The sequence below is a fragment of the Chryseobacterium sp. ERMR1:04 genome, from assembly GCF_001297705.1.
Classification (GTDB): Bacteria; Bacteroidota; Bacteroidia; order Flavobacteriales; family Weeksellaceae; genus Chryseobacterium.
This window is the reverse complement of the sequence record NZ_LIRF01000006.1, coordinates 120343-235685: the sequence shown is the minus strand read 5'-3', so window position 1 is coordinate 235685 and position 115343 is coordinate 120343. Positions and strand designations below refer to the sequence as shown.

Sequence of the window (115343 nt, the reverse complement as noted above, 5' to 3'; positions counted from 1 at the left end):
TCCAAATAATCTCGCCCGATTTCTCCTATGACAGTGTTAAATCCATTTTCCCAATGAATTTTGTTTAATTGACATTTTTTAATAACCAATCCATCTGGATAATCTGAAAATCCAGGGAAAGTTAAAGTATTTTCTTTTGCTTGTTCCAACTTCTCCAAATCGTCAAAGTATCCTAAAAACTTACAATCTGTATGAGTCTCATCCATATAGATATGCTCAAGTCCGTATACAAAATAATCCATAATATTAGTGTTATCTAAAACAAAAACCACCGTAAATACACAGTGGTTTTCAAATTTAGCATTTAAATATTTTACTTCAACTTATAAGAACTTCCGTCCCAGAGATACGTTTTAGAAGATCGTTTTTTCTTTTCTCTGTCTTTATCATCTCTTTCCATTTCTTCCGTTTTAAGAATGAAAGCATTGGGAATTCCGCCTTTATCATTTGGAAAAATAAATACTTCGGTATGATAATAAATATCTGCATCACCAACATTCATTAATTGTGGAAGGGCTATCAATTTTTTATCTTTAAAAAGAATATATTGGTCATAAGAAGCAATCCCGCATGCTTCGCCGGAAACCATTGCTTTTAATGTTAATTCAACATTCTCCAGCTTATGATTGCTTTCTATGGTGAATGTTCCATAGCTTAAGCTTTCACCCGATCCGGTATCAAAGGAAACCTCATCAATTAAGGCATTTCCTTCCAAGACTTTTACGGCAGCGATATTTTGGTTATTGATGATATTCGGATACTGTTTATCTTTTTTATTAACTGTTTTCGTTAAGCCAAAAAGAAAATCGTAGCCATTTTTATTTCTATAGCCTACACAAAGATTTCCTCCCCAAATATAACCTTCTGAGGTTTTATCATCTTTTTGATAAGACACTTTATACCAATTTGATCTTCGTTCTCCAAGTTTTAAAATGTTCTCATCCTGTTTAATGATCAAAACCTGTTGATTGGTGGGCAAAGAATCCAAAATTTGAGCATCGACTTTTGGTGACTGCCTTACTCTTGTCCAATCTGTGAAAATTTTCTGGGGTTTATTTTCTTCAAAATGAAAAATCCCGTTGGCATAAGTCATTTCCTCTTCTTGCGCAGAAAAAATCTGAATGATTAATAAAAATAAAACGGATAATAAAGATTTCATATTACTATTTTGGAACATTTTATTTCTCAAGTAATAAACTTACCCACTCTTCTCTTTGAAGTTTCTTTTTCAATTCAAGTCCGTTTTCTTTACAAACTTCTAAAATATCATCTACATCAAAGAAACACAATCCTGAAAGCAATAGTTTTCCGCCTTCATTCAGTACAGAAACATAGGTTGGAATGTCAGAAATTAGAATATTACGGTTGATATTCGCTAAAATAATATCGTAGTTTTCTTTTCCTAAATTATCTGCAGTCCCTTGTTCGATATCTAATTCAACGCCGTTTCTTACTGAGTTTTCTTTTGAATTTTCTACTGACCATTCATCAATATCAATTGCTTTTGTATCCCCTGCACCTTGTTGCTTTGCATAAATAGCCAACACCGAAGTTCCACAACCCATATCCAGCACTTTTTTACCATTAAAATCAATATCCATCATCTGTTGGATCATCAAATGCGTTGTTGGATGATGGCCTGTTCCAAATGACATTTTAGGCTGAATGATAATTTCATGCATTCCCGGAACAGATTCGTGGAATTCTGCTCTGATTAATACTTTATCATCAATATTTATTGGAGAGAAATTCTTTTCCCATTCTTCGTTCCAGTTGATATTTGGCATTTCCTTGAAAGAGTATTCAATTTTCACGTCTTCGTTTTGGAAAAGCGGTAATGCTGTAAGCTCTTCTTCCTTAAATAAATCTTTCTGAATATATCCTAAAATACCTTCCAACTCTTCTGTGAAACTGTCAAAACCTATTTCAATAAGTTCTGCCATTAATATATCACTCCAAGGCTGAAGCGGAGAAATCTTGAAATCGAATTCTAAATAATTTTGCATGTGAATAATTTGTTGCAAAAATAAAGAATTAACATCACAATTTTATGAGTTAGTAGTAGAGATATCACATTGAGCGAAGTCGAAATATTTTTTTTATACAAAGAGCGCAAGTTTTTTTGAATTGCTTTATGTTTTTAAGTTTGCAAAGGTATTTCACTTGGTAAAGAATACCAATCTTTTAACAGCCTTTTGTCATTCTGACGAAGGAAGAATCTATCTTAATAAGCTTCTCACTCTCAATTTTTTCAGTTCAGAATAACAAACTTTGCATTCAATTTTGTTTAATCTTTGAGATTGCTTCGTCGCTTCGCTCCTCGCAATGACCATAAAAAAAAGTGGACTAAAGCCCACTCCTATTGATGTTTTAAAATTTTAAATCTATTACGGATTTGTAGAGAAAATAGAACCGTTAGCAATTAATGCTCTTCTGTTCATTTTCAAAATATCTCTTACCCATTCTGCGAAATCTTCCGGTTGAAGAACAGTATCCGGGTTTCCGTCTGTTAATCCACCTTGGATAGACATATCGGATGCAATTGTACTTGGCGTTAATGTAATCACACGAATGTTTTGTTTTCTCCATTCCGCCATCATAGACTGAGATAAAGAAACCACCGCTGCTTTAGAAGCTGCATACGCAGACATGTTCGGTCCGCCTTTTAATCCTGCTGTTGATGCTACATTCACGATATCTCCCTCTCCTTTTGCTTTCATGAAAGGATGAACTGCTTTCGCTGCATAATACACTCCGAAAAGATTGGTTTTAATTACCTGCTCCCAAGTTTCAGAAGGCATTTCTTCTATAGAACCGAAGTCTCCGATTCCTGCATTATTAATTAAAATATCTACTCCGCCCAATTGTTCTGCTAAAGATTCAATTCCTGCTTTTACATGAATTTCGTTATCAACAGAGAAAACTGCATATCCTGCGTTGACCCCAAGATTCTTGATCTCTTCCCCAGTCATTTTAAGATTTTCCTCATTTCTTCCTGTAATACCAATATTCACCCCTTCATTTGCTAATGCTAAAGCAACTGCTTTACCAAGACCTCTTCCTCCACCTGTCACGATGGCATTTTTTCCTTTTATATTCATAATTCGTCGTATTTTTTTCGTCCTGCAAATTTACAAAACCATATTCTTACAACTCTCATTGAAGGTAGATTTAATTAAAATATATCATTTGTAATATCTATAAGAATGTAAGTTTGTTTAAACCAATTTTAAATTTAACCGCAAAAGAAACAAAAGATTAACACTTTAGTATTTTTAGTTAATTATTAAACCGCTAATAAGGGCACATAAGTTTTAAAAATCTTTGATTTTTATTCTTTTGAGTCGCTTTTGCTTTCTAACAATTAAACAATGTTTAAGAATCTGCGAATAGCTTTTGTACCTTTTGTGGTTAAATAAATGAGCCCCAGGGTATTCAATGTAAGAGATTCTATTTTTAGTTTTATGAAAAACCATCCGTTTTTCATACTTTTCCTCTTTTGACCCCGAGGCAAGCCTCAAGGTATTTCTCTTCGAATAAAAACTTTAAACAAGTTTGATATAATAAATAAACAAAAAAAACCTGCCTCATAAAAAGAGACAGGCTGAATGCAAGATAAGTTATACTGTTTTGATAATTTTTTATTTCTTTTTTAATTGATCAGGAATATTTGTGGTGATAAAACCAATTCCCTGAGCTTTTAATTTATCATATACTGCAACATCATTTACCGTCCAAGCATTTGTGATTAAGCCTAATGCTTTTGCTTCCGAGATCCACGTTGGGTTTTTATCGAAAATACTGTAATGATAATCAAGACCGTCCAAACCTTCTTTTTTGATTTGTTCAGGGGATAATTCTCCATTCAGATATTGAACGATGAATTTAGGCTCTGCTTTTTTAATCTCTTTGCAGATATTTAAACTGAAAGAAATAAATTCACTTTGAGACTCCAACTTCATATCTTTAATCATCTTGATTGTTTTTGCCGTCAATTCATCTTCTTTTTCCTTTGTCTTATCAGGCTTGATCTCAACAATTAATTTTAATGATTTATCTTTCTTTCCCTGTTTTAAATAATCTTTCAACGTGGGAAAGTTTTCACCGTTTGATAATTTAAATTTTTCTAAATCTTTGAAGTTTGTTTCAGAGATTTCCAATTTATTATGGTGCTCGTCATGGTTAACAACCAAAACACCATCTTTCGTCATTCTCACATCAAACTCAGATCCATAAATTTTTAGATTCTGAGCATTTTCTAATGATTTAATTGAATTTTCCGTTGTCGGAGGTTGCGTCTGCCAATAACCTCTGTGCGCGATAATCTGGGTTTGTGCCTTCATTACTAATGTGCTTAAAACTGCTAACCCTAAGATAAAATTTTTCATAATATAATTAGATAATTAATATATAAGTTGTGAAACTCTCTGATAAAGGTAATATTAAATTTAAAAATGAATGGCCAATAGTAAATGAACTTGTTATTAATTTTTAAAGTAACCGTTTTTTATAATTGACTATGAACTCACTAAGTAAAATTGACCATTCATGGTTTATATTCTGTTTAGAAACTATATTTCGCTCCGATTTGAATTTGATACGGATTCCCGGATAACGGGGCTAAACCACTGGTATTTTTAGCATACACAAATTGTTTTGTAATCGGGTCAAACTTGTCAATTCTGTACAATGCGGTGTTTCCATATGATTTGTTTACCCCCCACTCTTTGTTAAGCAAATTGGCCACGTTAAAAATATCAACCGAAAGTTCAAATGCACCGATTTTATCAAACTTGATTTTCTTTGCTACACGAACATCCCAAACTCCGTAGAATCCGTTTTTACCGCCATTTCTTTCTGCAATTTTATTATTATAGTCTGTAATATAATTTTTTAATGCTTTACCGACTTCTGGATCATCAAGCAAAGGTTGGGTAAGATTTGGGAAAATATATGCTAAATCATTGGTATCAACAAAATCTCCATTAATGTTACCTCCTGAAGTTAGAGAGAAACGTGTCCCTCCAATTCCTGAATATCTTAAACCAATGGTAAATCCTGCGATTGTTGGTGAGTTACCATACAACACGACTTTATTACGGAACTGATTATCAGAATACGTCATTCTTAAATCTCTCGGATCACTCTGAACAAGCGTAGACAATGTCGCTGAATTCGCTACGTTTCCGTTGTAAGAAGTATTGTCCTTAATATCAGACCATGTGTAACTTGCGGTAATTTCTCCGTCTCTCCAATAACGGTAACTTGTATCAACCACAAATGAAAATTGGTTTACTTTACCGTCACTCACAAGTTCCAATACTCTTCCGAAGTTTTTGTTGATTGTTCCCTCTTTCCAGTCAATTTTTCCATTTGTAGGATTTATTGTGTTCACAGGGACAAATACTCCTCTTCCCCCTTCATTATCAAGCGTGAAAAAAGGATTTGCCCTCATGTTTCTGTCATAATAGAAATAATTGTTTCTTCCCAAAGCCATATATCCTGCAAGTCCTGCTCTGAATCTTTCATTAAAGAAATGAGTATATGAAATATTTGCTTTATAAACAATCGGGATTTTCGCATCCTTTCCTGTATAATTAATCGTTGGAAGCTGATATTGAGTAAGCTTAGGAACTGTTCCGTAATCATTTCTATAGCTTACAAAATCAGGAGTCAAGCCAATTTTTGAAGGATTCTCATCTACTGTTGCAAAATGCTTCCCATCAAAAACCAAGTTATTAATGACCATATAATTATTAATATCAGAAGAGAAAATTCCGGCACCAAATTTTAAGAAATCTTTATTTCCTTCATTGATATTCCACTCAAACTGAAATCTTGGCTGAATCACAAATGATTTAATCTGATTATCCGTTCTGATTCCCATTTCATCAAGCAGCTTTTGGTTCAGTTCAGCTTTTGGATAACCTCCGTAATCTAGTCTTAAACCAGCCATTAAATCCAGACCTTTTGCAATTTTAGTCTGAATTTGTCCATAAACACCAATATTCCAAATATTAGATCTTACAGAAGTATCATCCACCAAAGGAACTTCTCTGTAAAATCTGTTTGAAACAAGGTTATTAAAATTGGTTAATCCATCAAAATGAAATCTTCCGTTAACCTCACTTCCGTATATTGATTTTGAGCCTGTGTACATCAAATCTGCACCGAAAGTATATTTAATTTTATCTGTGTTATAATATAAATTATCAACAATCTGGAAAACATTATTCCTAAAACCCTCCTGCGCAAAACGATGTCCTCCGAACTGAATACTTGTTGTTGGCTTATTCTTATCATCAATAACCGATTGCACACGCTCTACAATTGCTCTTGGAACCGGATGCCCCAACTCATCATTCTGATAACTGTCTTGGAAAGTATATAAATATTGTACTTTTAATTCGTTGGTTACATTTGGTTTTAAGTTGGATCTTAATGTCAATAACAAACTGTTGTCTAAGTTTTTATCATTCGCATAAGATTCAAAGAAATTAATCGCCGTGTTATCAGTCAATCCGTTTTTATTTAAATCATACGTAAAGTTATTTCTTAAGGTTAATAAGTTTTTATCGTTAATCTGCCAGTCTAAACGTAAAAATCCTGCATCAGAATTTCTTACTTTATCAAAAGTTCCGAATTGCGGTGAGTTTCCAATACCATATTTTGCTCTTCCGATGTCTAAAACTTGGTTAAGCGTTTCATTCGTAACCCCAAATCTCAACGCATCTTCTTTAGACTGAACATCCGCAATCACTAACGGTCTTGAATCCAACTGGTGATCCCAAGCTGCGAAAAAGTGTAATTTATTTTTAATAATTGGTCCGCCCAATGAAAATCCGAACTGAGAAGTTGAGAAATCATTCGTTCTTTTATTCCCTCTGATATCATACGGACTCGAAAGCCAATTTGTTCTCAGATATTCCCAAGCACTTCCTGAAAATTTATTCGTTCCGGATTTTGTAACAGCACTTACCGTTCCTCCACCACTTCTTCCCAACGTTACATCATATTGGTTGGTTGTAATTTTAAATTCACGAACTGCTTCAATTGAAATAGAGAAAGGTGCACCGCTTCGGCTTGTTGTAGCTCCCGCAGATGTAGGATTTTTCGCGGTCATTCCGTCAATCGTAAAATTGGTAGAAGAACCTAACTGTCCGGAAAGGTTTCCTCCTTTTCCACTGAGTGGAGAAAGTTCTGTAAGATTGGCGAAATTTCGTCCGTTCACCGGTAAAATCCCGATATTCTTAGCTGAGATTGCTGTTGCAGCTCCTAAGTTTCCGATTTTATTTTTCAAGTTACCTGTGATTACAACCTCCTGAATGCTTTTCTCTTTGTTGGCCAAGTCTACGTTTACCGTTACCTGATCACCAAAATTCACCGTGTAGCCTTCTTTTTTCTCATCATTTACGATAACTGTGTAAGGTCCACCAAGAGGAATTTCTTTAAAGATGTACTCTCCTTTTGAGTTGGTTTCGGTTTCAGTTTTGAAACCCGTAGACTCATTGATAATGGTCACTTTTACTTTCTCCTGAGCATTGTTTCCGCTCTTCACAACCTTTCCAACAATGGAAGCCTGTGTGGTCTGTGCGTATGCAACAGTTCCCAAACTCATAAACAATAACCCTAATACAATCTTTACTTTTTTCATATCTTCAAATTAGCTGTGCAAAGCTACCTTGACTTTAGGGGCTTAGTGTTTAACAGAATTTTAACATTTTTGTAATTAAATTAGAACATTATGTTAACTAAGTTTAAACATGTATTTTATCCTATACCTAATCAATCCGTTGGAATATGTTACGCGATATTAACTTTCTCACCATATTTAATTGTCTTATTTTTTTAAATGCAATTAGTTTAGTTATTTTTGCTTAAAAGATAGAATAGCAATGCCTGAAAACATTCAACAAAAGATAGAAAAGCTTCGCGAAGAGCTTCATCAGCATAATTACAATTACTACCAGCTTGACGCTGCTACCATTACAGATTTTGAATTCGATATATTATTAAAAGAACTTCAGGATCTTGAAGCGCAGTATCCGGAATTTAATGATGTAAACTCTCCTTCCATGCGTGTTGGTGGAGGTATTACTAAGAATTTCCCAACGATTCAGCATCAATTCAGAATGTATTCTTTAGACAATTCTTATGATTTTGATGATCTTGAAGATTGGGAAAAAAGAATCATTAAAACCATTGATGAGCCTGTAGAATTTGTAGCTGAATTAAAATATGACGGTGCTTCTATTTCCATTCTTTACGAAAACGGAAAACTCATTCAGGCGGTAACCCGTGGAGATGGTTTCCAGGGAGATGAGATCACGGCAAATGTTAGAACTATTTCGGATATTCCCTTAACATTAAAAGGAGATTTCCCGAATCAGTTTTTCATGCGTGGGGAAATTTATTTAACAAGAAAAAATTTCGATAAGCTTAACAAACTGCGTGAAGAAGAAGGGCTAGATCCTTTTATGAATCCGCGAAATACAGCAAGTGGAAGTTTAAAAATGCAAGACAGCGCAGAAGTAAGAAAACGTACTCTTTCTTCTGTTTTATATCAATATATTTCGGAAGACGTTCCCGCAGAAACGCATTGGGAACTTCTTCAAAAAGCTCAGGGATGGGGTTTCAAAACTTCACAACAGGCAAAACTTTGCGCTACCTTGGATGAAGTAAAAGAATTTATTAGTTTCTGGGATACCGAACGTCATAATCTTCCTTTTGAAATTGATGGAATTGTTTTAAAAGTCAACTCATTACACCAACAAAGACAGCTTGGCTATACGGCAAAATCTCCACGTTGGGCGATGGCTTATAAATTTAAAGCGGAGAAAGTAGAAACCGAATTAAAAAGTGTTGCTTACCAAGTCGGAAGAACCGGAGCCATTACACCTGTTGCTAATTTAAAGCCTGTTTTATTGGCAGGAACAATCGTAAAAAGAGCTTCGTTACATAATGAAGATATTATCAAAAAACTAGATCTTCATGAAAACGATTTCGTGTATGTAGAAAAAGGAGGTGAAATTATTCCTAAAATTGTAGGTGTAAACACTGAAAAACGAACTTCCGAAAGCAAAGAGATCGAATACATTAAAAACTGTCCGGAATGTGGAACTGAGTTGGTTAAAATTGTAGATCAGGCCATTCATTTTTGTCCGAATGAACTTCATTGTCCACCGCAAGTTGTCGGAAGAATGATTCATTATGTGTCTAGAAAAGCTTTAAACATCGATAATCTGGGAAGTGAAACGATAGAACAATTATACAGAGAAAAGTTAGTCGAAAATCCTGCTGATTTTTATGTTTTAACGAAAGAACAACTTCTTCCATTAGAAAGAATGGCAGAAAAATCTGCTCAAAATATTATCACAGGAATCGAAAATTCTAAACAAATTCCTTTTGAAAAAGTGTTGTATGGAATTGGTATCAAGCATGTCGGAGAAACTGTTGCCAAAAAATTGGTTAAAAACTTCGCTACGATTGATGACTTAAAAGCAGCAACCGTAGAAGAGCTTTGTCAGGTTGAAGATATCGGAACTAAAATCGCTGTAAGCATTGTCGACTTTTTCAAAAATTCCGAAAATATTTTGATGCTTGAACGTCTGAAATCTTACGGTGTTCAACTTGAAAAAGGAGAAAATACGAATGAAGTTCTATCGAATGTGTTGGATGGAAAAACTTTCCTTTTCACCGGAAAATTATCTTTATTCACAAGAGAATCCGCAGAAGATATGGTAGAAAAACACGGCGGAAAAAATATTTCTGCAGTTTCTAAAAACCTTAACTTCCTTGTGGTAGGTGAAAAAGCAGGAAGTAAATTAAAGAAAGCTCAAGACATCGGAACCATTGAAATTCTGGATGAACAGCAGTTTTTGGATTTGATTGAGAAGCAATAATAGATTTAACATAAAACTTTACATAAGCCATTGAGATTGATTCTGAATGGCTTATTTTTGCCCTTGATTAAAGAAATAACAAACTAATAACAACCCATGAAGAAAATCTACTTAATCATATTTATGATTTTGTTTTCTGTGTTTAAGGCGCAGATTGTGAATATTCCGGATGCTAATTTGAAAACGAAGTTATTGGCTTACGGAACAGCTTATAACTCTTTAGGTAATCCTGTTAATATTGATTCCAATAATGATGGAGAAATTCAAATTTCTGAAACTCAATCTGTTTTTCGAATTACCCTAAATATGCCTAATAGTGGAATTAATAATTTTACAGGATTAGAAGCATTTTTGGCACTGCAAGAATTACAACTATTTAATCCTAATTCTACAAATCTAAATTTAACTTTTACTAATTACCCAAGTTTAAAAATTATTAAAATTTCGGGAGGAAACATTGGTAATGGTAATCTTACTATTGAAAATATGAATTCCTTAGAACTGATTGACTCTTCTATGGGAGCAAATTCAGTCAATATTATCAACACTTCAGTTAATGAAATGAGGTTTAATAATAATCCAATACATCATTTAAACTTAGCAAATATCTCAAATCTTAAAAAAATTGGTATAAGTAACTCTAACATCCAAAACTTAGATCTGAGTAATCAAAATTTATTAGAAGATGTTTCAATAGGAGGTAATTCAGTACTTACGGCTGTCAATTTCACTAATGATATTTCTATTAAAAAATTAAATTTAAACAATAATAAATTAAGTAATTTATCATTAACTAATCCTTCTTTAGTAGAAAATATTAATATTGGTAGTAACCTGTTCCAAAATTTTAATCTTAGTTCATATACAGGGTTGAAAATATTTGAGGCATCATATAATCAGCTTACCAATTTGGATTTCAGCGCATGTAGTGTAATTAATTCAATATACTTGGAGAATAACCTCTTAAACAGTTTAACATTTAATAACAATACCTATTTGACAAGATTGTTTTTGAAAAATAATCAATTACAAAGCCTAGCATTAGATCAAATAAAATATGTTTATCAACTAGATTGCAGCAATAATCATCTTACTACTGTAGATTTAAGTCAAAACTCTTTCCTTGGCTTAGGTGATTGTTCCAATAACCCTTACCTTAAAGTTTTAATTACAAAAAACGGGAGAAATAATTACGCAACAGGAGCTAATCTTTTCACTTTTTATAACGTTCCACAGCTTCAGTACATTTGTTGTGATCCTGAAGAATTATTTTATCTAAGTTCGGCAGTTTCATCAATGAATCTAACAAATACTGTAGTTAATACGTACTGTTCTTTTACCCCTGGAGGAACTTTTTATACAATTCAGGGAAATATAAAATATGACAGTAACAACAATGGCTGTGATAATAATGATGTTAACAAAGCTTTCCAGAAGTTCAATATTACAGATGGATTCATTACAGGGACTTTTGTTGCGGGAAATTCCGGGAATTATTCAACTCCTGTACAGCCAGGTGCACATACAATAACTCCAATTATTGAAAATCCTACCTATTTCAATGTTTCACCAACAAGTGTAACCGCTAATTTCCCTACACAAACAAGTCCATTAACACAAAATTTCTGCCTTACAGCCAACGGAACGCATAATGATTTGGAAATAGTGATTATTCCTCTTACCGCTGCAACTCCTAGCTTTGATGCAAAATATAAAATTATTTATAAAAATAAAGGAACAATAACGCAATCAGGAACAATTTCATTTAATTATAATGATAATTTAATGGATTATTTGAACACCACGATTGTTCCAAACTCTCAATCAACAGGAGTTGTAAACTGGAATTTCGCCAATCTTTTACCCTTTGAAACAAAAGAAATTACGGTAACTTTTAAATTAAATACTCCAACGCAAACTCCTGCTTTGAACGGTGGAGACATTCTACATTTTACAACTCAAATTAATGCAGGAACAGACGAAACACCTTTAGATAATATATTTACTCTGCATCAAACGGTTGTCAATTCTTTTGACCCAAATGATAAAACATGCTTGGAAGGAACTTCAATTTCTCAGGCTAAAGTTGGAGATTATGTTCATTATCTAATCAGATTTGAAAATACAGGAACAGCAAATGCACAAAACATTGTTGTAAAAGATGTTATTGATACTTCTAAATTCGATTTATCAAGTTTAATTGCATTGAACGGAAGTCATAGTTTTGTAACAAGAATTACCAATCCAAATACGGTTGAATTTATTTTTGAAAATATTCAACTTCCTTTTGATGATGCGAATAATGACGGATATATTTCATTTAAAATCAAGACAAAATCTACATTAAATTTGGGTGATAGCTTTAGTAATACGGCTAATATTTATTTTGATTATAACCATCCAATCATTACAAATACATATACAACATCGGTTCAGAATGTATTAGCAACATCAGAAATCAATAATTACAAAAGCATTTTCACTATTTATCCGAATCCTGTAAAAGACGTTTTATCTATTCAATCAAAAGATAAAATTGTAAAAGCTGAGATTTATGATGCAGCTGGAAGAGTTTTAAAGACTATAAGTGTTACAGACAACTCAATGAATGTTTCTGAACTTGCAAAAGGAAACTATATCATCAAATTATCTACAAAAGATAAAATGATGACTCAGAAGTTTATTAAAAATTAATGTAAACACAATATCAAAACTAAAGACTGTCTTTGTAGGCAGTCTTTTTTGCATTATGAATACAAATTTTATCGTAATTTTATTTTTAAGAAGTTAAAATTGTAAATATGGATTTTTTAAAGGACCATTCTATTCAAAATGAACTGTTGCTGATATTTATTTCAGTGATTCTTGGGCTTTTCATAGGTGCAGAACGGGAATATCAAAACAAGTCGGCTGGCCTGCGTACTTTTATATTGGTTTGCTTTGGATCTTGTTTATTCACTGTCCTTTCCATTAAAATTGGTATCGGAAATCCGGATCGTTTAGCGGCCAATATCATTACAGGAATTGGTTTCCTCGGTGCCGGCGTTATTTTTAAAGGTGACAATAAAATTGAAGGAATTACCACCGCAACAACCATTTGGGCAACTGCTTCTATCGGGATGGCGGTAGGATCAGGATATGTTTACCTGTCATTGTTGGGAACAGCATTGATATTATTTATTTTACATTCACTGACATATTTACAGGGTTTTATAGACAATAATCATAAAATAAGAGAATATAAAATCGCTGTTACAAGCTCAGAACAGATAAGACACTGTGAAGAGTTATTCAGAAATAATAACTTGAAACACCTGATGATAGGACAGCAATATACGTTGGGAAACCTTTCAACAACCTGGCGACTCACCGGCAAAAATAAACGTCATGAAACTTTAATTAAGCAACTGATGAATGATCCAAAAATAATTGCTTATCAGTTTTAAAAAGACAAAAAAATAAAGGCCAATTGCCTTTATTTTTTATGGAAAACATAGAGATCTTTATTGGGTCCATCGATTTCTTTACCATCCATATCCAATTGAGAAAGTTTATTTTCACCCACTTTATATTTATACTTTGCACTTTTTCCATTAAGGGTAATCACACTTCCTGTAGCATCCCAATCAAAAGTACCTTTATCATTATTTTTTGAATTTCTTTCAATATATTCTTCCGTAATCGTAAAGGTTTTATCCTTATTCAATGTAAGAGAAGTTTTGATTCCTGGGCAGTCTGCGCAAGGAACTACGGCTTCGTAGGTTCCGTTCCAGTCAAGCGAGTTTTGTGAATTGTGAGCAGCCTCCGCAGGCTCTATAGATTTCTGAACGGTGATAGAATCGGTTGAGAGATTGGTAGATGCTTCATTGGTCTTTTCTTTTGGAGAGCAAGAAGCCAAAAATGCCAATGCTATAATCCCTGAAATTTGTAATTTGGTCATGATGAATAATTTAAATATATTAATAATAAGATAGAATTCAACGAACAAAAATTAAGCCGACCCGATTTTTTAGTTTATTTCCTACAAATATCATCTCTCATTTGGTAATAAAAAATTATCAATACCATGATGAAATTTAAAATTAACAGTTAACGACCATAATTCATTCTTTTCATAAGCACTAATTTTATTTTTCTTTGTAAATTAGGGCAAAATTTTGATTATGACAAAAAAGATACTTTTATCTGTATTTCTTTTGCCGGCTGCCATGGCTTTTGCACAGCAATACGGAGGAATGTGGATACCGACAGAGCTTAATGAAAAGGAAATGAAAGATTTGGGAATGAAAATCTCTGCCAAAGACATCTTCAACACTCAAAAAGCAAGCATAAAAGATGCTGTAGTACAGTTCAACGGAGGTTGTACTGCCGAGATCATTTCTCCAAAAGGATTATTATTGACGAACCACCACTGTGGATATGGTCAGATCCAAGCTCATTCTACTGTACAAAATGACCTTCTATCGAACGGTTTTTGGGCACAAAATATGAGTACAGAACTTCCAAATCCGGGAGTAACTGTAGACTTTATTGTAGACATCAAAGATGTTTCTAATCAAATTTTAGAAGGTACAGACAACCTTACAGAGCCTGATTTAGCGAAAAAAATCAGTACCAATATTGAGGTTTACAAAAACTCTCAAAAAACAGAATCTTTTCAATCTATTTCTGTGAAACCAATGTATTATGGAAATAAATACTACGCTTACACGATCGAAACGTATAAAGACATTCGTTTGGTAGGCGCACCACCACAAAGTATCGGAAAATTCGGTTCTGATACCGATAACTGGGTTTGGCCAAGACACACAGGTGATTTCTCTATGTTCAGAATTTATGCTGACAAAAACAATAAGCCTGCAGAATATTCAAAAGACAACGTTCCTTATACTCCAAAACATTATCTTCCGGTTTCCATCAAGGATAAAAACGAAAATGATTTCACTTTCGTATTCGGATTCCCTGGAAAAACAACGGAATATCTTCCTGCGATTGCTGTAGAAAAGATCATGAAAGAGATCGATCCTGCAAGAATTGCGGTACGTGATGTTGCATTGAAAACATTGGACGAAAAAATGCGTGCTGACGATGCTACCCGTATTAAATATGCTTCAAAATTTGCTTCTGTTGCCAATTATTGGAAAAAATGGATCGGTGAAGTTGAAGGATTAAAAAAATCCAACGCTGTTGAGAAAAAAGTAATGTATGAAGGTTCTTTGGTTGCTAAAAATTCCCAAGTTAAGGCAACGTTAGACCAATTGAATAAATTATACAACGACCAATCTCCTTTTGCTTTAAATAATGCTTACTACACAGAAGTCATTAAAAATGCAGAAACATTGAAACTTGCGAGTGATTATTACACTTACATTTCTTCTGTAGAATCCGGCAGAATGGATGAAAAAGAACTCACTAAGCTTAAAACAAAATTAACTTCATTCTATAAAGATTACAGCCCAGAATTGGATGCGAAAGTAACAGCAAAACTGTTGGCTTTATATGCTAATAAAACAGCGCCGCAATTCTTACCTGCAGGTTTTGACAAGTATAAAAATGAAGCTCAGAATATCCCTGCTATAGAAGAAATTTCAAAAAATTCTATTATTACAGGAAGAACTGCTGTGAACGGAGCCAATCTTAGCACAGACATTGAGAAAGCTTTCTCTAATCAGGATAAGTTGATCAAAAATCTAAAAAAAGATCCTGTTTACCAGTTGTATGTATCTATAAGAGATACGTATATGAAAACAGCTGATCCTCAATTTACATCTCTTCAGACAAAAATTGATGCGTTACAAAAAACGTATATGGCACAGCAAATTGATACGGATAAAGACAGAAAATTCTTCCCGGATGCTAATTCTACGCTTCGTGTAACATACGGAAAAGTGAAAGGTTCTACACCAAGAGATGCCGTTTCTTATAGTTTCCAAACGCATTTGGCGGGAGTTATTGAAAAATATGTTCCCGGAGATTATGAGTTTGATGTTCCAAAAAAACTAATCGATCTTTACAATAAAAAAGACTTCGGAAACTATAAAGATAAAACAGGCGATGTTCCTGTAGGATTCACGGCAACAAACCATACAACAGGAGGAAACTCAGGAAGTCCGGTTTTGGATGCTAATGGAAACCTTGTAGGTCTGAATTTCGACAGACAGTGGGAAGGAACGATGAGTGACATCAATTATGATCCACGTTTCAGCCGAAATATCATGGTTGATACCAAATATATTCTTTTCATTATTGATAAATATGCCGACTCTAAATGGCTGATCGATGAAATGAAAGTGATAAAGTAATTTTTTTAATGATAACTTTAAGAATCTATTTAAATTTTCAATACTAATTTAAATAGATTCTTTTTTATTGTATGAAAGAGCAAATCATAAATTTATTAGCCCATTTTGCAGGAAATGATATCGAGAAATCATTTCCACTCCCCTATTGTATTCCCGTTTATCATTGTGTTTCGGATGAAAACCTACCTCATCTCAATCAAATCATCAACTACAAAAACACAACACAGTTTGAGCAAGATCTGGACTACTTATCAAAGTATTTTCAGTTTGTGAATTGGGGAGAATTTAAAGATTTTATCAACGGAAATTTCAACCCTAAAAAGAAAATAGCCCTTCTTACTTTTGATGATGGCTTCAGAGAATTTTATGATGTAATTCTCCCTATTTTAGAGAGAAAAGGAATTTATGCTGTTAATTTTATCAATCCTGCTTTCATTGATAACAAAGACTTAATGTTTCGTTGCAAAGCAAGTTTGATTATCAATGAAATTGAAAAAAACAAAGAGATAAACCCAGAAATTGATCATATTTTTAAGTCTAAAAATGATTCTAATTTAGCAATTAAACAGAAAGTATTACAGCTAAATTATCATCAGACAGAAATTCTGGACAGGCTTACAGAAGCACTTGGAATTAATATCAATTCATTCTTAAAAGAACAACAACCTTATTTAACTTTCGATCAATTACAATCATTAACGCAGAAAGGATTTGGAATTTCATCTCACAGTTGGGATCATCCTTTGTATAATGAATTATCATTAAGTGATAAACTAAAAACGACCAACAAAACGTTTGATTACTTAAAGAACAATGATTTTCTCTACGAAAGTTTTGCTTTTCCTTTTACAGATTTCGGTGTTGAAAAAGCTTTTTTTGATGAATTATTTAAAAATAAAGACCTATTCTGTACCTTTGGAAGTGCAGGAATAAAACTCGACAGCATTTCAAAAAATATCCAACGAATCCCGATGGAAACAGGAGAAGATGCAGCATTAATCTTAAAAAAAGAAATTGCCTACTATCAATTAAAAGGTATTTTAAATAAAAATAAAATTCTAAGGAAATGATACATTTAAAGACATTTAATAAAAAACAATTGGAAGAATTTGTATCATCCGGAGATTTCAAGAAATACGATTTCCTTCCTATTACAGCGCATAGAGCATATTCTCACATCAATAATCCAAAGGCAAATGATGATCAAACGTTACTTATTTTAGCATTTGACGATGACAATTTAGCTGGTTATATTGGTTGCTTCCCTGATCATTTTATTATTGATGGAAAAGTATTCAATTATGCATGGTTGAGTACCTTGTATGTAAGCTGTAATTTCCGAGGAAAAAGAATTGCTCAATCCCTTTTGCAAAAAGCGTTTGAAGAATATCATGAAAATCTGGCGCTCACCGAATTTACGAAGGAAGCAGAAGGACTCTATAACAAAATGGGTACTTTTGAATATATCCAGCCTAAAGTGGGTAAGAGATATTATTTCCGTACAGATCTGGCTACGATAATTCCTTCCAAAAAGCCTAAAACAAAAGGTTTACAGCCTATTTTTAGATGGGGAGATTTCATATTAAATTCATGTATTTCAGTAAGAAATGCTTTTATTCGAAAGCCTGGTTTCAAATTTGAAATTCTTGACAGCATAGATCATGAAAGTGCTGATTTTGTCTCAGCCTTTCACAGCAATAGAAATGCTGAAGAACTCAATTGGGCGATAGAAAATCCGTGGGTATTGGAAAGTAAAAGTAAAGAAGAGAAGTACTTATTTTCCAGCTTTGCTGAAAGCTTCAACTATTACTGGATAAAAATTTATGACCATAAAAATACTCTGGAAACCTGTGCTCTTTTATTTGTAAGAGATGGCCACTTAAAAATTTCTTATTTGTTTTCAACCTCTGATTCAGAGCAATTCATAACCTTTTTAAGCTATTTTATTGTCAAGAATAAATTGAATGATTTAACGAGCTATCAAACAGAATTCAATAAAAAAGCAGAATCCATGAATATATTTCCAAGCATCCACCAGCGAAATATGGAAAGACGGTATATGCTCCACAAACAGTTTATTAAAAACCTTCCCCAAGACTTTGATCCTCATTTCCAGGATGGCGATGGTGACTGTGTTATGACATAAAAAAAGAGGCTCTTGTAAGCCTCTTTTTTATTTTACTATTACTTTGGAATTCTATTGTATTTTTGACAGGACTTCATCCTATCCTTTGTTAAATCGCCACTTTGTGGCTCCCCATTTTAGTTTCCAAAAACATCTTCTAAACTGAGTTCTGTAAATGTTCCCATTTCATTCACGGCGTCCATATTAAGGTTTTCTTTCTTCCCAATAATGGCGGTATTGAAATATACGGGTTTTATTTCGGTCTGATAAAACTGCTTCACATCTTCAAATTTCAATCCTTCAATTTGTTGATAAATATCTTTTCTAAAATCATGCGAAATCCCTATTTTTTTTAACCTCAACGTATTGAAGAAAATAGTCGTTCGTTTAATTCTTGTGGATGCTATTTGTTTTAACGCTGCACTTTTAGCATTTTCAAACTGAGTCGGTACCTCAGGAAGCTCGTTGATCAACTCACTCATCGTATCAACTGCAATCTGCAATTTATCGGGTTGTGTTCCAATATACGTCGTAATATAATCCGGATGTCCCGATTTTGAATTGGCTGAATACGAAACATACGCAGAATACGCCAAACTCTTGCTTTCACGGATTTCCTGAAAAACAATAGACGACAATCCTCTTCCGAAATATTCATTGAAAACATTGATCTTTCCGAAATTCGCTGTGTTCACATCATTTCCTCTTCCGATTTTGCTCATCTCCATTTGTACCATATCATAATTCATGAAATAGACATTTCCTTTGGTTTCCGGTTCAGGGTATTTTTTTGGTTCAGGAATTTGAAGACTTGCCGTTTCTATATATTTTTCAATATACTGACTAAAATTTTCAAAGTTTTTCCCGTAGAAAAATATTTGGTAAGGATAATCAAACAGTTTTTTCATTCGGTCTGTAAATACCTCAACATTGGAAGTTTCCAACTCTTCTTTTGAAATAATATCTGTAAAACGAGAGAATCCACCCAACTTTGTATAATTCGTCAAAGCGGTCATAATGCGGTTTTTATCTTTCTTTACCGCTTCACGATTTTCAAGAATCGTATCTACAAACTGATTGTAAATCTCCTGATCAGGTTCTACATCATTCATCCAGTCTTTCAGCAATTCAATTCCTTTTTCAAGGTTTTCTTCTAATCCGCTCAATGAGATCGAAAGTTGATCGGCATTGGTTTTAAAGTCATTGCTCACCCCAATTTTAAAGAACTCTTTTTTAAGATCTTCAGGGGATAATTTTTTGGTTCCAAGATATTGAATAACTTGGGTAGAAATTCCCAAATCTCTGTCGTGATCACTCCCAAAAGGGAAAATAAAATGAACCTGAGCGATATCGTTATAATTATTTTTAACGAAACTCAGTTTTTTATCTTTAACAGTATCCGTTCTTATTTCTTTTTGATAATCAATAAATTCAGGTTGAATATCTTCTGTTTTTTCTGATACAATCTCTTGTAAAAATTCAGATTGAGCTTCACGGTTGATTTTTATCGGTGTAATTCCAGGGTTATCAACTCTTAATAATTTATCGTTAACGCCTTTTTCTTTGTTGATGATAACGTAATTATCTTTAAAGAATTCATTGGCAAAATCTACAACTTCCTCTTTAGTAACAGTAGCATATTCATCCATCTCACTCAGTTCCTCTTCCCAAGATCTGCCTTTAATATAAGTATCATAAAGATTTGTTGCAAGGCCTTCCGCTGTTTCCAGCGCTTTCATTCTTTGAAGTTTAAAATCATTGATGATGGCAGGAAGCATCCAATCCGGAAAATCTCCTTTTTTCAATAATTCGATCTGCTCCAGAACCATTTCTTTCGCTTCATTCAATGTCTGCATTTCTTTTGGAACGGCAACAATTGAAAAATATCCGTATTCTTTCAATCCAACCGAAAAAGCCTGTGCCCAAAGCATTCTTTGCGTCTGGTTGATATTTAAATCTAGTAATCCCGCTTCTCCTCTATTGCTTAGAATATTCGCTACAATATCAGCTAATATTGCCTCTCTGCTTCCGTAGCTATCGGTTCTCCAAGCCAATTGAGTTCTTGGGGTTGTCGGGCTTTTTACGGTTCTTTCTACAATCTCCGTCAGTGGTTTTTCAATGATTGGCGTTTTCTTTGGTAATTCTTTGTAAGGAATAGCTCCAAAATACTGATCTACAAGCTGAACAGTTTCTTCAAAATCCAGATCACCCACCAACACCATGGCATAATTATTAGGAACATAATATTCATCAAAATATTTATGAATAGCCTTCATAGAAGGATTTTTCAAATGCTCCGGTTTTCCTAAAGTCGTTTGCTGACCATTAGGATGCGTTGGAAAAAGCGCATCCATCAGTTCATAATTCACCAATCTGGAATCATTATCTTGCGCTCTGTTGAACTCTTCATACACCGATTCCAACTCTGTGTGGAAAAGACGTAACACCATTTCCGAAAATCTTTCTTTTTCGACTTTCAGCCATTTTTCAAGTTCGTTATTCGGAATATTATTTTTGTAAACCGTTTCGTCAAACCAAGTGTGAGCATTCGTTCCGCTCGCTCCTAATGAAGAAATTACTTTATCATATTCATTCGCGATCGCATACTGACTCGCCTCCTGAGAAACTTCATCTATTTTTGTGTAGAGGTCTTTCTTTTTTTCAGGATCCTGTTCTGCTTTATGTTGTTCGTATAAGTCAGAAATTTGGTCCAGCAATACTTTTTCCTTTTCCCAATTTTGAGTTCCTAATCTTGACGTTCCTTTAAACATCATATGTTCAAGATAATGCGCCAATCCTGTATTGTCAGCCGGATCATTATTACTTCCCGTTCTCACAGGAATAAAGGTCTGAATCCTCGGGGCATCAAAATTTTGAGCAAGAAAAACCTGCAACCCATTTTTTAGGGTATATATTCTTACTTTATTTTCGTCCTGAGTTATGGTAGTGTATGAGTAGTTGCTTTTATCGGTATGAATCGTCTCCTTATATCTATTGTCGGTCATATATAAATTCATTTTCATTCTTTTAAGATTAGAATGTATACAAATGTAAGCAATCAAAAAAGAACACTTTCTACTTTTCCTATTATTACATCTATGGTGACGATAATTAATTACTTATTACCAATTACGCATTATTTATTTTTCAGGAGCTATTTCGCGCTATCCACTCATACTCCTCACGCCAATGCATCCGACACCAAACCCTTTGCCCTTCATTTCTTGTTGCGGGGTAACCGTTACTATCACGGCTAGGTATTTGTCAAGAGCCTTGTCAAGGTTTTAAAACCTTGACAAGGCTTCCAGCAACAAAATCCATCTCAGTCTTCTTAGTCTTTTTACAAAATAATTATCTAAGTTTGCAATAAGTTTTCCCAAAATTACAACCATGTCCGGAAACATTCTGATCATCGATGATGAGATCAAGCTCCTGAAATTATTAGGAATGATCCTTTCCCAAGAAAATTTTAACGTAAAAGAAGCTTCTACAGCACGCTCTGCAATGACCATGCTTGAGCAGTATGACTTTGATGTTGTCCTAAGTGATGTCCGGCTTCCTGATGCTTTCGGGGTTGATCTTGTGAAATCTATCCAATCAAAATATCCTCATTTAGAAATCATTTTAATGACGGCCTTTGGAAATATCACAGATGCGGTGCAGGCCATGAAAAACGGAGCTTACGATTATTTAGTGAAAGGCGATGATAATGACAAAATTATTCCGCTCGTCTATAAAGCATTAGAAAAAGGAAAATACAATCGCTCTAAAACCGTTCAAAAATGTGCCACTCTGCAAGGTTTCAATCAAATTATTGGAATTTCTCCTTTAATTATTCAGTCTAAAAAATTAGCTGAAAGAGTTGCCTTAACCGATGCAACCGTTCTTTTAACAGGAGAAACAGGAACCGGAAAAGAGGTTTTTGCCAATGCCATTCATGAGGGAAGCGACAGAAAGAAAAATAATTTTGTAGCGATTAATTGTTCGGCATTCAGTAAAGAAATTTTAGAAAGCGAACTTTTCGGACACAAGCAGGGCTCTTTTACCGGAGCTATAAAAGACAAAAAAGGGCTTGTAGAAGAGGCTAACGGCGGAACTTTATTCCTTGATGAAATTGGTGAAATGCCAATCGAGCTTCAAGCAAAATTACTTCGTGTCTTGGAAACCAAAGAATTCATGAAAATGGGTGAAACGAAGGTCTCCAAATCAGATTTCAGATTAATTGCTGCGACCAACAGAAATTTAGAAGACGAAATAAAACAAGGTCATTTCAGAGAAGATCTGTATTTCAGATTGAATGTTTTCGAAATCAATCTTCCTCCTCTACGTGAAAGAAAAGAAGATTTAAAAGTGTTAGCTAAAAACTTTATTGATATTTTTTCGAATAAACTGCATTTGTCATCCGTTCAGGTTTCCCCTGAATACTATAAAGAATTAGAAAAAAACGACTGGAAAGGAAACATCCGCGAATTAAGAAATACCATCGAAAGAAGTTTAATCTTAATGAACGACAATATTTTAGATACAGAAAGTCTGCCTCATTATTCTGAAAAAGTGAGTTCTACAGAAAATGATTCGTTGAGCATGCGATCTTTAGAAAAAGAGCACATCCAAAAAGTAATTCAATACACCAAAGGAAATAAAGCAGAAGCCGCAAGATTGCTGGAAATTGGTATTGCCACTTTATATCGCAAATTGGAAGAGTACGAACTGCGATGAGTTTGAGGGTTTGAGAATTTTAGTGTTAAAGAGTTTTAAATTATTACGCTAAAGTCTGCCAAAGCATCCTATCATTATAATAATGAGCCTATCAAAATGATAGGCTTTTCTGTTTTATGGCATCATCTATAAATCCCGCAACACACTATCATAAAATAACTTACCTCGTTTTTAATAAAACGGTTCTTCTTTTGGCATATAGAGTTTAAATAAAATATTCTAAAAATGACAACTTCAAGAAAAACGTTCAAAAAACGGGAGCATTCAAAATTCAGCCTTTTGATTGTATCGTATGTACTTTTTACTTTATTAACCTTAATTGTAACATCATGATGCTCATTAGTTTAATACTGCTTTTCGCAGTTCTGTTTTGGCTTTTATACAAATCTATTGAATTTTTCGACAAAATATAAAAATTATGTGGAGTTTATTTATCCTTTCAATACTAGCCTTTGGGTACATCTGTTATGTTTTAACGAAACCTGAAAAATTTTAACCAAAATCATGAATACAGAAATTTTAGGCATCATAGCGATGTTCGCAATCACATTAGGTATTGGGATTTTCTTAGGGAAATACATTGCCGATGTTTACGGTTATAAAAAAACTTTTTTAGATAGAATTTTCCAACCGATTGAAAATGGTATTTATAAAGTTTCAGGGATCAACCCTAACCGTCAGATGACTTGGAAACAGAATATGTTTGCCATGCTGGCCATTAATTTAGTTTGGTTCATCATCGGATTTTTCATCTTATTAAATCAGTCATTTCTTCCGTTAAACCCAGACGGAAACCCGGATATGTCGCCCGATCTGGCTTTTAATACCGCAATTTCTTTCTTGGTTAACTGTAATCTACAGCATTATTCAGGAGAAACGGGAGTCAGTTATTTAAGTCAGTTATACTTAATGTTTTTACAGTTTGTAACAGCTGCAACCGGAATGGCGGCAATGGCGGTACTTTTCAAAGCATTTAAAGAAAAAACAACCACAGAATTAGGTAATTTCTTCGATTTTTTCACCAAGTCAATGATCAGAATATTAATCCCGATCAGTATTGTGGTGGCTTTTATTCTTTCTGCCAACGGAACGCCGATGACTTTCGAAGGGAAAGATCATATCACCAATCTTGAAGGTCATAAAGTTGATGTTTCCAGAGGTCCGGTTGCTGCTTTTGTGGCGATCAAACACTTAGGTACCAACGGAGGAGGTTTCTTTGGAGCCAACTCTGCGCATCCGCTTGAAAACACCAATTACATGACCAATATGACGGAAATGGTTACGCAGATGATCATTCCTTTTGCATTGGTTTTTGCCTTAGGATTCTATTTAAAGAAAAGAAAACTTTCATGGACTATTTTCACCGTAATGACCATTGGTTTTCTGGCACTTGCCGTACCAAATGTTGTAAATGAAACTCGTGGAAATCCATTAATTACAGAAATGGGAACCGATAATCATTTGGGAGCAATGGAAGGGAAAGAAATCCGTTTCGGAAGTGCAGCTTCAGGATATTGGAGTATTGCAACCACCGTAATTTCTACAGGTTCTGTGAACTCGATGCACGACAGCACCATGCCACTTTCAGGAATGAATGAGCTTTTAGCCATGATGATCAACTGTTTCTACGGTGGTTGTGGCGTTGGAATTCTAAATTACTTCATATTCATCATTCTTGCCGTATTTATGAGCGGTCTGATGGTCGGACGAACCCCCGAATTTATGGGTAAAAAAATAGAAGCTAAAGAAATGAAAATCGCGATGATCGTTGCTTTATTTCACCCTTTTTTAATTCTTGTAGGAACAGCTTTAACGGCTTACTTCCCTGAATTCGGAGCGAAGACATTAAATAATCCGGGCTTCCATGGTTTTAGTGAAATGCTATATGAATTCACTTCATCATCCGCCAATAACGGATCCGGATTTGAAGGATTGGGAGACAACACCCCTTGGTGGAATATCTCAACAGGAGTTGTGCTGCTGTTATCAAGATTTATCCCGATCATCGGCCCGATTGCGATTGCAGGATGTTTAGCTCAGAAAAAATACATCCCGGAAAGTGCAGGAACTTTGAAAACAGATACCGCAACTTTTGGATTTATGACTTTAGCGGTCATTCTTTTAATCGCCGCCCTGTCTTTCTTCCCTGCTCTTACGCTAGGCCCTATTGCAGAACAACTTCAATATTTTTCTAAATAAAAATTAAAATCAATGGTAATCCATTAAGGAATTGAAGACAGTAAGAAAACTAGTCTACCTCTCATAGAATCATTCACTTGAATAATAGTATCCATTTCATTACTTACTTCTTTATTCACCTTAATGGTTACCGCTGGTTTACAATTATATAACTATTTCAAAAAAATGAAAAATCAATCACAAACATTGTTTCAAAAAGATTTAGTCAACGAAGCGATCAGACAGTCTTTCGTTAAGCTGAATCCGAAAATCATGTTTAAAAACCCTGTCATGTTTCTGGTAGAAATCGGAACAATCGTTATGTTCATCGTGAGCTTATTTAGCTTATCGGGTGACAAAACACAGGGCAGTTTTACTTATAATTTCTTAGTATTCATTATCTTATTTTTCACTGTTTTATTTGCCAATTTCGCCGAAGCCATTGCCGAGGCAAGAGGAAAAGCACAGGCAGATACCTTGAGAAAAACCAGAGAAGAAACTCCTGCTAAATTAATCGTAGACAACAAACCTGGATTCCAAGTAGAAACCGCTTTAAAAATGTCTGCGGAAATGAAACTTGGAGATATCTTTCTTTGTGAAACAGGCGATCAGATCCCGATGGATGGTGAAATTATCGAAGGTTTAGCAACAATCGATGAATCTGCCATTACCGGAGAAAGTGCCCCCGTGATCAGAGAATCAGGTGGAGATAAAAGCTCCGTAACAGGCGGTACAAAAGTACTTTCCGACAGAATAAAAGTAAAAGTCACCACAAAACCAGGTGAATCTTTTCTAGATAAAATGATTGCCCTTGTAGAAGGCGCATCAAGACAAAAAACACCTAACGAGATCGCTTTAACCATATTGCTGGCTGGGTTTACCCTTACTTTCATTATCGTTACAGTTACTTTAAAACCTTTTGCAGATTATTCGCAGACGCCAATCACCATTGCGGCATTTATATCACTTTTCGTTTGTTTGATACCCACAACGATTGGAGGTCTGCTTTCTGCGATTGGAATTGCGGGGATGGACAGAGCCTTAAGAGCCAACGTCATCACAAAAAGTGGTAAAGCGGTTGAAACTGCCGGAGATATTGATGTCTTATTACTGGATAAAACAGGAACAATCACCATTGGAAACCGTAAAGCAACCCAATTTCACCCATCCAATACTATTGATAGTAATGAATTTATAAAAGCTTCGGCATTAAGTTCTGTTGCCGATGAAACTCCGGAAGGAAAATCTATTATTGAATTAAGCCAATTACAATCTGAAGACTTGCTTGTTCCCAATCCTGTCTACATTGATTTTACGGCTGAAACCAGAACTTCAGGTATTGATTTTGAAAACACAAGAATTAGAAAAGGAGCTTACGACACAATTAAAAAACTGACTGAAAAAGCCGGAAATATTTTCCCTCCAGAAACTCAGGAAGCAACCACTAAAATTTCTGAAAACGGAGGGACTCCTTTAGTCGTTTCTGTGAATGAACAAGTTTGGGGCGTTATTGAACTTCAGGATATTATCAAAACAGGAATTCAGGAGCGTTTTCAACGATTAAGAAAAATGGGTGTGAAAACGGTGATGGTAACAGGAGATAATCCTTTAACCGCCAAATTTATCGCTGAGAAAGCCGGTGTAGATGATTTTATCGCAGAAGCCAAACCTGAAGATAAAATGAATTACATCAAAAAAGAACAGCAGGAAGGAAAACTGGTTGCGATGATGGGGGATGGAACAAACGACGCTCCCGCTCTAGCCCAAGCTGATGTTGGCGTTGCGATGAACAGTGGAACCCAAGCAGCCAAAGAAGCCGGAAACATGGTGGATCTGGATAATGATCCCACAAAATTGATTGAGATTGTAGAAATTGGAAAACAGTTGTTAATGACCCGTGGAACGTTGACTACCTTCAGTATTGCAAATGATGTTGCTAAATATTTTGCCATTATTCCGGCATTGTTTATCACGTTTATTCCGGCGCTTCAGAAATTGAATATCATGAATCTTCACAGTCCGGAATCAGCGATTTTATCAGCCATTATTTTCAATGCGGTCATCATTCCGATCCTAATTCCATTGGCTTTAAAAGGTGTTGCTTATAAGCCGATTGGGGCAAGTGCATTATTAAGAAGAAATCTTTTGATCTATGGTTTGGGAGGAATTATCGCGCCATTCATTGGAATAAAGATTATCGATTTATTTGTCAGTTTGTTCTTTTAAAAATTTAATAAAAATGAAAAATTATATTGTATCAGCTTTCAGACTCACTATCGTCATGCTGGTTATTGTGGGCATCTATTTGATTATTGTATATGCAGGTTCAAAAGTATTGCCTACTCAGGGAAATGCAGAGATCATCAACCATAACGGACAAAAATTTTATGCCAATATTGGTCAGGATTTCAAGTCTGTAAAATATTTTCACGGTCGCCCATCTGCTGTAGATTACAATGCGGCAGGAAGTGCAGGAAGCAACAAAGGACCAAGCAATAAAGAATATCTTGAAACTGTACAGAAAAGAATTGATACGCTGAAAATGCAAAATCCGGAAATGAATACGGCGAAAGTTCCTGTAGAATTGGTAACCGCAAGCGGAAGCGGATTAGATCCTGATATTTCTGAAGAAGGTGCTTTATACCAAGCCAAAAGAATTGCTAAAGAAAGAAATCTTTCCCTTGAAAAAATTGAAAATCTAATTAATCATCAAACAGAAAAACCTTTGTTGGGGCTTTTCGGACCATCAAAGATTAATGTTTTAAAGCTAAATATCGCTTTGGATCAAACTAAATAATTTCTTTTGTCTTAAAACAAAATAAACAAAAATTCAAGACTGGATTTGTCGGCTAAAAATTATTTCTGCTCTCTAAAAATTCTAAAACTCGCACGAATTTACTATTTGTTCTTCGGTTCTAAATTGGTCTCGTGCTCAAACATTAGAATTTTCTTAACGTTCTCAGCACTCATTTTCTTAACGCCTCCAACTCCTAAGTCGTTTATATCATCCTTTTAATTTAAATAACAACGTCATTATCAATATTTATATAATGAAATCAAAAACTATTCAGGCTGCATTTTTTTTAGCATTGGCTGCTGTAAGTCAAATTAATGCTCAGGAAATTCAAAAAGACTCCATTACCATGAAGCCTAAAGATTCCTTATTAAACAAAACTGATTCTAAAATCCCTTTTGACGGCTATGATCTAAGTTGGATCAACGGACAAAACCGTCAGACAGATTTCCCTTTAACCTTAAAAGATAAAGATGGAGAAACAATTTTAACGGGTGTAACGTATGTAGATGCCTATTACAATTATGATTTTCGCCATCCGCAAGATAATACCCATACCATTTCATCAGCAATTGGTCGTTCAAATGAAGTAACGATTAATATGGCAAGCATTGGGTTGGAAACCAATTATAAAAATATGATCGGCCGTTTGTGGCTACAATTTGGACAAATGGGTTCTATTGTTCAGGATTTGGACGGAACCCTAAATCACGGTAAAAATACTAGCGGAAGCAATTTAAAATATATTCGTGAAGCGGCTGCAGGATATCATTTCAACGTCATGCATGGATTGAATGTAGAAGCCGGAATTTTCATGAGTTATATTGGATTGGAAAGTTACGTGTTAGGTGAAAACTGGAATTACCAAAGAAGTTTAGTATGTGATTTTACGCCTTTCTATTTTCAGGGAGCCAGAATTCAAGCCTATCCTTCAAAAAAATACAAAGTTGAACTTTGGGTTCTCAACGGTTGGCAGACCTATAATTCATGGAATACCGGTCTTGGATTAGGCGTTTCAAACTACTACCGCCCGAATGAAAACATTCAGCTCGTTGCCAATTTTTATTTAAACGGAAAAGATACCCGTAACAATCCTGATGTTAAACGTTTTCACCATGATCACAGCATTGTAGCGAGATATTATAACAACAAAGAAAGCAATGGATTATCTCAGGCTGCCTTCAGTATCAATAACCATTATGGGTTTCAGACCGGAGGTGGTGTAAAAGCCAAAGACAATTATATGATTGGGACTTCTATCGCCAATAGGCTTTGGTTTCATCACAATAAGGTGGCTTTATCGCTGAGAGCAGATGCCGTTTCAAATCCGGGGGCTTACTTAGCCTTCTCCCCTTCTCCGGTTCCTAACAATGATTTTAATGACGCCATCGCAAAAGGAGAAAAACTAAAAATGTTTCAGGGAACAGCAACCGTTGATCTAATGCCTAACCAATTCATAACATTCAGGTTAGAATACGGATTCAGAAAAAGCAATATTCCTTATTTCGCAGGTTCTGGCGGAACAACCAGCCCGGATGGATGGATCGACACTCCGATAGACTCATGGAGACCCGATTTAAGAAAGTCTGACAGCAGATTTACCTTAGCGGTAATGTTCAGACTGTAATTTTAATTTGATTAAATAATTTGTAAAACTACCATGAAAAAATATATTGCCATTGGTGCACTATTGGGAATTTTCGACGCAAAAGCGCAATCTTCAGATTCAATAAAAACAGACCAGCATAAAGTAACTTTTTCAGCCTATGCTGAACTATTTTACACCTATGATTTTAATGAACCTGCCAATCATCTTCGTCAGAATTTTTTATACTCCTATAATCGTCATAATGAATTGAACCTTAATTTAGGACTTGTAAAAGCAGCGTATCAAAGTGAAAATCTCCGTGCTAATTTTGCTTTAATGGCAGGAACGTATGCCCAAGATAATATGGCCGCAGAGCAAGATGCTTTACGCTATGTAAATGAAGCTAATATTGGAATTAAAATATCGAAAAACAAGAACTTATGGGTTGATGCCGGAATTATGCCTTCCCACATTGGTTGGGAAAGTGCTATTGGAAAAGATAATATGAATCTTACAAGAAGTTTGGCGGCAGAAAATTCGCCTTACTTTGAAACGGGAGCCAAAATTTCCTACACTTCAGACAGCGGAAAATGGTTCCTAAGCGGATTGGTTCTGAACGGATGGCAACGTATTGCAAAAGTTGAAGGCAATCAAACGCTTTCTTTCGGACATCAGGTAACGTATAAACCGAATGATAAAATCACGTTGAACAGCAGCTCATTTATCGGAAATGACAAATCAAGAGAAGAGAAAAAAATGCGTTATTTTCATGATTTACATGGCATCTTTCAAGTAACGAAACAGTTTTCTACCATTCTTGGATTCGATATTGGAGCAGAGCAAAAATCAAAAGGAAGCGAGCAATATAATCTTTGGTACAGTCCCAATATTTTAATGAAATATCAATTGGATAATCAATGGGCACTGTCCGGAAGACTGGAATATTACAATGATAAAAACGGCGTAATCATCAACACGAAAACGCCCAACGGCTTTCAGACTTTAGGATATTCGTTGAACGTAGATTATGCGATTTTAAAGAATGTGGTATTCCGTACAGAAGCAAGAGGTTTTACGTCAAAAGATGCGATCTTTGTAAAGAACGATGAACTTAAACAAGGAAACTTTTTTATTACAACGAGTTTAGCAGCTTGGTTTTAAGAAGTTAACAATCGCAAATTTTAACCACAAAAGAGTCAAAAGCTTTTTGGATAAACTAAAGTGTTTAAAACTTTTGTTCCTTTTGTGGTTTTTAAATTGAATATTTTGTGTTTGAAAAAATAAAACTAAAAAGAATAAAATCAATGTCATCATCAGCAAAGCAATTTTTAGAGCTCATTCAAAAATCCAAAAAAGGAAAATTTAAGATCTATATTGGGATGAGTGCAGGCGTCGGAAAAACATTCCGAATGCTTCAGGAAGCACATGCTTTGTTGCGAAATGGTATTGATGTAAAGATTGGCTACATCGAAACTCATGGAAGAGAAGAAACGGTAGCTTTAGTAGACGGAATTCCTGAAATACCTCGAAGATCTGCATTTTATAAAGGCAAAAATCTTGAGGAAATGGATCTTCAGACCATTCTTAATGAACATCCGGAAGTTGTTTTGGTGGATGAATTGGCACATACGAATGTGGAAGGTTCAAAAAACAAAAAAAGATGGCAGGATGTGTTGGAAATCCTCGACAATGGGATTAATGTCATCAGTGCGATGAATATTCAGCATATTGAAAGTTTGAATGAAGAGGTAAAAAAAATCACAGGAATTGAAGTTTCAGAGCGCGTTCCCGATAAAATTTTGGCGTTGGCAGATGAGGTGGTGAATATCGATTTAACCGCAGATGAACTTTTAACAAGACTGAAAGAAGGTAAGATTTATAAAAAGGAAAAAATTCAGACAGCACTTAGTAATTTCTTTCAAAGCGGACATATTTTACAGCTTCGCGAATTGGCCTTAAAAGAAGTTGCCACGCACGTTGAAAAAAAGGTAGAAACAGAAGTTAAAACAGAAAACTTTAAACCCATAAAATTCCTTGCCTGCATCAGCAGTAACGAAAAAATCGCCAAAAATATTATTCGGAAAACCTCAAGATTAGCGAGTTATTATAATAGTCCATGGACGGTTTTATATGTGCAGAAACCCTCTGAAAATCCTGAAAAAATTGCCCTTGCTAAACAAAGATATTTGATTAATAATTTTAATTTAGCACAAGAATTGGGCGCAAAAGTAATCCGAATAAAAGAGAACAGCGTGCATAAAGGAATTTTAGATTATGTGATTGAGCATAATATCACCACGGTATGCATCGGAAAACCTCACGCCAGGCTTTGGCAAAGGCTTTCAGGCTACAGCTGGATCTACACCCTGATGAACCGATTGAATGAGCGACAGATCGATATTATTATTTTATCTTAAACACAATGAAAATTAAAACCAAACTGACCCTCGGCGTAGGTCTTTTATTCTTACTGATCGTTTTACTTTCGGTGATCGGCTCTGTGTATATCAATAAATTAAAATCGGATACCGAAAAAATTCTTACCGCCAATTACAACAGTTTAGAATTCTCCAAAAACATGCTGTTGGCATTGGATAAAATAAGTACAGACAGTGCCATTGCCATCAAAGATTTTCAAAAAAACAATGCTTTACAGGAGAAAAATCTCACTGAATTTGGAGAAAGAGAAGCCACTCAAAATCTTAATCTGCATTTCGACAGCTATTTACAGCAGCCTACCAACGAAAAAGAAAAACTTATTCGTGAAGATTTGGCTAAAATTATGTCGCTGAATATGAAAGGCATCGAACGTAAAAGCGATATCGCCATTATTACCGCTGAAAATGCCACTTTCTGGATTGTAAGTATTGGAACCGTCTGTTTTCTGATTGCCTTTATCCTGTTGTTCAATTTACCTCAGACCATTGCAGAACCTATCAATCAACTGACTTTTAGTATCAAGCAAATTGCCAATAAAAATTATAACGAAAGAGTTCATTTTAAAGGAAGTGAAGAATTTAATGACCTTGCCAATTCTTTCAACATCATGGCCGAAAAACTTCAGGAATATGAAAGCAGTACCCTTTCTACGCAACTGATGGATAAAAAAAGAATTGAAACACTGGTTAATAATATGCACGATGCTGTCATCGGTTTGGATGAAAATCATTTTATCTACATGATCAATGATGAAGCTTTAAAAATTACCAATCTTAGAAAAGAAGAGATCATCGGAAAAACAGCTCATGAAGTAGCAATTAACAATGATTTGGTAAGAGAACTTTTAAAAAACATTGATCATCCCGTAAAAGAACCGATAAAAATTGTCACCGATAATAAAGAGAATTATTTTGAACAGGAAATTGTTCCCATCAACATTGTAAAAACCGGAGAAAAAGAGAAAAAATACATCGGAAAAGTAATTTTACTCCGAAATATTACGCCTTTTAAAGAATTAGATTTTGCTAAAACTAATTTTATAGCCACCATTTCTCACGAACTGAAAACTCCAATTTCAGCCATAAAAATGGGCGTTCAATTGTTAGGAAATCAAAAATTCGGTGACCTAAATGAGCAGCAAAAAGAATTATTGAAAAGCATTAACGAAGACGGACAACGTTTATTGGATATTACCAGTGAACTCCTCAATTTATCACAAGTGGAAACAGGAAATATCAGGTTACATATAGAAAATTGTTCGCCCAAAAACATTGTTCAGACCGCCATTAAAAATGTTGAAAAACTGGCTGAACAGAAAAATATATCCATTAATTTTCAATGCTCGTTAGAGGAAAACAATTTTGTTTCTGCCGATTTTGATAAAACAGTTTGGGTCATGAATAATTTCCTGAGCAATGCCATCAAACATTCTTTTCAGGATGAAAATATTCGGATCGTCGTAGAAAAATCAGATGCCTTCGTGACCTTCAGTATCACCGATACAGGAAGCGGAATTGATGAAAAATACCATCGTCAGATCTTCGACCGTTATTTTCAGGTTCCCGGAGAACATCAAAACGGAACAGGTTTAGGCCTAGCGATTTCCAAAAATTTCATTGAAAAACAAAATGGCGAAATTGGTGTGAATAGCTCGCTGAATCAGGGAAGTACTTTTTATTTTAAGTTGCCTTTGGTTTAATTTTTTTTTCATTTAAATCAAAATATTAATGAAAATTATTCCTGAAAATTTTATCGAATTTCTCTATTGGATAAAAAATGAAACAGAATCTCTGTGGGGACAAGATCCCGAAGCTTTCCATTTTGAAAAATGGCTTCATGGTGTTAAATGGATAGGAATGACAAATAATCAAATAGACGAAGTTGAAGAAAAATATATTATAAAATTTACTCCTGAACATAGAGAATTTTTGAAGATATTACATACTCTTGATAGGAAAGAAAAATATGAATATTTGGATGATGAAGAACTTATCATTGAAGAAAATTCTTTTTTTTATAATTGGCTTGAAGATGATGAAGAAATTAAAAGGAAGTTAACCTGGCCATTTGAAGAAGTTTCACGTGATATACTTAGAGAAACGAATCATCCTTTTTGGTTAGATTCATGGGGGAAAAGGCCCGAATCTAAAGAAGAAAAAAGAAAATTATTCACTGATGTTTTTCAAAAATCCCCACAACTTATTCCAATAAAATCACATAGATTTGTCGTTAGTGACATTACATTGAAGCACAGACCAATTTTATCAATCTGGGGAACTGACACTATTGTTTACGGATGGACATTAAGAACTTATTTAATAAACGAATTAAAATACTATTTGGATATTTGGAAAGATGTTTATGATGAGGAAGATCAGCAGTATTATTCAGATCTTAACGATGAAGCTCAAAAAATTCATGATGATGATTATAAATATCATCCATCTAAGATAATTCCTTTTTGGCAGGAAATCATTTTGGATTATAATAAATCTTGGTCAAGTTTTGGATTACAAAACCCACCAAATCAATATCTAGAATCTCTTAAAAGTAGTAAAGAAAATAGAATTTAAATATGTCTGATAATATATTTTCCCTATTTCATTATTATAGCTTTCTTTTGTTTTGAAATCAAAATATCTTATTGTGTATTAAAATATAATCTTTTTGAATATAGATCTTCAGAAATTAACTTGATATTATTTTTAATTAATCCTTTATTTTCATTATTTAAATACCACATTGTTTTATTTGCATCAGTATGAATTTTAATTATAAAATCGTATTGATTATCTTTTTGTATAGGAAAGCCTATGCCATTAAAACTCCCTTCATTTTTATATATTTTAGGATCAAATAGGATGATAATTTTTTTCTTCTCGTTAGGCTTTAAAATCATGAAATTTTCATTTATATATTTCGCTTTTTCCACAAACTGTAAAGACTTATTTCGAAAATAGTTATACTGATATTTTTTTAAATTTAAAATTTCTTTTTCTTGTATCTTTTTTTGTCTATTATATTCTTTTAAAAGTGCTTTTCTTGTAAAATTAACATCATTAAGATAAAAGTCCAGTTTTAAGGAATCAGATGTATTATGTGGGAATACAATTATTCTTGGAGAAAAAATATTTTCATACAAACCACTTTCTTTTGGTGTATTTTCTTCAATTAAATAATTATTAAAAGATTCATAAACACCAAGGCTCTTATTATCAAGGATAAACCCCACCTCAACATTGGTTATATTGGTTATTTCAACTTCAATTTTTAAGGGGCTGATAGTATCTTTAATAGTATACGTATATAAGGTATCTCTGATATCTAATTTTAAATATTGTCCTTTATAATTAGATATCATTATCACTAATAATAAAACCACTATTCTATACATATTTTTGTTTTAATCAATTACTTTCTTAAACTTCATTTCAAAAAAATTCATATATATGATTATCAATACCTTTAATATTTGATAAATTCTAATAATTCAAACATGAAATCACACATAAACACCAAAATACACATTTTTAGAGAGCTTAAATATACTGTACAAAAAATTAAATTTAGAGATTTAAACAGGCTCTTAAAATAAGATTTATTAATTAGATTTAGGATAAAGCCCTCCAAATTAAAAAAAGGTTATCTATGGTATTTAAATTATCCCTTTTACTCTCAATGTACTTCTTAATGAGTGTAGAATTAAAATCACTATTTTTGCGATTATTACTAACCCATGAATAAAAGCAAAAAATTAATTTTACTGTTATTTTTATTTGTTTTCAAATTTTTCTTTGCTCAAAATGACAATGAATATCGTGAAGCATTTACATTGAAACTCGCCGTTGACTCTACCACATTTTATCAACAAGAAGTAGCAAGGTCTAAATATTTAGTAAAAGATGATATTTTACAAATTTATCCCGGTGAACATATTTTTATTGAAGCTGAAGTAAAAGATAATAAAATACAGTCAATAAAGGTTGTAAAAGAAAATATAAATCCTGCTAAAACGATAGAGCTAGAATTTTCTCAAGATGTTTCGGGTAGACAGAACAAAGGGATGATGCTCCAGGTGAGTAATCCTTTCGATAAACTCTTGAATTATGATGCTATGATGAATGTTGTAGGAAAGAAAGGCTGGTTTAAGACTTCTATTATTCCGATTAAACCCAAATTAAGAAACTTTGAATTGTGGTCGAAAACTATTATTACATTGGTTCTTGACAATTGGAGATTTGAGAGTTAATTTAAATCTAAACTGCTAAAATGTTTGAACAATTATTTCAATTTCCTGCTATTGTATTAGTTCCGATTACTTGGGCAATACTTTCCATCGTTTATTTTTCAATCCAAAAAAGGAATATTCTTACCAATTATAAACAATCTGATTCTAAAGAAATTACCAATATTTCCGGTTCAATCGTTACCAAAAGTGGAATGTTACGCCAAAGGTTTGAATGGTGTACATTTGATATATTAGTGAATCAAAATTCTGTTTTCTTATTTCCAAAGAGCTTTTACTTTATTCCGAGCCGTCCAATCAATCTCGTGTATTCAACAGCGAATAGTAAATACACACAACAAACCAGAAAACCTAAACAGGTAAGAGAATTCAATATTGGAAAAGACAATGTAGAAATTATTTTCATGAGAGATTATTTGATGTCGCAAACTTCAAAACTCTATTTAAAAAACCTTACTCAGGATCAAATCAAACTTCTGGATTCGATTTTAAATAAAAGAATTAATGACCAAAATCTTTAAACTCATTTCATGAAACTCAACTTAAATTTTGAAGGCGCAAAAATTGAAAATGCTGTCCGTAATTCTTCCAAAAAGAAAACAATTATTTTAGATCTTGCCGATACCACTTCATGGCATAGAGAAGAGGATAAACTTTTCTACGGCAGAGAAACAAAGAAAAAACTTAAAATATCCAGAATTAAACCTCCCATTGGAAGATTTTTGCCTAATCTGATTATAAAATTTAATAAAACTGATTTTCAAAATCCAACCATTAGACTCGGCTTTTTTGGGTATTTTTTTATGGTATTTTTAATGATACTTTTTATTGCATTAATCGTAAGAATAATCTTAGATAAAAGCTTTAATGAAGATGTCATTTATATGATTGTCATAACCCTTTTGTCAACCGGTTTATTTTTTATAGAATATTCATTGACAAAACTCACCCTCAACAAGTTGATAAAAAGAATTGAAAATCAGAATTAAAATAAAACATAAGTTGAATGAAAATAGAATTAATACCCGTCATAGAAATCACAAATTACAACCAGGATATTCCAATGCCTCCCACAGGTCCTTATTGGGGATTTTCTGACGAATGGGAAGATTATCATATTTCAACAAATATAAAAGCTGGCTATTCTCAAAACTTAAAACCTTATGCAAAAGGTTCTTCATTTTACAGAGTAAGTGAAATTTCTGACTCTGATCTGTTAAAAATTATTGAAAAAGAGATTGATAGACAACAGACCGATGAAAATCTTGGAATCGAGGATTTAGTATGTCCTTTGGATGGAGGCTATATTTTAAAGATAAATAATATAGATCAATATTTCCCGCAATGCTGTGGAAATTTAGGAGATATCGAAGATTGGAAAAATTTGTTTAATAAAGATTACAGTTTCTTTTACATGGGACACCCATCTCCAAGAATTGAAAAGTCCGAAAATAAAATTATTTTTGACTTTTTAAATTCTGAAATTCAGGAAAATTTTGCTCCACCTATTTTGGAAGACAGTATTGTAGTTGATGAATAATTACTTAGAATTGCTGTTGAAAATACTAAAACCGAACTCAATAATTTCGCGCAACAACTTGTTAAAATTAATGAATTAGAAAATCTTCAAATTCCGAATATTGACAAAATATTAATCTACGGAATTGAAGAATAAATGAAACAAATATTATAAGTATCTTCGATTTATTAAAACCAATCCATACTTATGAAAAGAATTCTCCTATTCTCGCTATTTTGCGTATTTCTTTTTACAGGCAAAATACATTCACAGGAAACCACGACCTCCTATGTTGGAAAGGCCATTCAGATTATGGAGCAAAATTCTGTGAATAAAAAAAGTATCGATTGGGCCACAATAAAAGAAACCTATCTACAACAAGCTCTCGAGAAGAAAACCATTAGAGAAACCTACCCTATCATTAGAGAAATTCTTGGAAAATTAGGCGATCAGCATTCAAAACTTTATGAGCCTGAAGTTATTGAAGCCTATTTAAAAAGATTTAAAGAGGTTGGAGCCGCATTCCCTTATCCAAAAGACAGCTTGATTGATCATACAATGGCTTACATCACCGTACCTGCCATCGGAAATATGAATCAGGATGACTGGAATGAATATGTGCAGACGTTCTATGATAAAGTTAAAAAATTAGATCAAGCGAACCCCAAGCTCTGGATCATTGATCTTAGAGATAATGAAGGCGGAATGTTTTCTCCCATGTTAAAATCAATCCGTCCTTTTTTAGATACCGATAACGCATCAGGATCTATGGACAATTCAGGAGCGATAAGTTTTTTCATGAGTAAAAATGATGGTATTTATTTCGGGAAGCAAAAAATAGCTACGATTCCTATTTCGGAGATCAAGATCAAGAATAAAAATAAGCCCATTTATATCTTAACCAATAAGAAAACGGCAAGCTCAGGAGAATTTGTGGTAGCCAGTTTTAAAGGGCAGAAAAATGTAAAAATCGTAGGCTGCAATACGCAGGGATTAACCTCAGATAATTCAGAATTTAAACTGCCGGACAATGCCTTTTTAGTGATTACGACAGGAACTTTAATTGACCGAACAAAATATCCTTATAAAGAAGTAGGAAAAGGAATTCCTGCTGATATTGAAGTTAAAAGTGATCAATTAAATGATTACATCAGCAAAATAAAAGACTCAAAATTTTGATACTAAAAACCGAATTTCATATGAATTATTTCAAAACTATATCAACCGTTTTATTCATCCTAGTATTCCATTTTCACGGATTTGGACAGGCTTTTCAACTGGAACAACTGGAAAAATTCAACAAGCTGGATATGCCATCATTTAAAGAGGAAATTAAAAAACTGAAATATTCTTATTATGATAAAACTGAAAGTTCAGAGTTTAATTTATATGAATACGACAGTCCGGATTATCAATATAAAATCGGAAAATTCGAATATAAAAATAATAAATCATCAGACAGAATAGAGTTTCAGTTTAAAGGCAAAACAGAGTATGATCAGTATCTAAAAACGATTACCAATATAGGCTACAAAAAAACAGAAACAGGAAAAATTCCCGGTGGAGAAACTTTTGTTGATTATTTCAAGGATAAATCTCACGTCAGATTGGTCTCTCCAAAAGCCGGACAAGAAAACGAGCCTTATACTATTTTAGTTTTTAAGTAAATTTGCTTTAATGAGCAGTTTAATTTATGAATCCAGTCAACCCGATCCTTCACTTCAAGATGTTGTCGAAAGTTTTTGGATGCTGGATAATCCGTCGGAAAATAAAGATGTTATTCTTCTCCCCGACGGCAGGATTGATTTGATCTTTTCTCAATCTGCAAAAGAACCTTTTCATATTGTTTTACTGGGAATTTGTACACATCCCGAACAAATCATCATTGCCGAAAAAACTAAAATATTTGCCGTGAGTTTTAATTTACTGGCCGCAGAATATATTCTTCATACTTCAGTTTCAGAATTATTAAATGAAGCGAAAAGTCTGCCCCTCGATTTCTGGAATTTTTCGGCCAATGACTTAAATGATTTTGAAAAGTTTTGTCAAAAAGCATCCGAAAAAATACAGAAAGAACTTCAGTCTCAAAAAATGGATGAAAGAAAACGGAAGCTGTTTGATCTCATTTATTCAGAAAAAGGTGCATTAACCGTAAAAGAGCTTTCTGAAAAAGTGATATGGAGCGAACGACAGATCAACCGTTATTTAATAATTTTTAATCTATTTAATCAGCAATTTGGTATTTCATTAAAATCCTATTGTGGGATTCTCCGTTTCAGAGCTTCTTTTCAACATATTAAAGAAGGAAAATTGTTTCCTGAGCAGAATTTTACGGATCAGTCTCATTTCATTAAAGAGATCAAAAAATTGTCAGGATTTCTTCCGAAAGAACTCAATCAAAATAAAAACGACCGATTTATACAATTTTCACTTCTCCCTGAAAAGTAATTTTGCATCATAATATAAACGTTATGATGATACAAGATAAAAAAATAGCCATTGTTGGCGGTGGTCCCGGAGGATTGACTTTAGCAAGACTTTTACAGTTAAAAAATGCTGAGGTAAAAGTGTATGAAAGAGATATCAACAAAGAAGTTCGTGTGCAAGGAGCAACATTGGATTTACATGAAGAATCAGGTTTAGAAGCCCTTCGAAGAGCCGGATTAATGGATGCTTTCAAAGCACATTACCGTCCCAATGCCGGAAAATTAAAAGTAATAGATAAAAATCTGAACATATATTTAGATGAACATGCTGAAGAAAGTTCTCATTCTGAAGACCGACCTGAAATCGACAGAACTCCGCTTCGTAAGATATTATTAGAATCTTTACAACCTGATACGGTAGTTTGGGACAGTCATTTTCTTTCCATGGAAAAACATCATGAAGGCTGGTTAATGCATTTCAAAAATGGGACTTCTCATTATGCAGATATCGTGATTGCTGCAGATGGAGCGAATTCTAAAATCCGACCTTATGTTACAGACATTCAACCTATTTATTCCGGTGTAACCATGGTTGAAGGGAATATTTACCATGCTGAAACAAATGCTCCTAAAATTTGGAAGCTCGTGAATGGGGGGAAAGTTTTCGCTCTGGATAACGAACAGACTTTATTGTTCAGTACAAAAGAAGATGGAACCTTAACTTTTTATACAGGATGTAATACCGATGAAAATTGGGTAAAAGATTCAGGAATTGATTTCACTCAAAAACAACAGGTCGCTGATTGGTTTAAAAAAGAATACAGTTCGTGGAATGAAATCTGGCAGGAATTATTTGAAACAGATGAGATTTCAATCATCCCTCGTCCGCAATATCATTATCCACTCGACCAAAAATGGGAAACGCTTCCTAATCTCACCTTGCTTGGTGATGCTGCCCACCGAATGCCTCCTTATGCCGGAGAAGGTGTAAATATGGCGATGCAAGATGCTTACGAGCTGGCTGAAAGCTTAACAAATGATGAATTTAAAGATATAAAAACTGCCATTTCATCTTATGAAAATAAGATGCTGGAAAGAGCTTCCGAGGTAACAAGACTGACCTTAGAAAATACGGTGTTGATGCATTCTGAGAATGCGATTGAAAATCTTATGAAGGTATTTAATGGAGAATAATCCATAGACTATCATAAAGCCTAACCGTAGAGAATTCTTAGAAATTAATAAGCCATCTATATTTTCACAAATAGCGAAATGAATTTTTACTTTCATTTCGCTATTTGTATTTATTTTTTTAACAAATCACGTTAAATTGAATTAACTTTAATACCAATACATCGAATGATATGAAAAAAATTATTTCTGATTTCTTAGATCTGCATATTGGGGAAGAAGAACCTAAACTGGTGTTAGACCATGTTACTCAAAATGTTTCTTTTCGGGGTTCTAATCTATGGATCTTAGCTTGTGCCATATTGATAGCTTCCGTGGGTCTGAATGTAAATTCTACCCCCGTAATTATTGGGGCGATGCTTATTTCTCCTTTGATGGGTCCCATCGTAGGAGCTGGTTTTGCATTAGCCACTTACAATTTCAGTCTATTAAAAAAATCCATGAAAAATCTTTTAATAGCAACCATTGTAAGCTTAGCCGTTTCTATTTTATACTTTTATTTAAGCCCTTTTAAAGAAGCACAATCAGAATTATTGGCAAGAACTTCGCCCAATATTTATGATGTTCTGATTGCATTTTTCGGAGGAATTGTGGGGGCTGTTTCCATAACGAGAGTTGAAAAAGGAAATCCTATTCCGGGAGTGGCCATCGCTACCGCATTAATGCCACCACTCTGCACGGCAGGATTTGGAATTGCCACAGGAAATTTTTCTTTCTTCTTGGGAGCATTTTATCTCTATACAATCAATTGTTTCTTCATTTGTATTGCCACTTTTTTTGTCATTAAGTTTCTGCAATATCAGCCCGTTCTTCTCACCAATAAAATCTATGAAAAGAGAATCAGATACGGCATCACCGTGCTTATTATTGTGATGATTATCCCAAGTTTTTATTTGGCTTATAATTTATTGAACGAAAGACGATATAATCAAAATGTAGAAAACTTTATTAATGATGAGTTTAATAACAATGGCTATGTTATTATTTACAAGAAAATTAATTATACTGCTAATCCAAAATCGATTGAGCTAGCCTTCCTCTCTAAAAAATTTGACAGCCATGAAATAAAAAATCTGAATCAAACGCTAACAAAATTTGGGATCAATAATACCAATTTAATTATCAAACAAAATACAACCGATCTGAAAAGTGAAATCCTCAATGAAATTAATTCTCAAAAAAATACGGTTAGTGAAAAAGACATTCAAATCAATGTATTAAAAGAAGAATTAAGTAAATACAAAATGGATAATCCTGAGCTTGTAAAAGAAATAGGAATTTTATTCCCCGAAGTACAGGAAATTTCATTAGGAAAGCTGCAAACATTCTATAAACCAGATTCTACCGGAGTTCAAACAGCTTTCATCTATGAATCTCACACTAAAATTGATGAAGAAAAACTAAAGGAATGGCTGGAAAACAAGTTGAAAATCAATAATATTATTGTGATAAAGACTAAAAAATAGAAACAGATAACTGAAATCTAGATAGAAATATTTTCTTTATTTTTAGCAGGAATTAAGTAATTTTAATTTTTAGTTCAAAATAAAATGACAATCAATCTTCAACAAGAATTAACCCATATTTGCGAAAAATATAATCTTAAAGAAAAAGCTTTTGAAAATTTTGAAAAGCTTTATTTAGAGAACTATAATGAAGATCCGGATTTCCTTAATGGATATAAAATAAATGAACTCAAACCTATATTTGATGGTTATACTTTCGGTATTCAACATCATTTCTTTGACTGTAATATTAATACTCGTATCAGTCTTTATCTTAATAATGAGATTGAAATTGGACATTTAATTCCTATAGGGTATTACATTTTAGAAGCAAATTTTGAGGGAGAAATTGTTGACGATTATTTCGTAATGGAGAGAACAAAGTATCTTGATGATATTAATATCGTAAGCCATTTTCAACATTTAAACAAAAATATTCCTTTGGAGTATTTTAAAAGAAATCATATTCAATATCAATTTGTTTCATACCTCTCGTTATCAGGAACTTTATTTGTAAGTGGGCAATATGAAATGGCAGGAAGATTTGTATTCAGAGCATATGTTAATTTACATGAAACAGGTAGTGAAAATTTTGAAAAAGAATTCCTTAAAAAGTCAAAAAACTTTCTGAAAATGATGAAAAACTACCTAAAAGAGAAAAATTTAATCTAATCTCAAAAAGCAGAAAACATTGATATGATAAATTTGAAAACACTACCTAAAGAGAAAAATTTAATCTCAGAAACACTACAATCGGATTTCGAAAGACGTTTTGATCAATAGTAATTTAAAATCATTAATTTTAAAATATGAGCATTCAGGATATTTATCAGACAACAATACAATTTGCAGCGCAGAAACACACCGATCAAAACCAAACCATTCCGGGAACCAATCTCCCTTACATTGTGCATTTGAGCAATGTTGCTATGGAAATCTTACTGGCTTCCGAACGAACAGAAAATTTTGATGGTGAATTTGCCATTCAGCTCGCTTTGCTTCATGATGTGCTGGAAGATACTCCAACCCCTTATGAGGAACTCGAAAAAACGTTTAGTAAATCTGTTGCAGAAGGCGTTTTAGCATTAACCAAAAATGCAGATTTGGATAAGGATGAAAAAATGATGGATAGCTTAAACCGCATCAAAAAACTTCCCAAAGAAGTGTGGGCTGTAAAATTAGCCGATAGAATTACCAACCTTCAACCACCACCCGCTCATTGGTCTGAAGAGAAGATTAAAAAATATAAATTGGAAGCCGAGATCATCCGCCATGAACTGAGAGGAGGAAATGAATATCTGGAAAAAAGATTAGAACAAAAAATTCAAGAATACAATCAATAAGATGGCAGCAACTTTTTTCGAGATTCAGGAAAAATTCAGAGAATGGCTGGAGAAAAACCATGCAACAGAAAAAGAATTGTTAGTGGGTTTTTATAAAGTAGGCAGTAAAAAGCCAACAATAAGCTGGTCGGAATCCGTGGATCAGGCTTTGTGTTTCGGTTGGATAGACGGCGTGAGAAAATCTATTGATGAAGAAAGCTACTCTATTCGTTTTACGCCAAGAAAATCAACGAGCATTTGGAGTGCCATCAACATCAAAAAAGTGGAAGACTTAACCAAAGCAGGATTAATGAAAGCCGCAGGTCAAAAAGCATTTGAGCTAAGGAAAGAAGACAGATCAGCCATTTATTCCCACGAAAAAGAAACGGCAATCCTAGATCCTGCTTATGAAAAACAATTTAAAGCCCATCCAAAAGCTTGGGAATTTTTCAATAATCAGGCGCCGTCTTATAAAAAAGTGATGCTTCATTGGATCATGACTGCCAAGCAGGAAAAGACGAGAATCTCAAGATTGGAGAAAACGATTAAGGAGAGTGAACTAGGAAAAAGAGTACAATAAAAAAGGCATCAAAATACCCAATCAATACAAGTAAGAATCCCTAATAGCCGTATTTTCTATTGAAATATTTATAAATATTGTCATAACTTTGAAGTCGATTACAGTAATTATTTATCATTATAAATCATTAATTTCAACTTAAAATAAGATAAAACAGATATGGATACGCAAATATTAGATTTTTGGATAGGAAATTTTAGCAGTGAGGAAGATTTTGAAGAGTTCGTGAATGAAGATGAAGAATTTTATGTGGAAGAAGAATCTGATGAAACCCATAATTCAAAATTTGCAGAATCTCAGGATACCATCTGGTTGGATTATGATTTTGTGGAATATGGTTTTGATGACACCAACAATAACATCTATGATAAATTTTCAGAATATTCTTTTGCAGATCAATGGCTTCCGACTTTAGTGAGCAGAATCAATGAGCTTAAAATTAAGGCTGATATCAATTCTTTAATCTTCCTAAACAGCGGACAAATTGCAAAGCCCGTTTCTGTTGAAGATGAAATGTTTAGCTTGGTTTACCTTGGGAAGATTGAGTTTGCGGTTTAGAATATTTAGTAAGGAAAGAGTATAATAAGTAGTACTCATTAATTAGTCGTCATTATTTTTATAACATTCAAATCTTTATCTATATCATATTCTTTAAGAATTTTTTTGATTAAAAAGATGATTTACTGATGACGTGCTTTTCTAACGCAAAGCTTTAGCTTCATTATGCCTATTTTCAGGGAGCAAAGGATAGAATCAACTTCGTTGATTAGTCGAAGCGCATGGATAAGCATACAGCTTCATCAGCGACGAAGTCGCATCACTTTGCCTACTTAAAATATAGCAGAATTATTCATCAACTTTGCGTTAATGTTTTTAATCAAAAAACAATTTAAAACATAAGCCTGAGGATCAATGTAAAGTGTGATCAGTTTCAAAAGAAAGATTCAGCTGTCGTTCATCAATTATTAGATTATTTGTTTACCCTGTAAATTTCAATTATTTTCGTAATTTGAATCACTCAACCATGGACAAAAAGCTCATCTATATCAATATTACTGTATTAATCCTAATCTTTACTTTATATGTTCTAGGATATGCTCTCATTAATTATCCAATGAGATTTGATATTTTGTACTTGATCAAAGAATATGGATTAGGAGTTTTATTGATCATTGTATGTGGTATTACTTTAGTGAGCTATCTTATTAGTTCTCTAGAAATAAAAAAATTGAGCTTTAGATTTAAATTTCTACGAGTTTTTCTTATTCTTAACAGTCTCTTACTTTTTGGTATTGCTTTTATAACTACTAAAGAATTTCTTGAAAAAAGAAAACTCTTCATAGAGAGGGAAAACGAATATATTCAACAAGCAAAACAAGACATAAAAAATGACCATATTGTTTTCAAATTTGCAGGAGGTTTCGAAGTTCCTAATTATAACGAAGACGTATATAAAAAGGTAGACAGTATTCAAAAAAATTATGGGGTCGAATATAAAAATACAGGATGTATTATAGATCCAGTTGAATCAAACGCTCAGGAAAAATATAAGGAAACAGTGATGCCCTATCTCGAAAGAAGAAATGGAAAAGGCTGGAAAACCAAAATGGATGGGGAAATTGAAAAGATGAAGAAACTTTATGATCAGAAATATCCCTCAAAATAAAAATCAGTTTTCAAATAATTAATGAATTTATACTCTACCCTACAAATTGGTGATTATCATATCAATCATTGTGAAGATTTTCTCATCACTAAGAACATTGGAAATGATAAAATACTATGTGCTGTTATGGACGGATGCTCCACAGCAATGGATAGCCATTTTGCATCAACATTAATAGGAAAAGTTTTAAGGAAAATAGCAATTGAAATCGGTTACAAAGAATTGTATGAATCCAATAACAATCTCACTGATATTGATGCAGAACTGAAGTCAATTGTTAAAGATGTATTCAAAGAGCTCATTTCATTAAAAAATCAATTGATGCTTGATGAAAAAGAACTGTTAAGTACACTCACTATTCTTCTCTACAATAAAAAGAAAACAAGGGCGTTATTTTAGCTATCGGAGATGGATTAATCTGTATCAATGGGAAAATAACAGAGTTTGATAGAGATAATAAACCAGATTATCTGGCCTATCACTTAAATAAAGATTTCGAAACTTGGTACAGCAAACAACATCAAAAAATATTTTTCGATGATCTAAAGGATATTTCAATTGCAACCGATGGTATTCTGACGTTTTCCAACATAAAAAAGACAGACCACAATGAAGAAATAAACGTGATAGATTATTTATTAATAGACCAATCCAATCATGATACTGAAGAAATGCTTAATATGAAACTTAAAAAGCTTGAACATTATTATGGATTAAAACCAACAGATGATCTGGCTATTATAAGAATTACTAAAGACTAAATCTACCAAAACACAATACTTGAAAAAAATAATCCATCTCATAAAATCCAACATCATCTCATTTTTACAGAAGAATGGAATTGCATTTATCGTTTTGGTGACGACAACATTTGTGCAGTTATATTGGGCGATGGGAATGCTCTCGGATCATACTTCGAGTAGCTGTTTAGAATGTAGTTTTTTTGAAGATGCATTGCTGATGTCATTGCTGACAGGTTTTTTCTTTTCTATCTTATTTTCAATATTTTCATTACTCAAAAACGTATACCTTAAAGCAACTATAGAATTCATTATTCTCATTGCCGTATGGCTATTCTGGAACTATACTATTTTTGTTGAAAGGGAATCTTCATGGAGTACCTATTTGTTTAATGAAGAACTCTATTACACCATTTCACAGTCAGTTTTTCCCGTTATGAGTCTGGGGTGTACCTCTATTATCTTATTACATTATAAGGAAATAAAGACTAAATTTGTACAAACTACAAAATAATATCCTTGAAAAAACTCATTCCTATTCTGGTTGCATTCCTGTGTATGGTTCACTCTTGCCAAAAGAACGAAAAGACAGATACACCACAAAAAACAGATACACTCACCAAGAAAAACATCAACGAAACGGTTGTAAATAATCAGGAGACCGAACAGTTATCCGGATTTCCAAAAACAGGAAAAAAAGCATCCGATTTTGTTTCGAATACCTATGAAATACAATACGAAGCAGAAGGTGATCTGAATAATGACGGACTTTCAGACAGGGCTTTAGTATTGAGAGAAAAAGCAGATACGTTGGCAGCTCGAACTGTTTTAGTGATTTTAAAAAATCCAGATAAAACGTATCGTTTAGATACAACCTCCGACTCCGTTTTTCCTGCAGAATACACGGAAGATCATTACAAAATTTATGACACCGAAGACATCAGCATTGAAAAAGGTAAATTAAAAATTAACTTATATGCAACCGGCCCGAACGGAAATCTTTTCAGTAAATTCAAATATATAAACAGTGATTTGATCCTTACCTATATTGAAACTTACAATATGGGAGCAGGCAGTCATCAAGGGCTTTATTACGAGGTATTAAAAGGAAAACTTACCCAAGAAGTAACCAATACCATGGAAGAAGAAATGCCTTCAAAATCAAAAACATTTAACCTTAAAAAGCAGAGGTTTTTGTTTAAAAGTGCTGATCCGGAAGCTGTGATTAGGGATGCTTATAATAAGATTGATTCCAAAGATTGGTAATTTTTAAATCATTAAAATAAGCCTGAATTCTTATATTTGTACCGCAAAATATTGGTAATAAAATTATGATTCCTACCCACGACCTTTTCTTTTTTGCTTTGGCAGCCTTTGTCTTGGTCATCAGCCCAGGACCGAATATGATCTATTTAATCTCCCGATCTATAACACAAGGAAAAAAGGCAGGTTTAACCTCCCTTGCCGGTGTGGTTTGTGGTTTTTTATTCCATATTGTGATGGTATCTTTTGGTCTTACAGCAGTATTATTTGCTGTGCCTTATGCGTACATCGTTTTAAAAACACTGGGAACAATATATCTTTTATATCTCGCCTATCAGGCCATTAAGCCTAACAGTAAAAATATTTTTGAGGTTGATCAAAACATTTCGATAGACAAACCTGCAAAATTATTTACAGTAGGTTTCTTTACCAATGTCCTCAATCCTAAAGTGGCTGTTTTCTATTTATCGTTTTTTCCACAGTTTATAAAACCTGAATACGGCTCCATCTTTACACAAAGTCTAGAGCTTGGAATTATACAGACATTCATAAGTTTTACCATCAACTTTATCATCGTACTAACCGCAGCCAAAATCGCTTTATTTTTCGCGAAGAATCCTGTTTGGATTAAAGTACAAAAATGGTTTATGGCAAGTGTGTTGGTTTTCCTTGCGGTGAAAATGGCGATTTCTAAGGCGAAGTAGAAATAATTTTTCTCGATTTCTTAAGAATTTTCATATATATATGAAAGATGCTTCGACTTCGTTCAGCATGACATTTCTAATACCAACTGCATAATTATAACAGTGTATTTTTAGCGTTGTCATGCTGAGCGAAGCCGAAGCATCTGTATAAAATTTATACCATTTTATCTTTTTAATTGTCACGCCCCTTCAGGGCTACCTTATTATTTATCTTTATTTCATCGGGCTTCACCCGATGCTATTATTATTTCGCCACTTCGTGGCTGATTAAGATACATTCAAAAGGAATAATATTATACCAATTTCATATCAAAATTACTGGAATAATAATATTGAAAATTTCCTTATTAATCTATTCTGTAGAAAATTTTCGTTACAGTAAATTAAAACCCAAAATGGTATTAATTATTTTTAATGCGCTTCCAGCCAGTTATTCCCTACTCCAATCTCCACCAGCAACGGAACCTGTGTTTCAATGGCATTTTCCATTTCAGTTTTAATGATATTTTTAGCGACTTCAACCTCATCAATTGGAGCTTCAAACACCAATTCGTCATGAACCTGAAGTAACATTTTTGTCTGAAGTTTTTCTTTTTCCAGTTCTTTTTGAATTTTAATCATCGCCATTTTCACAACATCAGCTGCACTTCCCTGAACAGGAGCATTGACAGCATTTCTTTCAGCGTGACCTCTTACCACAAAGTTTCCTGAATTGATATCTTTTAGATGACGTTTTCTCCCTAAAATAGTTTCAACATAACCAATTTCACGGGCTTTATTAACTTGTTCAGCCATGTATTGTTTCAACTTTGGATACGTTTCAAAATAAGCTTCGATCATTTGTTTGGCTTCTGTTCTCGATAAACCGGTTTGTTCCGCCAATGCAAAAGCACCCTGACCATAAATGATTCCGAAGTTTACTGTTTTAGCCTGACTTCTCTGTGTTTTGGAAACTTCCTCTAAAGGAATTTTAAACAATTTTGCCGCCGTGGAAGCGTGAATATCTTCACCATCCTGGAACGCTTTGATCATATTATCTTCACCAGAAATTTCGGCAATCAAACGCAATTCAATTTGTGAATAATCAGCAGAAATAATCTTCTTCCCTTCTGCTGAAACAAACGCTCCACGAATTTGCTGACCTCTTAATGTTCTGATCGGAATGTTCTGTAAATTGGGATTCACACTCGCTAAACGCCCTGTTGCAGCAGTAGTTTGTGAGAAATTAGTATGAACACGATCATCTTTGTCGATCTGTGATGGCAACGCATCAACATACGTCGATTTTAATTTCTGATACGTTCTGTATTCAAGAATATGCTGAATAATTTCATGCTTTGAAGCCAACTTCTGCAATACATCTTCCGAAGTCGCATATTGACCTGTTTTAGTCTTCTTCGCTTTCGGATCAAGCTGCATTTTTTCAAATAATACTTCACCCAACTGTTTTGGTGAATTCATATTGAACTCTTCCCCCGAAATTTCAAATATTTTAGCTTCTAACTGTCTTAGGTCATTTTCAAGATCGATACTTTCCTGAGCCAGCCATTTTTCATCCAGAGAAATTCCGGACAATTCCATTTTAGCTAAAACTTCCATCAACGGCATTTCAATATTAAAGAACAGCTCTTCTAAGTTTTCTTTCTTTAATTGAGGCGCAAACAATTCATACAACTGGAAAGTTACGTCTGCATCTTCCGCTGCATAATCGGTCTGTGTTCTCAGATCTGCATCTCTGAAAGTTCCCTGATTTTTTCCTTTTTTACCGATAATGGTTTCAATGGAAACAGGCTTGTAATTTAAATAGACTTCTGAAAGATAGTCCATTCCGTGTCTTCCGTCTGGGTTGAGAAGATAATGGGCGATCATGGTGTCGAACATGGCTCCCTGAACGGTAATATCGTATTGCTTTAAAATTTTATAATCGAATTTCAGATTGTGAGCAATCTTAAGCAAGTCTTGTTTTTCAAAAAACGGTCTGAAAATTTCCAATGTTGCTAATACTTCCTCCCTATTTTCTGAGAAAGGAATATAGTACGCCAAGCCTTTTTTATACGAAAAACTCATTCCCACCAATTCGGCTTCCAGTTCATTCAAAGAAGTTGTTTCTGTATCAAAACAAACGGCTTTTTGATTCAATAAGTTTTGAACTAAAATTTTCTGAGCTTTAGGATTGTCCACAAACTGATATAAATGTTCGTTCTGCTCAATGCTGGATTTTGTGGAAGTTGCCTGATCCAGTTCTTCAAAATTAGCAAAGAGATCCAACTGACCAATTTGTTTCGCCACTTTTTGCTGAGGCGTTTCTTCCGGCTGAGCAACTTGTTCACTGTTTCCAGCAGCATCTTTAGCTACCACTTCTGTTTGAGTAGGCGCAAAAGCACGGTACAAATTTTCATACAGCCTTGTGAATTCTATTTCGTCAAAAACCTTTTTGGCTTTTTCAAAATCCGGAGTTTCAAGATCATATTGTTCCTGATGGAATTCTACAGGCACATCACAAATGATGGTTGCCAATTTTTTAGACAATATTCCACGCTCTGCAGATGCTTCTACCTTTTCTTTAAGCTTCCCTTTTAATTTATCTGTATTGGCCAAAAGATTTTCTATGCTTCCGAATTCTTTTAGGAATTTCATGGCCGTTTTCTCTCCAACCCCTTCTAATCCGGGAATATTATCTACTGCATCACCCATCATCGCAAGATAATCGATCACCTGTTTCGGGTCTTCAATTTCATATTTTGCTTTGATTTCTTCAACGCCCAGAATTTCGATCTCACTTCCTTTTAAACTCGGCTTATAAATCTTAACCTTATCTGTCACTAATTGGGCAAAATCTTTATCCGGTGTCACCATAAAGATGGTGTACCCTTCTTTTTCTGCTTTGCATGCAATGGTTCCTATCACGTCATCTGCTTCATACCCTTCCACTCCTAAATGAGGAATATGCATCGCTTCTAAAATCCTATGGATATATGGAATTGCAATCTTAATCGCTTCCGGAGTTTCACTTCTGTTGGCTTTGTATTCTGCAAAATCATCGGTTCTTACACTTGCTCTTCCTACATCAAAAACAACGGCCAAATGAGATGGTTTTTCTCTTCTGATCAATTCGATCAATGAATTGGTAAATCCAAAAATTGCAGAGGTATCAATTCCTGTGCTTGTAATTCTCGGACTCCTGATCAATGCGTAATATCCTCTGAAAATCATCGCATAAGCATCGATGAGAAACAGTCTTTTATCTTGTGTTGCCTCCATTCTATTCTATAATGAACAAATATAAGAAAATAGGAATGTTTTCTTTCCAGAATTTTGGGAAGAGGTTTAAAATTTAGACTGGAAAGCATTAAAAAACCACAAAAAAAATATTCTGTGGTTCATTTTTATGGTATTGAAGAATCTATATTTATTCTTTAACAGGACTCAATTCCAGGCGGTCTTTATCTATCTTGAACTGATACGTCCCGTTCAATGCTTTTGGCTCTTTGCAATCACCAGCCATATCTGCCATCCCTTCGCTTATTTCCACCTTATTATCTTCATACACACTGTAAGTTCCCATCATGTGAAAACACGACGTTCCGGTATGAAATTTTTTATCAGCTTCAAATTGAAGAAAGTTAAATTTAGGTTCTTCCTCAGGAAATTTGATCCATTTAGCTTTTTTAAAAGTCGCACTTCCGTCAGCATTCATCTTTTCGACTTCCCAAGTTGTTTTGGCAAGAGGGTTTGTTTGAGCGTTTACATTCGTGATGAATGAAAATGAAATAATGATGAAAGTAAAAATAAGTTTTCTCATATTGAAATCTTTATCGTTTGATTATTTTGTAGTTTTTTTAGATCTATTTTTGAAGCTAAAGATATCATTTCTTTTTGCCATTCCTATTTAAATATTTAACCAGAAAAACTGGAAATAATAACATGAGAATAATAACAGAAATACTAATGGGTACATTATGTCCGTTGTCTCCAAAAAAATAAATAATTAAGTAGCCGATGATAAATACACTGCCTATTAACAAATAAATCAGAAATATCTCATTTTCCTTCTTTGATACTTTTTTGTTGATTTCAACTTTTATCAAATTTGGGAAATACTGCTTCACAAATTTGAAAATTTTGTCAATATCCGTTTTATCTAATTCTCTAGGATGGATTATTTTATCCTGATAAACAATCAAAAAATATTTTTCAAAAAAATGAAATGATTCTATTTTATTAATTTCTATAATCTTAGAAAAACTCATCGGCGATAAGGCATACCCTTTATAATCATTATTTTTAGGTGCTAAGCATTTGATAAATTTCCTATTCATATAAAATACCTCATCATGACTGTTTACTATTTTCTTCCTTTTTATCAAGATGAAAATTATAAATCCTAAAATCGTTACTAATCCAACTATCAAATCAAATAAACAGCCCATTATTACACTAAAAAATAATGTACCCATGATTGCAATTGCCATTTCTACACGGCCTGATCTATTCGCTTTATAAATTTGAATTTTGTTTTCCAATTTTGGTGAGTATGAGTTTACCTATAACCTATTCAAATAGCAAAACCATATTGTAGGTAATAATGTAATTTGTAAATAATTGCACAAATAAATAATCCTATAAAGGGGAATATCAAATATCCATATTGCAAATAATTATCATATAATATTTTTTTATCGGAAATATTAGCCTGTTTTAAGAGTTCCTTGATATTTTCTTTTTGCATTTTATCTAGATATAATGCTTCATTTTTTCCCGCTACATATATCCTTAATATTATCAATTCGTTTAATGGTAAAGAAATATAATAATTTTCAACAATTGATAATGGAATCTTATTATTATCAATCTGTATTTCACAGGTATTAAAACTTACCTTCACAGCTTTTTTCTTGAGCTGATTAATAATAAAAGCATACGTTGCAACAACTATAGATAGGTATAAAATAAAACGAAATCTTTCGAAATACGAACAAATAAAAATTACAATTGCAAAAACAGGAAGCCACAAATAGGCAGTTCTCAATATTGTTTGATGATAATATCCTTTAACCATACATGCAGAATCGTCATTCATATTATCTGTTGGGTAATTGTTCTAATGAATCTAAAATTTTTAAATTTCTCTTGCTGTTTGGATTTCCTAATTTATCTGACTCTTCTAAAAAATACCTAGCTCTTTTAAAATTATTTAATTCTATATTACAAATTCCCAGCATATTGGTTAGTATTTTCAGTTCGTCTTTGTCTGTTAATTGATTCTTATCGTAAACAGTTTTTAAATACTTTTCAGCATTTTTATAATCTTGGACTTCAAAATAACTATCCCCTAATGCCATAGATATTTTAGGATATTCTTTTATATTCAATTTAGAGAGTGAACCTATCGACTTCTGAAATTCACCTTCTTTATACGCTCTCCAACCTTTATCATACAAATCATCATTAGCACTTTTGAAAATTTTATTTTTTACAATCATAATAATAGAAATGAATGAAATTATCCCTATAACTATTTGTAGTGCTTTTTTCATACTTGACTATCCATTATTCGCTATAATACTAATACCATTTCCTGTATCTTCAGCCATTGCGTTAGCTAGTACCTTCCTTGAGTCTTCCGAAAATCCAGTAGCAATAAACGGGAAAAAAAAGCCAATAAACCCTGCACCTTTTACCCCTAGTTTTCCAATATTTTTGATATTTTGGAGCTTTAATGCTGGTAACTCTCTTGCTAAATTAGGAAGGTTTCGGGGGCGCACTCTTCCTAATCCATCTTTTGCAGTTTGTACAAGGGATTCGGAATATTTACCATTTCGAATATTCTCTACTATCACTTTTCCTTCAGGTGTTTTCCAAACTTCTCGCGAATTTATTCCTTCAAGTGCAGATAAATCCTTAGATAATCCTGTTCCTTGTTTTATTTCTATAAGATTTTTCTGCCAATCCTGAACATACCATTTTCCATTAAAAAAAATAGGTGTCTTTCCATCTCTGCTAGCTAATCCTCCTTTTTCATTAAGCTCTAAAATATCCGGACTTGCAAGGTCACCTGGAGTTGCATTTAAAGGATTATCGACATAACCAGGTATTCTGCTATTTTCATCTACTTTATTATTCATATCTTGGTAATGAGTATTATCTTCTAATGAACTATTTCTAATCCACTTTCTTTCCTGATAAGTTCCTTCATTCATTGCTACCATGGTTACTCCCATCCATAATAAAGTTTTACCTATTCCCATTTCTACCCCGGCAATAACAATTCCTGCTCCTCCAAAAAAAGAAGCAAAAGCATTAAATCCTATTTCCTTATTGTTATTGGAATTAATTTGTTCAGCATATTTTTTTGCTACAGGATAGCTAAAAATTGGACTTAATAGTCCTCCAGCATCACATAATAATATAGAATTTTGAGTAATAGCTTTATGTTTGTCAAATGTTACTTTTTCATGCTCAATATTCCACTTTCCCTTTGTTAAAGCTCCAGTGCATAAATGATTTATTTTTGTGGCATGGTAAACCGCAGCGCCAGCACACAAAAGTACCCCAGCTCCCACTGCTAATACAGCCCATCCAACGGGTCCTGATAATACTAAAAGTGCCCCTACTATAAGTCCTGCACCAAAACAGATAAATCCCCACATTGCATTTTTAGGACTTTTACACGGAAATTCTTTACTAATATTTCTATCTTCCATAGTTAATAATGGCCTTGTCTGATCGTTTCCATAGAAAACAGTTATTGACTCTCTTGTTGGAATAAGTTGTCTTGGCTCTGCATCAGTTTGAAATGTACAAATGGTATATACGTCTTTAGGTATGTATGAAGCACTCATAATATTATATTTTTATTTTATAGAAAAACAAAATCTATTAGTTAATTATTATTCTTAATTATTTTTAAAATTAAATTCCCTTTATAGGGGTTTTAGTAAAATACTGACATCGATTTCCGCAATAGTATAAATACATATTTTTCTATCATGAAAAAAGTTTAAATTCAACCCTAAAAATTAAGATACAGTAGATTAGTAAGAGATAAGCATAGAAAACAATTTTAAAATTTTTGAATTCTGGATATGCAATTAAACTTATAAATATTTAGTTATGATTTGAATACCAATAAATGTTTTGAAAATTTCTCTTTCTTATTTTCGAAAAATGCAATTCTTTTTGAGCAGACTTTAGAAATTTTTTCAGTTCCTCTCCTTTATTTTCTTCATATTTATTTTTATATTCTACATCATTGAGATAAATATTACCCTTATTTTTCAAACAAAAATTAAAGTATATTTTTGAGCTTTGTAGTGGTAATGCTTTTGTCTCATAATCATATGAGTAAAATCCCAAAATATCCGATTTAGAATATTTTTCTGGCTGTTGATTTCCTTTTTGTACATAAATATTGTTTTCATCAAACCATATTTTAACCTGAACAGAAATGGCTTTTAAAATCAAATAGCAAGTTCCAAAATAAAGTAATGTAAAAAACATTACAAAAGAAAGCCTGAACATTCCCTTAAATAAAAAATAATACACGATTCCATATAAGATCATACATGGAATAATTACTAAAAAAGTTTTGACAATATGATAAGGCAATACGTTCTTAAATATATACATTTGATTTACTATTAAAAATTAGATTTTAATATTCAATTTGTTTTAAATCAAACTGAGTAATAAACTGATAATTATTTTTCACTTCTTCTTTCATCAATGCAGATGCATTTACAATAATCCCTGTTTTCTTCTCAACCATTCTTCTGATCCGATAATCATAATTGTATTCACTAAAACCATATTCTATAATAGGTTTATAAAATTTATTATACTGATCTTCTAAAACATTATTATCAATTTTATCCTTTAAAAGGGTTCCGACTGTTTTGTATTCTACAAAATAATCATCTTCTTTTATAATGGTATGTTGCAGTTCTAGTTCAACTGGAATATTAACAAATATTTGAGAGATAAACTTCAAAACATCATTTTTATCTCTTTTTTTATGAGCATCATAATCATTAAATAATACGTGGTAGAGAAGTGATTTGTCATAAGTTTTCTTTAAATTGGTTTCATTCTCAAATTCCAATCCACCACCTGTAATTATATCATCTGCTGCTTTAGAATTAATTTTTTCAACCTGCCTGTAAAATTCTGAAGATGCTAATTTTGGTTTAAAACTTTCCCATTTTTCTTTAATTTGTGAAAAATTCAGAACTTCTTTAATAGTATTATCATTGTTTAAATCAAACACAACATTTTCTTTATCAAATTCAAGTTCCTTTACAGCTTCTATAGCAAGGGAGAGATTCTCAGGATTTATTTTATATAAATATTCCTTTAGCTTTACTTTAGCTTTACCATGCAATAAATCTCTTTCTACAGTATATTCTTTCTTTGTATTACAATGGAATGATATTCTATCTTCTAATTTTGTTGTGTTAAACTGTTCACATCTATATCTTATCTTTTGCATAAACTTTCTTCCCTCCGCATCTGCTAAAGCTTTCTCTTTTTCATCATCATCTTTTTCCTCTAAAAAAAGATATTGTAGATGAATAGGAAGTGTATTCCCAATAATAACCTTTGTAACTCCACAATTTTCATTATGAGAATTTATAAGCTCCTGAATTGTAATTTCGTACTTTTTTGCTATAGATTCTAAAGTATCTCCTTTTTGAATTTCGTATTTAATTAATTCCATATTATTAGTTTATATCTACTTGTCCACCTGTAATTGTTGTATTCCCATTAAACACAGCTTTTGCAGTTCCAGAACCTTTAATTGTGGAAGATTGACCATTGATCTCAATTATATCTCCACTAATAACAATTTTCCCGTCAGAAGTCAATGTTATGGAACTTCCTCCCGTTTCCAGTTTTATTTCAGTATTACTTTTAATATTTATTTTTCCGGCATTATCCATTGTTATTGTAGATTGCCCTTTTCCAACATTAATCGTATTGTTGGTACCAACATTGGTTGTATGGTTATTCCCAATATCTTCTGTATTGTCATTACTTACAGATGTATTAATATCTCCTGTTCCGCTTAAAGTGACATGATTTCCGCTTCTGTCTTTAATCTCAATTCCGCATCCGTCATGAAATTGAATAATATTTCCACTTTTGCTACTTAAGCTCATCACATTATTCCCTGCACCTCCTCCAGCACCAACTTTCCCATGAAACATTCCTCCCATCACGAAAGGCCTGTCTGGATGCTGATGAACAAAGTTGATGATAACCTGATCTCCTACTTCAGGAATAGACATAAATCCTCTATTTTTATTCACCTTATCACTGCTTCCCGCATCAGGAGTCATTACACGAATAAATTCTGTAGTATCTGAGCCACTTTGCCAATCAAACTTCACCTTAACTCGGCCTTGGTTTAATGGATCTGAATTGGAGGTTACTTTTGCAAATTGAGATTCTGCTCTGGGCTGCTCAAACTCTGGGCGCGGAATAAAACCTGTATCCGAAGCAATGGCCTCAAATGTTCCGTCATAATAGCCTCGTGCATCTACCTCGTGGGTCACTTCTATGATCATCAACTTGGTAAAATAAGAGGTTTCATTGCTGTCCGTTTTACGCATTTCGATATCAGCAATACATCCCGGATATAAAAACGGAATCGTAGTTGTTCCCGATGTTATAAATACATTGGAAGCCTTACTTCCCGCTGTTCCTTTTTGGGATGCATCAATGTCCATAAAGGAAGTTGCTTTGATAGGAGCCACCCGTAATGAAGGGGTTTGAAACGTTTTCTCTGAAATTTCGTACGCTCTTTTAGCAATATCTGAAGTATGATTGATCTTTGAACTTCCTGTAGTGAGTTTCTCATTTTTACTGCTGTTGTAGCCGTAAAAAGTAGGGTTAACGTGTTGTGCCTTCATTTTAATTTTAACATCATTCACGCTGCTGCCATAGGTAAGCTGTACCGGTTTTTCCTGAGGCGGAAGTTTTCCGAAATGCAGAACTTCACCATCATAAAAGAATTGTTCTCCGTATGCTTCGGCTATTCTTGCCAAATAATTATAATGGGTCTCTTCATATTGAGAGCTGTAAGAAACGTTTCCATGTTGGGCGTCTACTCTATAGTCGAAATTATTTTGTCCCAGCCCTTCTTTAATTACCTGATCGGCAATGCTATTTAAGCTTATATCCTGTGAGCCTCCAAAACTTTGAATATGAGGCGCTGCATCTAAAAGAATGGTCGGACTGGAGCCTGTAAGAACAATATTCCCCAAACTTCCTTTATCCTGACTAAAACCTACTTCTGTAATGACCCCAACAAAATTTCTTTCCGGGCCTTCTTCTACATCTTTATATTTAAAAACTACGGTGATACGCTTTCCTAAAAAATTTTGTGCTTCTTCAAGATTATGATTTTCGGCATTTCCCAAACTGTCATGAGCCAGCATTAATGTAAACTCATGATGCTTCACGGCACTTTGGGTGAGCTTAAAATGTTTAAAATGATTAACAGACTTGCCATCAATAATTACTTCAAGCTTTACAACACGGTTGATTCCTAAAATTTGATTAATAGCAATTGCTGCTGCATTATGTATTTTTGAAGTCGGCTGTTTAGCCCAAACTTTCCCTTCTATAATTGATGGATTGTTAGGAGATACCACTTGGTTCATCAACATATTGGAAGAACCTTGCGAAATTGTAGAATAAGCCTGTTGAGCCTTTGCCACTTTTTCAGTCGCTTTTTGAGTGACCTCATTTACTTTTCCCATTTTTTCTTCAGCCACCTTTATTACTTTCTCTTCAGCCTTCTCCTCTATCTGAGATACAGGATTTTTTATATTCTTAGGGCTCTGTATTTTTGTTGGTTTGTTATCCTGAAACATGATATTTTGTGTTTAATTAAATTATGGTATTGGTTTTATTATGAACTAGTTATAGCACATATCAAACCAAAACATTTTATCATAAAATTAAATATCAACTTATTTTAACCGTTAAAACAATCAAATGAGAAAATATTTAATACATCAAAGTCATATCTAAATAATTTTTATTTCAAGTCATCATGACAGAAACAGAAAAACAGAATAGCGAACTTTGGGAAGTCACTATTCTGTACTAATTTTTATTTTTACTAAGAAAATGGTAAGGATTAGTTAGTTCCTCCAGGCCAGATACCTTCATAAGCAGAGTTACCGTAGTTGATTTTTTCTGCGCTAATGATGAAGCTGATCAACATACTGTTTTCGTCTACTGCGTCGAAGTCTACTTCGTGCTGAATTACATATCCGTTTTCCCAGTTCAAAGTAATCAATGTTCCTTCTTCGTGAGATTTGTTGAAAGTGATCTCGCCAGTTGTTGGCTTATACTTTCCGTTCAGTAAGCTTTCCAGAATATCAGATTTTTCTGTAGCTTCGATCGTAACTTTAATAATTGCGTTAGAAGGATCTGATGCTACACGTCCTGAAACATCTGTAGATCTTGATACGCTATAATTTAGCTTTAATAATTTTTGTCCTTCGCTTCCGTTGAATTTTAAGATTCCTCTTGAATTTGCTGCCATAATGGTAAATTTTAATCGTTAATATTTTGTGATTAGGTATTTATTATGATCCAAAGATAGACCACATAATTCTATTGAAAAAACTTTTATATACAAATCTGAGATTTTGTAGTAGTTCTACGATTTCTTGTAGTAATTCTACGACTCCAGAAATAATATTCAATAATATAAATATGAAAATCAAACACTTGAAAGATTCAAAAAACACCCTTACAGCTTGATAATTTTACACACATAAGAGAAATAACATCCTATTTCAGATTGAATAGAGATCAAAGCCCCCATCCTCTCATTGCATCAAAATGAAAGAATAGTAAGTGAGATTTTATTAGAAATTGTACTTATAAATTCAAAAAATAGATTAAAATCAAGCTCAACCATTGCAAGCCCATATAAATAAAGAAGAATGCAGCAGAAGGTTCTGACAGTTCATGAAGTTTTTCAATCAGTTTAGCTTTAATAATATCATAAAAATTTGCATTTTCATTCCCTAGATTCAGTTCGTCGAATTTCACTTTTTTCAAAGCATAACTCACGATTCTTTTCAGGATTTTATTTTCCGAGCTGCTTTGAAATTCGTTTATTAATTTAATTTTTGCCAACGTATAATCTGCTCCTGTTCGAATAACCACAGGCTGATTTGTTTTGAACTTGTCGATTATTTTATCAATGAAAGGAATTAAAATAATTTCGGCTTTATCTTTTACAATCTTACTGATCACAGTTGATATAGCATATTTCATCGAAAAAACACCAATGATATAAGGAGCAGCCAGCATCAGGAGATAGAAAATAATGGATGATATCGGCTTAGCGGTGATAGTAGCCACTAAGAATAAATACGCTCCACTATGCCCCGTAGAGGCGCCTAAGCTATTCGACAAAAAATAAATTCCAAGTATGAAAGTAATAAGAGTTGATAAGATTCCTATTCCGTACATTTTTAATACATTGAAAAGAAATACTGCAGATAATTTTGAGAAATATTTTAAATGGTTTACTGTTTTATTCATGGATATAGTTTGGAAAATTCATAAGATCCCGGAGGAAATTGTTGTAGATAAACATCACATCTGCTGTTCTTCTTATGACATTATAGAATAGCAGAAATGGGATTTAAATAAGTACATGTAAAGTAAAGAGAATGGTGTTAATTTGCTTTCCTTCCTTCTTTTATCGATCGGGTAAGTATTTTATTTTTTCTTAAAAGAAAGTCGGGCATCAGATCCATTGGGAGATAAAAAGTACTTTCCCCTTTTTCTTCCAGTTCATTTTCAATTCCAGGATTCCAGGCGAGTATTTTATCAACATCTATTTTAAGTTCATCAGCAATAATGGTAAGATTAAACCCTGCATTAATTTCCGTTTCTGAAAGGGACTCATCATTCTTTCCACTTCCGGTTCCACCTTCCGTAAAGAAAACCGTGTTCATTCTTGACGAATTGTAATTGCTTAAAACACTTTGCAGTTCTCCTGTTGCATAGCATGCATTCAGGTATTTTTTGACATGATTAATAGTTTCTCCCGGTAAATATTTAGAAAAGATGTGGTATTGTGTAGAACCTGCTGCCTGCATAGCTTTGGCAACATTTCCTTCTCCGCAATTGTATGCAGCAACCACCGTTACCCAATTATTATATTTCTTATAAAGATTGCTTAAAGAAACTACCGCCACTTTTGTACTTTTATACAGATCGTTACGGTTCTGTTCTGAAAGCCCATATTGATTGGCGTGAGAGGTCATAAACTGCCAAACCCCCACTGCTCCAGCTCCGGAAGTAATGTTTCTGTCGAAATGAGATTCAATTAAAGCTAAATTCCTCAAATGCCTCGGCAACCCTTTTTGTGCAAGAGAATATTCGATGAAATCTACGATCTCTTTGTTTGAATTAATGATATTTTTATATTTTCTCACGCTGCTTTCCGAGGTATCAGATGCAGCGAGAAATTGTCCGTTCACAAGTTGTGAAGAACTCATCAATATTATTCCTAAAAAAATATTTTTGAAGTTCATGTGTATATTTTAAGATAAAACAGCAAAATCGTAATGGGTGATTTTGCTGTTTTTATAATTTATTGTATTAATTTACTTTCCAAGTTAAGGCATCTCCTTCCCAATCTACATTCAGCGTCTGCCCAGCTTTCACTTCTTCTTTCACAATCATTTTAGAAATTGGTCTTGCCAACTGCGCTCTGATTACTCCTGAAATTTGTCTTGCTCCATACTTACTGCTAAATCCGCCTAGCGCTAGATTTTTCACGGCTTCGTCTGTAATTTTTAAGGCCATTCCTAATCGGTGAAGTGAGGCGTGAAGTGATTTTAACTGAATATTAAAGATTCTCTCCGCAATCGATTCTGTAATCGGTGCAAAAGGAATAATTTCAGTGATTCTCGCCAAGAATTCTGGTCTAAAACGCCCTGAATTTGACATAATTTGCATTAATGATTTTGATTCCGGTATTTTTCCTTCTTCAAATTGTTTTACAATCTCTTCACTTCCGATATTGGAGGTAAATAGAATCAACGCATTGCTGAAATCTCCTTCTTTTCCAAGCTTATCATGCACTTTTCCTTCGTCCATAATCTGTAAAAAGACATCAAATACAGAATGGTGTGCTTTTTCAATTTCATCAAATAAAACTACTGTATAAGATTGCTGACGAATTTTATTCACCAACATACCTCCTTCTTCATAGCCCACATATCCCGGAGGCGCTCCATATAAAAGTGCCGCTGAATGTTCTTCTTTAAACTCTGACATATCAAAACGAACCATCGCCTTTTCATCATTGAAAAGCAACTCTGCCATAGATTTTGCCAACTCTGTTTTTCCTGTTCCTGTAGGTCCCAGAAGGAAGAACGAACCGATGGGTTGCCCGGGTTTATTTAATCCGCTTCGGTTTTCAACAATAGCGTCAGAAAGAATTTTCAAAGCATGATCCTGCCCCACTACCCTGTTCATTAACAGACCTTCCATATTCAGCAGTTTTTCTTTCTCCTGAGCCTGAATTTTCCCAATTGGAATATTCGTTTTTGCTGCCATAACAGCTGCCAATTCCAAACGGTCTACTTTTTCTCTTTTCTTTGAAGCGTGCTGTAAAAGTTCGGTGTAGGTTTCTTCAATTATTTTTTGAATTTCTTCTACAGGCATTGAATTGTCTATTTGTGGTTGCTCACTTAAAGAACCCCACAAAATCGGACTGATCTTATCTCTCAACAAATTATAATTCCAGATTAATTCATCTGCTTTGTCTTTATCATCCAAATATTCTTCTGTAAGAATCGTTTCATAGATATCTTTCCAACTTTGCAGCTCTTTTTCTGAAAGTTCGTCAAGCATTTTGATCGCAGCCATGGTTCTGTCTAACAAATCAATAGCAGCATCCGGTAATTTTTTACCTTTTGAATATCGCTTTGCTAAACGTACACATTCCGGAAGTGCCGCTTTCTCCACTTCAATTCCGTGGTGTTTTTTATATCCTTCCAACAAAACATCGATCATTTTAACGCATGTTTTTTCGTCTGGTTCATTCACTGTTAAGACTTCAAAACGACGGTTAAATGCCTGTTCCGGTTCAATGATCTTTCTGTATTCTTCCTGAGTTGTTGCTCCAATTACGGTGATTTCACCTCTTGCCAATTCAGGTTTCAACAAATTAGCAACATTTCCGATGCTTCCTTTTGGATCTAAAAGGGTGTGAATTTCATCAATGAAAAGAATTGCTTTTTCAATTTTCTTACATTCATTAATGATTTTTTTAAGACGGTCTTCAATCTCCCCTTTATAAGAAGTTCCTGCTAATAAAGCTCCCGTGTCAAGTTCTAACAGCGTTCCGTTTTTAAGCATTTCGGGAACATTTCCTTTAATAATTTCAGTCGCAAAACCTTCTACTAAAGCTGTTTTACCAACTCCCGGTTCTCCGATGATAATAACGTTGGGTTTCGTTCTTCGGCAAAGAATTTCAACCAACATTCTCAGTTCTTTATCTCTTCCGATGATATTTTCTAAATCTCCTTTTCTGGCCTGCTCCGTTCTATCTACACAATAGGCTTTAATGGATGGAAAAGAATTATCTGAATAGTCTGAGCCATTTGAAAACAAGGAAGAAACTGCATCATCTTCAGCACCACCAAACGGCGTATCTTTTCTATATAAATTGAATATTTCGTGTTCTCTAAGAGGTAATGATTTCAACTGTTGCAACGTAAAAGCAACCTGAGGTTTTACAATAGCGGTCAGCAGGCAAATAGGGGTAATTTCGTCCAAACCTAATTTTAAACGAATATCATCTGCTTCCTCCACAATGGTATCTACAGATTCATCCTGACCAACCTCATCCGGAAGATGAGTCGTTTTAGGGTAATCTTCGATGCGAACATCTGCCCATTCGTAGAAATAACCCGGATCTTTATCTATGTTTTTTAAAAATTCATTAAGTCCGATATCCTTATGCATCAAAGCCTGCAGAATATGTGGACCGCCATACGTGGCATTATAATTTTCTCTCGCTATCGATTGTGCAATATGAAAAAGCTGTTTTACTGTTTCGTTGGTTACTAGTACTCCCATTTTACTATTTTTCTCAAAATTTATTAATATATCTGATTACGGTGTGTGTTTGGCGACTGTGTTTTTATTAAATTATAAACAAATAATAATCTACAATCATTATATATTTTATTGTACACTAAGATATTAGTTTTTTTTTAATAATCTTAGCTATCTCTTTTAAATCTGACATCATAGGATCTTTAAAAGCCTTTGAATATCAAAAACGATATGCTTTGCAACGGTAAAAAAGACCGCCTTCATGAGACAGTCTTAATTTATTTTATTGGAACTTTATGTTACGTAAATCTTAGCTAGATGGCCATAGACCTTCGTAAGCAGAGTTTCCATAGTTGATTTTTTCAGCACTGATGATGAAGCTGATTAACATACTGTTTTCGTCTACCGCGTCGAAGTCTACTTCATGCTGGATGACATATCCGTTTTCCCAGTTCAAAGTGATTAATGTACCTTCTTCGTGAGATTTGTTGAACGTGATTTCACCACTTGTAGGCTTATACTTTCCGTTCAGTAAGCTTTCCAGAATATCAGATTTTTCTGTAGCTTCTACTGTTAATTTGATAATTGCGTTGGATGGGTCTGATGCCACTCTACCAGAAACATCTGTAGATCTTGCGACACTGTAATTAAGCTTTAATAATTTTTGACCTTCGCTTCCGTTGAATTTTAAGATTCCTCTTGAATTTGCTGCCATGATTGTAAATTTTAATCGTTATTATTTTGTGATTCAGTGATTGTTTAGCAAATATAAAACGCTTAATCCTTTCCTGAAAATATTTGAATACAAATCTGAAAAATTGTAGTAATACTACGATTTTGTGTCGTAGAACTACGACTTTTAGCCTTACAAAACTCACTCGAAATAGACATAACTAATTAAATAACAATTAATTAAAACAAAAGAACATATTTCAACCAATTCATTGGCAAAGTAAAATTCATCATTAAGAAACCAATGAAATCTGAAATATCACCGTAACAAAAACAAAAAAAGCAGAAACTTTCGTTCTGCTTTTTGATATGATTAATCGGGTAATTAATGTTTAGTATATTCTGGCTCTTCAACCGGCATCATGGTTGGCATGAAATACTCATTCAACCAATAAAATGTTTGTCCGTTCTGTTGAATTTTTACCGCCGGATTATTTCTGTGCGTAAGCATTCTGTCTGCTAAATCTTTATAATGACGGAAATATGTTCTTGCCGTTTCATTGGTAATAATACTCGACTTTTTCCAACCTTTCAATTTATATTTTGACATTAATTCTTCTTCAGAATTATCAAAACCTGTACTTAATCCAACCGCATAAGACATCGGCTGCTCATATAAATCTCCCTTATCAAGGAATTTTATCGTTGGATTATACTTTTTCAAAAGCTTAATATATTCGTTCACTGCTTTCGACTGACTAAAATCTGCTCTTTCCGCTTCTGTTTTCAGGTAAACTTCTGTATAAAATGCTTTTAGATTATCATATTCTGTTTCTGAGATCAAAATACCTTTTTCAAGCCCTGGTTTAAACTCTTTCAATTCTTTCGGAATATATCCTTTCACTAAAAACGGACTTCCGTAATTAATCAGCTGGGCAGCAATTCCCGCAGGAACCGGATTGGTAAGACCTGGATATAAATATTTATATTTCAATTCTACATCCGTTCTTCCGGCACCAACCGAAGAATGGAAATAATCATTCAACGATTTATCCAGCGTTTCATTATCCAGCGTAACCTGAGCAATTAAGCTGTCAACAGATTTTTTAAGATATCCGGGTGTTGCGATATCCCCTTTTTTCGGGAAAATAACAAAACCTTGAGACATACTCTGCTTCGGATAATTTAATGAGAAGAATCCTTCATCGCCTTCTACCAGACTGAAATTATTTTTCGTTAGGACATCATTCTGATTGATGATCTTTTGCTTTTTAAGTTCTGCAATATTCTTAGCAGTATTCGCTACCACATTTTCAGAAAGCAATACAAAATCATTGTAAGTATCTGCTGATCTTGCACTGGTTTGGAACATGATTAATCTAGCCTGAGCTTGAGTAAGTGCATTGATTACCCCGTACATATTTCCCCCTTGGTTGGCAGAAGTTCCTACCGTAATAACAATATTAGTCTCATCAGGGAAATTAGAAAGAAGATTTCCTGCCGCCATCAATCCTTCATTTACAGGTTGATAACTGCTGTTGCTTGGGCAATTCATTTCATTCGATTTTTGCTCGATAAATGAAGTAATCTTGCTATAATCTGTACTTAAAGTTGAAACAGCTACATTATCTCCACAAGAATTATTTTTAAATAAAACAACGCCATATTTTGCGGTACTGAAATATGATGGCTTTTCAAATCTAAGCTGAAGATCTTGTAATAATGATTTTACAATCGGTGCATACGGAGCGTTGGGAGCACTGATATCTAATGCAAAAACAATATTTATTTTTTTATTTTTCTCTGTAATTTCTCTGTAACGATCAAAATAAATTGGTTCTCCTAATACATTGAAAACATAGTTTTTACTATAATCTAAAACATTGGTAAAATACTTTGTTTTAGAATCCAGCGGAGCAGTTTCTTTTAACGCTAAGTTGACAGGATAGATATTTTCAAGAGGTGTTCTTTTATCAACATCAGTAAGAAGTACCGCTGTTCTGTTTTCAACATCACTTCCTCCCGGAGAACCTTCATGCAACCCTAAAGCGGTTTCTTTAATTCCGGTTGTGTTTTTCATTTTCACAGCAGAACGCTCTCCCCATGCGGAAACAACGTTGGAGCTTACCCACCCATACAAACTTGTACTGATGCTGTCAATATCAACCGTTGGTCTTTTACCTACCAAAAATCTTTTGTTATTTTCAGCTTGCTTATAAACATACACGATTTGTCCGTTCGGGATCTTAACATTTGCCTGCTCTATCAAACTTGGCGAATTAAACACCATGATAGAATCATTCTTGTAATATCTCTCAGAACTTCTGATAACATCACTATTACTTGGCAGCACAGAAACTCTTACAGGAAATCCTGATTTTTCGTTTTTCAGAGAATTGGTCCAAAGAAGAAGATCTGATTCCGGGATCCAGCCGTATGTTTTAATTGTTTTTGACGAAATCTTTTTCATTAAAGCATCAGGAACATATTCTGCTACTTTTACCATTCCGTCTTTGTGTTTTAAAACCATTAATGGCTCTAAAAACTTAACTTCTTTATATGATTTTTCATCACTTTTATCAAGATAGGCCGTATTTCTGGATCTGTCTGAAATCACGATCCATGGCGCTGACTTTTTAGGAAATCCATTGACAACGGGTGAATTATCAACCTGTCCGTATTGAGAAGGCTCAGGAGTTTTTTTTGACGGCAGTTTTACCTGACAACCCGTCAATACTAATGAAACTCCTATGTAATATGCTGCTAGAGGTAGTTTATTTTTCATCCTATTTTATCTTTTATGATTGGTATGCCCTAGAGGACGATTATTTGCTTTGGTTTATATCAACTTTGGTTACACAATTCTGTGTGTCATCAAAATTTACTTTTACAGTCTGGATTACATTGTTTTTATCAAACTGAAGCCCCGCACAATACATGTAAAAATTATTGGCCTTACTGTCGTTTACCTTCACCACCGTATTTTCGTTGTTACACAAATAGGTTTTCAATAGATAATTGTAATGCGAATTGAAACTGTTTCCGTTTGCAATCTGCTGTAAATGATACTTAAAGTCATTATCAATCTTAGCATAAGCATCTTCTACACTCACTTCTTCCTGTAAAGGATCGTAAGCCGGAAGAACTTTTATTTGATGTAAAACAGGTTCAGGACTTTCGTCAGTGTATAATGTTACGACATAATCACCCGGCTTTTTATAGGAATAAATCGCCTGTTTATCTTTAGAGTCTATGCTTCCTGTTTCTCCGAATTTCCATGTAAATTGTTTCCCCTCAGAAACTGCACGGAATTGCACATTTTCAAATTGCATTGCCTGAGTTTGAGCATCAATCAATGCTTTTACCTTTGTAGTATCCTTTGTTTTCGGAATTCCTCTGGCAGAAACCATTACCGGAAAAGATTTAGAATATTTATTATCCACGATAAGCGTTACCGAGTAATATCCTGGCTTATTGTAGAAATGAAAACCTGTACTTTTATCAGAAGTGGTACCGTCCCCGAAATTCCATCTTTTGGTTTTGGCAAACTGGGTTTTATCTTCAAATAAAAGAGTATCTCCTACCTTAAGGGAAGACGGATATACTACTCCCACAATATCATCAGCGGAGTGTATGACTTTCTTCTGCAACCACAATGCAACCAAAGCTGCGATGAGCAAGCTTGCAATAACACCGATGATGATGTTTTTTTTGTTTTTTTGAAAATAATTCATAGTTAATAATTGTGATGTGTTTTATTTTTAAATTTTCTGAATCTTAACTTTATTGATTCCTCGCCTTTAAGGCATTTTCACGTTGAAAAAGCTGGCTTTTCTTTTCTTTAAAACCGATTGAGCATTCGTCAAACTGCTTTACAAAACTTTTTATATTTTCAGTTTTACTTGAAATGATTTTTTTATCGTTGAAATACATTTTATAAAATTTGGCGATCTGCGGGTAAGCTTCTTTCCTAACATCAAATATATTCGCGTTTTCAAAAGAATTAGCTACATCGTTAATCCCATTCATGATATTATTCTCCTCAAAAGGCTGAGGAACTTCATTGGCAAGCCTGTTGATCTGTGTAAACGTACTGTCTAATACTCTTTGGGTAGCTTTTTGCTGCTGGTCAAATTTGGCTTTCTGCTCTAAATTTTGCACAGAAATAACATCCTCATCAGAAAATGGAGATTCAAAACCTTTTAAAAAGATAATTCCTAAAAAAACAATAGCTGCGAAAAGCATGAGTATCAAATAAAGAAACTGATAGTGCCTCTCTTTCTTAGATAATGTGATTGGTCCTTGCATAGTTTCTGTGTTTATTTTCTTCTTCTACTTCCTGTAAATTTCCTTGTAGGATCTAATCTTAGCTCATTATTCGCTGCTCCTACTTTGCCTCTACACTCGCTTAAATCTCTAAGCGCCGTTTGCTCTTTGTAAGAAACACTCACAATTTGAGTCTTTAAAGCCAACATAGGCTCTAACTGTTTCATCAGAATAGAATAATGCTTAAAATTGTTTACACTGTCTTTTCCCATGATGTTCTTAGCATCCCGTACATTATCTAAAATGTAGTTTTTAAGGAAAATATCATTATCAACCTTATTGATATCAAGCTGCTCCATCCTGTAAAAAATACTATCTACATGGGTTCTCAGCAAGTCGCTGCGGGTAAGTAACTCTCTGTAATCATCTGCCTGTTTTTTAATTCCTTCCCTTTGTATGTCATAACTTTTAAAAAAGAAAAACACACTAGTGAAAGAAACTGCAGATAAAATGACAAAAGACAGGACAAATTTCCAAATGCCTATTCTTACGTCTGATTTGTTTAATTTTTTCTCCCTGTTCGAAGACATATATTTTGTGATTAGTTTGGCCTGTGAAAATATAAAAAAAAAATTTATGTACAATACGTAATTTCCCCAAGGTGGTTTCGTGAAAACCCTGATTAACTTAATATTAATTTCCACTTTAATAAGTTTTTCATACATTAGACCTCTAAATTTTAAATATCTTACACCAAATCGATATTAAAGTGAGTAAATTATTAATTAATACTGTTCGATTCTCTATAGCTGACAGTGATTACTATTTCAAAAAAATAATGATCAAAACACTGCTGGAAAGTCCGTTTTATATTGCCCTTAATGATTGTAACAACGGTCATGAGCTTATCAACAGAATTTACAGAAGACAAGAAGACGTATATATTATTGAGCTTTTCATGCCGGTATTAAGTGGAATTGAAGCCATAAAATACATCAGAAAAAGCAATACCGACACTCCTATCATCACTTATTCGGGGACTTATCAGGAAGATATGGCCGAAATTCTCTCTAAAATACCTAATATATTTTATTGTGAGAAAAAAAGCAGTGTTATAAAAGATATTATTAAAGGGGCTATTGCATCCGACACTTTTGATTATGATGCCTATTCTAAGGAATGGGAACAGCAGCCTTTAGCCGTTCAGGAATATATGGACAGACAAAAGAAAAGTCAGGAAGAAGATCTCTCACCAATAGAGATACAACTGATGAAATTCTGCTATGAGGGCTTCAGTAACAAGGAAATCGGAGAAAAATTAAATCTCAGTACAAGGACTATCGACACCTATATAAATAGGCTTACAGAGAAGCTTGGATTGAAAACAAAACTCCATCTCATACGCTTCTGCGTGGAAAGTGGATACTACAATTCTAGCATGTAACACTCCCTTTACACAAACTTAATACAGAGTAAACATTAAAATCTCAACCTTTTACCTAAAAATAAATCGTCACTAATTTGCTAGTATTCAATTTTTTTAACTAAATTTGCACACCTAAAATTTAAAATTTAAAAAGGAAATGACAAAGGCAGAATTGGTAAACACCATCTCAAATAAGTTGGGAACAGAAAAGAATGAAACACAGAAAGTTGTAGAAGCTTTTATGCAGGAGATCAGGACTTCTATGTATAATGGAGACAATGTTTATCTAAGAGGTTTTGGTTCTTTTATCATTAAAACAAGAGCAGCTAAAACTGGAAGAAACATTTCTAAGAACACTGCAATTGAAATTCCTGCACACAATATTCCTGCTTTCAAACCATCAAAATCTTTTGTTGAGAAAGTAAAAACGAAAGTTACAGTAAAATAAGAAAAATTAACTGAATATTAACTAGTTACTAAAAAATTAAAATTATGCCAAGCGGAAAGAAAAGAAAAAGACACAAGGTTGCAACTCACAAAAGAAAGAAAAGAAGAAGAGCGAACAGACATAAGAAAAAATAATCTCTTTTTTCGAGATTTATAATATAACAATATAGTTGGTGGTTTTATTTTTTAAAGTTCACCGACTATATTTTTGTTTTGCAACAACTATAAGATTTTGTGCAGAATAAGGAATACTCCCCTTTATTTTTTTAATAAAGTATGGTGGTTTTAATTTAATTCTTAAATTTAAAACTTAAATATCACACTTATTTCACATTATCTTAACAATTTTACCTTACAACAAAATGAAGAAAGAACTAATAGTTTCGCATGAAGGCGACTTTACGAAGATCGCACTGCTAGAAGACGGAAGACTATGTGAACTTCATGAGGAAGAGGACAAAAGTGATTTTATAGTTGGAGATTTATTTATAGGAAAAGTAAAAAAACTGGCTCCCAACCTTAATGCAGCATTCGTAAATATTGGTTACGATAAAGACGCATTTTTGCATTATCAGGATCTGGGACCACAATACCTTACGTATAAAAAGTTTCTAAAAGATACAATTTCCAAAAAACAAAGCACTTCAAGTTTAAAGAATTTCGAGATACAACCCGAAATCGATAAAAACGGAACCGTAGAAAAAGTAATCGTTAAAGATGATCTTGTTCTGCTTCAAATTACCAAAGAACCTATCTCTACAAAAGGACCGAGAATTTCAACTCAGATTTCTTTAACAGGACGTTTTTTGGTACTAATACCTTTCGACAATAAAGTTTCTATTTCCAAAAAGATCAAAAGCTATGAGGAAAAAGAACGACTGAGAACCCTTATTGAAAGCATCAAGCCAGAAGGTTTTGGAGTGATCATAAGAACCGTTGCAGAAGGAAAAAAAGTAGCCGACCTTCATAATGACATGAATCAACTGATTCAGAAATGGGAAGGTACTTTTAAAAACATCCAGAAAAACAAGGTTCCGTCTAAAGTATTAAGCGAAGAAGATAAAGCTTCAGCTATTCTGAGAGATAATTTCAACCAAGATTTTGTAAGCATCATTTGTGATGACGAACAGATGGTGGAAGAAATGAAAAATTACGTAGAAGTAATTGCTCCCGAAAGAAAAAATATTGTTCAGTTTTACGATTCACACATTCCTCTCCTTGAATATTATAACGTAGAAAAACAGCTTAAACAAAGCTTTGGAAAACACGTAAATATTCCTAGTTCAAAAGGTGCTTATCTTGTTATAGAACACACAGAAGCACTACACGTAGTTGACGTAAACTCCGGAAATAACATCACCACCGGAAATGCAGCCAATAAAGAACACGCGCTGAACGTGAACAAAATGGCAGCAACAGAAATCGCAAGACAATTGCGTCTTCGTGATATGGGCGGCATCATTGTTATCGATTTTATCGACATGCCAAACCCCGATCACAGAAGAGATTTGTTTGAACATCTGAAAGCAGAAATGATGCGCGACAAAGCTCGCCACAAGATATTGCCTCCAAGTAAATTTGGATTGATACAGATTACCAGACAGAGAAATCGTCAGGAAAAACAGATCGAAACAAAAGAAGATAACCCGAATAAAGATGGAGAAATTGTAGCTCCAATCGTTATTGTGGAAAGAATGGAAGAAACCATTAGAAATATTATACAGAAGGATAAAGGAAAACTTTACCTGCACGTACACCCTTTCGTGGAAGCTTACCTTACAAAAGGAATCAAAAGCATCCAAATGAAATGGTTTATCAAGTATAAAAAATGGGTAACCATCATCCCAAGGGACTCTTTTAAATATTTAGAATACAAGATTTACAATTCGACGAAAGAAGAATTGATAGGATATTCTAATTAATACAAAATTTTAAACCTCTAGTTTTTCTAGAGGTTTTTTTGTTATTTTATATCTCATAAGGTCCTTAACAAGCAATAGCATACTATCAACTATCATTATTAATATATTCAAAATGAGCAAACACCATCACTACAAAACCACCATCCAATGGACAGGCAATAAAGGAACAGGAACCAATAATTATCGCAGTTACGAAAGAAGTCATACGATTGCTGTAGATCATAAAGCAATTATTGAAGCTTCTTCTGATCCTGCTTTTCGTGGAGACAAGACCAAACACAACCCCGAAGATCTATTTTTGTCTTCTTTATCTTCTTGCCATATGTTGTGGTATCTTCATTTTTGTTCCGAAGCCGGAATCATTGTTATTGATTACATTGACCATGCCACCGGAATTATGGAGGAAACTGCTACCGGAAGTGGACATTTTAGTGAAGTCACGCTCAATCCGACCGTGACAATTACTGAAAAATCAATGATTGAAAGAGCAAAAGAGCTTCATTTCAAGGCAAATGAATTTTGTTTTATCGCCAACTCCGTAAATTTTCCTGTAAAACATATCCCTACTGTGTTAATTAAGTCAATTTAATAGTATTTTCGAAAACTTTAAAAAGCCTATTAATATTAGAATAATCATCCAATAACTCTAAAATAAATAATAAAAATTCCACACAAAGAGATTTATTTGAATAAAAATCAATAAAATTAAATTTTACTATAACTATTATCAAAAAAACGAACAATTTTATGATATTTTTGTCTAAAATGTAAATATTTTTTTTATTTTTATATAAACAAAACTAACCGTGATGAAGCCAAGATTAATCATTTTTGATGAACCCGTATTGTATACCGAAGGTTTATCAAAATTACTTACCCAAAGTAAGATTTTTGAAACTATTTCTGTATTTAACAATTACGAAGCACTCTCAGAACAATTAAAGGAGGAACCACCCGAGCTCCTCATGATAAGCTCCAATATGCTGATGCTCACAGAGCTTTATACCTCAGTAGAAAATATTACATCCGAAAATAAAAACATAAAGATTATTGTTATTGGCAACAGCTATGACATCATAGATATAAGAAAGCTTTTTAATAAAGGAATTAAAAGTTATCTTGATAAAAACAGCGGATATGACGAGTTTATAAAATCTATCCATGCTCTTCTCCTCAACGAAATCTATATTTGCGAACATGCAAAAGACAAGATGATCAATTTCATGAGTAGCGAGCAAGCTCAAAAGAAAATGCAAATTAAAGATCCACTTACAAGACGTGAAACGGAAATTTTAAAACTCATTTGTAACGGCCTCAGTAGCAAAGATATCTGCGAAAAGCTTTTTATAAGCATCAATACCGTAGAAACACATCGTAAAAGAATTCTTCTAAAATTAAATGCTAAAAACTCTGTAGGAGTTGTGAAATACGCACTTGAAAATCATATGATCGACTAATTAATTATACCTAAAACTAATTAACCAGAAATTCCAAACCTCGTAAGGTTTGGAATTTTTTAATACATAAAAAAAAATCTAATGATGAAAAAGGGAATTTTCATTGACAAGTCAATAATTGTGAATAGTCAATTTTTACATGCGCCATTTACATGCGAAGCAAAATTGACGATTCACATTATTTAGTTTATTCATAGTCCGGCATTTCTGCATTACTGAAAAGAGCAGTCCTTACCAGATCTGTCATAGCACTGTTCAGATCTATAGTCATCACATTTTTCTGAGACACATTATCATTAGAAGTATTCATAAAAATAATCTGCGCATTGTTGGGTGAGAATCTTGGATCCAGATCATTTGTTCCCAAAGGCTTATCGCTTTCAGCGGAAACATCATAATTCGTATTTGTTGTTAAATTATAAATAAAAATCCTCGAATCAAGCTGACGATAATTTCCACTTCCATCCTGATAAGCAGAAATATCTTTTGTGTACAGCAATAATTGCCCATCCACAGAGAAATTCAGTCCTCCTGCAGCTCCGGAAACGCCTGTAAGAATTGTTTTAACAACATTTCCCAATAGATCAACAACGTATATTTTTGCATTGTAGCCGTTGAAATCATTTGTTTTTAATGCTATTTTACTTCCGTCGTAGCTCCAATCACATTCTGAGATCATGCTTCCGTCGGGTGTTGTATAAAGTAAAGTCAGCCCACTTCCATCTTTATTAATTTTGTATAATTTATTGAAGTTTGAATAAATAAGGGACTGCCCATTCGTACTCCAGGAGAAATCCATTTCAAAATTATTAAAACCTGCTACAGGAACTGTTGTTACTTTAAACAGATTGGATCCATCAGGATTTGCCGTATAAAGATGGGTATTTCCTCCTTCAGTTCTCATAAAGGCAATTAGCCCTGCGTTATTATTTTTCCTCGGTCGCCAACTGTTGTAAGACGAATTGGTAAATTGAAAGTTATTTCCTGACGCATCACTTGAAACAATAACTAAGTTTCCGTTTTGCTTCTGAACATAATGGTACCGGTTAGAAGGAACCGTGTTGGTGGTAAATTTACCGATAGCACTTAAAACTGGCGGGTGAATGCCGTCCGAAACAGACACCTGCCAGAAGTAACTAACACCAAACTTCAAATTTGAAAGCGAATAATGTTTCGCCGTCAAATCATTAACCTGAATCACATTCGTGTCAAGGTTATTCTTAATAGTCAAACTATATTTCATGACATCCGCCGTATCAGGGTCGGTTGCACTCCATGTCAACTCCACATTCAAAGGTTGATTTACCGCATTGTCTATCGGACTTAGCAACAACGGTGTTGTGGGTGGAGAATTTAATGAAGTATCATCATCCATTTCAAAAACTACGGTTACCACTTGGTTTTGGTTTTGAACATTCACCGCCTGAAAATTGGTAAGGTACCCAGACAACTCTGCTTTTACAGAATAATTGCCTACAGGCATATTGGGAATTTCAAAAGAACCGTCTTTTCCGCTAAACACGGTCTGCGTGGTAGGAGCCGTAAAAATCTTCACATTGGGAATAGGCTCATTCGTTCCTCTTTTCACCACTTTTCCTTTTAACATTCCTGTCTGAGCCTGATCTACGAGGTCTTCATTACAAGAAAATAAACAAACAGAAAAGATGATTATGCTGATAAATTGTATTAACGTTTTCATAGTTTATGTTTTTATTTGTTACCAATGTAAAAGTTGATTCCCAATGCAAATCGTATGGCCTGATCTTTTCTTTTACCATTCACCAAACCATCCCAATCATCTTTAAAGCCCATATCATATTGGCAGGAAGCTCTTAAGGCCATGTTTTTATCAATCAGATATTCTAATCCACCTCCTATTTGCCCTTTATAATTAGGTTTAAATTCAGAATACATCGCACCCAGCCCCCCATAGATGTAGGGCGAGAGTTTATATTTAGGGAAAAGTAAATATTCGAGATTGGCTTCAGGAACATAATAATTTCGCTTAATAATATTTTCGTTTTCCAACGTAAAATAGTTACCGCTCACCTCCACATTGAAATTGGGACTTATAAAATATTTAAAGCCTACTTTCCCGCCAATATTCATTTTAGGGTTTATGTAATCGTCTTTTACTTTTTGTCCTTCAACCTGTGCAAAAACGGAAAATTTCTTTCTGTCGTTATCTGGAAATCTATTTCCTATTGCTCTGTTTTGGTTTTGCTCTTGTTCTCTGTTGTAATTATCGATCAAAGCTTGGTAGTCTACCGTATTATCTACCGCTTTTCCCCATATTTTATCTCTTATTCCTTCAACAATTAAAGATTTTACGGCTTTCTCGATAGCTTCAGACACGGCAAGCTGAACGGGTTCGTTTTGAGTTAATCCCACCTCAGCTTCCAGAATCCTTTCGGTATCAATATATCTGAAAAAACTTCCGTTAACACTTGTAGAAAGAATGGTTTTGGAGGTATAAACTGTTTTTAGAATTTCACCATTCAATGTAGAAACCGCACGAAGATAAATGGTAATTCTATCTTGTCGGTATTGCGTTGAAGCCCCGATTCCAAAGTATCTGGCTCCCAATCCTCCGGTCATAATATTGCTGTCATAGGAAATCACTCCGCCTTCCAGAAGAATTCCTGCGTATAAAAGTGGTGGTAAAGCCTGAGTGTTTTTATCGGCGTCTTTTAAATATTCTTGTCTTGTGGATCTAATGATCTGCCTTTCGTTCAAAAGATTGGCGATGTTTTCTCTTTCAATGGGAACAAACCATTTGCTATCTTCTAAAGCTTTAATAAGAATAGTTGTGGTTCCCTGCGGAACAGCGGTGCTCCAGTTATTTCCATTCTCAGAAGGCTTATATTGCCCTGTCTGATCTCGGAATTTATAGACACCGATAACGATTTTTTCTTTAGGTAAGGGTAAATTTTTCAATTCTGCGGTATAGGAGGTGTTTTCTCCCATCGTAGATTTTTCGGGATTGGACGGCAATCCGAATAACGAGCTGCAAGCCTGTATGACACACAACAGGACGGCACAGAAAAAAATTCTGGTGTAAGTGTAAGCTCTCATGGTAAGTTTGGTTTTTTTAGTTACTTTTTATTTTGGAATTACGATCTCGGACTGATCGCCAGTATTGGTATCCAAAATATTTATTAAAAGTCCTTGAGCGGTTGTGGTAACCTGTAGATACAGGGACCCGAAAAGATAATTTCCCGGTTTAACACTTCCCTCTCCGAACTGTTCTTCAAACAACTTTCTGGACAATTCACTCAGCACTTGTCGGTTAAGACTTTGGCCGAAACCGTCAACAGAATTCACATTCTTCAGCAAGCTGTTGTTGCTTTTATCATCAAATTGATTTTGAGCATTTGCTGAACTTAAAAGCCATTGATAATTAAAGGTATCTCCCCCAAATGCAGGATTTATTGGCTTGTAGACGAGTTGCTGAGACTTCCCGAGGAATATCCCTGCAATAAAGGTCAAAATAAGTATTAAAGTTTTCATGGCGGACGTTTTTAGTATATAAATTCATTTTTTATAAGATTTTTCTTTGCATTATATTCTTTGATATATTTTAAACTAGTTACTAATTGTTCTTTAAGGTAATCCTCATTAGGGTTGGTCATAAAACTGTAAACCACTTTATCATCCATTTCTATATTGATCTGTCCGTTGGTTCCACGGCCCGGAAGTTCAGAAATCGTAATGGCAGAATTGCTTTTATCCGGAAGCTGGCTGTATTGAAGGTAAAAAATATCATAAAAATCTTTTCCGACTTTGCTTTTGGTTTGATCAATCGTTAAGCCTCTTAATTCAAAAACAACATCGTCTTCTATTTTGCTGACTTTCTTTTTAAATGATTCGTTATTAATCTCAAGGCTGTCTTTTGCTACCAACTGTTTTGTTTCTTCATCTTTAATGTAAAGAAAGGCTTTCAATGCATCTTTTTTTTCCAGGTTAACATTCATCTCAGACAAGACTTTTGTTTCATTGGGATTCACTGAAAATTTCCCGCTCTGCTGATTGTTTGAAAGATTACCACCACTTCCTTTTTTAATGGAAATCAAGAGATAATTAAGTTCTTTATAAATCGTAGTATTATTGGTGATTACTGCTTTTAGATTGATCTGACCTTCTATTATTTTGTTCTCAATCTTAGCATTAATTTTTTTATCTTCCTGTCCGTTCATCCCAACAGAGAGGAAGATAAAAAAAGAACACAAAATCAAAGAATAAAAATTTTTCATCATCCGGAGCTTTAATAGTTTCTCACAAAAATCGTTTTATTATCTCCTTTCACCTGTATTTGAAGGCCATCTGAAATACTGTTACTTCCCGTAACATCTATTATATTATTATTCCCCTGAGTTGTAATAGCTGTTTTGGTTGCTGCATCGCTAAACGAATTGTTAAAATAAAGACTGTTGTAATCTCCCAATTGTTTTACAGAAATATTTGTTTTAGAATTAAGAGAAAGTTCAGCATTATTAGCCTCACCAATTTGAATAACGTTGGAATAAGAAATTCCCTGATCAGAATTTTGACCCGCAATAACATTTAGAATTGTATTACTGTTTATCTGATCCCATTCTATCTGCTGTGATTTCACAGACAAGAAAATGAAAAGTGCACATACACTCCACCCCAATTTAAACATGGTACTAATTTTGGTTAAAGTTACTGGATTACAAGGCTGTAGAAAACATGATAATGTGGTACTACTCAAAAATCACTGTTTACAGTTACCTTTTTAAATTCTTTTAAAAAAAAGGAGAAGCCTGAGCCTCTCCCACGTACTATTACATTTTGTAAAGTACTTTTTCTAGTTTGATTGACTAACCATTATTGTATTATTATTTCCTATCTGCGCTCCAAAATGGAAGTTAGAATCTCCTGATTGGCTTAGTTGAGTAAAGTTATTATTACCCGCCTGAAGATCTAAAGCAATGTTTCCATTTCCATCCTGTGTTTGATACAACTGGTTATTATTACCCCATTGTAGTCCCATCGCAGTGTTATCATTTCCTTCTTGTACAGCAACCAGGATATTATCATTTCCCACTTGACCATGCAATGCCATATTATCATTTCCACCTTGGTACTGGATGGCAATATTACCATCACCCAACTGTACAGCTGTCGCTTCATTTCTTCTTCCTAATTGAATCTGAAGTGCGATATTATCATCTCCTGTTTGAATTAAGGTAGCTTGATTTCTATTTCCATTCTGAAGTTGGTAAGCAAAATTATCATCACCCGTCTGTGTTGAAGAAGCTTCATTTCTATTTCCTACTTGAGTTTGTTCGGTAGTGTTTGTTAATCCCGCCTGTAAAGTTGTAGCCATGTTTCTGTTTCCTGTCTGGCTTACATCATTTGAGTTTCCGGTTCCCGTTTGATCTACATCTATTGAGTTTCTGTTTCCAATACTTTCCGCCGTATTGACATTAGAAGTTCCCACTTGATCTATATCAGCCGTATTACGATTTCCATCTTGTGTTAATGTATTAGAATTCGTAAGACCTGTCTGGGTTACCGTAGCAACATTCCAGTTTCCTGTTTGGGTCGTTACATCAATATTTGATTGTGCAAAAGTAAAACCCATAGCCATTAGTGTAAATACACCTGTTATAAAATTTTTCATCTTAGTAAGATTAATTGGTTAATAGTCTGACAAAGGTATACGCTACAACAAAGGCGCGAAACACTATAAACACGTAGATTTTAAAAATCACTGGTTTTGATACCTAAAGTCATTATTGGCGGGTTTCAGAGGGTCCCTTCTGTCAGTTAGGTGAAAACACGGGGACCGTGTATAGGTAAAAACCCCATTTTTCCTTTCTTGGTTAATTAATGTTAAGCCTATTCTTTTCTTCAGTATATATTGCTAAATTTGAGCTATGGAAAATTTTGGAAAAGATTTATTACGAAAAATTAAAAGTGTAGAACTACCCGGAGAACATGCTCACGGCGTTTTTTCACCTCCTTCCCGTCCCGTTTTTACGTATGACGAAGTATTAGCAAAAAATCCAAAATTCGCTGCTGTAAACATTGTTTTGTACATCAAAGACGATGAGTGGTATTTCCCTTTAATATTAAGAACTGAAAACGAACGAGACAGACATAGCGGACAAATCTCTTTACCCGGCGGAAAACGCGAGGAAATGGACAAAGATTTTGCAGAGACTGCCGTTCGTGAGACTTCGGAAGAGATAGGCATTGAAAAGCATTATGTGAGAATCATAAGAGAAATGTCTCCCATCTACATTCCACCAAGTAATTTCTATGTTTATCCGTACATATCTTATACCAAAAAGGACCCTACTTTTATCCTTCAACATACAGAAGTAGTAGAAACTATAGAGTTCCCCATTACGTCTTTCCTAAACCTTCCCGATAAGCCAGAAATAATGGCTTTACCAAGCGCGGGAGGACATGAAGTTCCGGTCATTAATTTTAACGGATATATCATCTGGGGAGCTACCGCAATGATATTAAGTGAATTCAGCCAATTGTTGAAAAAAATGTAACTTTGCAAGATTGTGTTTAATTGATAGATGGCAAAGAAAAATATTTTCACCGATGCATTCGGAACACCTTATTTTTTAAAAAGGTTAATCATTTTTATTTTAGGACTTGTCTCTTACAGAAGATTCAATGGCTTTAATAAACTAAAAATAACAGGTACAGAACACCTTGTGGATCTTCCGGATTCCAATGTGCTTTTTGTATGTAACCATCAGACGTATTTCGCAGACGTGGCAGCAATGTATCACGCTTTCTGTGCGGTAAATAACGGCTATTTAGACACCATAAAAAACCCGATCTATCTGCTTAATCCAAAGATCGATTTTTACTATGTGGCAGCTGAAGAAACCATGAATAAAGGTATTCTTCCAAAAATTTTTAAAATTGCAGGTGCTGTAACCGTAAAAAGAACTTGGAGAGCTGAGGGCCAGAATGTCAACAGAATGGTAGATCTTACAGAGGTTGATAACATTATGAAAGCCTTAGACAACGGCTGGGTAGCTACTTTCCCTCAAGGTACTACATCGGCTTTTGCACAAGGAAGAAGAGGCACCGCAAAACTGGTTAAAAATCAGCGCCCTATCGTTATCCCGATTAAAATTAACGGGTTCAGAAGAGCGTTTGATAAAAAAGGCCTCCGTGTAAAGGTAACAGGCGTAAAACCTACCATGGAGTTTAAAGCACCTCTGGATATTGATTATGATAATGAAAAAGCACCAGAGATTTTATTGAAAATAATGACTGCCATTGAGCAGACAGAAGATTTCAATGTACTACACAATTATGATGAAGAACTTAAAGCTAAAAAATTAGAACAAAAAGATTCAGATAATTAAAGTAGATTAGATATGAAAAGAATAATAGGGATCTTATTCGCCATCATAGTATTAGTTTCATGTAACAGCCAAAAAGTATATTCGGATTTTGACATAAGTTATTCTAAAAATGGGGGAACTTCTCCTATTTATGAGAATTTACTTATTAAAGCCAATAATGCGCATTACTCTTTTGAGGGACAGGGGAAAAAATTGAAACAAGATTTTAAACTTTCCAACGAGGATCTAAAAAAATTGGATAATGTTCTTTCCCAAAATAATTTTAGAAGAATACAGGAAGATCGTAAAAAATTATACGATAATGTAACAACTACTATTAATATTAAAAAAGGTCCTAATGAAGGCAGCAAAACAGATGCGAGTTTAGTGATGCCCAATTTTAAAACCAACTGGAACAACATTTTGAATGCTTTCCAGGAGATCATTAATAACAACGTTAAAAACAGTAAATAAGTTGAAGACCCATTTCATTGCTATTGGCGGAAGTGCCATGCATAATCTTGCTATTGCGCTAAAAGACAAAGGATATCAGGTGACAGGTTCAGATGATGCTATTTTTGAACCTTCAAAATCAAGACTTGAGAAGAAAGGAATTCTTCCTCAGGAAATGGGATGGTTTCCAGAAAAAATAACTTCTGATATTGATGCTATTATTCTTGGAATGCACGCTCATCAGGACAATCCTGAGTTAGCAAGAGCAAAAGAATTGGGTTTAAAAATATACTCTTATCCGGAGTTTCTTTACGAACAGTCTAAAACCAAAACCCGTGTTGTCATTGCCGGTTCTCATGGGAAAACCACGATTACCTCAATGATTCTTCATGTTCTGAATTTTCATCAGAAAGATGTAGATTACATGGTGGGCGCTCAGCTGGAAGGTTTCGACTGTATGGTAAAACTCACTCAGGATAATGATTTTATGGTGTTGGAAGGTGACGAATACCTTTCCTCTCCTATCGATTTACGTTCAAAATTCTTACTCTATCAACCCAACATCGCTTTAATGAGCGGAATTGCCTGGGACCACATCAATGTTTTCAAAACGTTTGATGATTATATTGAGCAGTTCAGAAGATTTGTTGCAAGTATTACTCCGGGAGGTGTTTTAGTGTATAACGAAGAAGATGCTGAGGTGGTAAAAGTTGTGGAAGCAGCTGAAAATTATTTCAGAAAAATCCCTTACAAAACGCCGGAATACGAGATCAATAACGGACAGGTATATTTAAAAACCGAAATGGGAGATATTCCACTTTCTGTTTTTGGAGCACACAATTTATTGAACCTGGAAGGAGCAAGACATATTTGCCATACATTGGGAATTATGGATGAAGATTTCTATGATGCAATTATGAGTTTCAAAGGCGCTTCAAAACGTCTAGAAAAAGTAGAAAGAGAAGACAAAGGAACCCTTTACAAAGACTTTGCACACGCGCCAAGTAAAGTAAAAGCCGCTGTAAAAGCTTTCTGTGAGCAATTTAAAAAAGAGAAGAAATACGGTTTCCTTGAGCTTCATACGTATTCAAGCTTAAACCCTGTATTTTTAGAGCAATATGATCACGCCATGGATGGATTGGAAGAAGCCATCGTATTCTATTCTGAAGATGCTTTAAAGATCAAGAGAATGGATCCTATTTCACCAGACCTGATCAAAGAAAAGTTTAAAAATGAAAATCTAAAAGTGTTTACCAATGCCGAAGAACTTCATGCCTATTGGGAAACGTTGGATAAAACCAGCGGTGTTTTCCTAATGATGAGTTCGGGGAATTTTGGAGGTTTAGATTTAACTAAATAATACTTTTTCACATAAAAATAAACTCCTTTCAGTTTGAAAGGAGTTTATTTTTTTAATTGATCTTTTTATAGAATCTTCTGATAATATCTTTTATTCCATCACCATCTATATCTTCGGTTCTGTCTTCCATCACCATATCATTTTGGGCAAGCTGAGTTACAAAATAGGGATAATCTACTTCATCTTCGAACCAAAATTTCATATTAGGCTTGTCGAATGTATAATTTCTCGTTACGACATCTGTTTGCACGCAAGTATTGCCTGTCTGTGCAAAGCTAATTGATGTCATATTTGCTTGCTTAAATTCGTGAGTGCTCTTTTTCTGGCAGTCAGTCGATATACTCGTTTGCGTCTGTTGATTGGAAGATTTATAAACCTCCGCTTTCTCAATATACCATTTTCCTATGATTGATGCTTGATTGTTCGTTTGAACGTCATCATCGTTACTATTGCATCCAATAAAAGAAAGTACAATTAAGGATAAGAATATTTTTTTCATAATTATTATTAACTGTCTTATAATTGGCAAAATTAAAACAATTTTCCTCAAACCCTTTCCGTCACGACAATGAGATTTCTCAATTCCGAGCTATTTTTATGTTTATGAATGGGTATATACTTAATTTCAGCATCAATACAAAATTCCTAGAGCTTGCTCAACATACTGATACATAAGAGCTAAATTCTTTGGAATATTTTGATTGATTTAATCACTAACAGTTTTCGGTAGAGTCACAAAAAAAAGGAAGCAAAAGTTTTGCTTCCTTTTTTTGTATTGATTTTATTTAGAATAATCTATTAAATATCCACAACAACATTTAACATTTTTTGCTCCCACTCAGGATCTTTTGGATCAAAGAATATTCTTTTATTGGTATCCAGAGAACGTACAGTATCCATTTCGTCTCCCGATAATTCAAAATCAAAAACATTGAAGTTTTCTTCAATTCTGGAAGGTGTCACAGATTTTGGAATCACGCAGAATCCTTCCTGTAAATGCCATCTTAAAATAACTTGTGGAACCGTTTTGTGGTGTTTTTCAGCAATCACTTTTAAAGATGCATTATTCAACAATTCAGCATTACCGTTTCCAAGCGGGCTCCAGGGCTGAGTAACAATATTATTCTTTTTGTTATATTCCTGCAATTCTTTTTGTTGGAAAATTGGATGTAATTCAATTTGGTTTACGACAGGAACAATTTTTAAATTAGCTTTTAATTCTTCCATTTTCTCCACCGTGAAATTACAAACACCAATGGCTTTTATTTTTCCTTCATGATACAACTCTTCCATTGCCTTCCAAGATCCTAAGAAGTCTCCGTAAGGCCAGTGAATAAGATACATATCCAGATAATCCAACTGTAATCTGTCTAATGTTTTTTGGAAGGCAGCTTTTGCTTTCTCATATCCAAAATCCTGAACCCAAAGTTTTGAAGTAATGAATAATTCTTCTCTGTTTACTCCACTATTTTGAATTGCCTTTCCAACCCCTACTTCATTTTGATAGATTGCCGCCGTATCAATCATTCTATATCCTGTTTGGATTGCTTTAACCACTGTATCTTCGCATACTTTTTGGTCCTCAATCTGCCAAACTCCAAATCCTAAAGCCGGAATATCAATTCCGTTATTTAATCTTATAACAGGCTGTCCTGCATATGTTTTTTGACTCATAAATCTTTTTTTAATTTTATTAATATGATGTCTAACAAATTTCCGATAAAAAATTGAAATTACGACTTACCAATTTTACTGAAAACCTGAGTTTTTATAATCTCAGTTACATTTTCCATTCACAATAAAAAATCTTGTTTCATTTATAAATTATATCTTTGCGCCTCTAAATTCAATAAACTAAACCATGAAAATCAATTACAAGAAACTGGTACCTTTTATAGGTATTCTTTGTTCAAGCGCTATTACAGCGCAAGCTCCAGCCATAGAATGGCAAAAATCTTTAGGAGGAACAAACTCCGATAGAGCACACACTATTATTCAAACTGCCGATGGAGGCTATATGATTAGCGGAGCATCTAATTCAAACAATGGAAATGTAACAGGAAATCACGGAAATCAAGATTACTGGCTTGCTAAATTAAATGCAACAGGAAATCTTCAATGGCAAAAATCTTTAGGAGGAACAGGAAATGACTATGGAAGTTCTATTATTCAAACTGCTGATGGCGGATATGTGGTTGCCGGAACCTCTGATTCAAACAATGGAAACGTAACAGGAAATCATGGACTTACAGATGGTTGGGTTCTAAAATTAAATTCTGATGCAGGAATTATTTACTGGCAAAAATCTTTCGGAGGAACAAATTATGATGTTATCAATAAAATGATCCCTACGGCAGATGGTGGTTATATATTTGCAGGAAGCTCTTCTTCAAACAATGGTGATGTACCTGGAAATAATGGCTATGTAGATTATTGGATCGTAAAAATAAGTTCTGATGGAAATGTTCAATGGAAAAAATCTTTAGGAGGAACGGGAGATGATAGGGCTACTTGTATTGTTCAAACCAGCGATGGTGGATATGCAGTTGCCGGATATGCAGAAAACAACAATGGTGATGTAACAGGAAATCATGGTGGAAAAGATTACTGGGTTATAAAGATGAATTCTGATGGGGGCGTTATTTATTGGAAAAAATCTTTTGGAGGAACATATCAAGAGTTACCACAATCTATTGTACAGACTTCAGATGGTGGCTATATTATAGCTGGTTCCTCTTCTTCTAATGATGGAAATGTAACAGGAAATCATGGAAGTGATGATTCTTGGATCGTAAAATTAAATTCTACAGGAGATCTTCAATGGCAGAAAGCTTTAGGAGGAACTAAGGTAGATGATGCTTCTTCTATCATTCAAACCGCCGATGGTGGGTATTTGGCTGTAGGAAGTACTACTTCCAATGACGGTCAGGTAACAGGATATCATACCCCTTCAAATACAGGTCCTGGAGAAGCACCTCTTTCCTATGATTATTGGGCTGTAAAGCTAAGCACTACAGGAAATATTCAATGGCAAAAGTGCTTAGGAGGATCAGGAAGTGATGAGGCTAGCTCTGTTATTCAAACTGCAGATGGCGGTTATGTCATTGCTGGAAGTTCAAATTCAAACAATGGCGATGTAACGGGAAATCATGGAGATTATGATATTTGGATCGTAAAACTTGCACAAGATAATCTGGCCACGAATGAGGTTGTGAAAGATGCTACAACAGTTAATATTTCCCCCAATCCGGCAAAAGAGAATATTACTTTGAAGCTTAATTATTTTACCCCTTCTATGGAGGTTAAGATTACTGATATGTTAGGGAAAACCATTCATACTCAAAAATTAGAAGGGTTAACAACAAAAATAAATATCGGAAACCTTGAAAAAGGTATTTATTTTTTAAACCTAGTAGGAGGTAAAGAAAATATCAGCAAAAAATTCATTAAAGAATAATTTACACTAAAAATATTTGTTTACAATAGACCCTGTACTTCTTGTGCGGGGTTTCTTTACATATTAATTCCCAAAATATAGTTTCTAATTCTTTACTTTTGTGAAAATTTCACCCAATGTCATATTCAATAAGAATTGCGACTTCAGAAGATTATCCCAAAATCATGGAAATTTGGGAGTCGGCCGTAAAAGCAACTCATGATTTTCTTGCTGAAGAATATTTTAATCATTTTAAAGAAGTTATTCCGAGAGATTATTTACCGAATCTTGAAGTCTATTTAATTACTGAAAATGAAGACGCAAAAGGTTTTGCATCTGTTGCAGAAGGAAATTTAGAAATGCTTTTTATTCATGATAAAGCACGTGGCCGAGGTTTGGGTAAAACATTGTATCAATGTATGAAAGATAAAACAGGATTAACAAAAGTGGATGTCAACGAACAAAATCCTCAGGCTATAGGGTTCTATGAAAAGATGGGATTCAAACAAGTTGGAAGATCAGAAAAAGACGGTTCTGGAAAAGATTATCCGATTATTCATATGAGTTTGTAGCTTGGTATATTTCATAGAGTACCCCTTGTTCCCCATTAAAATCAAATTCTTTTTCAAAAACAAGTCCGATTTTTTGTAAAACATTGATTGACGCTATATTTTCTTTCATTGCTCTACCGATAATTTTTTGCTTATTTAGTTCGTTAAAACCAAAATCTACACACGCTTTTGCACTTTCAGTTGCAAAGCCTTTATTCCAATGTTTTTCAAAAAACCTGAAACCAATATCTGTTTCTTCTAACTCTTTATTATATTTCAAACCGCACCATCCAATAAATTCATTATTTAATTTATTCATTACCGCCCATCTCCCAAATCCATTGTCTTTGTAATCTTTGTAGTTTTCCAAAAAAACTCGTGCTTCTTCGACACTTACAAATGCGACATCTCCCGTATATTTCATAACATTTGGATTGAGATTAAGACTATAAAAATGTCCAGCATCATCGGGGGAAAGTTCTCTTAATAAAAGCCGTTTTGTTTCTATAATTACTCCCATTCTTACAATTTATTTCATTAAATTTTATCCATCACCTGATGAAATAATCCTTTAATATGAGCAATCTCAGATTGATAAGTTGTTTTTTTACGGCATCCAAAATACAAGGTATTCTCTAACTTTTTTTCACCTTCCCAGATTAATTTTACTTCTCCGCTTTCAATTTCATTTTTACATAAAAAATCGGGAACTACTGCCAACCCTTTTCCGCCTTTTAAACAACGAATGATAGAATTCAAATTCGGAACAATATAATTAGGACGAAAATCTGGTTTGTGTCCGAAATTCAAGGTCCAGAACTGGAAAAGATGCTCCATATCACCTGTTGTTCCGTACCATTTTTCTTCTTTTAACCAATTTTCAATCTGTTCCTTATCTTTCGTTTTTATTATTTTTTTAAAACTCTCTGTATCCACATCTTTTCCCCCTACCAAAATAATTTGTTCAGATGAAAAAGCTTCATGCAAAATATTAGGAGAAACTCCTTTTTTAGGGGTAATAATCAAATCTAAAATCCCTTTATCCAACTGATCCAGCATTTCCGGATATTCTCCAAAGCTGATGATTAAATTAAAAGGCAACGTAGAAACATATTGCTCCAAAGTGGTCTGGAAAGTCTCAAAACACATTCCCACACTTATCGTCGGGGTTGTTTTTTCTGTAGATTTCTGGAAGTTCTTTTCAACATCCTCCAGTTTTGTCAACGGTTCTGAAACAGCATTGAATAATACTTTTCCTCTTTCCGTAGGATGCATTTTTCTTCCGGTTCTGTCGAATAATTTATATCCAACATACGCTTCCAAAGAGCTTAAATGAAGGCTCACTCCAGGTTGTGATATGAATAAAGCTTCTGCTGCTCCCGTTAATGTTCCGGTTTTATAGATTGCTTTAAAAGTTCTGTACCATTCTAAATTAACCATCTTAGTTATTTTAATTATGATACAAAGTTACAAAATAATCAGAATACTGATACATTTTCATTTCTTAAAAATGAAGCGTAATAATTTGGAATTTCACTTTTTTCAATCTGTTGACAAACTTCTTCAAGCGGATATTCTACCTGAATAATTTCAGGAGTAATACGCTCTTCATCCAACGTTAAAATCACATAAGACGCCAATCGGTTTTCTTCTTTTGACCGCCCAACGGAACCCGTATTAATCGCCCATTGACCATCAAAATATTTTTTAAAAGATAAATGCGTATGCCCCATAATCACAACATCTGCCTGAGAATCATTTAATAAATCAGTGAAAATTTCATCATTTTCAGATTCATACAAATAAGTGTCATTGCTTTCTAAACTCGAATGCACCAACTGAATATTCCAATGTTTTTCTCCCACCTTATAGTTGAGCTTGACGTGAAAAGGTAATTCTGCCAGATACTTTTTATTTTCTACTGTAATGTATTTTTTAGAATGATCAATCGCCAAAAATCTTGCAGCAGTTTCTTCTTCAGAATGCTTTGTCAAAGGAATTACCGGAATATCAAAAGCTATTCTTTCATCATGATTTCCCATTAAGCAAGGAATATTCAACTGCTTGATTTTTTCAATCACTTCATTTCCCCAAGGGGCAAAATCTACCAAATCTCCTAAACAGAATTTCTGATGAATTCCTCTTTGTTCAATATCATGTAACACGACTTCCAACGCAGGAAGATTTCCATGTACATCGCTAAAAATTGCTATCTGCATCCTATTTCATTCAAATTATTAACACAAAGTTACAGGAGAAGTTTTAGAAACAGATTCAAAATCAATATGATATTTAAACATGAAATGCGAATTTATGAATGGTAACATGTGAATTGTAAATTTTGCTTCGCTAGTGAATTGTAAATTATTAAGGCTGATAATTATGAAACAAAAACTAACACAACCATCATAATTCTGATACTTCACTATAATTCATACTATTTTTATTATACAAAATCCGAAGGTAACTTTGCAGAGTAAAATTTAAACAATCATACAACAATGAAAAAAGTATTAATCATCAACGGTGGACAAAACTTCGGACATTCTGGAGGAAAATATAATAAAACAATTGCAGACAGCACGTTGGAAGTTCTACAAAAATTTGAAAATGTAGAAGTTAAGACCACAACAATAGACGAAGGTTATAACAAAGACGAGGAAGTTCAAAAATTTGTTTGGGCAGATGTTATTATTTATCACACCCCAATCTGGTGGTTCCAATTACCGAATGGATTCAAAAAATACATTGATGAAGTTTTCACAGCAGGTCATGCAAAAGGAATTTATATGAGCGACGGTAGAACTTCAGACAATCCACAGATCAATTACGGAACAGGAGGAATGCTTGGTGGAAGAAAATATATGGTAACCACAAGTTGGAATGCACCGGAAACTGCTTTTACGCTTCCTGGAGAGTTTTTCAATGAAACAAGCGTGGATAACGGACCATTATTCGGTTTCCACAAAATGAATGCCTTTGTTTCTCTAGAAAAAATGGAAGGTTTTCACTTCCATGATGTAGAAAAAAATGCAAATATCGAACGTGATATGAAAACCTACAAAGAACACCTTACGAACATTTTTGAACAAGAATTAAACCCACAATTAGCCTAATGAAAATATATCTTACCGCAGTTATTAAAGCAAAAGAAGAACACAGAACAGAAGTGTTAGAAGCTCTTCAAAATATGGTAACAGAAACCAGAAAAGAAGAAGCCAACGAAATGTATACGCTACATCAAGGAATTGAAGATAAAAACCAGTTTATTTTCTATGAAATCTGGAAAGATCAGGAAGGTTTAACGCTGCATAATCAGCAACTTTATATTCAGGCTTTCGGAGCTTTGGTTGATGAAAAATTGCAGGAAAAACCTCAGCTTTATTTAACTGAGATTATTTAAGAATATTCTTTTACCGCAAAAGGCACAAAAGAAATGATAAAAGCAGACAAAATGTAGCACTATAATTTTGTCCACTTTTGAAAGTCTTACACGTATCGAAATCTTTTGATCCTTTTGTGGTTAAAATAAAAAAAACTCAACATAATTTATCTAAATCATGAAAAAAATAGCGTTTTTAATCTTCGCCGTATTCACCATAGGAATCGTTCAAGCTCAGTCCAAAAAATCAAAAAATATGAAAAGGAAAATTTTATTTGTGGTTACCAGCCATGATAAAAAAGGAGATACTGGCGAAAATACAGGATATTATCTGGGCGAAGTTTCTCATCCTTGGGAGGTTTTACACAAAGCAGGTTATGAAATAGATTTTGTAAGTCCAAAAGGAGGAACTCCTCCCGTTGATGGATTTGATTTACAAGATCCCGTTAACAAAGAATTTTGGGAAAATAAAGAATACAAAAATAAAATTGATCATTCTTTAACTCCATCACAAGTAAATCCTGCTGATTATTCAACCATCTTTTATGCTGGAGGTCATGGTGCCATGTGGGATTTTGCAGATAATACAGAATTAGCCACTATCGCTTCAAAAATTTATGAAAATGGAGGAATTGTAGCCGCAGTTTGCCATGGCCCGTCCGGTTTGGTGAATATTAAACTAAACGATGGTAGCTATTTAGTGAACGGTAAAAAGATCAATGCTTTTACCAATGAAGAAGAAGCTGAAGTGAAATTAACCAACGTAGTTCCTTTCCTATTGGAAGATAAATTAAAAGAAAGAGGAGCAATATTTGAAAAATCGGGACTTTGGCAGAATCATGTGGTGACAGATCAAAGAGTGATCACTGGACAAAATCCTCAATCTGCCAAAAGTGTGGGTGAGGCTATTGTAAAAGAATTAAATAAATAATTGGAAAATATTTTAGTCACAAAAGCTTTATGTAAGCACTTTAGAACACTTTAGCTTTTAAATACTTTGAAAATAAAAAGCTCACATAAGAAGAAAATCAAAGATTTTCAGAAAACTTAAGTGGCCTTCTCAACAGAATCCTTTTAACTTAAAAATAACTTAAGTATTAAAATAAGTCTTTTGCGGTTAAATCAACTTAAAAATTAAAACAATAAAAAATGGAATATAGAAAATTAGGAAATACTGATTTAGAACTTTCAGTAATTACCCACGGAGCATTTGCAATCGGTGGAAATATGTGGGGTGGAAATGAGAAAAAAGACTCTATCGATTCTATTCACGCTTCTTTAGATCATGGCGTAACCTCTATTGATACCGCACCGTTCTACGGTTTTGGATTGAGTGAAGAAATGATTGGGGAAGCCATCAAAGGAAAAGACCGTTCAAAGATTCAGTTATTAACCAAATTCGGTTTGGTATGGGATGGAAGCAACAATGGAAAAGGAGAATTTTTCTTCGATGCGAATGATGACGGAAAAATACTTCCTGTGTATAAATTAGCTTCAAAAGAAAACATCATCAAAGAAGTGGAAGAAAGTCTGAAGAGACTGGGAACAGATTATATCGACCTGCTACAGCTTCACTGGCCGGACAGTACAACTTGTATCTGTGAAACGATGGAAGCAATGGAATTATTAATCCAACAAGGTAAAGTTCTTGCAGCAGGGGTAAGCAATTATAGTATTGAACAAATGCAGGAAGCCAACAGAACGTTGAATTTAGCAAGCAATCAGGTTTCATACAGCATGTTGAACAATGCGATTGAAAAAGATTTGGTTCCATATTCTTTGGAAAATAATTCAGGAATTATTGTGTACAGTCCGATGGAAAGAGGTCTTTTAACAGGAAAATACTTTAAAGAAGACAAATTAAAAGACAACGACCACAGAAACGGATATTTTTCTCAGTTTGATCTTAATAAAGTAAAAACATTCTTAGAAAAAATAGAACCGATTGCTCAGGAAAAAGGAGCTACTCTTTCACAATTAGTTTTGCGCTGGACGACTTTACAACCCGCAATTACTGTTGTTTTGGCAGGAGCAAGAAATGCTCAGCAAGCCATTGAAAATGCTAAAGCCATGTCTTTCGATCTTTCTCAGGATGAATTGAGCTTTATCAATTCTGCATTAAGCGAAATTTAAATCTTTATAAACATTTTTCCTGTCAAAGGATCATGTTTATATCGCCTACTCTCTTTTTTTCAACATCATAAAATTTTCAACAATGAAAAAAAATCTGATCAAAACGTTCGGGTTAGCTATTCTTTTGGCTATCAGCAACCAAGCTGTAAAGGCACAAAATCAGTCTATTAATCCTGACGATAAATCTTGGTATCCGTCTGTTTACGGTGCTAAAGATGAAATAGGAGCCGCTAATTTACTAACTCCCGAAATTGTAAAACAATCTATTGCATTGGTAAAACAAGGAAAAACATTGCCTTTGGCAGTTCCTATTGATAAAAATCTACCCGCTTTTCGTCATAGAAGTTTTAATTTATACAATATTCAGCCGGGAGAACAAGGTGGAAAAAGCTTAGGCCCCAACAAATTTACATTCAATGATGAATTGGTGAATGGCTGGACTGGCGTTGGAACGCAGCTTAACGGTATTGGACATATCGGAATTGATAACGTGTATTACAATGGAAATAAAGCAACAGATTTTGTGACCGTTGAAGGCGTTAAAAAATTAGGTATTGAAAAAGTACCACCGTTTGTTACAAGAGGTGTTGTTCTGGATATGACCGCACATTATGGAAAAACAATCGTTTCGGGAGGAACAGAATTCACGGTTGCTGATATTAAATCGGTCTTGAAAAAACAAGGAATTACCCTTCGAAAAGGAGATGTCGTTCTCTTTAATACAGGTTGGCTTGAACTGATTGGAAAAGACAACAAACAGTTTCTGGAAGTAGAACCGGGAATCGGTATGGAAGCCGCAATATGGTTGGCCGATCAGGGAATCATTGCTTTTGGAGGTGACACCTGGGCATCCGAAGTTTATCCGAATCCAAAAAATAAGGAAGAGTTTCCGATCAATCAATTTATGTTGGCAAAAAAAGGAATCTATAATCTGGAATTAATTGATACCAGGCCTTTAGTAAAAGAAAAAGTATGGGAATTCATGTTTGTTTTAGGACAACCCTTGTATGTGGGATCTACTCAGGTCAACATCAATCCTGTTGCTATTTATTAACTCCAATATCATAAAAAAAGCGCTTCTCAATGTGGAGAAGCGCTTTTGGTAAATAACTTATTTCTGAAAATTTATTTAGCAATCGGCATGTGTGTACTGATTGCAATTCTGTTCCAACCATTGATGGTTACAATCGCCATAATGATTTGGGCAATTTGTACTTCATCAAACAATTGATTTGCCTTATAATACGTTTCTTCTGTTAACCCTTTCTGGCTGATTAAAGTGATTTCTTCTGTCATGGCCAACAATACCTGCTCTTCTTCTGTATAAAGCTCCAATGCTTCTCTCCAGGCATTTAGAAGATAGATTCTTTGTGGAGTTTCCCCATATTTAATGGCATCTTTTGTGTGCATATCCAAACAGAAAGCACATCCGTTGATCTGTGAAGCTCTGATTTTAATTAATTCTTTTTGAGTATGGTTTAAAGAAATCGTTTGAAGATATCCTTCTAATCCCATCATGGCTTTGTACGCTGCTGATTCTGTTGTTGCAATATTTACTCTTGTGCTCATATTATTTATATTTATTTGATTATTTATTCTTGATTAATTCGTCGATACTTAATGAAAATTGATGTTGACTTGCCAATAAAAAAGCGCCTGCACTTCCTACCCAGACAGAATAATCCAGAGGAGCTTTAACTCCTAAAGCCATTGTCATGGATAAAGCGAAAATGAGCAATAAAAAACCAGCGCCGTAAGCGGCGATCTTCGTTTTAAATCCGATAAGTAATAATAATGGAAATAGAATTTCTAAAAAAGTGGCGAAATAGGCTGAAAAAACACTTAGACTTTCAGGAAGAAAAGAAGTCAGTTGTTGGGTATATTTTTCAAAATTCGCCCAGTTTCCCCAAGCTGAGTTTTTACCCCAAAATCCGAATCGGTCGGCAACTGCAGAAAGCATTGTAACAGAGATGGCTAACCTTAAAAACAGTTGCGGGAATTGAAAATCTTTTTTGCCTGTCATGATCGTTGTTTTTATGAACAAGGCAAAGTTGCGACTTCTATATTGTAAAAATCTTAAACTGGTTTAAGAACGTAATTTGGCTCTGATTTCACTCAAATATTCCGGAGTAAAACCTAGAAATGAAGCAATCAAATATTGTGGAATTCTTTGAATAAACCAAGGATACAACGTACTGAAATGCACATAATATTCTTCTTTCGTCATCTCATAAATATAACGAATTCTTTTTTCTGCCGCTGCATAAGCAGTCTGGTATACCATTCTGAAATAACGTTCCATAATCGGATGCTTTTCCAATAAAAGTTCCTGAGATTGAAAATCGATAACCAAAAGACTCGAGTTTTCTACAGACTGAATATTAAAGCTTGATTTCATTTGTTTTTCAAAGGCAAAAGTATCAGACATCCACCATTTTTCTATGGCAAATTCCGTGGTTTGCTCTACTCCTTTTTCGTTGATGAAAAATTTTCTTAAACATCCTTCCAACACGAAATATTTAAATTTACAGATATCACCTTCAAGCATCAGATTTTCTTTCTTTTTCACTTTCAGAATTTGAAAAAAAGAAATGATAGAAGTAAATTCTTCGTCAGTGATCGTAATGAATTTATCTAAATGTGCTTTGAAAGTTTCCATTGTAAAATTTAGTAATCAAACTTAACTTTATTTTTTTAGTTTTACAATTCCAAAAAACAATAAATCATGGACATCGTTGCAAAAATTTTGATCGCCTTAGTCGCAATAGAACACCTCTACATTCTTTGGATGGAAATGTTTGCCTGGGAAACAAAAGGAAAAGAAGTTTTCAAAGCTGCTTTACCCGCAGAAATGTTCAAACCTACTAAAGGATTGGCCGCCAATCAGGGACTTTACAATGGTTTTCTGGCTGCAGGATTAATTTGGTCTTTATTGATTGAAGATCCGAAATGGCAAACCAATGTATCCTTATTTTTCTTGAGTTGTGTGGCTATCGCAGGAATTTATGGGGCCATTTCTGCAACGAAGAAAATATTTTTTGTTCAGGCATTGCCGGCTATCCTGGCAATAATTGCCGTGGTTCTGAGTACTTTTTTTAATTTCATGCACACATTGTGCTAATCCGTTTAAGATTTATTCTTAAAATTCATATTTCTTACCTCGACTGACAGAGCAAAATGACTCTAAATATTCCGTTCTCCAATCAGGCTTAGGACCAGCTTCTTAAGGCTCAAAAAATCCATTTAATATAAAAGTCGTAAATTTGCACCATCATAAGAAATTGATACACAGCTTTTTTATGCTGGCCTACATTTTGATGACATGTAGGAATTCAAGTTGTTCAGTACACATATCTGTAATTACATCATCCGTAATTTAATTGTAGAATCTATTTAAAAGATTAACTTCTTTTTTACATGATACACTCTTTTTCTAGAGTATAATCTATTGAAATATTTAAAATATAGACATAAGGCCACAGGTTTTTATGCTCATATTTTATTGTAAAAAGTTTTTATTATTAAAAGCTCTTACAGACTATTTTGTACTATCTCCATTAGCAGAACAACCAAGATTAAACGTATAATCATTTAAGTGATGTACAATTTCTTATATCATTTATTAATTGAAAAATTCTGAATATGGAAAAAAATGAAAACGGTAGAAAAGTAAAACTTAAAGTTGAAGATCTGACGATTATTTTTGGCAAAAACAAAGAAAAAGCACAGGAACTTTTAGACAAAGGTTTTTCCAAAAAGGAAATTCTTGAAAAAACGGGTTGCACCGTGGGAATCAACAAAGCGAGTTTTGAAATCTACGAAGGTGAATTCTTTGTAATCATGGGATTATCAGGAAGTGGGAAATCTACTTTGCTGCGTTGCCTTAACCGACTGAATGAGCCTACTTCAGGAAAAGTATATATCAATGATGATAATATTACCGATAAAAATAACAAAGAACTTCTGGAGGTAAGAAGAACAGAGATGAGTATGGTATTTCAAAAATTTGGACTGCTACCCCATCATAACGTTTTAGATAATGCAGGTTTCGGACTGGAAATTAGAGGTGAAAATAAAGCTTCTCGTGATGAAAAAGCCCAGAAAGCACTGGATATTGTAGGATTAAATGGTTTTGAAAATCAGTTTCCCTCTCAACTTTCAGGAGGAATGCAACAGCGAGTAGGATTGGCAAGAGCATTGGCTAACGATCCTGAAGTTTTATTGATGGATGAAGCTTTCTCCGCTCTCGATCCTTTAATCAAATCTGAAATGCAGGATCAGATGCTTGAATTGCAAGATACCCTACAAAAAACCATTGTCTTCATTACCCATGACTTAGACGAGGCCATTAAAATTGGAGACCGTATCGTCATTATGAAAGACGGCGTGATAGAGCAAATAGGAACGGCTGAGGATATCTTAACCAATCCTGCCAGCGATTATGTAAAAGCTTTTGTGGAAAAAGTAGACCGTAAAACAATTATCACCGCCAAATCTTTAATGTTCGATAAAGCTACTGTGGTACGTTTCAGAAAAGACGGTCCTGAGGGAGCTTTAAGAAAAATGAGAACAACCGGTTTGGAAACCTTACCAGTCGTAGATTTTCAAAATAAATTCTTAGGATTTGTAACGCTTAATGATGTGGTGAGAATCGCCAAGAAGAAAGAACCTACAGTAGAATCAATTATCAACAGCAATGTTCCGTCGGTTTATGCGGAAGCAACGGTTGAAGAAATGTTACCGCTAATTTCCGGAAGTAAATCGGCCATCGCAGTAGTAGATGAAAACAATAAATTTTTAGGTCTTGTTACCCAATTATCTCTCATCATAGAAGCTACAAAGTTTAATGAAGAAGAGATCATAGAATTAAAAGAAATCGCAAACAATCAATAAGATGAATAAAACTATAGATATAGGTCAATATGTAGAAACTGCAATCAATTGGCTCACAGAAAACGGGAAACCTGTATTCGATGTCATAAAACATGTAGGAAACTCCTCTATCATGGGAATTGAGTGGGCTTTGGTAAACACTCCTTTTTATATTATCATCCTCCTTTTTACGCTATTGGCATGGTGGAAAGCCGGAAAAGGCATCGCTATTATGACCGTGGCCGGACTTACTTTAATATTTTTAATGGGATTATGGAGAGAAACCATGGAAACTCTGGCCCTAATTTTTGTCGCAACCATTACCGCGTTGGTCATCTCTGTTCCTTTGGGAATCTGGGCGGCTAAAAGTAAATTGGCTGCAAAAATCATCCGCCCAATGCTGGATTTAATGCAAACAATGCCAGCCTTCGTCTACCTAATTCCTGCCGTACTATTTTTCAGTATTGGTAAAGTACCGGGAGCCTTTGCAACGATTATTTTTGCAATGCCGCCAGCCGTACGATTAACGACCTTAGGAATTGAAGCGGTTCCGAAAGATATTGTAGAAGCAGCCAGAGCTTTTGGTGCTACCAACCGTCAGATTTTATTTAAAGTGGAACTTCCTTTAGCTATGAAAACCATTTTAGCAGGGATCAATCAAACGATATTATTATCATTATCTATGGTGGTGATTGCCGGAATGATTGCTGCAGGCGGTTTAGGTGAAAAAGTATTGGAAGGAATTAATAATCTGGATATCGGATTAGGATTTGAAAGTGGATTATCTGTGGTGATTTTAGCCATTATTCTTGACCGAATTACTCAGGGATTTGTAAAGAAAAAACAATAAAATGAAGAAATTAAAATACTTATTTTTTCCAGTTTTAATTGCCGTATTCGGTGTATTGAATTCATGTGAAAATATAAAAAACTCTAAATATATAACCATCGGAATGGTTGACGGCTGGGCAGAAGATGTAGCCATGACGCACGTTGCCAAAGCCATTTTGGATGAGCAAGGATATCATGTCATCATTCAAAAGGCATCTACGGATATGATTCTAGCTTCTATGAATAATGAAGATACAGACCTTTTTATGGGTGTTTGGTTACCTTACACGCATGCTAAAAAAGTTGCCAAATTTCCGGGATTAATTAACCTTGGAACCAACTATGACAACGGTCGCATAGGATTGGTGGTTCCCGAATATGTCCCGATTAATTCGATAGAAGAATTAAATCAGCATCAGGATCAATTCAATCACAGAATCATTGGAATTGAAAAAGGAGCTGGATTGACTTCTGGAACAGATAAAGCCATTATTGATTATCAACTGGATTACAAGCAAATCAACTCTTCAACCATTGCCATGATCACCGAATTACAGAATGCCATGCAACGTAAACAATGGATTGTTGTAGCAGGATGGCAACCTCACTGGATGTTTGGTAAAATGAAACTTAAGTTTCTTCAAGATCCCAAAAAGACCTTTGGTGATGCAGAACAGATTAAAACATACAGCAGAAAAAGCTTTGCTAAAGATCATCCCGAATTGGCAAAATTCTTTTCTAAAGTACATTTTGATGATGAAAACATGGCTGATCTTTTAACTAAAATGGAAGACAGTAAAGACAAAGAAGCCACGGCTAAGAAATGGGTGGAAGATCATTCTGAACTTGTGAAATTATGGCTGGATAAAAATTAATTTCAATAAAATTATTCTTTAATTTCTCTCGCAGATTTTGCTGATTTCACAGATTATTTTTCTAAAAAAACTGCTGAATTTGCTTAATCTGTGAGAGATTTTATATTTTAACCGCAAAAGGGACAAAAGCTATTCGCAGATTCTTAAACATTGTTTAATTGCTAGAAAGCAAAAGCGACTTAAAAGAATAATATTTCGACTCCGCTCAATATGCAAAGATTTTTAAAACTTATGTGTTCTTATTAGCGGTTTAATAATTAACTAAAAATACTAAAGTGTTAATCTTTTGTTTCCTTTTGTGGTTAAATTTTTAGTTAGCTTAAACATACTTTTTAAAAAGAAGCTTAATTATTAAGAACTCATCGATTCTTTAATTTTCTCCCGATGAAGCAATCCCCAATTCACTAATGTTTCCGTCACCGGAAATACAGATTTTCCATATTCAGTCACAGCATAAACCACGGTAATCGGTTTGGTATCCTGAATGGTTCGGGTAATGAGTAAATTAATTTCTAATTCTTTTAATTCTTTGCTCAACATCTTGGCAGAAATCCCTTCAATTCCTCTTTCTAATTTTTTAAAATGAATACTTTGGTTGGTCCGATTTGTTAAATACCGTAGAATCATCAGTTTCCATTTCCCTCCCAAAACGTCTAGACTGTCGCGCATGGCGAACAATTCTTCTGTGCAGTTTGCTTCCCGTTCTACTCCGTTTTCTATAATTTTTGCCATCGATAGTTACTTTAACGTTACTAGTTACCAATAGTTAACTAGTAGCAAATATAAACTAATCTATTTTTAGATTTGTAGCTCAAATTACAATTATGAAAGCAGTTATTTTAAATGAAAATTTTCAATTGGAAGATGGTTTTACCGAAAAACCTCAACCTAAAAGTGACGAAGTTTTAATACAGATAAAAACCAGTGGTTTTAATCCTATCGATTATCAGATGTTGGAAAACGAGTTGGAAAGAAAACTCATCAGCTCCCCAATTTTAGGACGTGAACTTTCAGGAATTATTGTTGATAAAGGCAACGATGTTACTCAATTCAATATTGGAGATGAAGTTTTTTGTGGAAGTGGTTCTATGGGAAGTAACGGAACTTATACTGAATTCATTGCCGTTCCGGAAACAATCGTTGCCCTAAAACCTAAGAATATTTCTTTTGAACAGGCAGCTGCTATTCCATCTGTGGGAATGACTGCTTTACAGATTTTTAATCGTTTAGAAATCAATCAAAATGACTCAGTGTTGATTACAGGAGCAACTGGCGGTGTCGGTTCTTTTTTAATTAAACTTTCGCTGGCTAATGATTTCAGCAATATAACGGCAACAGTGGGAACTGAGGAAAACAGAAATCTTCTCTTAAATATGGGATTGAAAAGTCATCAAATAATTAATTATAAAAATGAAAATTTAGTTGAAAATATTCTTAGTGCTAATAACAGTCAATTCTTTGATGTTGGAGTTGATCTTGTGGGAAATTACATGTCAGAAATTACCGCGGAAGTTTTAAAAATCAATGGAATATATGTTGATGTCACTGCTTTAACAACAAAGGAATCTCGAGAAACGCTTTTTAACAAAGGAAGCATAATCATGAATATCTCCAATTACGCATACGGAATGACCAAAAACTATCCATATTATAAAAACAGTTTAAATGAAATTTCAAGACTGATTGAAAACCAAATCATCACTCCACCAAATTATAAAATTGTCGGATCACTTTCACTAGAAACCGTTTTGAAAGCGCATTCCATCCTAAAAAACAATCAAACTCAAGGAAATAAATTAATCATGACTCATGAATAAAATACCAAGAAGAATCGTAACAGGAATCAAAAACGGAAAATCCACTATCATTGAAGACCAACAGGTAGAAAATGCTGTTGAACATCTTCCAGGTCTGGTTATTTCAGATATTTGGAACACGCAGAAAATGCCGGCAAGTTTAGATCTTGAAACTCAAATTCCCAACACAGGATTTCCACAGACTCCAAAAAACGGAACCTTTTTCAGATATGTTTCAATTCCGCCAGATAAAGATCTAGGTGTTGAGTTTAAAACTGGAAAACCTCATCCGATGATGCATCAGACGCAGACTTTAGACTATATTGTCATCCTTTCCGGAGAATTGTATTTGATCATGGAGGAAGGAGAAACACTTTTAAAACCTGGTGATATTGTGATTCAACGAGGGACGAATCATGCTTGGAGTAATCGCTCTGATGAGCCATGCATTCAATTGGCTGTTTTGATTGATGCTGAGAAATAGTTTCTCTCGCTGATTTTGCAGATAACGCAGATTTTTTTGGAATTTAAAGAAAATTAACCTTAAACACAATCATCTGCGAAATCAGCAAAATCTGCGAGAGACAAATTATAGTTTTAAAATCTCTTCAAGTTTTTGATTCATTTTTTCAGGTTTAAATTCCCCTTCATGATAATAAATCAATTTTTGGTTTGAATCCAAAATAATCCATAACGGATACACAGGCTGTTTTTTATTTTTAGATAAAGCCAACGCCAGTTCATGAATTCCTGAATTTCCGTTCGGCAGATAACTGAATTCTTTTCCCTGAAAATGGATGGTATCTTTAGTTTTTTCCGCTTCGAAATTGATGAAATAAAAATTATTGTTGATCATTTTAACCAAATCTTTGTCTTTATTTAATTGAAAAGATTCAATCTTGCAGACCGCACACCAATCAGTATAAAGATGAATAATGATAGGTTTTGGAGTATCTTTTTGCCCAATCTCCACATCATAAAAAGTGCCCGTCTTTATCTGCGAGAGACAAAGACAAGGCACAAACATTAAAAATAAAAATATCGTTACAAGTTTCATTTCATATATTTTAGGATTCACTGATTTTATTTTTAACCACAAAAGAGACAAAAGATTTTCACTCCGTTTTGAGATACTTAAAAGCCTACAAAAGCATGAAGCTTTAGAACTTTACATTTTGTAAACTTTTATTATACTTTTTCCAATCATTTCTTTTGTTCCTTTTGTGGTAAAACATTTCATTTTTATTACATACTAACATTATTACTACTTCAAAGTATATTTTACCCCCAGAAACCCTCTGATTCTTTGCATCGGAGCATATCCGTAAGTGGTATCAAAAGTATAATGATTGGGATTATTGATCGGATCATCAACATGTTTATCAAATGGATCAAACGGTCTCATCAAAGGATCGTTCGGAGTGAAATTGAAAAGGTTTTTCACTCCGCAATACACTTCAAATCCTGATTTGAAACTTCTTGAAACCTGAATATTCGCTAATGAATAGAAAGGAGAATATTCCGGTCTGTAATCATTCGGTAACACAGGCAATCGCATCGGACCATAAAACTGTCCGGTAAAATCAATCACCAAATTACTTGGGAATGTATAGGTCAAACTATAGGTTCCACTCCATTTTGGAGCATGAAGTTGCTGAACTTTTTCTTCTGCTCCATCAAATTTCTGATATACATTAAGATAGGTAACTCCCAAATTAACACTCAGCGGAAAGCTAAAACTGAAATCTACATTCATTGAAGCGCCTCTGGAAACACCATAACCGTGGAGATTATCATAAATAATTTTCTGAGGATCAGTATCAAAATCACCTACAATTTTATTACTGAAATAGGTGTAGAACGCGGAAGCATCCAAATTAATTAACTTCCCTCCAACAGGAATTTTCCAGACATAATTTAAATTTCCATTAATCGATCTTTCAGGTTTTAAGTTGTCTTTAATCACCACTTCACGAGACCCTGTTAAAGCCGCATGGTCTTCTGTAAATAAATTCACCACTCGGAAACCTGTCCCAAAATTTAATCGCAGCGTATGATACGGATTAGGAGAATATTTCCAAGCAAACCTTGGTGAATGAACAGAATGATGAATCTTATCGTAATCAAACCTATAACCCAACAAAAAGGTATTTTTATCATTGATTTCCCATTGATCCTGAATAAACGCTCCAAAAATTGGAGATTTCATCGGCTCATTCGTCACTCCGTCTCCTGATAAAGTTCCGGGAGTATTATCATCATAAAAAGTTCTTTTGAAAGTAACGCCTGCAATCAAATCATGATTTCCCAATTTTTTATCCCAATATGTTTGAACAAAAGCTACTTTTTGCAGTGCTATAAAAGGATTCGTTCCGTAATATGAATTCTGATCATGATAGTTATAGGAAAACTGGGTAATAATCTGCTCTTTCATGGGCCATTGATACATCCCGAAAGCTTCTACTCTATTGGTATAAATACTTTCTCCATATACCTCATCGCTTCCTCTGTAAGATTTATTCCACTGCATTTCTCCTCCAAAACGGTCTTCATACAAATATCTTAGCGCAAAACTTGCCATCCTGTTTTCCTTTCTTTGGAAATTCCATTTGTTGAAAACTGAAATTCTGTTTTGTAAAGCAGAATCTGTGAAATTATCTTTATTCTGATCTATTCTTTCATTAAAACTGAAATAATTTAAACTCAATAATGAAGCTGCATTTTTTCCAACATTAAATTTTGTGGACAGATCCAGATTGTTTTCACTCCAGCTCGTTGTCATAAAATCGATACTCAATTTCGGAGCGGTCAGAGCATTTTTAGTGATAATATTAATCACTCCACCCATCGCTTCCGAACCATAAAGAGAGGATGCAGGCCCTTTCACCACCTCAATTCTATCAATCAAACTATTGGGAATCCCGCTTAAACCATATACCGTAGAAAGCGAACTTACAATAGGCATTCCATCAATTAAAATCATCGTATAAGGTCCTTCCAAACCGTTGATGTGAATATCGCCTGTGTTACAAACCGAACAATTCAATTGAGGTTTCACACCGTTAACCATTGCAATGGCTTCGAAAATATTGGGAGTCGGATTTTTCTGAAAAAACTTCTGACTGTAAATTTCCACTGCTACAGGACTCTTTGATCTGCTGATTGGTTTTATGGTTCCGGTGATCACAACATCATCAATAAGTTTGGTCTTCTCTTCTCTTGAAGGAATTTTCACAGAATCCATTTTTTTTGGTTGACTTACATTCAAACTATCGGTTTCCTGCGAAAAACAATAACTAGATAAAAAGACAATAGAGAATAATATTCGTTTCATGAATTAAAATTGTTAGACAAATCTAACAATTATTTTTAGAACAGCAAAACTCATTGAAAAAATATTGTTAAAAACAATTCATGAAAAATTATTAAATTTGAGAAACTACATATAAAGGTAAAATGCGATATAACCATTCGGGAAACATCCCACCAAAGAGACACACTATTTTTAAGTCTCCGGAAGATAAATTTTACTATGAACAGCTTTTCGGAACGGAAGGTTTTCATGGAATCTCTTCTTTGCTGTACCATATTCACCGCCCGACTCAAATAAAGTCTATTGGTGAACCCAAAGATGTAACCCCGAAAATTGCCGTTGATAAAAACGTTACCCCAAGAATGTTTAAGGGAATGAATGTAACCCCTGAAGATGATTTTATGGACAGCCGCAAGATCCTTTTGGTGAACAACGACCTTAAAATGGGATTGGCAAAGCCAAGAAAGTCGATGGATTATTTCTATAAAAATGCAGAATGTGACGAACTTTTATATGTTCATAACGGAAGCGGCGTGTTGAAAACTTTTGTAGGAAATCTTGATTTTTCTGTTGGTGATTACTTAATTATTCCGAGAGGAACAATTTATCAGGTTGAATTACATTCTGATGACACTGTTTTCTTTGTTGTAGAAAGTCACTCTCCAATTTACACCCCAAAAAGATACAGAAACGAATTCGGACAGCTTTTGGAGCATTCTCCTTTCTGCGAAAGAGATATTATTGCACCCACTTTTGTTGAACCTAAAGATGAAAAAGGAGAATTTTTAATTAAAGTAAAAAAAGAAAATCAAATTACCGATTTCATCTATGCAACACATCCATTTGACGTTGTAGGTTGGGATGGTTATTTCTATCCTTATAAATTTAATATTAAAAACTTCGAGCCTATTACGGGGAGAATTCACCAACCGCCTCCAGTACACCAGACTTTTGAGGCCCATAATTTTGTCGTGTGTTCGTTCTGTGCAAGAATGTATGACTATCATCCGATGGCAATTCCTGCGCCTTACAATCATTCTAATATAGATTCTGATGAGGTTTTATTCTATACAGAAGGAGATTTCATGAGCCGTAATCATATCGACTTAATGGATTTTACGCTTCACCCAGGAGGAATCGTTCACGGGCCTCACCCAGGAGCAATGGAAAGAAGTATCGGTAAAAAATTCACAGAAGAATATGCCGTAATGGTAGATCCTTTCCGTCCATTGAAAATTACAGAAGAAGCCATGAAAGTGGAAGATCCTTCATACAAAACTTCTTGGTTGGAAGAATAATATTCAAAATACTAAACCTAACAGGTTTCAAATATAAAATAAGAACTAGATGCATATTTAGTTCTTATTTTTTTTAGAATATGACAAATGTTTGAAAAAAACACCGCTTTTTTTAAAGCAGATAAACGCAATATGAACTATCTTTAAAGTAATTAAAATCGTAAAATAATAATTATTAAAACTTTACTATGTACAATTATATAAGTGCAGAAGAGGCCGTATATACCGTAAAAAGTGGAAACCGTGTATTCTTCCATGGAAGTGCATGTACTCCGAATTATTTGATTGATGAATTGGCAAGGCAATCTCACAGATTACAAAATGTAGAAATGGTTTCTATTACCCAACAAGGAAATGTGGAAATTGCCAAACCTGAATATAAAGACAGTTTTTTCGTTAACTCGTTATTTGTTTCAACTCCCGTAAGAAATGCGGTCAATTCCGAAAATGGAGATTATGTTCCCATTTTTTTAAGTGAAATTCCTATTCTTTTCAGAAAAAACATTTTACCATTAGATGTTGCTTTAATTACTGTTTCTCCACCAGACAAACATGGATTTTGCACATTGGGAACTTCGGTAGATGTTGCAAGAGCCGCTGTAGACACTGCTAAATTAGTAGTAGCCATTGTGAATCCTCTAATGCCGAGAACCCATGGTGACGGAATGATTCATATCAGCAGAATTCACAAATTGGTTTGGCATGAAGAAGAGCTTCAAACAGTAGATTATGGTTCTAAAGTAGGACCTGACGAAATGCTTGTCGGTAAAAATGTAGCTGAACTTATTGATGACAGATCAACCTTACAGATGGGTATCGGAACTATTCCTGATGCGGTTTTAAAATGTCTGAGTAATCATAAAGATCTTGGAGTACATACCGAAATGCTAAGTGACGGTGTTATCGATCTGATTCAAAATGACGTTATCAACAATAAATATAAAGGATACAACGACAATAAAACCATTACAAGTTTCTGTTTCGGAACCAAAAAACTGTACGATTATGTAGATGATAATACGGTGTTTGATTTCAAGGATGTAAGTGATGTTAACTTCCCAATCAACATCATGAGAAACAACAAAATGGTTGCAATTAATTCGGCTATTGAAATTGATCTTACAGGACAAGTGTGCGCAGATTCTATCGGAACGATGCAGTATAGTGGAATTGGTGGCCAAATGGACTTTATGAGAGGCGCTGCCTTGAGTGAGGAAGGAAAACCCATCATCGCCATCACTTCAAGAACTAAAAAAGGAATTTCAAGAATTGTTCCTTTCCTAAAACAGGGGGCAGGCGTTGTTACCACAAGAGGTCACATTCATTGGGTGGTTACTGAATACGGAACTGCATATTTGTATGGTAAAAATTTGCGCCAAAGAGCTCAGGAACTCATCAGCATTGCGCATCCAGATGACAGAGAAATGTTAGAAAGAGCAGCTTTTGAAAGGTTCAAGTGTTAATATTGGAAATTATTCCTTGATTTAAATTTAATTCATATAAAAAAGACGTATTTTAACTTAACATAAAAAAATCATAAAAAAAGCCTTAAAGTTTTGGCAGTATTTTTGATAAAATCACTTTTAAAATCTAGAACTTGAAGACTATATATAATTCAATAAGAGAGGAAGTTGTAAAGCATTCTAAAGTAAATAACTCCGTGTTAGGGAATGTAGACGAATGGAAGAGAAGCCATTATATTATTCTTTCTGAGATCATCAAAGACGAGCTGTCGGAATCTGAAGAGATGAAAGGCGGAAAAAAATTCGAAATAGGAAATACGATTTCGCATGTTACCCTGCAGCGGTTTTTCGAAAATGATTATCAGGACAAAACCCATAACGATTTAAGGTTTTTAAAAACGCTAGATAAAATATGTATTTTTTTAGGGTATAAAGACCTTAATTCCTATATCCAGTTTGTAAAAGATAAAAAACAGGAAAATGATTCTGATGACCATACTTTTTTAAAGCAAATGGTCTTCGATTATTGTGCTACAGTTTTTGAATTTTATAAAAATTTCCCTAATCATAAGACGGAATTGTTCAAACCATTGGTTTTTGATGATTCACCATTTTTGGAGAGAGCCTCACAATTCAGTAAAGAATTATGTGACAGAGATTTTCAATTGGTCACCAAAAACAACCGATCGAACTTTGAAGTTTTCGATATTCATATTGTGACGGATGAACCTGAAAAAAAAATATTAGAATCTCAGGAATTCTGGAATCTTTTGTTTAAAGTAGGCGAAACAGGTGAAGAACACTTTGTAAACCAACTCAATACACAAATTTATTTTATAAAAAAAATAAATAACTGTTGGAAAATTTGGGACAATTATAACCCCGATGCAGGGCGATTAAATAAGAAATCTTAATCATAAAATCAATGAAAGCCGTAGATCTCTACGGCTTTCATATTTTCGAAATATTTTTCTTTCATTTTATTTGTGTACACAAATATAACCAACCCAAATGTAACATAAGAAACTTAAATATACTTAAATGAACTCTTCTTTACCATTATGTTAAGTATCTGTAACGATTCGCTATTATTATTTTTAAGGTTTCAAGGATTTTTGTATTTTGCATACCTATAAAATAAAAGTAAAAGAGAAAATATGTCAACACTTACATTTGCCGAAAAAATTGCTCAAGCAGAGAATTTTTTACCAATTAATGGTACAGATTACATTGAGTTTTATGTAGGAAATGCTAAACAGGCTGCTCATTATTACAAAACCGCTTTCGGTTTTCAGTCTGTAGCATACGCTGGTCCTGAAACAGGAGTAAGAGACCGTGCATCTTATGTTCTTCAACAAGGAAAAATTAGACTAATCTTAACGACTGGTCTTAAGTCTGACTCACCAATCAACGAACACGTAAAAAAACATGGTGATGGAGTAAAAGTATTGGCACTTTGGGTAGATGATGCTTATAAAGCTTTCGAAGAAACTACAAAAAGAGGTGGAAAACCATATTTAGAGCCTGTAACGTTAACAGATGAGCATGGTGAGGTAAAAATGTCTGGAGTATATACTTACGGAGAGACTATTCACATGTTTATTGAAAGAAAAAACTACACAGGACCTTTCATGCCTGGTTTTGAGAAGTGGGAAAGTGACTATCAGCCAGAAGAAGCAGGTTTATTATACGTAGACCACTGTGTTGGAAATGTAGGCTGGGACAGAATGATTCCTACGGTAGAATGGTACGAAAAAGTAATGGGATTTGTAAACATTCTTTCTTTTGACGATAAACAAATTAATACAGAATATTCTGCATTGATGTCTAAAGTAATGTCTAACGGAAACGGATTTGCAAAATTCCCTATCAATGAGCCTGCAGAAGGTAAAAAGAAATCTCAGGTAGAAGAATATCTTGATTTCTACGAAGGAGAAGGGGTACAACACATCGCAGTCGCTACAAGAGATATCATCCATACGGTAACTGAACTTAAAAAACGTGGTGTAGAATTCCTTTCTGCTCCACCGGAAGCGTATTACGATATGGTTCCTGAAAGAGTGGGTCATATTGACGAAGATCTTAAGAAATTACAGGATTTAGGTATACTTATTGATCATGATGAAGAAGGATATCTTTTACAAATCTTTACAAAGCCTGTAGAAGACCGCCCTACTCTTTTCTTCGAAATCATTGAAAGACACGGTGCACAGAGTTTTGGTGCAGGTAACTTCAAAGCATTGTTCGAAGCATTAGAAAGAGAGCAAGACAGAAGAGGTAATCTTTAATTTAAAAATACAATTATAAGTTTTGTCAGGATTCACAGTCTTGGCAAAACTTTTTTATAAACACTTATTATGAAAAAATTATTTATCGGAGTTTTATTTTTGGGAGCATTGGGTTTAAAAGCACAATACGGATCAATGAATGAAATTCTTACCATCCTTGAAGAAAAAAAAGGCATTAATCAGCATCTGGAAAATGAAAGTGTAGACAACAAAAAATTTGTTTTCATAAAAGACGCAGAAGACCACACAGAAAGGGATTTTATTATTATTAAAGGAAATAACGCTACCTATGTAGAAGTTTTTGATGATAAAGCGACCGGAGAAACCAGTTCAAATGTTTTCACAGGAGATATTATCAGAAAAAAGAACATTATTTCTTTGCGAGCCAATATGCTTGAAAATAAAAAAGTACCCATTCCGGTTACCAAAACTTTATTGCTTACAAAGCAAAAAGATATTCTGTATCTTATTGATATCAACACCAAAGACAGATGGATAGATGAAGAATCGTATTCAAAAAAATAATATTAATCTTGGGAGAACACTCTCGTCATTGCAAGAAGCGTAACACGTTTATGCTTAGCCTGTCGAAGTAAACTTTTTAATAATCTAAACTAAATTCAAATCTTATGAAATCATTTGTAGAGTATTCCTCCAATTCGGACTTTTCAATACACAATATTCCGTTCGGAGTAGCAGTTTTTAATAAAGAATATATCGGATGTTGCACAAGAATCGGAGATCAGATTGTTGATCTTGCGACGTTGTACGACCTTAGTTATTTTGAAGACATTGACGGATTAGAAGACAATGTTTTTGAAGCTTATACCCTAAACGAATTTATTGAACTGGGAAAACCTGTAACTAATGCGGTTCGTATTAAACTTCAGGAATTATTACTGGAAGGTTCTATCTTGTCTAAAGATCAGAAAACCATTGAAGACGCATTCTATGATTTGGATAAAGTAAAAATGATGATGCCAGTTCACATTCCGAACTACACCGATTTTTACAGCAGCATTGAGCATGCTACCAACGTTGGAAAAATGTTCCGTGATCCTGCCAATGCATTATTGCCTAACTGGAAACATTTACCTGTAGGATATCATGGGAGAGCTTCATCAATTGTGGTTTCAGGAACGGATATTAACCGTCCAAAAGGTCAGACAAAACCTGCTGATGCAGACAAACCAGTTTTTGGACCATCAAAACAATTGGATTTTGAATTAGAAATGGCTTTCATCATCAATAAGAATACAGACATGGGTGAAAGTATCTCTACAAAAGAAGCGGAAGACGCTATTTTTGGGATGATTATTTTCAACGACTGGTCTGCGAGAGACATTCAAGCTTGGGAATATGTTCCACTAGGACCATTCTTAGCTAAAAATTTTGGTTCATCAGCATCACCGTGGGTCGTAACATTGGAAGCTTTAGAGCCGTTCAGAACAGCTTCTCCTACTCAGGATCCTGAAGTTTTAGACTATTTAAAATTTGAAGGAGATAAAAATTACGATATCAATTTAGAGGTTTATTTACAGCCTGAAAACGGTGAAGAAAACCTGATCTCTGAAAGCAATTATAAATTCATGTATTGGAACATGACACAGCAATTGGCTCACCACACCGTAAATGGTTGTAACCTGGAAGTGGGTGATTTATATGCAAGTGGAACCATCTCAGGAAGCGATCCAAAATCTTTCGGTTCTATGCTTGAGTTGACATGGAGAGGGCAAAACCCAATCAAACTAAGCAACGGACAAGAAAGAAAGTTCATCGATGATAACGACACTGTAACCATGAAAGCATGGTCTGAAAAAGACGGTATCAGAGTTGGTTTCGGTGAAGTAAGTGGAAAAATTATTCCTACTAAATAATAAAATAATATTTAACCACAAAAGTCACAAAAGATTTTATGATTACACAATCTTATCTGACAGATTTAACATATAAGATAAATGGCGCCTGCATAGAAGTTCATAAAATTCTTGGCGCAGGCTTATTAGAAAGTGTTTATCATAAATGTTTGGAAGAAGAATTTAGATTGAGAAATATCAATTTTAAATCTGAATTTAAAATTCCTGTAGTTTATAAAGGAAAAGAAATTAATTGTGATTTCTTTTGTGATTTTTTGGTTGAAGATTTAATTGTTGTTGAATTGAAAGCAGTTTCTATATTAAATGAAATTCATCGAGCACAACTTCTGAATTATATTAATTTGATGAAAAAGCCTAAAGGAATTTTAGTAAATTTTAATGTGAAAAATTTATACAATGACGGGCAAGAAACTTTTGTAAATAAATATTACGATATGCTTTTTTGATCTTAAAAGAATTAAGGCTCTTCATCTTAGACTAATTATCTTTTGTGTCTTTTGTGGTTCAAAATCTCATCAATACATAAGCTTTCAAACTTAAAATATTTTCTTAAAAAAAATAAATTTTTGCCCTTTTCTTGGTCAAAACAAAAAATATGAAAACAGTAATCCCATCCGAATTATCTTCCGTACAACTACAAACCATTATGCAGACAGCCGTTTCACCACGACCAATTGCTTTGGCTTCAACGGTAGATAAAGACGGTAATCATAATTTATCTCCATTCAGTTTTTTTAATATGTTCAGTACGGTTCCTCCGATATTGATTTTTTCACCCTCAAGAAGAGTTCGTGACAATACCACAAAACACACGTTGGAAAACGTTCTGGAAGTTCCGGAGGTGGTTATCGGGACCGTAAATTTTCCGATTGTTCAGCAAATTTCTTTAGCTTCTACAGAATATGGTGATGGAGTAAATGAATTCATCAAATCTGGCTTAACCATGAAAGACGCGGATTTTGTTCAACCTAAATTAATTGAAGAATGTCCTGTTAATTTTGAATGTAAAGTTTTAGAAATAAAATCTTTGGGAGATCAAGGTGGCGCAGGAAATCTCGTGATTTGTGAGGTTCAGAAAATCCACATCAGAGAAGAATACCTGAATGAAGAAGGAAATTTAGACCAGAAAAAACTTGATATGGTGGCTCGTCTCGGTGGAAACTGGTATTCGAGAAATAATGAAAATAATCTTTTTGAAGTTCCAAAACCGTTGGTCACAAAAGGAATTGGCTTTGATATTCTCCCTGATGCCATTAAACATAGCAAAATATTCACAGGAAACGATCTGGGAATGCTTGCCAATGTTGAGGTTTTACCTTCTGAAAATTGTCATGCAGACGAAAATATTCATCAAGAAGCTCAAAAATTATTATTGGAAAATAACATCGAAGAAGCCTGGAAAATATTAGTGGTTTAAGCAATGCTATATGAAAAACTCTATTCTTTTATTTCTTGCTATTTTCACCTTACAATCATGCGCTTATTATCCTGTAAAAAAAGATTATGGAATTTATAGTAAGTCGCTGGTCTTTTCCAAAGGTCAAAAATGGTTGATCAATAGAATTTATACAGATGTAGATTCTCATCATAGAGAAATGATGGAACAAGATGTTTTAAAATTTTTCAATACAATGAGCGATTCTAAAGCCTATACGCTCAATATGGCTAAATCTGAAAATATCATATTAAACAGAATTCCTTTTGAGCCTGAAATTGAAGATTTAGAAACACTAAAAAGCAGTACAGATTTTAATTTTCTGGTTAACATTTCAACCATAAAAGTTCGAAAAGACCTGGATACCGAACTTGGTCAACAGACAGAATATAAAAAGAATGAAACTTTCGCGATCATGGAAGTTTACGACATCCAAACCATGAAGAAAATATATTCTTTTAAAGCATCTTCTGAGTTTTCTGTTGAGAAAGGAGAAAAAGCAACTATTTTCACTCCCACCAGTGAGATGATGACGATGAAAAATTTCAGACAATTACTGAAATCTATAAAAAAGAATGCCGTGAAAAGCTAAAATTAAGAACTTAATGGTTCAATACAATAAAAGGAGTTAAAATTTTTCACTCCTTTCTTTATTCATTTACAATCTTATCGTTGATAAATTGAATACATTTTTCAACAACCGTATTCAATTCTTTAGGCAAATTATTGTCTTCCCAAGGCTCTTTGGATCCAAACGTGTGATTGGCATTTTCAATTAAAAACAATTCAGAATTTGGGTTTAAAATATGGAGATGTTCCGCACTTTTCACACTTACGCTTTCATCATTGGTTCCGTGAATAACTAAAACATGGGCCTTTGCCATTTCTGTAGCTCTTTCTACATCAAAACGATGTTCATCTTTTTGGAAATCTTCATAGAATTGGTAATAATGAGGCATTTCTTGCTTTGTTCGTCCGTTCAATACATAATAAACGCCTTTCGTTTTCCAGTTTTCTAATGCTTCATCTTTCGGGAAACGTTCTAATGTATCTACACTCGCCAACGTGATCAATCCGTTAATTCTTTCATCTTCAAAAGTCTTAATAATAGAAATCCCTCCTCCTCTG

At 34.0% G+C, this 115343-nt stretch carries 109 protein-coding genes (2 of these 109 only partly in view); 64 read left to right on the top strand and 45 right to left on the bottom strand.

Features of this window, described 5'->3' with window-relative positions; genetic code table 11:
- From AMQ68_RS14300 to AMQ68_RS14275, 6 genes are all read right to left on the bottom strand, one after another.
- Positions 1-242: the start of a hypothetical protein gene (locus AMQ68_RS14300; protein WP_054511315.1), read on the bottom strand. The gene continues 256 nt to the left of window position 1, outside the view; 242 of the gene's 498 nt are visible here — the first part of the coding sequence; its start codon is at positions 240-242; its stop codon lies beyond the left edge, outside the window.
- Between the two features lie 71 nt (positions 243-313).
- Positions 314-1159, bottom strand: coding sequence for an SH3 domain-containing protein (locus AMQ68_RS14295; RefSeq protein WP_054511407.1), 846 nt, complete (start codon positions 1157-1159; stop codon positions 314-316).
- Positions 1160-1178: 19 nt separating this feature from the next.
- Positions 1179-2006: a 50S ribosomal protein L11 methyltransferase gene (gene prmA, locus AMQ68_RS14290; RefSeq protein ID WP_054511314.1), complete on the bottom strand. Its 828-nt coding sequence runs from the start codon at positions 2004-2006 to the stop codon at positions 1179-1181.
- Between the two features lie 381 nt (positions 2007-2387).
- On the bottom strand, positions 2388-3101 hold the full coding sequence (locus AMQ68_RS14285; RefSeq protein ID WP_054511313.1) for a 3-ketoacyl-ACP reductase: 714 nt from the start codon (positions 3099-3101) through the stop codon (positions 2388-2390).
- Between the two features lie 540 nt (positions 3102-3641).
- Positions 3642-4388: a glycerophosphodiester phosphodiesterase family protein gene (locus AMQ68_RS14280; RefSeq protein WP_054511312.1), complete on the bottom strand. Its 747-nt coding sequence runs from the start codon at positions 4386-4388 to the stop codon at positions 3642-3644.
- 176 nt (positions 4389-4564) lie between these two features.
- Entirely contained in the window at positions 4565-7654 is a 3090-nt protein-coding gene (locus AMQ68_RS14275; protein ID WP_054511311.1) for a TonB-dependent receptor, read from the bottom strand.
- Between the two features lie 241 nt (positions 7655-7895).
- Between AMQ68_RS14275 and ligA the strand changes: the two genes are divergently transcribed.
- From ligA to AMQ68_RS14260, 3 genes are all read left to right on the top strand, one after another.
- Positions 7896-9902 (top strand): NAD-dependent DNA ligase LigA, encoded by a 2007-nt coding sequence (ligA, locus tag AMQ68_RS14270; RefSeq protein WP_054511310.1) that lies wholly within the window; start codon positions 7896-7898, stop codon positions 9900-9902.
- Between the two features lie 96 nt (positions 9903-9998).
- Positions 9999-12596 carry a T9SS type A sorting domain-containing protein gene (locus AMQ68_RS14265; RefSeq protein WP_054511309.1) on the top strand — a complete coding sequence of 866 codons (2598 nt, stop codon included), beginning with the start codon at positions 9999-10001 and terminating at the stop codon, positions 12594-12596.
- Positions 12597-12703: 107 nt separating this feature from the next.
- Entirely contained in the window at positions 12704-13348 is a 645-nt protein-coding gene (locus tag AMQ68_RS14260) for an MgtC/SapB family protein (protein WP_054511308.1), read from the top strand.
- 29 nt (positions 13349-13377) lie between these two features.
- Here the strand turns inward: AMQ68_RS14260 and AMQ68_RS14255 are convergent, their stop codons facing one another.
- On the bottom strand, positions 13378-13842 hold the full coding sequence (locus AMQ68_RS14255) for a copper resistance protein NlpE (RefSeq protein WP_054511307.1): 465 nt from the start codon (positions 13840-13842) through the stop codon (positions 13378-13380).
- 223 nt (positions 13843-14065) lie between these two features.
- Between AMQ68_RS14255 and AMQ68_RS14250 the strand changes: the two genes are divergently transcribed.
- The 3 genes from AMQ68_RS14250 (at position 14066) to AMQ68_RS14240 (ending at position 18350) form a co-directional block, all read left to right on the top strand.
- Positions 14066-16204: a S46 family peptidase gene (locus AMQ68_RS14250; protein ID WP_082384095.1), complete on the top strand. Its 2139-nt coding sequence runs from the start codon at positions 14066-14068 to the stop codon at positions 16202-16204.
- 71 nt (positions 16205-16275) lie between these two features.
- Positions 16276-17274 (top strand): polysaccharide deacetylase family protein, encoded by a 999-nt coding sequence (locus AMQ68_RS14245; protein WP_054511306.1) that lies wholly within the window; start codon positions 16276-16278, stop codon positions 17272-17274.
- Positions 17271-18350: a GNAT family N-acetyltransferase gene (locus AMQ68_RS14240; protein ID WP_054511305.1), complete on the top strand. Its 1080-nt coding sequence runs from the start codon at positions 17271-17273 to the stop codon at positions 18348-18350. The genes AMQ68_RS14245 and AMQ68_RS14240 overlap by 4 nt, the downstream gene beginning before the upstream one ends.
- Before the next feature lie 116 nt (positions 18351-18466).
- Here the strand turns inward: AMQ68_RS14240 and AMQ68_RS14235 are convergent, their stop codons facing one another.
- Positions 18467-21346: a pitrilysin family protein gene (locus AMQ68_RS14235; RefSeq protein WP_241775142.1), complete on the bottom strand. Its 2880-nt coding sequence runs from the start codon at positions 21344-21346 to the stop codon at positions 18467-18469.
- 373 nt (positions 21347-21719) lie between these two features.
- Here AMQ68_RS14235 and AMQ68_RS14230 point away from each other — a divergent pair, with 373 nt between their 5' ends.
- From AMQ68_RS14230 to AMQ68_RS14190, 9 genes are all read left to right on the top strand, one after another.
- Complete coding sequence (locus tag AMQ68_RS14230; protein WP_054511304.1) at positions 21720-23048, top strand: sigma-54 dependent transcriptional regulator; 1329 nt, start codon at positions 21720-21722, stop codon at positions 23046-23048.
- A gap of 504 nt (positions 23049-23552) precedes the next feature.
- Positions 23553-25247, top strand: coding sequence for a potassium-transporting ATPase subunit KdpA (gene kdpA / locus AMQ68_RS14225; RefSeq protein WP_054511303.1), 1695 nt, complete (start codon positions 23553-23555; stop codon positions 25245-25247).
- Between the two features lie 165 nt (positions 25248-25412).
- Positions 25413-27452, top strand: a complete 2040-nt coding sequence (gene kdpB, locus AMQ68_RS14220) for a potassium-transporting ATPase subunit KdpB (RefSeq protein WP_054511404.1) — start codon at positions 25413-25415, stop codon at positions 27450-27452.
- Between the two features lie 13 nt (positions 27453-27465).
- Positions 27466-28023, top strand: coding sequence for a potassium-transporting ATPase subunit KdpC (gene kdpC / locus AMQ68_RS14215; RefSeq protein ID WP_054511302.1), 558 nt, complete (start codon positions 27466-27468; stop codon positions 28021-28023).
- Positions 28024-28276: 253 nt separating this feature from the next.
- Entirely contained in the window at positions 28277-29647 is a 1371-nt protein-coding gene (locus AMQ68_RS14210) for an outer membrane beta-barrel protein (RefSeq protein WP_054511301.1), read from the top strand.
- 33 nt (positions 29648-29680) lie between these two features.
- Entirely contained in the window at positions 29681-30769 is a 1089-nt protein-coding gene (locus AMQ68_RS14205) for a porin (protein ID WP_054511300.1), read from the top strand.
- Between the two features lie 143 nt (positions 30770-30912).
- On the top strand, positions 30913-32025 hold the full coding sequence (locus AMQ68_RS14200) for a histidine kinase (RefSeq protein ID WP_054511299.1): 1113 nt from the start codon (positions 30913-30915) through the stop codon (positions 32023-32025).
- 5 nt (positions 32026-32030) lie between these two features.
- Positions 32031-33746: an ATP-binding protein gene (locus AMQ68_RS14195; protein ID WP_054511298.1), complete on the top strand. Its 1716-nt coding sequence runs from the start codon at positions 32031-32033 to the stop codon at positions 33744-33746.
- A gap of 28 nt (positions 33747-33774) precedes the next feature.
- Complete coding sequence (locus AMQ68_RS14190) at positions 33775-34620, top strand: hypothetical protein (protein ID WP_054511297.1); 846 nt, start codon at positions 33775-33777, stop codon at positions 34618-34620.
- 68 nt (positions 34621-34688) lie between these two features.
- Here the strand turns inward: AMQ68_RS14190 and AMQ68_RS14185 are convergent, their stop codons facing one another.
- Positions 34689-35441, bottom strand: coding sequence for a hypothetical protein (locus AMQ68_RS14185; RefSeq protein WP_123905712.1), 753 nt, complete (start codon positions 35439-35441; stop codon positions 34689-34691).
- 342 nt (positions 35442-35783) lie between these two features.
- On the opposite strand from AMQ68_RS14185, the gene AMQ68_RS14180 reads away from it, so the two are divergent.
- From AMQ68_RS14180 to AMQ68_RS14095, 18 genes are all read left to right on the top strand, one after another.
- Positions 35784-36296, top strand: a complete 513-nt coding sequence (locus AMQ68_RS14180; RefSeq protein ID WP_054511295.1) for a hypothetical protein — start codon at positions 35784-35786, stop codon at positions 36294-36296.
- A gap of 20 nt (positions 36297-36316) precedes the next feature.
- Entirely contained in the window at positions 36317-36814 is a 498-nt protein-coding gene (locus tag AMQ68_RS14175; RefSeq protein ID WP_054511294.1) for a hypothetical protein, read from the top strand.
- Between the two features lie 9 nt (positions 36815-36823).
- Positions 36824-37282, top strand: coding sequence for a hypothetical protein (locus AMQ68_RS14170; protein WP_054511293.1), 459 nt, complete (start codon positions 36824-36826; stop codon positions 37280-37282).
- Between the two features lie 17 nt (positions 37283-37299).
- Positions 37300-37833 carry a hypothetical protein gene (locus tag AMQ68_RS14165; RefSeq protein ID WP_054511292.1) on the top strand — a complete coding sequence of 178 codons (534 nt, stop codon included), beginning with the start codon at positions 37300-37302 and terminating at the stop codon, positions 37831-37833.
- A gap of 186 nt (positions 37834-38019) precedes the next feature.
- Positions 38020-38991, top strand: a complete 972-nt coding sequence (locus AMQ68_RS14160; RefSeq protein ID WP_054511291.1) for a S41 family peptidase — start codon at positions 38020-38022, stop codon at positions 38989-38991.
- A gap of 20 nt (positions 38992-39011) precedes the next feature.
- A complete protein-coding gene (locus tag AMQ68_RS14155) occupies positions 39012-39479 on the top strand; it encodes a hypothetical protein (protein ID WP_054511290.1) in 468 nt (155 codons plus the stop codon).
- Positions 39480-39489: 10 nt separating this feature from the next.
- On the top strand, positions 39490-40260 hold the full coding sequence (locus AMQ68_RS14150; RefSeq protein WP_054511289.1) for a DUF6597 domain-containing transcriptional factor: 771 nt from the start codon (positions 39490-39492) through the stop codon (positions 40258-40260).
- Between the two features lie 23 nt (positions 40261-40283).
- Complete coding sequence (locus tag AMQ68_RS14145) at positions 40284-41432, top strand: NAD(P)/FAD-dependent oxidoreductase (protein WP_054511288.1); 1149 nt, start codon at positions 40284-40286, stop codon at positions 41430-41432.
- Between the two features lie 170 nt (positions 41433-41602).
- The gene (locus tag AMQ68_RS14140; protein WP_054511287.1) at positions 41603-42895 is read left to right on the top strand and encodes a DUF389 domain-containing protein; all 1293 of its coding nucleotides are present in this window, start codon (positions 41603-41605) and stop codon (positions 42893-42895) included.
- Positions 42896-42979: 84 nt separating this feature from the next.
- Complete coding sequence (locus tag AMQ68_RS14135; RefSeq protein WP_054511286.1) at positions 42980-43606, top strand: hypothetical protein; 627 nt, start codon at positions 42980-42982, stop codon at positions 43604-43606.
- A 137-nt stretch (positions 43607-43743) separates the two neighbouring features.
- On the top strand, positions 43744-44277 hold the full coding sequence (locus AMQ68_RS14130; RefSeq protein WP_054511285.1) for an HD domain-containing protein: 534 nt from the start codon (positions 43744-43746) through the stop codon (positions 44275-44277).
- A gap of 1 nt (position 44278) precedes the next feature.
- Positions 44279-44836 carry a YdeI family protein gene (locus tag AMQ68_RS14125; protein ID WP_054511284.1) on the top strand — a complete coding sequence of 186 codons (558 nt, stop codon included), beginning with the start codon at positions 44279-44281 and terminating at the stop codon, positions 44834-44836.
- Positions 44837-44995: 159 nt separating this feature from the next.
- Positions 44996-45394 (top strand): immunity 22 family protein, encoded by a 399-nt coding sequence (locus AMQ68_RS14120; RefSeq protein WP_054511283.1) that lies wholly within the window; start codon positions 44996-44998, stop codon positions 45392-45394.
- Between the two features lie 466 nt (positions 45395-45860).
- Positions 45861-46502, top strand: coding sequence for a hypothetical protein (locus tag AMQ68_RS14115; RefSeq protein WP_054511282.1), 642 nt, complete (start codon positions 45861-45863; stop codon positions 46500-46502).
- Between the two features lie 21 nt (positions 46503-46523).
- Complete coding sequence (locus tag AMQ68_RS14110; RefSeq protein WP_054511281.1) at positions 46524-46901, top strand: hypothetical protein; 378 nt, start codon at positions 46524-46526, stop codon at positions 46899-46901.
- Positions 46902-47282: 381 nt separating this feature from the next.
- Entirely contained in the window at positions 47283-47756 is a 474-nt protein-coding gene (locus AMQ68_RS14105; RefSeq protein WP_241775136.1) for a hypothetical protein, read from the top strand.
- Between the two features lie 5 nt (positions 47757-47761).
- Positions 47762-48508 (top strand): hypothetical protein, encoded by a 747-nt coding sequence (locus AMQ68_RS14100; RefSeq protein ID WP_054511280.1) that lies wholly within the window; start codon positions 47762-47764, stop codon positions 48506-48508.
- 65 nt (positions 48509-48573) lie between these two features.
- Positions 48574-49209, top strand: a complete 636-nt coding sequence (locus AMQ68_RS14095) for a LysE family translocator (protein WP_054511279.1) — start codon at positions 48574-48576, stop codon at positions 49207-49209.
- A gap of 411 nt (positions 49210-49620) precedes the next feature.
- On the opposite strand, the gene polA is transcribed toward AMQ68_RS14095, so the two are convergent.
- From polA to tssO, 18 genes are all read right to left on the bottom strand, one after another.
- Positions 49621-52470: a DNA polymerase I gene (gene polA, locus AMQ68_RS14090; RefSeq protein ID WP_054511278.1), complete on the bottom strand. Its 2850-nt coding sequence runs from the start codon at positions 52468-52470 to the stop codon at positions 49621-49623.
- A gap of 148 nt (positions 52471-52618) precedes the next feature.
- Positions 52619-53011, bottom strand: coding sequence for an META domain-containing protein (locus AMQ68_RS14085; RefSeq protein ID WP_054511277.1), 393 nt, complete (start codon positions 53009-53011; stop codon positions 52619-52621).
- Between the two features lie 64 nt (positions 53012-53075).
- Positions 53076-53732, bottom strand: a complete 657-nt coding sequence (locus tag AMQ68_RS14080; protein WP_054511276.1) for a hypothetical protein — start codon at positions 53730-53732, stop codon at positions 53076-53078.
- Between the two features lie 32 nt (positions 53733-53764).
- Positions 53765-54289, bottom strand: a complete 525-nt coding sequence (locus AMQ68_RS14075; RefSeq protein ID WP_054511275.1) for a hypothetical protein — start codon at positions 54287-54289, stop codon at positions 53765-53767.
- A 1-nt stretch (position 54290) separates the two neighbouring features.
- Complete coding sequence (locus AMQ68_RS14070) at positions 54291-54746, bottom strand: tol-pal system YbgF family protein (RefSeq protein ID WP_054511274.1); 456 nt, start codon at positions 54744-54746, stop codon at positions 54291-54293.
- 6 nt (positions 54747-54752) lie between these two features.
- A complete protein-coding gene (locus AMQ68_RS14065) occupies positions 54753-56051 on the bottom strand; it encodes a hypothetical protein (protein WP_054511273.1) in 1299 nt (432 codons plus the stop codon).
- Positions 56052-56316: 265 nt separating this feature from the next.
- Entirely contained in the window at positions 56317-56838 is a 522-nt protein-coding gene (locus tag AMQ68_RS14060; RefSeq protein WP_071254831.1) for a hypothetical protein, read from the bottom strand.
- Between the two features lie 25 nt (positions 56839-56863).
- A complete protein-coding gene (locus tag AMQ68_RS14055) occupies positions 56864-57925 on the bottom strand; it encodes a LysM domain-containing protein (protein ID WP_054511271.1) in 1062 nt (353 codons plus the stop codon).
- Between the two features lie 4 nt (positions 57926-57929).
- Positions 57930-60086, bottom strand: coding sequence for a type VI secretion system Vgr family protein (locus tag AMQ68_RS14050; RefSeq protein ID WP_054511270.1), 2157 nt, complete (start codon positions 60084-60086; stop codon positions 57930-57932).
- Positions 60087-60355: 269 nt separating this feature from the next.
- Positions 60356-60766, bottom strand: a complete 411-nt coding sequence (tssD, locus tag AMQ68_RS14045) for a type VI secretion system tube protein TssD (RefSeq protein ID WP_054511269.1) — start codon at positions 60764-60766, stop codon at positions 60356-60358.
- Between the two features lie 341 nt (positions 60767-61107).
- Positions 61108-61779: a hypothetical protein gene (locus tag AMQ68_RS14040; protein WP_054511268.1), complete on the bottom strand. Its 672-nt coding sequence runs from the start codon at positions 61777-61779 to the stop codon at positions 61108-61110.
- A 137-nt stretch (positions 61780-61916) separates the two neighbouring features.
- Positions 61917-62780: a lytic transglycosylase domain-containing protein gene (locus AMQ68_RS14035; protein ID WP_123905710.1), complete on the bottom strand. Its 864-nt coding sequence runs from the start codon at positions 62778-62780 to the stop codon at positions 61917-61919.
- Between the two features lie 67 nt (positions 62781-62847).
- Positions 62848-65337, bottom strand: a complete 2490-nt coding sequence (locus AMQ68_RS14030; protein ID WP_054511267.1) for an ATP-dependent Clp protease ATP-binding subunit — start codon at positions 65335-65337, stop codon at positions 62848-62850.
- A gap of 289 nt (positions 65338-65626) precedes the next feature.
- Positions 65627-66031: a type VI secretion system tube protein TssD gene (tssD, locus tag AMQ68_RS14025; RefSeq protein WP_054511266.1), complete on the bottom strand. Its 405-nt coding sequence runs from the start codon at positions 66029-66031 to the stop codon at positions 65627-65629.
- A 342-nt stretch (positions 66032-66373) separates the two neighbouring features.
- Complete coding sequence (tssR, locus tag AMQ68_RS14020; protein WP_054511265.1) at positions 66374-68773, bottom strand: type VI secretion system protein TssR domain-containing protein; 2400 nt, start codon at positions 68771-68773, stop codon at positions 66374-66376.
- Positions 68774-68813: 40 nt separating this feature from the next.
- Positions 68814-69722 (bottom strand): PKD domain-containing protein, encoded by a 909-nt coding sequence (locus AMQ68_RS14015; protein WP_054511264.1) that lies wholly within the window; start codon positions 69720-69722, stop codon positions 68814-68816.
- 49 nt (positions 69723-69771) lie between these two features.
- Positions 69772-70296, bottom strand: coding sequence for a type VI secretion system transmembrane protein TssO (locus AMQ68_RS14010; RefSeq protein WP_054511263.1), 525 nt, complete (start codon positions 70294-70296; stop codon positions 69772-69774).
- Positions 70297-70307: 11 nt separating this feature from the next.
- Positions 70308-70844, bottom strand: coding sequence for a type VI secretion system TssO (gene tssO / locus AMQ68_RS14005; RefSeq protein WP_054511401.1), 537 nt, complete (start codon positions 70842-70844; stop codon positions 70308-70310).
- A gap of 248 nt (positions 70845-71092) precedes the next feature.
- Between tssO and AMQ68_RS14000 the strand changes: the two genes are divergently transcribed.
- The 5 genes from AMQ68_RS14000 to AMQ68_RS13980 all read left to right on the top strand — a co-directional run bounded on the left by AMQ68_RS14000 (position 71093) and on the right by AMQ68_RS13980 (position 75506).
- A complete protein-coding gene (locus tag AMQ68_RS14000; protein ID WP_241775135.1) occupies positions 71093-71698 on the top strand; it encodes a response regulator transcription factor in 606 nt (201 codons plus the stop codon).
- Between the two features lie 139 nt (positions 71699-71837).
- Entirely contained in the window at positions 71838-72128 is a 291-nt protein-coding gene (locus tag AMQ68_RS13995; protein ID WP_027388329.1) for an HU family DNA-binding protein, read from the top strand.
- A gap of 361 nt (positions 72129-72489) precedes the next feature.
- Positions 72490-74049, top strand: coding sequence for an Rne/Rng family ribonuclease (locus tag AMQ68_RS13990; RefSeq protein WP_054511261.1), 1560 nt, complete (start codon positions 72490-72492; stop codon positions 74047-74049).
- A gap of 112 nt (positions 74050-74161) precedes the next feature.
- The gene (locus AMQ68_RS13985) at positions 74162-74638 is read left to right on the top strand and encodes an OsmC family protein (RefSeq protein ID WP_082384093.1); all 477 of its coding nucleotides are present in this window, start codon (positions 74162-74164) and stop codon (positions 74636-74638) included.
- A gap of 220 nt (positions 74639-74858) precedes the next feature.
- On the top strand, positions 74859-75506 hold the full coding sequence (locus AMQ68_RS13980; protein WP_054511259.1) for a response regulator transcription factor: 648 nt from the start codon (positions 74859-74861) through the stop codon (positions 75504-75506).
- Positions 75507-75693: 187 nt separating this feature from the next.
- On the opposite strand, the gene AMQ68_RS13975 is transcribed toward AMQ68_RS13980, so the two are convergent.
- From AMQ68_RS13975 to AMQ68_RS13950, 6 genes are all read right to left on the bottom strand, one after another.
- A complete protein-coding gene (locus AMQ68_RS13975) occupies positions 75694-77205 on the bottom strand; it encodes a carboxypeptidase-like regulatory domain-containing protein (protein ID WP_054511258.1) in 1512 nt (503 codons plus the stop codon).
- An 11-nt stretch (positions 77206-77216) separates the two neighbouring features.
- On the bottom strand, positions 77217-78581 hold the full coding sequence (locus tag AMQ68_RS13970; protein WP_054511257.1) for a CsgG/HfaB family protein: 1365 nt from the start codon (positions 78579-78581) through the stop codon (positions 77217-77219).
- A gap of 27 nt (positions 78582-78608) precedes the next feature.
- On the bottom strand, positions 78609-79016 hold the full coding sequence (locus AMQ68_RS13965; RefSeq protein ID WP_054511256.1) for a curli production assembly/transport component CsgF: 408 nt from the start codon (positions 79014-79016) through the stop codon (positions 78609-78611).
- An 11-nt stretch (positions 79017-79027) separates the two neighbouring features.
- Complete coding sequence (csgH, locus tag AMQ68_RS13960) at positions 79028-79759, bottom strand: curli-like amyloid fiber formation chaperone CsgH (protein WP_054511255.1); 732 nt, start codon at positions 79757-79759, stop codon at positions 79028-79030.
- Between the two features lie 11 nt (positions 79760-79770).
- Positions 79771-80169 (bottom strand): hypothetical protein, encoded by a 399-nt coding sequence (locus tag AMQ68_RS13955; RefSeq protein ID WP_054511254.1) that lies wholly within the window; start codon positions 80167-80169, stop codon positions 79771-79773.
- Between the two features lie 165 nt (positions 80170-80334).
- Positions 80335-81153, bottom strand: a complete 819-nt coding sequence (locus AMQ68_RS13950; protein ID WP_054511253.1) for a hypothetical protein — start codon at positions 81151-81153, stop codon at positions 80335-80337.
- A gap of 256 nt (positions 81154-81409) precedes the next feature.
- Here AMQ68_RS13950 and AMQ68_RS13945 point away from each other — a divergent pair, with 256 nt between their 5' ends.
- Genes AMQ68_RS13945 through murC form a run of 4 tightly spaced genes read left to right on the top strand, consistent with a single transcriptional unit; the run spans position 81410 to position 84665 of the window.
- Positions 81410-82039: a CoA pyrophosphatase gene (locus tag AMQ68_RS13945; RefSeq protein ID WP_054511252.1), complete on the top strand. Its 630-nt coding sequence runs from the start codon at positions 81410-81412 to the stop codon at positions 82037-82039.
- A gap of 27 nt (positions 82040-82066) precedes the next feature.
- Positions 82067-82873, top strand: a complete 807-nt coding sequence (locus AMQ68_RS13940) for a 1-acyl-sn-glycerol-3-phosphate acyltransferase (RefSeq protein WP_054511251.1) — start codon at positions 82067-82069, stop codon at positions 82871-82873.
- A 12-nt stretch (positions 82874-82885) separates the two neighbouring features.
- Complete coding sequence (locus AMQ68_RS13935; RefSeq protein ID WP_054511250.1) at positions 82886-83326, top strand: hypothetical protein; 441 nt, start codon at positions 82886-82888, stop codon at positions 83324-83326.
- A gap of 1 nt (position 83327) precedes the next feature.
- Positions 83328-84665 (top strand): UDP-N-acetylmuramate--L-alanine ligase, encoded by a 1338-nt coding sequence (gene murC / locus AMQ68_RS13930; RefSeq protein ID WP_054511400.1) that lies wholly within the window; start codon positions 83328-83330, stop codon positions 84663-84665.
- Positions 84666-84717: 52 nt separating this feature from the next.
- Here the strand turns inward: murC and AMQ68_RS13925 are convergent, their stop codons facing one another.
- Positions 84718-85164: a lipocalin family protein gene (locus AMQ68_RS13925; protein ID WP_054511249.1), complete on the bottom strand. Its 447-nt coding sequence runs from the start codon at positions 85162-85164 to the stop codon at positions 84718-84720.
- Between the two features lie 299 nt (positions 85165-85463).
- Entirely contained in the window at positions 85464-86339 is an 876-nt protein-coding gene (locus AMQ68_RS13920; RefSeq protein WP_054511248.1) for an aldo/keto reductase, read from the bottom strand.
- Between the two features lie 187 nt (positions 86340-86526).
- On the opposite strand from AMQ68_RS13920, the gene AMQ68_RS13915 reads away from it, so the two are divergent.
- Positions 86527-88122 (top strand): T9SS type A sorting domain-containing protein, encoded by a 1596-nt coding sequence (locus AMQ68_RS13915; protein WP_054511247.1) that lies wholly within the window; start codon positions 86527-86529, stop codon positions 88120-88122.
- Between the two features lie 116 nt (positions 88123-88238).
- Positions 88239-88673: a GNAT family N-acetyltransferase gene (locus AMQ68_RS13910; RefSeq protein ID WP_054511246.1), complete on the top strand. Its 435-nt coding sequence runs from the start codon at positions 88239-88241 to the stop codon at positions 88671-88673.
- Here the strand turns inward: AMQ68_RS13910 and AMQ68_RS13905 are convergent.
- The 3 genes from AMQ68_RS13905 to AMQ68_RS13895 are packed head-to-tail and all read right to left on the bottom strand — an operon-like array spanning position 88654 to position 90871.
- Positions 88654-89172, bottom strand: a complete 519-nt coding sequence (locus AMQ68_RS13905) for a GNAT family N-acetyltransferase (RefSeq protein WP_054511245.1) — start codon at positions 89170-89172, stop codon at positions 88654-88656. The genes AMQ68_RS13910 and AMQ68_RS13905 overlap by 20 nt on opposite strands.
- Positions 89173-89189: 17 nt before the next feature.
- Positions 89190-90092 carry a LysR family transcriptional regulator gene (locus tag AMQ68_RS13900; RefSeq protein ID WP_054511244.1) on the bottom strand — a complete coding sequence of 301 codons (903 nt, stop codon included), beginning with the start codon at positions 90090-90092 and terminating at the stop codon, positions 89190-89192.
- 38 nt (positions 90093-90130) lie between these two features.
- The gene (locus AMQ68_RS13895) at positions 90131-90871 is read right to left on the bottom strand and encodes a metallophosphoesterase (protein WP_054511243.1); all 741 of its coding nucleotides are present in this window, start codon (positions 90869-90871) and stop codon (positions 90131-90133) included.
- A 282-nt stretch (positions 90872-91153) separates the two neighbouring features.
- On the opposite strand from AMQ68_RS13895, the gene AMQ68_RS13890 reads away from it, so the two are divergent.
- The 5 genes from AMQ68_RS13890 to AMQ68_RS13870 all read left to right on the top strand — a co-directional run bounded on the left by AMQ68_RS13890 (position 91154) and on the right by AMQ68_RS13870 (position 95221).
- Entirely contained in the window at positions 91154-91768 is a 615-nt protein-coding gene (locus AMQ68_RS13890) for an NAD(P)H-dependent oxidoreductase (RefSeq protein WP_054511242.1), read from the top strand.
- On the top strand, positions 91768-92055 hold the full coding sequence (locus tag AMQ68_RS13885; RefSeq protein WP_054511241.1) for a putative quinol monooxygenase: 288 nt from the start codon (positions 91768-91770) through the stop codon (positions 92053-92055). Before AMQ68_RS13890 ends, AMQ68_RS13885 begins: the two co-directional genes overlap by 1 nt.
- 235 nt (positions 92056-92290) lie before the next feature.
- Positions 92291-92965: a type 1 glutamine amidotransferase domain-containing protein gene (locus AMQ68_RS13880; RefSeq protein WP_054511399.1), complete on the top strand. Its 675-nt coding sequence runs from the start codon at positions 92291-92293 to the stop codon at positions 92963-92965.
- Between the two features lie 218 nt (positions 92966-93183).
- Positions 93184-94167: an aldo/keto reductase gene (locus tag AMQ68_RS13875; RefSeq protein ID WP_054511240.1), complete on the top strand. Its 984-nt coding sequence runs from the start codon at positions 93184-93186 to the stop codon at positions 94165-94167.
- An 82-nt stretch (positions 94168-94249) separates the two neighbouring features.
- Entirely contained in the window at positions 94250-95221 is a 972-nt protein-coding gene (locus tag AMQ68_RS13870; protein ID WP_054511239.1) for a cyclase family protein, read from the top strand.
- A 71-nt stretch (positions 95222-95292) separates the two neighbouring features.
- On the opposite strand, the gene AMQ68_RS13865 is transcribed toward AMQ68_RS13870, so the two are convergent.
- From AMQ68_RS13865 to AMQ68_RS13855, 3 genes are all read right to left on the bottom strand, one after another.
- Positions 95293-95736, bottom strand: a complete 444-nt coding sequence (locus AMQ68_RS13865; RefSeq protein ID WP_054511238.1) for a carboxymuconolactone decarboxylase family protein — start codon at positions 95734-95736, stop codon at positions 95293-95295.
- 19 nt (positions 95737-95755) lie between these two features.
- Positions 95756-96190, bottom strand: a complete 435-nt coding sequence (locus AMQ68_RS13860; RefSeq protein ID WP_054511237.1) for a DoxX family membrane protein — start codon at positions 96188-96190, stop codon at positions 95756-95758.
- A gap of 63 nt (positions 96191-96253) precedes the next feature.
- Complete coding sequence (locus tag AMQ68_RS13855) at positions 96254-96826, bottom strand: Crp/Fnr family transcriptional regulator (RefSeq protein WP_054511236.1); 573 nt, start codon at positions 96824-96826, stop codon at positions 96254-96256.
- A gap of 66 nt (positions 96827-96892) precedes the next feature.
- Here AMQ68_RS13855 and AMQ68_RS13850 point away from each other — a divergent pair, with 66 nt between their 5' ends.
- From AMQ68_RS13850 to AMQ68_RS13835, 4 genes are all read left to right on the top strand, one after another.
- Positions 96893-97288: a DUF1304 domain-containing protein gene (locus AMQ68_RS13850; protein WP_054511235.1), complete on the top strand. Its 396-nt coding sequence runs from the start codon at positions 96893-96895 to the stop codon at positions 97286-97288.
- Positions 97289-97809: 521 nt separating this feature from the next.
- Positions 97810-99060, top strand: coding sequence for a glycine betaine/L-proline ABC transporter ATP-binding protein (locus AMQ68_RS13845; protein WP_054511234.1), 1251 nt, complete (start codon positions 97810-97812; stop codon positions 99058-99060).
- Position 99061: 1 nt separating this feature from the next.
- Entirely contained in the window at positions 99062-99889 is an 828-nt protein-coding gene (locus tag AMQ68_RS13840) for a proline/glycine betaine ABC transporter permease (protein WP_054511233.1), read from the top strand.
- A gap of 1 nt (position 99890) precedes the next feature.
- Positions 99891-100745 carry a glycine betaine ABC transporter substrate-binding protein gene (locus AMQ68_RS13835; protein ID WP_054511232.1) on the top strand — a complete coding sequence of 285 codons (855 nt, stop codon included), beginning with the start codon at positions 99891-99893 and terminating at the stop codon, positions 100743-100745.
- A 351-nt stretch (positions 100746-101096) separates the two neighbouring features.
- On the opposite strand, the gene AMQ68_RS13830 is transcribed toward AMQ68_RS13835, so the two are convergent.
- Positions 101097-101477, bottom strand: coding sequence for a helix-turn-helix domain-containing protein (locus AMQ68_RS13830; RefSeq protein ID WP_054511231.1), 381 nt, complete (start codon positions 101475-101477; stop codon positions 101097-101099).
- A 92-nt stretch (positions 101478-101569) separates the two neighbouring features.
- Between AMQ68_RS13830 and AMQ68_RS13825 the strand changes: the two genes are divergently transcribed.
- A complete protein-coding gene (locus tag AMQ68_RS13825; protein WP_054511230.1) occupies positions 101570-102562 on the top strand; it encodes an NADP-dependent oxidoreductase in 993 nt (330 codons plus the stop codon).
- Positions 102555-103025: a cupin domain-containing protein gene (locus AMQ68_RS13820; protein WP_054511229.1), complete on the top strand. Its 471-nt coding sequence runs from the start codon at positions 102555-102557 to the stop codon at positions 103023-103025. Before AMQ68_RS13825 ends, AMQ68_RS13820 begins: the two co-directional genes overlap by 8 nt.
- A 105-nt stretch (positions 103026-103130) precedes the next feature.
- Here AMQ68_RS13820 and AMQ68_RS13815 read toward each other — a convergent pair whose 3' ends face one another.
- On the bottom strand, positions 103131-103598 hold the full coding sequence (locus AMQ68_RS13815) for a thiol:disulfide interchange protein (RefSeq protein WP_054511398.1): 468 nt from the start codon (positions 103596-103598) through the stop codon (positions 103131-103133).
- Positions 103599-103805: 207 nt separating this feature from the next.
- Positions 103806-105875 (bottom strand): TonB-dependent siderophore receptor, encoded by a 2070-nt coding sequence (locus tag AMQ68_RS13810; RefSeq protein ID WP_054511228.1) that lies wholly within the window; start codon positions 105873-105875, stop codon positions 103806-103808.
- A gap of 122 nt (positions 105876-105997) precedes the next feature.
- Between AMQ68_RS13810 and AMQ68_RS13805 the strand changes: the two genes are divergently transcribed.
- From AMQ68_RS13805 to AMQ68_RS13765, 9 genes are all read left to right on the top strand, one after another.
- Positions 105998-107152 (top strand): homogentisate 1,2-dioxygenase, encoded by a 1155-nt coding sequence (locus AMQ68_RS13805; protein WP_054511227.1) that lies wholly within the window; start codon positions 105998-106000, stop codon positions 107150-107152.
- 188 nt (positions 107153-107340) lie between these two features.
- The gene (locus AMQ68_RS13800) at positions 107341-108615 is read left to right on the top strand and encodes an acetyl-CoA hydrolase/transferase family protein (RefSeq protein WP_054511226.1); all 1275 of its coding nucleotides are present in this window, start codon (positions 107341-107343) and stop codon (positions 108613-108615) included.
- A 134-nt stretch (positions 108616-108749) separates the two neighbouring features.
- Positions 108750-109529: a hypothetical protein gene (locus AMQ68_RS13795; RefSeq protein WP_054511225.1), complete on the top strand. Its 780-nt coding sequence runs from the start codon at positions 108750-108752 to the stop codon at positions 109527-109529.
- Positions 109530-109772: 243 nt separating this feature from the next.
- On the top strand, positions 109773-110903 hold the full coding sequence (hppD, locus tag AMQ68_RS13790; protein ID WP_054511224.1) for a 4-hydroxyphenylpyruvate dioxygenase: 1131 nt from the start codon (positions 109773-109775) through the stop codon (positions 110901-110903).
- A 69-nt stretch (positions 110904-110972) separates the two neighbouring features.
- Positions 110973-111428, top strand: a complete 456-nt coding sequence (locus AMQ68_RS13785) for a hypothetical protein (protein ID WP_054511223.1) — start codon at positions 110973-110975, stop codon at positions 111426-111428.
- A 104-nt stretch (positions 111429-111532) separates the two neighbouring features.
- Positions 111533-112780: a fumarylacetoacetase gene (gene fahA / locus AMQ68_RS13780; RefSeq protein WP_054511222.1), complete on the top strand. Its 1248-nt coding sequence runs from the start codon at positions 111533-111535 to the stop codon at positions 112778-112780.
- A 38-nt stretch (positions 112781-112818) separates the two neighbouring features.
- Positions 112819-113226, top strand: a complete 408-nt coding sequence (locus AMQ68_RS13775; protein WP_054511221.1) for a GxxExxY protein — start codon at positions 112819-112821, stop codon at positions 113224-113226.
- A gap of 149 nt (positions 113227-113375) precedes the next feature.
- On the top strand, positions 113376-114197 hold the full coding sequence (locus AMQ68_RS13770) for a flavin reductase family protein (RefSeq protein ID WP_054511220.1): 822 nt from the start codon (positions 113376-113378) through the stop codon (positions 114195-114197).
- Between the two features lie 10 nt (positions 114198-114207).
- Positions 114208-114807: a hypothetical protein gene (locus tag AMQ68_RS13765; RefSeq protein WP_054511219.1), complete on the top strand. Its 600-nt coding sequence runs from the start codon at positions 114208-114210 to the stop codon at positions 114805-114807.
- 58 nt (positions 114808-114865) lie between these two features.
- Here the strand turns inward: AMQ68_RS13765 and AMQ68_RS13760 are convergent, their stop codons facing one another.
- Positions 114866-115343, bottom strand: the 3' portion of a protein-coding gene (locus AMQ68_RS13760; protein WP_054511218.1) for a S9 family peptidase. It continues 371 nt past the right edge of the window; only the last 478 of its 849 coding nucleotides appear in the window; its start codon lies beyond the right edge, outside the window; the stop codon is at positions 114866-114868.

Bases quoted from the DNA above. Each gene is read 5' to 3' on its own strand.
- AMQ68_RS14295 (WP_054511407.1), bottom strand. From the start codon at position 1,159: ATGAAATCTTTATTATCCGTTTTATTTTTATTAATCATTCAGATTTTT.
- prmA (WP_054511314.1), bottom strand. From the start codon at position 2,006: ATGCAAAATTATTTAGAATTCGATTTCAAGATTTCTCCGCTTCAGCCT.
- AMQ68_RS14285 (WP_054511313.1), bottom strand. From the start codon at position 3,101: ATGAATATAAAAGGAAAAAATGCCATCGTGACAGGTGGAGGAAGAGGT.
- AMQ68_RS14280 (WP_054511312.1), bottom strand. From the start codon at position 4,388: ATGAAAAATTTTATCTTAGGGTTAGCAGTTTTAAGCACATTAGTAATG.
- AMQ68_RS14275 (WP_054511311.1), bottom strand. From the start codon at position 7,654: ATGAAAAAAGTAAAGATTGTATTAGGGTTATTGTTTATGAGTTTGGGA.
- ligA (WP_054511310.1), top strand. From the start codon at position 7,896: ATGCCTGAAAACATTCAACAAAAGATAGAAAAGCTTCGCGAAGAGCTT.
- AMQ68_RS14265 (WP_054511309.1), top strand. From the start codon at position 9,999: ATGAAGAAAATCTACTTAATCATATTTATGATTTTGTTTTCTGTGTTT.
- AMQ68_RS14260 (WP_054511308.1), top strand. From the start codon at position 12,704: ATGGATTTTTTAAAGGACCATTCTATTCAAAATGAACTGTTGCTGATA.
- AMQ68_RS14255 (WP_054511307.1), bottom strand. From the start codon at position 13,842: ATGACCAAATTACAAATTTCAGGGATTATAGCATTGGCATTTTTGGCT.
- AMQ68_RS14250 (WP_082384095.1), top strand. From the start codon at position 14,066: ATGACAAAAAAGATACTTTTATCTGTATTTCTTTTGCCGGCTGCCATG.
- AMQ68_RS14245 (WP_054511306.1), top strand. From the start codon at position 16,276: ATGAAAGAGCAAATCATAAATTTATTAGCCCATTTTGCAGGAAATGAT.
- AMQ68_RS14240 (WP_054511305.1), top strand. From the start codon at position 17,271: ATGATACATTTAAAGACATTTAATAAAAAACAATTGGAAGAATTTGTA.
- AMQ68_RS14235 (WP_241775142.1), bottom strand. From the start codon at position 21,346: ATGAATTTATATATGACCGACAATAGATATAAGGAGACGATTCATACC.
- AMQ68_RS14230 (WP_054511304.1), top strand. From the start codon at position 21,720: ATGTCCGGAAACATTCTGATCATCGATGATGAGATCAAGCTCCTGAAA.
- kdpA (WP_054511303.1), top strand. From the start codon at position 23,553: ATGAATACAGAAATTTTAGGCATCATAGCGATGTTCGCAATCACATTA.
- kdpB (WP_054511404.1), top strand. From the start codon at position 25,413: ATGAAAAATCAATCACAAACATTGTTTCAAAAAGATTTAGTCAACGAA.
- kdpC (WP_054511302.1), top strand. From the start codon at position 27,466: ATGAAAAATTATATTGTATCAGCTTTCAGACTCACTATCGTCATGCTG.
- AMQ68_RS14210 (WP_054511301.1), top strand. From the start codon at position 28,277: ATGAAATCAAAAACTATTCAGGCTGCATTTTTTTTAGCATTGGCTGCT.
- AMQ68_RS14205 (WP_054511300.1), top strand. From the start codon at position 29,681: ATGAAAAAATATATTGCCATTGGTGCACTATTGGGAATTTTCGACGCA.
- AMQ68_RS14200 (WP_054511299.1), top strand. From the start codon at position 30,913: ATGTCATCATCAGCAAAGCAATTTTTAGAGCTCATTCAAAAATCCAAA.
- AMQ68_RS14195 (WP_054511298.1), top strand. From the start codon at position 32,031: ATGAAAATTAAAACCAAACTGACCCTCGGCGTAGGTCTTTTATTCTTA.
- AMQ68_RS14190 (WP_054511297.1), top strand. From the start codon at position 33,775: ATGAAAATTATTCCTGAAAATTTTATCGAATTTCTCTATTGGATAAAA.
- AMQ68_RS14185 (WP_123905712.1), bottom strand. From the start codon at position 35,441: ATGTATAGAATAGTGGTTTTATTATTAGTGATAATGATATCTAATTAT.
- AMQ68_RS14180 (WP_054511295.1), top strand. From the start codon at position 35,784: ATGAATAAAAGCAAAAAATTAATTTTACTGTTATTTTTATTTGTTTTC.
- AMQ68_RS14175 (WP_054511294.1), top strand. From the start codon at position 36,317: ATGTTTGAACAATTATTTCAATTTCCTGCTATTGTATTAGTTCCGATT.
- AMQ68_RS14170 (WP_054511293.1), top strand. From the start codon at position 36,824: ATGAAACTCAACTTAAATTTTGAAGGCGCAAAAATTGAAAATGCTGTC.
- AMQ68_RS14165 (WP_054511292.1), top strand. From the start codon at position 37,300: ATGAAAATAGAATTAATACCCGTCATAGAAATCACAAATTACAACCAG.
- AMQ68_RS14160 (WP_054511291.1), top strand. From the start codon at position 38,020: ATGAAAAGAATTCTCCTATTCTCGCTATTTTGCGTATTTCTTTTTACA.
- AMQ68_RS14155 (WP_054511290.1), top strand. From the start codon at position 39,012: ATGAATTATTTCAAAACTATATCAACCGTTTTATTCATCCTAGTATTC.
- AMQ68_RS14150 (WP_054511289.1), top strand. From the start codon at position 39,490: ATGAGCAGTTTAATTTATGAATCCAGTCAACCCGATCCTTCACTTCAA.
- AMQ68_RS14145 (WP_054511288.1), top strand. From the start codon at position 40,284: ATGATGATACAAGATAAAAAAATAGCCATTGTTGGCGGTGGTCCCGGA.
- AMQ68_RS14140 (WP_054511287.1), top strand. From the start codon at position 41,603: ATGAAAAAAATTATTTCTGATTTCTTAGATCTGCATATTGGGGAAGAA.
- AMQ68_RS14135 (WP_054511286.1), top strand. From the start codon at position 42,980: ATGACAATCAATCTTCAACAAGAATTAACCCATATTTGCGAAAAATAT.
- AMQ68_RS14130 (WP_054511285.1), top strand. From the start codon at position 43,744: ATGAGCATTCAGGATATTTATCAGACAACAATACAATTTGCAGCGCAG.
- AMQ68_RS14125 (WP_054511284.1), top strand. From the start codon at position 44,279: ATGGCAGCAACTTTTTTCGAGATTCAGGAAAAATTCAGAGAATGGCTG.
- AMQ68_RS14120 (WP_054511283.1), top strand. From the start codon at position 44,996: ATGGATACGCAAATATTAGATTTTTGGATAGGAAATTTTAGCAGTGAG.
- AMQ68_RS14115 (WP_054511282.1), top strand. From the start codon at position 45,861: ATGGACAAAAAGCTCATCTATATCAATATTACTGTATTAATCCTAATC.
- AMQ68_RS14110 (WP_054511281.1), top strand. From the start codon at position 46,524: ATGAATTTATACTCTACCCTACAAATTGGTGATTATCATATCAATCAT.
- AMQ68_RS14095 (WP_054511279.1), top strand. From the start codon at position 48,574: ATGATTCCTACCCACGACCTTTTCTTTTTTGCTTTGGCAGCCTTTGTC.
- polA (WP_054511278.1), bottom strand. From the start codon at position 52,470: ATGGAGGCAACACAAGATAAAAGACTGTTTCTCATCGATGCTTATGCG.
- AMQ68_RS14085 (WP_054511277.1), bottom strand. From the start codon at position 53,011: ATGAGAAAACTTATTTTTACTTTCATCATTATTTCATTTTCATTCATC.
- AMQ68_RS14075 (WP_054511275.1), bottom strand. From the start codon at position 54,289: ATGAATGACGATTCTGCATGTATGGTTAAAGGATATTATCATCAAACA.
- AMQ68_RS14070 (WP_054511274.1), bottom strand. From the start codon at position 54,746: ATGAAAAAAGCACTACAAATAGTTATAGGGATAATTTCATTCATTTCT.
- AMQ68_RS14065 (WP_054511273.1), bottom strand. From the start codon at position 56,051: ATGAGTGCTTCATACATACCTAAAGACGTATATACCATTTGTACATTT.
- AMQ68_RS14060 (WP_071254831.1), bottom strand. From the start codon at position 56,838: ATGTATATATTTAAGAACGTATTGCCTTATCATATTGTCAAAACTTTT.
- AMQ68_RS14055 (WP_054511271.1), bottom strand. From the start codon at position 57,925: ATGGAATTAATTAAATACGAAATTCAAAAAGGAGATACTTTAGAATCT.
- AMQ68_RS14050 (WP_054511270.1), bottom strand. From the start codon at position 60,086: ATGTTTCAGGATAACAAACCAACAAAAATACAGAGCCCTAAGAATATA.
- tssD (WP_054511269.1), bottom strand. From the start codon at position 60,766: ATGGCAGCAAATTCAAGAGGAATCTTAAAATTCAACGGAAGCGAAGGA.
- AMQ68_RS14040 (WP_054511268.1), bottom strand. From the start codon at position 61,779: ATGAATAAAACAGTAAACCATTTAAAATATTTCTCAAAATTATCTGCA.
- AMQ68_RS14035 (WP_123905710.1), bottom strand. From the start codon at position 62,780: ATGAACTTCAAAAATATTTTTTTAGGAATAATATTGATGAGTTCTTCA.
- AMQ68_RS14030 (WP_054511267.1), bottom strand. From the start codon at position 65,337: ATGGGAGTACTAGTAACCAACGAAACAGTAAAACAGCTTTTTCATATT.
- tssD (WP_054511266.1), bottom strand. From the start codon at position 66,031: ATGGCAGCAAATTCAAGAGGAATCTTAAAATTCAACGGAAGCGAAGGT.
- tssR (WP_054511265.1), bottom strand. From the start codon at position 68,773: ATGAAAAATAAACTACCTCTAGCAGCATATTACATAGGAGTTTCATTA.
- AMQ68_RS14015 (WP_054511264.1), bottom strand. From the start codon at position 69,722: ATGAATTATTTTCAAAAAAACAAAAAAAACATCATCATCGGTGTTATT.
- AMQ68_RS14010 (WP_054511263.1), bottom strand. From the start codon at position 70,296: ATGCAAGGACCAATCACATTATCTAAGAAAGAGAGGCACTATCAGTTT.
- tssO (WP_054511401.1), bottom strand. From the start codon at position 70,844: ATGTCTTCGAACAGGGAGAAAAAATTAAACAAATCAGACGTAAGAATA.
- AMQ68_RS14000 (WP_241775135.1), top strand. From the start codon at position 71,093: ATGATCAAAACACTGCTGGAAAGTCCGTTTTATATTGCCCTTAATGAT.
- AMQ68_RS13995 (WP_027388329.1), top strand. From the start codon at position 71,838: ATGACAAAGGCAGAATTGGTAAACACCATCTCAAATAAGTTGGGAACA.
- AMQ68_RS13990 (WP_054511261.1), top strand. From the start codon at position 72,490: ATGAAGAAAGAACTAATAGTTTCGCATGAAGGCGACTTTACGAAGATC.
- AMQ68_RS13985 (WP_082384093.1), top strand. From the start codon at position 74,162: ATGAGCAAACACCATCACTACAAAACCACCATCCAATGGACAGGCAAT.
- AMQ68_RS13980 (WP_054511259.1), top strand. From the start codon at position 74,859: ATGAAGCCAAGATTAATCATTTTTGATGAACCCGTATTGTATACCGAA.
- AMQ68_RS13975 (WP_054511258.1), bottom strand. From the start codon at position 77,205: ATGAAAACGTTAATACAATTTATCAGCATAATCATCTTTTCTGTTTGT.
- AMQ68_RS13970 (WP_054511257.1), bottom strand. From the start codon at position 78,581: ATGAGAGCTTACACTTACACCAGAATTTTTTTCTGTGCCGTCCTGTTG.
- AMQ68_RS13965 (WP_054511256.1), bottom strand. From the start codon at position 79,016: ATGAAAACTTTAATACTTATTTTGACCTTTATTGCAGGGATATTCCTC.
- csgH (WP_054511255.1), bottom strand. From the start codon at position 79,759: ATGAAAAATTTTTATTCTTTGATTTTGTGTTCTTTTTTTATCTTCCTC.
- AMQ68_RS13955 (WP_054511254.1), bottom strand. From the start codon at position 80,169: ATGTTTAAATTGGGGTGGAGTGTATGTGCACTTTTCATTTTCTTGTCT.
- AMQ68_RS13950 (WP_054511253.1), bottom strand. From the start codon at position 81,153: ATGAAAAATTTTATAACAGGTGTATTTACACTAATGGCTATGGGTTTT.
- AMQ68_RS13945 (WP_054511252.1), top strand. From the start codon at position 81,410: ATGGAAAATTTTGGAAAAGATTTATTACGAAAAATTAAAAGTGTAGAA.
- AMQ68_RS13940 (WP_054511251.1), top strand. From the start codon at position 82,067: ATGGCAAAGAAAAATATTTTCACCGATGCATTCGGAACACCTTATTTT.
- AMQ68_RS13935 (WP_054511250.1), top strand. From the start codon at position 82,886: ATGAAAAGAATAATAGGGATCTTATTCGCCATCATAGTATTAGTTTCA.
- AMQ68_RS13925 (WP_054511249.1), bottom strand. From the start codon at position 85,164: ATGAAAAAAATATTCTTATCCTTAATTGTACTTTCTTTTATTGGATGC.
- AMQ68_RS13920 (WP_054511248.1), bottom strand. From the start codon at position 86,339: ATGAGTCAAAAAACATATGCAGGACAGCCTGTTATAAGATTAAATAAC.
- AMQ68_RS13915 (WP_054511247.1), top strand. From the start codon at position 86,527: ATGAAAATCAATTACAAGAAACTGGTACCTTTTATAGGTATTCTTTGT.
- AMQ68_RS13910 (WP_054511246.1), top strand. From the start codon at position 88,239: ATGTCATATTCAATAAGAATTGCGACTTCAGAAGATTATCCCAAAATC.
- AMQ68_RS13905 (WP_054511245.1), bottom strand. From the start codon at position 89,172: ATGGGAGTAATTATAGAAACAAAACGGCTTTTATTAAGAGAACTTTCC.
- AMQ68_RS13900 (WP_054511244.1), bottom strand. From the start codon at position 90,092: ATGGTTAATTTAGAATGGTACAGAACTTTTAAAGCAATCTATAAAACC.
- AMQ68_RS13895 (WP_054511243.1), bottom strand. From the start codon at position 90,871: ATGCAGATAGCAATTTTTAGCGATGTACATGGAAATCTTCCTGCGTTG.
- AMQ68_RS13890 (WP_054511242.1), top strand. From the start codon at position 91,154: ATGAAAAAAGTATTAATCATCAACGGTGGACAAAACTTCGGACATTCT.
- AMQ68_RS13885 (WP_054511241.1), top strand. From the start codon at position 91,768: ATGAAAATATATCTTACCGCAGTTATTAAAGCAAAAGAAGAACACAGA.
- AMQ68_RS13880 (WP_054511399.1), top strand. From the start codon at position 92,291: ATGAAAAGGAAAATTTTATTTGTGGTTACCAGCCATGATAAAAAAGGA.
- AMQ68_RS13875 (WP_054511240.1), top strand. From the start codon at position 93,184: ATGGAATATAGAAAATTAGGAAATACTGATTTAGAACTTTCAGTAATT.
- AMQ68_RS13870 (WP_054511239.1), top strand. From the start codon at position 94,250: ATGAAAAAAAATCTGATCAAAACGTTCGGGTTAGCTATTCTTTTGGCT.
- AMQ68_RS13865 (WP_054511238.1), bottom strand. From the start codon at position 95,736: ATGAGCACAAGAGTAAATATTGCAACAACAGAATCAGCAGCGTACAAA.
- AMQ68_RS13860 (WP_054511237.1), bottom strand. From the start codon at position 96,190: ATGACAGGCAAAAAAGATTTTCAATTCCCGCAACTGTTTTTAAGGTTA.
- AMQ68_RS13855 (WP_054511236.1), bottom strand. From the start codon at position 96,826: ATGGAAACTTTCAAAGCACATTTAGATAAATTCATTACGATCACTGAC.
- AMQ68_RS13850 (WP_054511235.1), top strand. From the start codon at position 96,893: ATGGACATCGTTGCAAAAATTTTGATCGCCTTAGTCGCAATAGAACAC.
- AMQ68_RS13845 (WP_054511234.1), top strand. From the start codon at position 97,810: ATGGAAAAAAATGAAAACGGTAGAAAAGTAAAACTTAAAGTTGAAGAT.
- AMQ68_RS13840 (WP_054511233.1), top strand. From the start codon at position 99,062: ATGAATAAAACTATAGATATAGGTCAATATGTAGAAACTGCAATCAAT.
- AMQ68_RS13835 (WP_054511232.1), top strand. From the start codon at position 99,891: ATGAAGAAATTAAAATACTTATTTTTTCCAGTTTTAATTGCCGTATTC.
- AMQ68_RS13830 (WP_054511231.1), bottom strand. From the start codon at position 101,477: ATGGCAAAAATTATAGAAAACGGAGTAGAACGGGAAGCAAACTGCACA.
- AMQ68_RS13825 (WP_054511230.1), top strand. From the start codon at position 101,570: ATGAAAGCAGTTATTTTAAATGAAAATTTTCAATTGGAAGATGGTTTT.
- AMQ68_RS13820 (WP_054511229.1), top strand. From the start codon at position 102,555: ATGAATAAAATACCAAGAAGAATCGTAACAGGAATCAAAAACGGAAAA.
- AMQ68_RS13815 (WP_054511398.1), bottom strand. From the start codon at position 103,598: ATGAAACTTGTAACGATATTTTTATTTTTAATGTTTGTGCCTTGTCTT.
- AMQ68_RS13810 (WP_054511228.1), bottom strand. From the start codon at position 105,875: ATGAAACGAATATTATTCTCTATTGTCTTTTTATCTAGTTATTGTTTT.
- AMQ68_RS13805 (WP_054511227.1), top strand. From the start codon at position 105,998: ATGCGATATAACCATTCGGGAAACATCCCACCAAAGAGACACACTATT.
- AMQ68_RS13800 (WP_054511226.1), top strand. From the start codon at position 107,341: ATGTACAATTATATAAGTGCAGAAGAGGCCGTATATACCGTAAAAAGT.
- hppD (WP_054511224.1), top strand. From the start codon at position 109,773: ATGTCAACACTTACATTTGCCGAAAAAATTGCTCAAGCAGAGAATTTT.
- AMQ68_RS13785 (WP_054511223.1), top strand. From the start codon at position 110,973: ATGAAAAAATTATTTATCGGAGTTTTATTTTTGGGAGCATTGGGTTTA.
- fahA (WP_054511222.1), top strand. From the start codon at position 111,533: ATGAAATCATTTGTAGAGTATTCCTCCAATTCGGACTTTTCAATACAC.
- AMQ68_RS13775 (WP_054511221.1), top strand. From the start codon at position 112,819: ATGATTACACAATCTTATCTGACAGATTTAACATATAAGATAAATGGC.
- AMQ68_RS13770 (WP_054511220.1), top strand. From the start codon at position 113,376: ATGAAAACAGTAATCCCATCCGAATTATCTTCCGTACAACTACAAACC.
- AMQ68_RS13765 (WP_054511219.1), top strand. From the start codon at position 114,208: ATGAAAAACTCTATTCTTTTATTTCTTGCTATTTTCACCTTACAATCA.